Genomic DNA, 115,343 nt, shown 5'->3' with positions numbered 1-115,343 from the left:
ACGCCGTCAATGGCGAGGAGCACGTCCCCGGCCATGGCGGCAGCGCCCGGGCGGGTCAGCGGCGAGGTGGCCAGCGGATCGGATGACTCGCCGGCGAGGATGCGGGTGATCTCCCAGCCGGCGGGGGTGAAGGCGAGGTCGGCGCCCAGCCGGCCCTGACCGTTACTGCCGTTCTCGGTGACCATCGCCGGCCGGACGTAGGCGTGGGACGTGCCCAGTTCGCCGTGGAGTTCCCACAGCAGGTCCACCAGGTCGTCGTGTGATCCCAGCCGGTCCACCAGGGGCCGGTACCGCTTGTGGATCGATTCCCAGTCCTGGCCGGCCATGTCCTCCGCCCAGAAGAAATCGCGCTGCAGCCGCCAGGCCTCATCAAAGGCTTGGCCCCAGACGCTGACGGGGTCCATCATCACCCGGATCCTGCCGAGGTCAACCTTGACCAGCTGGCCGGACTCCTCGTCCGCTTTTGCGGTGGAAGGAACAACGCTGACCTGTTTGTCGCTGATCAGCACCACCTTCAGGCCGTCGCCGGAGAGCCGGTAGCTGTCCACGGCATCGACCAGGGTGACGGGCTTGCGCCGGGCGAGGTCGAACCGGACCAGGCCGGGGCGGGCGTCCTTGTCTTCCTGGCTGGCCTTGCCATCGCCTGTGACGCCTGCCAGGGCCCAGTCGAGCCAGAGCAGTGCACCCTCGGTGGCTACCAGGGCGGTGTAGTTCCCCTGGGTCACGGGCACGCCGATGACCCGGTGCGCGAGGCCCTCGGGGTCCACGCGCACCTCAGCAGGTGCCGCCTCGTCGGCTTCCGTGTCCGTGCCGGCTGAGGGCGTCAGGTCCACGGACGGGCCGAAGGGCGACGGCGTGGCCGCTGCCAGCGCCACGAGGTAGGGCTTGATGGGGCTGGGGAAGGAAAGATCAAACGAGTGTCCGTCGTAGACCGGGTCAAAACTGCGGTTCGACAGGAACGCCAGGAATTTCCCGTCGGGGGTGAAACTCGGCGAGACATCGCAGAAGCGCCCGTCGGTAACCTCAACGATTTCCTGGTCCGGCTGTTCCACCTTCGCCAGCCGCAACCGGCTCCGGGAGCCGAACGAGGTGACGGGTTCGGACCAGGCGAGCCAGCGTGAGTCCGGGGACCATGCCATTTCACCGATGGTGCCTTCACCGATGCTGGCGACCAGTGACAACTCGCCGGTGGCGGTGTTGGCCACGTACACGTCGCCGAACGAGGTGCCCACGGCCAGCCACTTGCCGTCCGGGCTGGCTTCCAGGGCGCTGGCGCGCGACGGCTTCGGAAAGGCGATGCGGGACGCGCCCGCGGGAGCGGCAGGAGTTTGACGTCCGGCACCTCCGGAGGCGGTCCCGGCGTCGGCGGTCTTCACGTCCGCAGCGGGCGCGGCGCCGGACGCAGCATCATCGGCCACCACGACGTCGGCAGTCACCACGGCGGTGGCGCCGGCCGCGGGAACCGGGCTGGGAAGCTGCAGTGCCGGCTCCTCCTTCGCGGCCCCGTCACCGGCGGCCACCGCGGCAGCGGGAACCGCGCGGGCCTGGTCCGGCGCAGCGACGGCCGCCCGGGGTGCGGCAACGTCGGCAGCGATTTCCTTGATGTAGATGGCCTCCACGCCATCGTGGTCGGCAATGTAGGCGAGCCGGCCGCCGTCGAGCGGTCGGGGCAGCCGGGCACGCACGCCGGGGGTGGCTTCGACCACGCGGGAGGGCCCGTCCTTGTGCCGGAGCCAGTGGATGGTGCCGTGGGCTTCGACGGCGCTGGCCGAACCGCCGGCGTCCGGGACCACCGCGCCCAGGTGCTTGGTGACCTTCAGCAGGGACGGTCGCCGCGACTGCGACGCCGAGCCCAACGTGATGTCCAGCCGCACGGGCTCCGAGGAAAGATCATGGAGGACCCAGAGTTCGCCGGCCGATTCGAAGACCACCCGTTCGCCGTCGGTGGCTGCGTGCCGGACGTAGAAATCTTCGTGGTCCGTGTGACGGCGCAGGTCCCCGCCGCCGGGAAGGACCGAATACAGATTGCCAAACCCTTCGTGGTCGGAGAGGAACGCGATCCTTCCCTTCACCCACAGGGGATCGGTGAGGTTTCCGTCCAGTTCGGGAACCAGCCGTTCGAACTCGCCGTTACCGTCGGCGTCGATCCACAGCTTGCCTGCGGTACCGCCGCGGTACCGCTTCCACCAGGCCGGCTCGCGGGAGAGCACGCTGGCCAGGACCACGGGCCGTTCGTCTCCGACTTCCGGGCCAAAGGCCACGGACTCCACCGGGCCGAAGGGAAGTTCTTCGGCCCAGCCGCCGTCAACCGGCAGGCTGTAGGCGTAGGTGTGCCGGCTCTCGGCCTGGCGGAAGGCGCTGGTGACCACCACGTCACCGGCTGCGGTGAAACCCTTGACCTTGGTGGTTCCGTGGCCGAAATACGTCAGCTGACGGTAGCCACCGCCGTCGACCTCGGCCGAAACCACTTCCGGCGCTGTCCCCTGGATGACGGTCCAGACCAGCCGCTTACCGTCGGGAGTGAAGCGGGGGTTGCGGGCAGGCAGCTGCAGTGACGAAACACGCCACGCCCGGCCGCCGCTAAGCGGCGCAATCCAGACGTCGTCCTCCGCCACAAAGGTGACCAGATCGCCGTGGACGTGCGGAAATCGGAAGTAGCTCGAAGAAGTCATCGTTCGATCATAGTCAACCCGTGCTGACGCCCCCGGGAGGTACACCGGTTCCGTCAAAGGTTGGGGCGTGGTGAGATGGATCATGCGCATCGTCATTAGCGGAGCCTCCGGGCTGATCGGGACACATCTGTCCGCCACCCTTCGTGGTACCGGCCATCAGGTGGTGACCCTGGTCCGCCGCAAGCCTTCCACTCCCACTGAATTTCAATGGGATCCGGCCGCGCACCGCCTGGACCCCTCGGCGCTGGACGGTGCTGACGCTGTGATCAACCTGTCGGGCGCAGGGATCGGCGACAGGCCCTGGACAAAACACCGGATTACCGAACTGTTCACCTCACGCCTGAGTGCCACCCAAACCCTGACGCAGGCGATGGACAAACTGGACGCCCCGCCCCGGACGTTTATCAGCCAGTCAGCTTCCGGGTACTACGGCGACTCCGGGCCGGCCCAGCTTCAGGAAACCGCTTCACCGGGTTCCACCATCCTGGCCCGTCTCTGCCTCGAGTGGGAGGCGGCCGCGCACCAGGCACCACCCGCCGTCCGTGTGGTGACACCGCGGATGGGAATTGTGCTCAACCGGTCCGGCGGCGCACTGGGGCGGCTGCTTCCACTCATCCGCCTCGGCGTCGGCGGCCCGCTGGGCAACGGCAGGCAGTACTGGCCGTGGATCACGCTGCCCGACGTTTCAGCGGCCTTCGTTTTCCTTGCCTCCTCCGCCATCAGGGGCCCGGTTAACGTGTGCGCCCCCGAACAGGCGGACGTGAACACCCTGACCGCCGTCCTGGCCTCGGCCTTTCACAGGCCGGCCATCTTCCGGGTGCCCGCCCCGGCACTGCGCCTGGTCCTGGGCAAGCTCGCCGACGAACTCTTACTGCCCAGCCAGCGCATGGAGCCTGCCGTCCTCGAGGCAGCCGGTTTCCAATGGCAGCACCCGTCGCTTGGCCAGGCCGCTGCCTGGCTCGCCGGGCGCTGATCGTCAGGAGCCGGCGCTGACGCGAAGCTTATGCAGTTGTTGTCATGAACCCGGCAGGACGTCGCTGATCCTCCACTGCCCGTCCAGGGGAACCAGGACGAGCCGAAGAGCCTGTCCTGTCCCGGCGGCGCCGGCGGCCACCACCGTGCCGGTGCTGTCCTGTTCCACATACGATGATGTGGAGGAAGTGACCCCCACGATGGCCTGGCCGGGCGAACCGCCAGGCAGAACGTGGACATCGGAGAGTGTGCTCGTGAAGCCCGCCAGCATGTGGCCGGATCCCTGGAGCGCATCCCTGAGCCGCGCGTCGGTGGCGGCGGCCGCGGAGCCCGGGGCATTAACAAGGTCCAGCAGCTCCAGCCGGCCCGAGTTGAGCGCCAACGAACGGACGGCAGCCAGCCCGTGAACAGCCTCGCCCGGATCCTGTGAGCCCAGCCGCGCCGCGACGGCAGCCGGAATCCCGGTGGTGCCGGTTTCCTTCGGGGACGTGTCCGGATTGGCACCACTCAGCGCTTCCTGGCTGGAGCCGCTCCCCGTGGCCGGCCCTCTGAATCCTTCCATTCCCGTGAACAGCCCGCCGGGCCCGAAGGCGCCGGCCATCCAGATGACGGCCGCAATCATGGCAGCGGTTCCCCCGGCCAGTACCAGGGTCCCGCGTCCGGGCGCCGGCCTGCGACGATTGGCCTCCTGCTGTTCGGCGCGCCTGCCGCGTCGCGTGGACTGCATCTCTCCCGTTGTCACGTTTGCTCCCGCCGTGAGCGCCGCGGCTAAAGGCTGAGCAGGACGCCCAGGCCTTTCCTCCTCCACCGGGAAAGGGAGCACTTGGCGAACCCCCACGAAGCCGGACCAGCGCGACGTCGCGAGTTTTCTGCGCCATGCACCCAGACCGTTCCGGACAGCACCGTCCGGGCGTTCGGGAACACGCCGCCGGGTCAGCAACTGCGGACTGACCGTGGCATGGACGGAGGATGCGAGGTCAATCGGCAAGGGCGGCGCGCTGCGGTAGATCGCCGTCGCCAGTTCAACGGCGGTAGGCCGCAGCCTCCGGTCCTCATTCAGGCCGGCCTCCAGGGCAGCGGCCAGCTCGGCCGGCACGTCCGGGAGCAGGAGGGACAGCGGCGGGCGGTCTGCACTCCGCCGCGGCGGCTCACCCGTCAGGCAATACCATCCCAGGGCTGCCACCGAAAAAACATCCCGCTCCGGCTGCAGCCCTGCCCGCACCGCATCCACCGGTGCCGGGTCCATAAAGCCCGCCGTTCCCTGGTCCGCCACCGCCGACGCATCTCCCACCATGCGGGCGATGCCGAGGTCGGACAGCATCGGTTTGCCGTGCCCGGTGAACAGGACGTTGCCGGGCGAGACGTCACCGTGGGTGAACCCCCTGGCGTGCAGGTATCCAAGCACCTGGGCGATGGGCGTCAGCACGGTGACGGTCTCCCCGATGGGGAGGTTGCGGCGGCTGGCAACAAGTTCTGCCAGGGAACCTCCGGGCGCATAGTCCAGCAGCAGGCCCATCCCGGATCCGGCGGCTCCCTCGGCGGCTCCCGGTCCGGGCTGCCGCGCCAGCCGGAGGACGTCGAGGGCCTTGATGAGATGCTGATGGTCCAGCACCGAGAGGATCCGAATCTCACGGCGGATGCCGTCCTCCCCGGCCGCACCGTCGAGCCCCGCGGCGTCAGGGCCGCCGGCGCCCCCGCAGGCCTCCGGGCCAAGGCATTTCAGCGCGAATTCCCGGCCGGTCCTTTCCTCGGTTACCAGCCACACCGTTGAGCTTCCGCCCCGGCCCAGCATGCGTCCCACCAGGAAACCCGGAACTTCCGGAGCTTTGAAATGATCCATGAGTCATGTCTAGCGGAATCGCGGAATACGCGCAGAAGTTATCCACAGGGAGCAGGTGCCGGCGTAGTGTCCGGGCCGCATGAGAGGTCCGCCACTTATACCGGACCCCCTGGGGACCGGGGTCTAAGCTGGATGGCATGACTCTTGAGTTTTCACAGGTGGGTCTCGCCCCGGACTTGGTCGAATACACCCGGGGCTGGGACCTGCAACGCGACATCCACGCCAAAGTTGTTGCAGCGGAGGCACCCAGCACGGTCCTCATCCTTGAACACGCGGCCGTCTATACCGCGGGCAAACTCACCGAAGAGCACGAGCGTCCGCTGGACGGGACGCCGGTGATTCCTGTGGACCGCGGCGGCAAGCTCACCTGGCACGGCCCGGGCCAGCTGATCGCCTACCCCATCCTCAAACTGAAGAACCGGTCCGGCATCCGCGACTACGTTGAGCGGCTTGAGGCAGTCATGATCGCCGTCATGGCTGACTACGGCATCAACGCAGAGCGGATCAAGGGCCGCGCCGGAGTGTGGATCACCGCGGACGACAAAGGCCCGGACCGGAAAATTGCCGCCATCGGCATCCGCGTTCTGGATGGTGTCACCATGCACGGTGTTGCCATCAACTGCAACAACGATCTGGCGCCCTACGAGCAGATCATTGCCTGTGGCATCACCGATGCCGGTGTCACCACGATGTCCATCGAAGCCGGCCGGACCATCAATCCGAGTGACATAGCGGACCGGTTTATGGCCGAGTTCCGCAAACATGAAGACGCACTCGTCGCAAACCCAGAAGGAGCGCTCCTGTGACATTGGCACCAGAAGGCCGGAAGCTGCTGCGCGTTGAGCAGCGTAACTCCGCTGTACCCGTGGAGCGGAAGCCGGAGTGGATCAAGGCCAAGGTCCAGATGGGTCCGGAGTATGTCCAGCTCAAGAACCTGGTCAAAAAAGAAGGCCTGCACACGGTCTGTGAAGAGGCCGGCTGCCCGAACATTTTCGAGTGCTGGGAAGACAAGGAAGCCACGTTCCTGATCGGCGGCTCCGAATGCACCCGGCGCTGTGATTTCTGCCAGATCGATACCGGCAAGCCGTCCCCGGTGGACATGTTCGAACCCACCAAGGTGGCCCGCTCGGTGCAGGCGATGCAGCTGCGCTACGCCACGGTCACCGGGGTGGCCCGGGATGACCTCGCGGACGAGGGCGTGTGGCTGTACGCCGAGACGGTCCGGAAGATCCATGAGCTGAACCCGGGCACCGGGGTGGAGCTGCTGATCCCGGACTTCTCCGGCAAGCCCGAGCACATCGCGGCGATCTGCGATTCCAAGCCGGAGGTGTTCGCGCACAACGTGGAGACCGTGCCGCGGATTTTCAAGCGGATCCGGCCGGCGTTCCGGTATGAGCGGTCCCTGGATGTCATCAGCCAGGGCCGGGCCCTGGGCATGGTGACCAAGTCCAACCTGATCCTGGGCATGGGCGAGACCCGCGAGGAAATCTCCGAAGCCCTGCGGGACCTGCACGAGGCCGGCTGTGACCTGATCACCATCACCCAGTACCTGCGCCCGTCCGAGCGGCACCTGCCGGTGGACCGCTGGGTCAAGCCGCAGGAGTTCGTGGACCTGCAGGACGAGGCGAACGAGATCGGCTTCCTCGGGGTCATGAGTGGCCCGCTGGTCCGTTCCTCCTACCGTGCCGGCCGGCTCTGGGCCACCGCGATGCGGAAGAAGGGCTGGGAAATCCCGGCCCAGCTCGCCCACATCGAGTCCTCCGGCAGCACCCGCCAGGAAGCCAGCTCACTGCTGGCCGCCCGATCCTGAACAGTAAGTTTGTTGTGCCCTGAGGGCCGGCACCGGACAACTTCCGGCGTCCGGCCCTCAGGCATAAATCACGTAGAATTGAGGCACTATGGCGAAATCCCCTGATTCCAGTAACACTGCCCCGGCGGCCGACGGCGCCCCGAAGCGTGGCCTCTTCTCGCGCAAGCCGAAAGAAGCGAAGGTCAAGAAGCCCAGCCGTCTGAAGCAGATCGGCGAAGTCTTCAACATGACCCGCCGCCACGACCCCATGGTTCCGTGGCTGATGCTGCTGGTGTTCCTCGGTGTGGTGGCCGTTAGCCTTTTGGTGGGCTTTTGGCTGGAGAACTGGATCACGGGCCTGCTGATCGGCATTCCGCTCGGGCTCCTCGGCGCGACCTTGATCCTGTCGCGACGGGCCGAGCGCGCGGCGTTCGCTCAGATCGAGAACCAGCCCGGCGCGTCCGGCGCTGCCCTGGGCACGCTGAAGCGTGGCTGGGTCACCGAAGACCAGCCCGTTGCGGTCAACCCGCGCACCCAGGACGCCGTCTTCCGCGCGATCGGCCGTCCCGGCGTCGTCCTGGTCAGCGAAGGCCCCTCCGTCCGTGTCAAGCCGCTGCTCGACGCGGAACGCAAACGCCTGGCGCGCATCCTCCCGAATGTCACCGTTCACGTGATCGAGAGCGGCCGCGGCGAGGGCCAGGTTCCCATCAGCCAGGTGGCCAGGAAGATGGGCAAGCTGAAGAACGAACTGACAAAGCTTGAGGTGAACGCGGTGTCCAAGCGCATCTCGTCGCTGGGCAACCGTCTGCCCATCCCCAAGGGCATCGACCCGTACAAGGCGCGCCCCAACCGCGGACGCTAAGAACCTAGAACCGCCCCGGTTCCGGCTCAGGCTGGTACCGGGGCGGCATTTTTTTGCGCGCCAACCGTCGCGCCAACACATCCTGAGATCGGAGAACCCATGAAAATCCCGCTGAAGACTGTCGTTATCCGGACCTTCCGGATCCTGGCGGTGGCTGAGGCCTTCAGCTGGGCTGCCCTGCTCATTGGCATGTACTTCAAATGGGTCGCCAAAACCAGCGAACTGGGGGTGGAAATCGCCGGACCGATTCACGGCGCACTGTTCGTGGGCTACGGGGTCGCTGCCCTTACGTTGTGGCGGCTCCAGCGCTGGCCGTTCCCGGTGGCGCTGTTTGCAGGCGTTTCAGCCGTTTTCCCGTTCGCTACCATCGCCTTCGAGCGCTGGGCCGGGAAGCGCGGTCACCTCACGGACAACACGGCACGCACGTCAGCCGTCAAGGAAACCGCCGGGGTGTAGGAACACGCCGGGGCGTGGAACTAGCGCCGCACCAGGACCGTGTTCATGGCTTTGTCATGCAGGCCACGGTGGTCCGGATCAAAGATGACGGCCGGGATGACCAGGCACAGGAGCACCGCCCGGACCAGCGCGGCCAAGGGTCCCGCCGGAGCGCCGCCCAGCCGAAGAACGTGGATGCCAACTATCCGGTGGCCAATGCTGTACCCAAGCGTGCCCACGAGCAGAGTCTGCTCCACGGCAAAGACGAAAAGGGTAGCCCAGGAGTCGCCGGCAAAGGCAAAATTGCTGATCAACAGTGCAACGCCCCAGTCGAGCATGATGGCGACGATGCGGCGTCCCGCGCGGGCGATTGAACCAGGCCCGGACTCGGGTAGCCCCAACCGCTCCCCCGGGTATTTGGAAATGCCCGAAGTGTCCGGTCCGGTCAGCCAGGAGCCAATGTCGTTGCGATCTACCACCGTCCAATCCTACCGGCTCGTCACCGTTCACAGCGTGGAATCCGCTGGACCGCAGTGTGGTCAGTCGATAGCGTTGCCAGGGCAGGGCATTCTGTAACCTGCCCGAAACAATGCGGACACTGTCGGGAAATGACATGTCCATAAGGTTGGTAGCAGTTTCAAGCAATAGCCCGAGCAGGGAAACGCTGTTTCCCTGCCTTTCGGATTGCGCTGGACCAGACGGCTTGCAGCCAGATTTTACATATGCGATAGGAGCATAGATGTTCAAGAATGCGGACGAAGTCCTCAAGTTCATCAAGGACGAGGATGTTAAATTCGTCGATATCCGCTTCACCGACCTCCCCGGCGTCCAGCAGCACTTCAATGTGCCAGCCAAGAGTGTTGACGCTGACTTCTTCGTCAACGGCCAGCTCTTCGATGGTTCCTCCATTCGCGGGTTCCAGGGCATCGCCGAATCCGACATGCAGCTGATCCCGGACGTCACCACCGCATTCCTGGACACCTTCCGCATGGAAAAGACCCTGGCGCTGAACTTCTCCATCGTGAACCCGCGCACCGGTGACCCGTACCACCGCGACCCCCGCGGCGTGGCCGAGAAGGCTGAGGCGTACCTGGCCTCCACCGGCATTGCGGACACCGCGTTCTTCGCTCCCGAAGCCGAATTCTTCGTCTTCGACAACGTTCAGTACCAGTCCTCGCCCGAGGGCAGCTTCTACAAGATCGACTCGGAAGAAGCGCACTGGAACTCCGGCCGCGAAGAAGAAGGCGGCAACCTCGGCTACAAGACTCCCGTCAAGGGCGGCTACTTCCCGGTTTCCCCCACCGACAAGCAGGCCGACCTGCGCGACGCCATGTGCGTTGCCCTGGACGAGGCCGGCCTGGAGGTTGAACGCAGCCACCACGAGGTAGGCTCCGCCGGCCAGGCTGAAATCAACTACAAGTTCACCACCCTGACCCACGCGGCTGATGACCTGCAGAAGTTCAAGTACGTCATCAAGAACACCGCGGACGCCTGGGGCAAGTCCGTGACGTTCATGCCGAAGCCGGTCTTCGGCGACAACGGTTCGGGCATGCACTGCCACCAGTCGCTGTGGACCAACGGCGAACCGCTGTTCTACGACGAAAAGGGCTACGCCGGCCTGTCCGACACTGCCCGCTGGTACATCGGCGGCCTGCTGAAGCACTCCTCGGCAGTGCTGGCGTTCACCAACCCGACGGTCAACTCCTACCGCCGCCTGGTTAAGGGCTTCGAAGCCCCGGTCAACATGGTTTACTCGCAGGGCAACCGTTCCGCCGGCATCCGTATCCCCATCACAGGTTCCAACCCGAAGGCCAAGCGCATCGAGTTCCGCGCTCCGGACCCGTCCTCCAACCCGTACCTGGCTTTCGCTGCCCAGCTGATGGCCGGCATCGACGGCATCCGCAACCGCATCGAACCGCCTGCCCCCATCGACAAGGACCTCTACGAGCTCCCCGCCGAGGAAGCCAAGGACATCCCCAAGGCTCCCGGAACGCTGGAGGAAGCCCTCGAGGCACTGAGCGAGGACAACGAGTTCCTGCAGGCCGGTGGCGTGTTCACCCAGGACCTGATCGACACCTGGATCGAGTACAAGTACGAGTACGAGATCCGCCCGCTGTCCCTGCGCCCGAACCCGTACGAGTTCGAGCTCTACTACGGCGTCTAACACACCGCAGGGCTGACACACTCAGTCCCGATAAGTCCGCCCGGACGGCCAGCAGCCATGCTGAGCCGTCCGGGCGGACTTTTTGCATCTGGCAGAGCCGCGCAAGGTGGAGGCTGGCTCCAGACGTGCTGAGACCAAGAGCCAGCCCCCTGACATGTGCTCCCCCGGACGAAGACTTTTCAAGCCTTCCCCCCAACAAGGACTGAAGAACACCGCCACCCACATGATGGGTCAATGTTCGCCCGGAGGCAATCCTGTGGCTGCGTGTCTGGTCGAATTACCCCGTAAACGCGCGGAACATGATCCGCTGGGGCCCGGAACTTCCGCCGAGATACTGGCCGTGGTCGGTGAATCCGGCCTTGCGGTAGGCGGCCAGACCCGCCGGGTTGGCTTCATTGACCGAAAGAACGACGCCGGTCTCGCCGCCTGCGTGCTTCGCCGTCAGTTTCGCGGCGGCCTCCACCGCCGCGGCAGCCGCGAGTTGTCCCAGTCCCCTCCCCTGCCGGCGCCGGTCGATCGCGAACCCCCTCAACAACCAGGCGGAGTCGCTATCCGGCCAGCCGGCCAGCCGGGCGGCACCGGCCTGCAGCGTCAGGACGCCGACGGCAAGCCCGTTGGAGTCGATCGCGAAAGGATGCCGGCCGGCCTCTGCCAGGCCGGCCAGCGCCATGCGCAGCGGGTCATCCACAAACCGCCGCTGGGAGGCAGTGACGTCCAGTTCGGCTATCTCCCCCAGCTTCACGGCACGAGCGTCGTCGTCGACATCCTTCAGCGGCAACAGCCACACGCTTTCAGGCATCTCCGGATCAAAGCACCTTGGACAGGAAGTCCTGGGTCCGCTGCTGTTGCGGGTTTCCGAACAGCTGCTCCGGCTTTCCCTGCTCGCAGATCACACCGTCCGCCATAAAGAGCACCCGGTCAGCGACCTCGCGGGCGAAACCCATTTCGTGCGTGACCAGGACCATGGTCATGCCTTCGCCGGCCAGGTCTTTGATGACCTGCAGCACCTCGCCCACCATCTCGGGGTCCAGTGCGGAGGTGGCTTCATCGAAAAGCATGATGTCCGGGTTCATGGCCAGGGCCCGGGCAATCGCGACCCGCTGCTTCTGGCCGCCGGACAGCGACGCCGGGCGGGCATCGGCCTTCTCGGCGAGGCCGACGCGTTCCAGCAGCTTCAGAGCGCTGTCCCGGGCCTCGGCCTTGCCCTGCTTCTTCGATTCCACCGGAGCCAGCATGATGTTCTCAATGACCGACATGTGCGGAAACAGGTTGAAGTGCTGGAAGACCATGCCGATGTGCCGCCGGACCTCGTTGATGTCCACTTTGGGATCCGACACGTCGAAGCCATCCACGGTGACGTGGCCGGCTGTGATGTCCTCGAGCTTGTTCAGGCACCGCAGGAAAGTGGACTTGCCGGAGCCGGAAGGACCGATGACACAGACGACTTCGCCCTCCGCCACCTCCGCGTTGATGCCCTTGAGGACCTCATGCGCCCCGAAAGACTTTTTGAGGTCCCTGACCGAGATCTTGCTGCGCTCAGTTACTGCTGTGCTCATTTGTTGAACCTCTTATCTGCAACGTTGGCCAGTTTGGTCAGGAGCATGATCACCACGAAGTACAGGACAGCGACAATCAGCAGTGTCTCGGTGATCCGGAAGTTGCCCGCGTAGATCTGCTGGCCCTGGTAGAGAAGTTCCGCGAAGCCGATGGCGAGCAGCAGGGAGCTGTCCTTGAGCATGATGATCAGCTGGTTGATCAGGGAAGGCGTCATGATCTTGAAAGCCTGCGGAACCACAACTTTCTGCATGGACTTGGCGTAGCCCAGGCCCAGGCTGCGGCTGGCCTCGAGCTGGCCCGGGTCCACCGACTGGATGGATCCCCGGACGATTTCGGTGATGTACGCACCGGAGTTCAGGCTCAGGGTCAACACACCCGCCACCCAGATGTCGATCGGCTGGCCGGTGAGTTGCGGGATGCCAAAGTAGAAGAAGAACGCCCATACCAGCAACGGGGTCCCGCGGAAGACGCTGACGAAGGTCGTCGCAACGCCACGGAGCAGTGTGCTGGTGGAGATCTTCAGGAAGCCCATGAACAGACCGATCAGCATGGCGATGGCGAAGGAAATCGCAGTCACCAGAACCGTATTGCCCAGGCCCTTCATCAGCGCGGGGAAGCTGTTGACCAGCAGGTCCCAGAAGCTGGAGGGAGTGGCCTGGGTGGGATCTTTGAGGTACTTATCCAGGATTTCCTGGTACTTCCCGGTGGACTTCAGATCGCCCAGGCCGGTGTTGAACGCCTGAAGCAGCTCCGGGTTCTGTCCCTTGTTGACGGCGAAGCCGTAGGAGCCGCCCTTTTCCTTCTCTGTCACGGACTTCAGACCGTTGTTCTGACTGATGCCGTACGCCAGGACCGGGTAGTCATCGAAAACAGCCACGGCATTCCCGGACTTGACCAGCTCGTACATGGTGGCGGACTGGTCCAGTGACGTGACCGTGAAGCCGTATTTGTCCGCGATGGACTTGGCGAAGGTTTCGCCCTCGCTTCCCGTCTTGGCCGTGACCGTCTTACCCCGGAGGTCCTCGTAAGCCTTGATGTCCGAGTTGGACTTGGCAACGGCCATCTGAACGCCCGACTCGAAGTAGGGGTCGGAGAAATCGTAAATCTGTTTGCGCGGCTCCGTGATGGACATGCCCGCGATCACGCCGTCCACCTGGTTGGAGGAGAGCGCCTGGAGGGCCGCGTTGAAGCCCAGCGACTTGATCTCGACGGCGAATCCCTGCTTCTTCGCGATCTCACGGATGATGTCCATGTCGATGCCGGTCAGTTCACCTCCCGCATCCCGGAACTCGAACGGGGCAAAGGTGGTGTCCGTGCCGATGACGAAGGTCTTGCCCGCGAGGCTTGACGGTATGGCGGAGGGGGCGGACCCGATGGAGGCCGCGGTTGCGTCTGCCGGCGCGGCTGCGGCGCCGACGGCACCGAAGATCATCGCGGCAAAGGCCAGCAACGCTCCGATGACCGTGGCTCGCCGGTGACGGGTGGCCCCGGTCTGCTGGAGTCTGGACAAGTTCTAACAACCCCTTGGTAAGTGCGGCAGCCGGTTTCTGGACCGGCAAACTAACCTTTAGAGGTTATCCGCATTTGGCGGCAGCCGTCGCCGCCGCGCTTCCTGCCCGCACCCCGGGGACGTGTCCGGTCCCTAATGGCCGTAGAAAACCCGTTCGAAGACGGCACGGGCCCGCCGGCTCAGGCGCAGGTAGTCCTCCTCCAGTGCCGCCGCGTGGCCGGGTTGGTAGCCGCACCAGCGGGCCACCGCTTCAAGGTCCCGGCGTGAGGACGGCAGCAGGTCCGACGCCCGTCCGGTCCAAATCACGTTGGCGGAACGGATCCGGCTGGCCAGCCGCCACGCGTCGGCGAGGAGCTTCGCATCAGCCGCGGAAAGCAGGTCCAGGGACGCGGCCGCGTCCAGCGCCTCCACCGTTGAGGTGGTCCGCAGTTCATCGTGTTTGCCCGCGTGCTGGAGCTGGAGGAGCTGAACCAGCCATTCGACGTCGCTCAGTCCCCCGCGCCCCAGTTTCAGGTGGCGGGCCGGATCCGCCCCGCGCGGCAGCCGCTCGGCTTCGACGCGGGCCTTGACCCGGCGCACTTCACGGACGTCGTGCTCCGAAATATTCTCCGGGTATCTGATCGGGTCGATGAGGGCCACAAAATCGCGGGCCAGATCATCGTCTCCGGCCATGGGCCGTGCCCGCAGCAGCGCCTGTGCCTCCCAGATCAGCGACCACCGTCGGTAGTATTCGGCGAAGGAATCGAGGGAACGCACCATGGCGCCGTTTTTCCCCTCCGGGCGGAGGTCGGCATCCATCTGCAGGACCCGTTCGGCCATGATGGCCGGCTTCAGCGGCTGCGTCAGGAGGCTGGAGACCCTGGAGACGATCCTGGCCGCCTGTTCCTGGGCTTCCTCCTCCGAGTAGCCGGGCAGGGCCCGGTGCGCGTACATCACGTCGGCATCCGAGCCGTAGCCGATCTCGCGTCCGCCCTGCCGGCCCATGGCAACAATCAGCATGGCGGTCTTGAGCGGACCTTTCGCGGAGACAATGCCTTCGGCCACCCGCAACGCACCCAGGACGGCCGCCCGGTCCGTGTCCGCGAGGGCTGAGCCGACCTGATCCTGGTTGAGCAGCCCGGCCGAATCCGCGATCGCGATCCGCAGGATCTCGCGGCGCCGTATCAGCCGGATCAGGCGCATCGCATTTTCGGGGTCGGAGTGCCGCGACATTTTGGCGGTGATCTCCTGCCACTGGGCTTCGAAGCCCAGCGGCGCGAGGTCCTTGTCGTTGCCCAGCCAGGCCACCGATTCCGGCGACACTTCCAGCAGGTCCGCGATCAGGCGTGAGTTGGAAAGGACGTGGCACAGCCGCTCCGCAGCGGCCGTGGAGTCCCGGAGCATCCCGAGATACCAGTGGGTGGTGCCCAGCGCCTCGCTGACCCGCCGGAACGCCAGGAGGCCCGCGTCCGGATCCACGCCCTCGGCGAGCCAGTCCAGCAGGATGGGCAACAACTGGCGCTGGAGGGCGGCACGCCGGCTGACCCCGGCTGTCAGGGCCTCGATGTGCCGCATGGCTCCCTTGGGGTCAAGGTAGCCCAGCGCAGCCAGGCGTCCCTGGGCCGCCTCCGGCGTCAGCCGGGCGTCTTCCGTGCTGAGTTTCGCCGCGGTGTTCAGCAGCGGGCGGTAGAAAATGCGTTCGTGCAGTTCGCGGACGGACCTCTTGGTTTTCTGCCACTGGGCGAGGAGCGCATCAGAATGCGGACGGTCCGTGGAGAACGGCCCCAGCACCGCCTTGGCCAGCGCACGCAGGGCCGTTTCGCTGACCGGCATAAGATGCGTCCGGCGGAGCTGGAACAGTTGGATCCGGTGCTCCAGGAGCCGCAGGTAACGGTAGGCCTGGTCAAAGGCCGCGGCATCGGACCGGCCAATGTAGCCGCCGGCCGAGAGCGCCGCGATGGCCGCGGTGGTGTCCCTGCGGCGGAGCGACTCGTCGGATTTGCCGTGCACCAGTTGGAGCAGCTGAACCGTGAACTCAACGTCACGCAGGCCTCCCCGGCCGAGCTTGATCTGGCGTTGTTCCTCGGCTGCGGGAATGTGCTCGGTCACCCGGCGGCGCATCGCCTGGACCGACTCAACAAATCCTTCCCGCCCGGCGGAATTCCAGATCAGGGGGGCCACCGCGTCCTCGTAGCGTTCACCAAGTTCCCGGTCCCCGGCGATGGTGCGCGCCTTCAGCAGGGCTTGGAACTCCCAGCTTTCGGCCCAGCGGGCGTAGTAGCTCTCGTGGGAAGCGAGGGTCCGCACCAGCGGTCCGGACTTCCCCTCGGGCCGGAGGTTGGCGTCCACCTCCCAGAGGCCCGGCTCCCGCGCCACCGAGGAAATCGCCCTTGAGATTCCGGCCGCCAGTGCCGTGCCAATGGTGATGGCGCGGGCATCTTCCAGGTCCCCGGCGTCAATGACGTAGATGACGTCGACGTCGGAAATGTAGTTCAGTTCGCGGGCTCCGCACTTGCCCATGCCGATCACGGCCAAGCCAACCTCGGCGACCTCAACGGCGCTGAACTTCTCTGTGGCTTCCGCCCGGGAAACTGCCAGCGCGGCTTCGATGGCAGCGCCGGCCAGGTCGGCCAGTTCAGCGCCGACGGCGGGCATAAAGTCCAAGGGATCGGCAGCGCACAGGTCCTTGATGGCAAGATCCACCACGCCGCGGCGGTAGGCCGTCCGGAGGGCGGCATACGCCTCGGCGCCCGTGATCCCGGCAAGCGGCCTGGTCGATCTGGAGTCAGCCCGGACCGAGGCCAGCAGTGCTGCCCGCAGTTGGTCCGGATCCGCCTGCAGCGGTTCCGGACTGGCAGTGACCTCGAAAGCGACCAGGTGTTCCGGATGCCGGATCAGGAATTCGCCCAGCGCCTCCGAGGCACCCAGAACCCGGTAGAGCGGTTCACTGGTCTCCGGGTCGGCCGCGGCGAGATCCCGAAGGCCCGGATGTTTCTCGATCAGGCGGACCAGGGACTGCAGCGCCACATCCGGGTTCGCCGCCATCTGCAGGCCCGCGAAGAGCCGCTCCGGGTCCAGTCCTTCCAGTTCAGGGGCAGCGAGGAACCGCTCCCCCTTCTCCAGGTCACTGAAGCCGGCCGAGATCAGGCGGCGGGCGAGGCTCACCGCGGCCGCCTAAAGGATGCCGAGGTTGCGCTGCAGTTCGTAGGGCGTCACCTGCAGACGGTAGTCCTGCCACTCCGCGCGCTTGTTGCGCAGGAAGTGTTCGAAGACCTGTTCGCCCAGAATCTGCGGCATCAGTTCTGAATCCTCCATGGAGCGGATGGCGTCATGGAGGCTGGCCGGCAGCGGATCGTGTCCCATGGCGCGGCGTTCAGCCGAGCTCAGCGACCAGACGTCGTCCTCCGCGGCGGGCGGGAGTTCGTAGCCCTCCTCAATGCCCTTCAGGCCCGCGCCCAGCAGGACGGCGTAGGCGAGGTAGGGATTGGCAGCGGAATCGATGCCGCGGTATTCGATCCGGGCTGACTGGCCTTTCCCGGGCTTGTACAGCGGTACGCGGACCAGCGCGGACCGGTTGTTGTGACCCCAGCTCAGGTAGCTCGGGGCTTCGCCGCCGCCCCAAAGGCGCTTGTACGAGTTAACGAACTGGTTGGTCACGGCCGTGAACTCCGGGGCGTGCTTCAGGATGCCTGCGATGAACTGGCGCGCCGTCTTGGAGAGCTGGAACTCCGCGCCGGCCTCGTAAAATGCGTTCGCGTCGCCTTCAAACAGCGAGAAGTGGGTGTGCATGCCGGACCCCGGGTGTTCGGTGAAGGGCTTGGGCATGAAGGTGGCATAGGTCCCCTGCTGCAGTGCCACTTCCTTGATGACGGTCCGGAACGTCATGATGTTGTCCGCCGTCTGAAGGGCATCGGCGTAGCGGAGGTCAATCTCGTTCTGGCCGGGCCCGGCTTCGTGGTGGCTGAACTCCACCGAGATGCCCACCGACTCCAGCATGGTCACGGCTGTGCGGCGGAAGTCCTGGGCAACGCCGCCGGGCACGTGGTCGAAGTAGCCGCCTTCATCCACCGGCACCGGCGAGCCGTCAGGGCCGGGCTCCTGCGACTTCAGCAGGTAGAACTCAATCTCAGGGTGTGTGTAGCACGTGAATCCCATGTCCGCGGCCTTCGCCAGGGTCCGCTTCAGGACGTTTCGCGGGTCGGCGGAGGACGGTTCGCCGTCCGGGGTCAGGATGTCGCAGAACATTCGGGAGGTCTGCTCTGTCTCACCGCGCCACGGCAGGATCTGGAAGGTGGAAGGATCCGGCTGTGCCAGCATGTCCGATTCAAAGACCCGGGCCAGGCCCTCGATGGATGAGCCGTCGAAGCCGAGCCCTTCTTCGAAGGCACCCTCAACTTCTGCCGGCGCCAGTGCCACTGACTTAAGCGACCCGACGACGTCGGTGAACCACAGACGTACGAACCGTATGTCGCGCTCCTCGATTGTGCGCAGGACAAACTCTTGCTGGCGGTCCATGGGGGCCTCTTCTCCGGTCATCGTTCATGCCCCGGGTCCGCAAGAGCGGACGCCGGCAGCAGTTCACCATCACTTTACTAAGCAATCCAGCCCGATGCGGGAGCCACCGCTCCCGTAACACAGGGTTAACATCGGAACCGGGGCCGGATCCTGTCAACGGGAGGCAAAATCCACCCACGCGGCAGGGCTGATATGAGGCGTATCACACACTTCCCGGCTGAAGGCAGGTGGCTAGGAGCCTCGGTGCCGCACTACGCTCTTGCCATGGCCACAACCAATAGCTCCGGCTCAAGCGCGTCCGCTGAAGTACCCGCACCCTACGGAAACGGGCCCGCCGCCGCGCAGTCGCCGTCGTCGGGCGATCCCGCGAAGCCGGCGCCGCGGGTCCGCCTCCACCATCTGCAGCAGGCCAAGCGTGACGGCACCAGGTTTGCCATGCTGACCGCCTACGAGCAGTACAGTGCCGAGATTTTCGATCAGGCCGGCATTGAGGTTCTTCTGGTGGGAGACTCCGCCTCCAACAACGTCTTCGGCAACGAAACGAGCCTGCCGGTGACGGTGGATGAACTCCTCCCGCTCTGCCGGGCGGTGGCCCGCTCGGCGAAGCGCGCCCTGGTGGTGGCGGACCTGCCATTCGGCAGCTATGAAGTCTCCCCCCAGCAGGCCGTGGCAACCGGCGTCCGGTTCCTCAAGGAAGGCCTGGCACACGCGGTCAAAATGGAGGGCGGCAAGTACTACGCGGAAACCGTTCAGGCAATGGTGCAGGCGGGAATCCCCGTCATGGCCCACATCGGATTCACCCCGCAAAGTGAGCACGCGCTGGGCGGCTACCGGGTCCAGGGCCGCGGCGAGGACGCCCAGAGGTTGATTGACGACGCCGTCGCGCTGGCTGACGCGGGCGCGTTCAGTGTCCTGATGGAAATGGTGCCCGCGGAGACCGCGGCTGCCGTCGACGCCGCCATCGACGTTCCGACGGTGGGCATCGGAGCCGGCAACGTCACCACCGGCCAGGTGCTGGTGTGGCAGGACATGGCCGGGCTGCGGGGCGGGCGGATGGCGAAGTTCGTGAAGCAGTACGCCGATCTCCGCACCACCCTCGGCGACGCTGCCCGGGCGTACGGCGAGGACGTCCGCTCCGGACAGTTCCCCGGCCCTGAGCACTCGTTCTAGCCGTCCTCCACCTTGATGGCGGACACCTCGAATTCCAGGGTGATTTTGTCCGACACCAGGACCCCGCCGGAGTCCAGCGTGGTGTTCCATTTGAGCCCGAAATCCTGGCGGTTGATGCGGCGGGAGCCTTCAAAGCCGGCACGGAGGTTCCCCATGGGATCGCGCTCGACGCCCATGAAATCGATCGGAATCGAGACCTCGCGGGTAACGCCCCGGATGGTGACGCTGCCGCTGACAATAAAGTGCCCCTCGTCCACCTGATCGACCCGGTCGCTCACAAACGTGATTTCCGGAAAGTTGGGGGCATCGAAGAAGTCGTTGGTCCGCAGGTGCTGGTCGCGGTCCGCATTGCGGGTATCGATGCTCGCGACCTTGATGGTCAGCTGCACGGCCGAGCGTTCGGGGGCATCCGGATCGACGGTGATGGTGCCCTCGAAGTCGTTAAAGGCACCGCGGACTTTAGTGACCATGGCATGGCGGGTGGAAAAACCAATTCGCGTGTGCGCCGGGTCGAATCGCCACTGCCCTGCGTATTCAGGTTTGATATCAGCCATGTCGTGCCTCTCTGCGGTGCCAGCGGATCCGGTCAGTCTTCTTCGCCTTTGTCCCAGGCTTCGTTGCGGGCGCGGACCTTCTCCAAGGCATGTTCCGCCTCTTCGCGTGTCTTGTAGGGGCCAATCAGCTGGCTCCAGTCAGACAGCGCGTCCTCTTCCACCTCGTGGGTGTTCACGTTATACCAGTACTCAGTCATCGATGCTCCTCATTCCGGCTAAAGGATCCCCGCTGTGATCCACGTAACTTAACAACAGATGCGCGAAGGTTGGGGGCTTCCATTACTTGGCGTTCTGCGGTGCCTTATATGATCAATGTATGCCTTCCCTTGCCTCCACTGCACCTACCGGAACCCTGACCAGGGGAACCGTCAGCCCGCAGCTCCCCGTTCCGCCGTCCATCCCGCGGCCGGAGTACGTGGGCAAGCCCGGTCCTGCGAAGTTCACGGGCTCGGAGGTCAAGTCGGCTGAAACTGTCGAAAAAATCCGGATTGCCAGCAAGATCGCCGCCCAGGCCATTGTTGAAGTGGGAAAGCACATCCGGCCGGGAGTCACCACTGACCAGCTGGACAAAGTGGGCCACGAGTTCCTGCTGGACCATAAGGCGTACCCGTCCACCCTGGGCTACCGGGGATTTCCGAAGTCCTTGTGCGCCTCGCTTAATGAGGTCATCTGCCATGGCATCCCCGACAGCACGGTGGTCCGGGACGGCGACATCATCAACATCGACATCACAGCGTTCATCAACGGCGTGCATGGCGATACCAACTACACTTTTTTGGTCGGAGATGTCGACGACGAATCACGGCTGCTGGTGGAGCGCACCCACGAGTCGCTGAACCGCGCCATCAAGGCCGTGGCGCCGGGCCGCGAAATCAACGTGATCGGACGGGCCATCCAGTCCTACGCGAAGCGCTTTGGCTACGGGGTGGTGCGGGACTTCACCGGCCACGGCGTGGGGGAAGCCTTCCACACCGGCCTGATCATTCCGCACTACGATGCCGCCCCCGCGTACAGCACTGTGATCGAGCCCGGAATGGTGTTCACCATCGAACCGATGCTCACCCTCGGCACCGTCGAATGGGACATGTGGGAAGACGACTGGACAGTTGTCACCCGTGACCACAAGCGGACCGCCCAGTTTGAACACACGCTGCTGGTAACGGACTCCGGCGCCGAAATCCTTACGCTCCCCTAATTTTCCCCAGACCCGGTCAGCCGCCCGGCCTGCCCGCCCGCCCTGCCACGAACGGAACAACATTGGCCAAGAAGGACGAGAAGTCGCACAAAAAATCCCCGCTGATCGGCATCGACATCGGCGGGACAGGGATCAAGGGCGGCATCGTCGACTTGAAGAAGGGCAAACTGCTGGGCGAGAGGTTCCGCGTCGCCACTCCGCAGCCCGCCACCCCGGAGGCCGTGGCCGAGGTGGTGGCACAGGTTGTGGCCGAGCTGTCCAGCCGGCCCGAGGCCCCGGACGCCAAATCACCGGTAGGTGTCACGTTCCCGGGCATCATCCAGCACGGTGTGGTGCACTCGGCAGCGAATGTGGATAAGAGCTGGCTCAACACGGACATCGACGCCCTCCTCACGGCCCGCCTCGGCCGTCCGGTTGAGGTCATCAACGACGCCGACGCCGCCGGACTCGCTGAGGCGCGCTACGGCGCCGGTGCCGGGGTTGACGGCACGGTCCTGGTCATCACCCTGGGCACCGGAATCGGATCCGCCTTCATCTTCAACGGCAACCTGGTCCCGAACGCCGAGCTGGGCCACCTGGAAATTGACGGCTTCGACGCCGAGACCAAAGCCTCTGCCGTGGCCCGCGAGCGGGACGGCCTCAGCTGGGAGCAATACAGCGTGCTGCTGCAGCGCTACTTCTCCCATGTCGAGTTCCTTTTCTCGCCGGAGCTGTTCATTGTGGGCGGCGGGATCTCCAAGCGGGCGGACGAGTACTTGCCGAACCTGAAGCTGCGCACCCCCATCGTCCCTGCCGAGCTGAAGAACGAAGCGGGAATTGTGGGTGCCGCGGTCGAAATCGCCGTCAAGCATAAGCTCACCAAGTAGCCCCCTGCTCGGCCGGAAGCGGCACAGCGTCATTGCGCACACCTAGCTACTGTGCGAATATTCGTGTAATCGTCACCAATCGCAGGAGGTGGGACCCCATGAACGCAGTATCAGCAATGGGCACTCCCCTGCCGGCCAGGATTTCACGACTGAGGTAGTCGTCTCAGGGAGCGCCCGCCAGGCAATTCGAGAACGGCGACTCCCATGAACACAACACCTTTTTCCACCCGGCACATCAACCCAACCCCGGCTTCTCCAGGGCCGCAGTGCGGCCAGGATCAGGCGCAGGCCGCGGCCTCCCCGCGGGAAGGGGCCGCGGGTGACCGCGCGCTGGTCCTCGGCGGCGGAGGCTCCACCGGGAACGCCTGGCTGATCGGCGTGATCGCCGGCCTGTTCGAGGCCGGGCTCGATGTGACCCGCGCAGAGCTGACCATCGGGACGTCGGCCGGATCGACAGCCGCGGCCCAGATCGCCGGCGCCGGCCCGGCCGAACTTCTCGCCGCCATCCTGGCCGAGGTTCCCCGGCAAGGGACCCGACCCGCCCCCTCCCCCGACGCCCGCGTCCCCCTCAAGCCGGTCACAGACCACCTGGAGAGAACGAACAGGCTCATCGGCGCAGCACAGGACGCGGCTGACATGCGCCGCAGAATGGGCGCAGCGGCACTCGGGATGGAATCGGCGTCGGACGTCTCCGGGCAAGCGAGGTGGCGCGCCACCGTCGCCGCCCGGCTGCCCGGCCAAAGCTGGCCGGAACAGCGCGTGCTCATCACGGCGGTCGACGCCCATACCGGCGAACCTGTGGTGTTCGACCGCACCAGCGGAGTCAGCCTGGTGGACGCAGTCGCTGCCAGCTGTGCCAGCGGTTTCGCGTACGGCATCGGGGACAACCGGTACATCGACGGCGGCTACCGGCGATCCAGCGAGAACGCCGACCTGGCGGCCGGATGCGGGCGGGTGCTGGTGCTCTCACCCTTCGGCGGGAGGGCGCGGACGCCAAAGGAGTGGGGCCTGCACCTTGCAGCCCAGGTCGGGGAGCTGCGCGCAGGCGGGAGCAAAGTCGAAACGGTCTTCCCTGCCGGCGACGCCGAACACCTGTTTGGCGCCAAGGCGATGGATCCGTCACTGCGTCCGGCCGCCGCCCGCGCCGGGCACAACCAGGGCAGGTTCCTTGCGGACCGGCTCAGCGAATTCTGGGGGTAAAACGGCCATGGTCTTCCTCGGCCACCGGGCAGCGCCTGCGGTGGGCTTCTACGAGGTCCGGGCGGCCTTCGCAGCGGGGCTGACGGTTTCTCCAACCGACTCGTGCCGCAACAGGGCAATGGCCGTCTCGAAGTCCTCCAGGGATTCGAAGGCCTGGTACACGCTGGCGAAACGCAGGTACGCAACCTGGTCAAGCTTCTGCAGCGGACCCAGGATCACAAGGCCCACTTCGTGCGCCTCGATCTCAGCAGCCCCGGAGGCACGGATCTGTTCCTCCACCTCCTGGGCAAGGAGCGCAAGGTCATCCTCACTCACCGGCCGGCCCTGGCACGCTTTACGGACGCCGTTGATGACTTTGCTGCGGCTGAATGGTTCACCCACGCCTGAGCGCTTGATGACCGACAGGCTGGTGGTTTCCACCGTGGTGAACCTGCGACCGCACTCGGGGCACTGCCGGCGCCGCCTGATGGCGGAGCCGTCGTCCGCCATGCGGCTGTCCACAACACGGGAGTCCGGATTACGGCAAAACGGACAATACACGGTGGCGCCTCCCTCAGTGGCAACTTGTCCCTACAAGTGCATCTTACGTCACAATGGGGGAGGTAACCACTATATGTAGTGTTAAGAAGGACTACATGTTGTGCTTCTGAGTCGGGGCAGGGTCCGGAATCAGGCAGTCCCGCCGAAGCGTGCCGTCACTGCCTCACCATGCGCCGGCAGGTCCTCTGCGCCGGACAAACTGAGAATGTGGCTGCTGACTTCCTGCAAGGCGGCCCGGCTGTAATTGACCACCTGAATGGCCCGAAGGAACGTGGTCACATTCAGGCCGGAGGAGAACGCCGCCGTACCGCTGGTGGGCAGGACGTGGTTCGAGCCCGCACAGTAGTCGCCCAGGCTGACGGGACTGTAGTCCCCGACGAAGATGGCGCCTGCATTCCGGATCCTGGCGGCCACCGCGGCGGCGTCGGCGGTCATGATCTCCAGGTGCTCCGCAGCATAGGCATCGCAGGCTGCCACGCCCTGGTCGAGGTCCTCCACCAGCACAACGCCGGACTGAGGCCCGGACAGCGCCTCACATACCCTGGCGGAGTGCTTGGTGCGGGCCGACTGCCGGTCCAGCTCGGTGCGGACCGCCGCGGCAAGGTCCTCGGAATCAGTGATCAGTACCGACGCTGCTTTGGGATCATGCTCGGCCTGGCTGATCAGGTCGGCCGCCACCAGGGCCGGCTGCGCGGAGGAATCGGCCAGGATGGCGATCTCCGTCGTCCCGGCCTCGGAATCGATGCCCACCACGCCCTTGACAAGCCGTTTCGCCGTGGCCACAAAGATGTTTCCAGGACCGGTGACCACGTCCACGGGCTCCAGGGCGGGTCCCGCATCGGAAGCCTCCACGCCGTAGGCGAAGGCCGCGATGGCCTGCGCGCCGCCGATCGCATACACCTCGCTGATGCCCAGCAGGGCCGCCGCGGCAAGAATGGTGGGGTGGGGAAGGCCGCCGAAGTCTTTTTGGGGAGGCGACGCAAGGGCGATGGATTCCACTCCCGCAGCCAGGGCGGGGACCACGTTCATGATGACCGAGGACGGGTAGACCGCCAGGCCTCCCGGGACGTAGAGACCCACGCGCGAAACCGGCACCCACTTCTGGCTCACGAGGGCGCCGTCGCCGAGTTCGACGTCGACGCCGCGGGGCCGCTGCCCGTCCGCGAACTGCCGCGCCCGGCTGATGGATTCTTCCAGGGCACGGCGGACTGCAGGGTCCAGCTCCGCCAGGGCCCGGGCCAGTGCATCGGCCGGGACCCGGGGGTGCACCTGGTCAACTCCGTCGAACTGCCTGGCAAGGTCGCCGAGGGCGGCGAAGCCCCGCTGGCGGACCGCGTCGATGATGTGCAGGACCTTTTCCTCCGCGTCCGCCACGGTGTTCTGCCTGGCGCGGGGCACCGCGGCACGCAGGCCGGCCAAGGTCAGTCCCTTCCCACGCAGGTCGACCGTGCGGAAGTTGACGGTTGCGGTTGGCGGGGTTGCTGGAGATGCAGAAGAAATGGTCACCCGTTCATTTTACGCGCCGGGCACACCGTGTTCGGCCTGGGTGCACCCCGGTGCTACTGATGCATTCCCGTGTCCGGCCCCTTCCTGAGCAGGTTGAGCAGGTTCAGGGCAAACACTGACACTGCCGTTGCAGCCGGCCACAGCAGCAGTACGGACAGGGATCGGAGGGAGAACGCCACACTGGCGTTGATGGCGGCATCCACGGGCGCACCCCACACCCGGCCGGCCAACACACCCGTTTGCCAGGCGATGACCGCGCCCAGGAGACCGCCTGCCAGGCTGAGAAGAAAGGCCTGCCGCTCCGCGCCGCCCCGCTTTTCGGTGAGGAACACGGCCATGAGGCACCCGCCGAAGACCAGGAGGCCGGCGAGGGTCAGGTCCCGCGGCAGCCACACCTCCGGGTTGGTCCCGTTTCCCAAGGCGGGATTGCGGGTGATCAGGTTCAGCCCGCCGGGAGCGAGCAGCCACCACAGCAGTCCGAGCGGAACACCACCGGCCGCGGCTGCACCAAACCATGTCCATGGCAGCCGGGCGGAAGGCGGACTGTTGTGTTTTTCCATGAAACAAACCTTAACAAAGGCAGCTGCGTGTGGCCGCATGACGTGCGTGGTGCGCCGATTCCGCTGTTCAGCGGCGGAGCAATACGCTTAAGGAAGAATTCATGAAGCATGTCTAGGGAGCAACTCAACAATGTCAGATGCAGTGCCGCCAGATGCAGTGCCGTTTGAGGGCACGTTCAAGGAAATGTTCCGGCGCCACGCTGCCGGCGTCGCGATCATCACGGTGAACTACAAGGGCGAGCCGTACGGCTTCACGGCCACGTCCGTGGCATCGCTCTCAGCCCAGCCGCCGCGGTTCACCTTCAACATGGCCCGCAGCTCGCGCTCCTGGCCGGCGGTGGCCAACGCCACCCACCTTGGCGTCCATATGCTGGGTCTGGAGAACCAGGCCCTGGCCGACCGCTTCGCCCGCACCAAGGACCGGTTCGTCGGAGATCACTGGGAAATGGGACCGCACGATGTCCCGGTTCTCAAGGATGTTGCCGGCTGGCTGATCGGCAAGATCCAGATGCGTCTCTCCTTCGAGAACAACGCCGTGGTGGTCGTGGAAGTGGTCGCTGGCGCCGTGGGCGCGGACGGCACGCCGCTCCTGTACCACTCCGGCAGTTATGGCCAGCCCGTCCCGCTGGACTACGAAATCTAGACCGGCTGTTCCTTAGTAGTCCAGGCAGGTCGGCCCGAGCAGGACCTTCAGGTCCCCGAACAGTGACGGGCTTGGGTTGACCCTGAGGTGCACGGGCAGGGCCATGACTTCGGTCCGGGTATCCCCCTGCAGATGCAGCCGGACCTCCGAATTCCCGCGATGGTTCCGCAGGACGTCCCCGAGTTCGGTCACCACGGCCTCGGTGGCCTTATGGGTGGGCATCGATATCTGCAGCGGACCGTTTGTTCCCTCGCTGAGGTCCGGAACGGAGAGTTCCATGCAGTTCAGGGTGACTGCACCGTCGTCGCGCCGTTGCAGGCGCCCCTTGACCACCACAATCAGGTCCTCGGCCAGGACCGAAGCGATGGGCCCGTAGACCTGGCCGAAGAACATGACCTCCATGGAGCCGCCAAGGTCCTCGATTTCGGCGCGTGCGTAGGCGTTCCCGCTCGCCTTGGCGATCCGGCGGCTCAGTGACGTGATCATGCCGGAGATCGTGACAATCGCGCCGTCGTGCGGGCCGTCTTCGGCAATGATCGACGTGATGCTCTGGTCCGCGTGCTGGCTGAGGAGTCCTTCCAGTCCCTGCAGCGGGTGGTCCGAAACGTACAGGCCCAGCATGTCCCGTTCGAAGGACAGCTTGTCCTTCTTCTCCCACTCCGGCAGGTCGGGAATCTCAATGCTCAGGGAGGCCTCCGACTCGGCCTCCTCGAAACCGGCGAACAGGTCGAACTGGCCGATCGCCTCGTTGCGTTTGAGGGTGATGACCGAGTCGATCGCCTCTTCGTGGATCATCGCCAGGGCACGCCGGTGGTGGTTCAGGGAATCGAAGGCCCCGGCCTTGATCAGCGATTCAATGGTGCGTTTGTTGCACACCACGGCCGGAACCTTCACCAGGTAGTCCTTGAAGGACGTGTAGGCGCCTTCCTTTTCGCGCGCAGCCACCATGGCTTCGACGGCGTTGACCCCCACGTTGCGGATGGCTCCCATGCCGAAGCGGATGTCGTTGCCCACCGGGGTGAAGTTCAGGGCGGACTCGTTGACGTCCGGCGGCAGCACGGTGATGCCCATGCGCCGGCACTCATTGAGGTAGATTGCCGATTTGTCCTTGTCGTCACCCACGGAGGTCAGCAGCGCCGCCATGTACTCCGGCGCGTAGTGCGCCTTCAGGTACGCCGTCCAGTAGGAGATCACGCCGTACGCGGCCGAGTGCGCCTTGTTGAAGGCATAGTCGGAGAACGGAAGCAGGATGTCCCACAGTGTCTTGACCGCTTCCATGGAATAGCCGTTGTCCTGCATGCCCTGGGAGAACCCGGCGAACTGCTTATCCAGTTCCGATTTCTTCTTTTTGCCCATCGCGCGCCGGAGGATGTCAGCCTGGCCCAGGGAATAGCCGGCGAGTTTCTGCGCCACCGCCATAACCTGCTCCTGGTACACGATCAGGCCGTACGTTCCGCCCAGGATCTCCGCGAGGGGTTCCTTGAGCTCGGGATGGATGGGAATGACTTCCTGGATCCCGTTCTTGCGGAGGGCATAGTCCGTGTGTGCGTTGGCACCCATGGGGCCGGGACGGTAGAGCGCCAGCACAGCGGAGATGTCTTCGAAGTTGTCAGGCTTCATCAGCTTCAGGAGCGCGCGCATGGGGCCGCCGTCGAGCTGGAAGACGCCCAGGGTGTCGCCGCGGGCCATCAGTTCGTACGAGGCGGTGTCGTCCAGGGCCAGGCTGTCCAGGTCCAGGTCATGGCCGCGGTTGAGCTTGATGTTCTCCAGGGCGTCCGAGATGATCGTCAGGTTTCGCAGACCCAGGAAGTCCATCTTGATCAGCCCCAGGCCTTCGCAGGTGGGGTAATCGAACTGCGTGATCACCTGCCCGTCCTGGATGCGGCGCATGATGGGGATGACGTCGATGATGGGGTCCGAGGACATGATGACACCGGCGGCGTGGACGCCCCACTGCCGCTTCAGCCCCTCGATGCCGAGCGCCGTCTCGAAGACCTTCGCGGCTTCGGGATCGGTGCTGATCAGCTGCCGGAAGTCGCCGGCCTCGCTGTACCGCTTGGAGTCCTTATTTTGGATATCAGCAAGCGGAATGTCTTTGGCCATGACCGCCGGGGGCAGCGCCTTGGTGAGCTGCTCACCCATGCTGAACGGGTAGCCCAGCACGCGGGAGGAGTCCTTGAGTGCCTGTTTGGTTTTGATGGTGCCGTAGGTGACGATCATGGCCACGCGCTCGTCGCCGTACTTGCGGGTGACGTAGTCGATCACCTCGGACCGGCGCCGATCATCGAAGTCGACGTCGAAGTCGGGCATGGAAACGCGGTCCGGGTTCAGGAAGCGCTCGAAGATCAGGCCGTGGTGCAGCGGATCGAGGTCGGTGATCCGCATGGCGTAGGCAACCATGGAACCGGCGCCCGAGCCACGGCCCGGGCCCACGCGGATGCCGTTGTTCTTCGCCCAGTTGATGAAGTCGGCCACCACTAGGAAGTAGCCGGGGAACCCCATGGAGGTGATGACTTCGAGCTCGTAGTCGGCCTGCGTGCGGACCTTGTCCGGCACGCCTCCTGGGTAACGGAATTCCAGGCCGGTGGCCACCTCCTTGACCAACCACGAGGTTTCGTCCTCGCCCGGGGGGCAGGGGAAGCGGGGCATGTAGTTGGCGCCGGTGTTGAACGAGACCTCGCACCGCTCCGCGATCAGCAGGGTGTTGTCGCACGCGTCCGGGTGGTCCCGGAACAGCTCCCGCATCTCCTGCGGGGATTTGAGGTAGTAGCCGCTGCCGGAGAACGCAAAGCGGGAACCGCCGTTGTCGTACGTGGGTTCGAGCAGCGTTGAACCGGACTGGATGGCAAGCAGCGCCTCATGGGCCTTGGCGTCGTGCTCGTGGGTGTAATGAAGGTCGTTGGTGGCCACCAGCGGCAGGTTCAGGTCCTTGGCCAGCCGGAGCAGGTCGCCGGTGACCCGGCGTTCGATATCCAGCCCGTGGTCCATCAGTTCGCAGAAGTAGTTCTCGGCGCCGAAAATGTCACGGAACTCCGCGGCGGCCTCTACGGCCTCCCGGTACTGGCCCAGGCGAAGCCGGGTCTGGACCTCACCCGACGGGCAGCCGGTGGTGGCGATCAGGCCTTCGGAGTAGGTGTTGAGGAGTTCGCGGTCCAGCCGCGGCCACTTGCCGAAGACAGCGTCCAGCGAGGCGATGGAGGACGCGCGGAAGAGGTTCCGCATCCCGGCGTTGTTGTAACTCAGCAGCGTCATGTGGGTATATGAACCACCGCCGGAAATGTCGTCTTTCCGCTGGTGTTCCTCACCCCAGCGCACACGGCTTTTGTCCGTGCGCGCGGTCCCGGGGGTCACATACGCTTCGACGCCGATGATCGGCTTAATGCCCTGGTCCGTGGCACGCTTCCAGAAATCGAACGCGCCGAACAGGTAGCCGTGGTCGGTAGTGGCGAGGGCCGGCATGCCGAGGCGTTCGGTTTCATCGAAGAGCTCCCCCAGACGGGCGGCGCCGTCCAGCATGGAATATTCGGTGTGGTTGTGGAGATGGACGAACGAGGCATTGCTGGAAGTCACCGGACCATTCTAAGCGCTGCGGGTGAGCCGGCTGCCCAGCGACGCAGTGACCCTGAACGCAACGGCCCGGCGTCGCTCGCCTCTCGGGGCCGCGTGGCTAGGCCTGGCCCGACTCCAGGATTTCCAAGGCGTAGGCGAGGTCCTGCGGATATTCGCTGGTGACGGTCACGCGCTCACCGGTCACCGGGTGGTCAAAACCGAGTTGGCGCGCATGCAGCCACTGCCGTGTCAGGCCCAGGGTCGCGGCCAGCCGCGGATCGGCGCCGTACGTCAGATCGCCGGCACAAGGGTGGCGCAGGGCGGAGAAGTGCACCCGGATCTGGTGTGTGCGCCCCGTTTCCAGATGCACTTCAACCAGGGTCGCCTTGCCGAACGCTTCAAGGACCTCATAGTGCGTCACGGACGGACGCCCGTCCTCGATCACGGCAAAGCGCCAGTCATGCCCGGGATGGCGCCCGATCGGGGCGTCAATGGTGCCTTCCAGCGGATCCGGGAGCCCCTGGACCACGGCATGGTAGACCTTGTCCACGGTGCGCTCCTTGAACGCGCGTTTGAGGGCGGTGTAGGCGCGCTCGGTTTTGGCCACCACCATCACGCCGGACGTGCCGACGTCGAGCCTGTGCACGATCCCCACCCGCTCCGGCGCGCCTGAGGTGGAAATGCGGTAACCGGCCCCGGCGAGCCCGCCCACCACGGTGGGTCCCACCCAGCCGGGCGACGGATGCGCGGCTACCCCGACCGGCTTGTCCACAACAACAAAATCGTCGTCGTCGAGCAGGATTTTCAGGCCTTCCACAACTTCCTCCACCACTTCGAGCGGGTCCCGTCGTTCAGGCACCGTCACTTCCAGGACATCCCCCGCCACCAGGCGTGCCGACTTGCCAAGTTTTTTGCCGCGGCACAGCACGTTTCCTTCGGCAATCAGGGTCGCCGCCAGCGAGCGTGAGATCCCCATCAGCCCGGCGAGCCCGGCGTCTGCACGGGTTCCGTTGAATTCATCGGCCACCACCACCTGCTCAGGCATCGTCGGCCTTCTCCTTGGACGCAGCAACGTGCCGCGAGCCGTCCAGCGAGATCCCCCGCAGCGTCAGGATGCAGATAATGGACACCGCGGAGACCACCGCGGAGTCGGCGATGTTGAATATCGCAAAGTTGGGCAGCTGGATGAAGTCCACCACGTGCCCCATGGCGAATGAAGGCTCCCGGAACAAGCGGTCCGTCAGGTTGCCCAGCGCACCGCCGAGGAGTAGGCCTAGTGCCAGGGCCCACCAGGCCGAGCCGAGCTTGCGGACCTGGAACAGGATCGCAATCGAAACGCCTGCCATGATGATGGAGAACACCCACGTCACGTTCTCGCCGATGGAAAAGGCGGCGCCGGAGTTCCGGATGAAGTACCAGTGCAGCAGCGGCGGCAGCACGGGGATGCGCTCCCCCTCCACCATGGTGGAGGTCACCCATATTTTGGTCAGCTGGTCAAAGGCGTAGGCAAACGCTGCGAAGCCCGCAAAAAGCAGGAGCAGGAGCCTTTTCCGGGGCCGGGGTGATGATGGCGCGGGATGTGCTGCGTCAGCGGCGAGGTCGTCAGTCATGGTGCTTTCATTTGTAAAACCGATGTTAATCACAAAAGCCGGCGGCCGAGGAATCCTCAGCCACCGGCTTTCAGAATACGTGCTTGACGGACTAGTTGTTCGCCTCGACCTCAGGCGCTGCAACGGAGCCGCGGGCGTCAAGGTCGCGCAGCTGGCCTTCAATGTAGGCCTTCAGGCGTGAACGGTAATCGCGCTCGAATCCGCGGAGCTGCTCAACCTTGCGCTCCAGGACGGAGCGCTGCTGCTCCAGGGCACCAAGGATCTTGCGGGACTTCTCCTGGGCATCGTTTACCAGGCTGCTGGCTTCGATCTGGGCCTCGGCGATGATCTTGTCCTTCTGGGACTGGCCATCCGCCACGTGACGGTCGTGCATCTGCTGCGCCATGGCAAGCAGGCCTGCGGCAGACTCGGCGGAAACGCTGTTCCCCGCGGCGGGTGCAGGAGCGGCAGCCGGAACGGCCGCAACAGCGGCGACGGGCTCGGCTTCCTTCTTCTTCGGAGCCTCGGCAACCTTGGTCTCGGCTTCGGCCTTGGCCGGAGCTTCGGCCTTGTCGGCCTTGACGGGCGCAGGGACCTTCTCAACCACGGGGGCGGCGGCAGCGGAGCTGGCCGGCACAGCAGAACCGGACTCGGCAAGCTTCTTGCGGAGTTCGTCGTTCTCCTGGTTCAGGCGCCTGAGTTCCACGACGATCTCGTCCAGGAAGTCGTCAACTTCGTCCTGGTCATAGCCTTCGCGGAACTTGGTCGGCTGAAAGCGCTTGTTGACAACGTCTTCTGGCGTCAAAGCCATCTGGTCACCTCATTGGTCTAGTTAGTCAGGAGGCCTTCCGGCCGTCCAAAACTACGGTACCTAAAATTTGTCTGGTTCCTCTAATTCAACACTGGGTGTCAAACCGGAGATTTCTTTCGCTTCACAGGGTTGGGATCCGTTCCAGCAACCGCCCCTGAACTGCTAGGTCTTGTCGAAGATTACGCGAATCCCCTGGTCACCGCCATTGCGATGCTCACGGCGATGAAGAGAACCAGGAATCCGAGGTCCAGGGTCACGCCGCCGAGCCTCAGCGGGGGGATGACCCGCCGCAGCCCCTTAAGTGGCGGATCAGTCACGGAGTACACCGTGTGGGCGGCCACTAGGGCCGCACCACGGGGCCGCCACTCCCGGGCAAACATCTGCACCCAGTCAAAGACCAGGCGGACGATGAGGGCAACGAAGAACAGCAGCAGGGCAATATAGAGCAGTCCGAAAACAATTCCCATGACTTAACTCATATCTCCATGTCCATTCCGGATACCGCAGTGCCCTGCCAACATTACTTGTCTATTTCAGCACAGATGCCAGACAGGTGTCCCTGCCTGGCATCAGCACTCAGCCCGGGGCTAGCTTTGGTTGAAAAAGCTTGCCTGGGTCTCACTGATTTTCTTGTCGTCGCCGATGACCTCGATGTAGGACGGCGACAGCAGGAAGACTTTGTTCGTGACGCGCTCGATGCTGCCGCGGAGCCCAAAAACGAGGCCGGCCGAGAAGTCAACCAGCCTCTTCGCGTCCGCCTCGCCCATGTCAGTGACGTTCATGATCACGGGAATGCCGTCGCGGAAACTCTCCCCGATGAGCTTGGCGTCGTTGTAGGACCGCGGGTGGATCGTGGTGATCTGCCGGAGTCCGGACGTTTCTTCGCGGCTCGAGGCCGCACGCTTGATGGGGGTCACGGGTGCGCGGTATTCCTCTTCGGGGACGTGGACTGATTCACGGCTGACTTCGCGGACCGGTGCAGGGGCCCGGCGTTCCTCGCGGTCAGCTTCCATGGTTTCGTCCTCGTCCTTACGTGTTGTGGTGTGCTCGGACTCGTAGTGTTCATCGCCGTCGGCGAGCCCAAGATAGATCATTGTCTTGCGCAGAGCGCCGGCCATGGTCGACTCCTAATCGTGTCCGTAGGCGGGCCGCCCAATAACTTGACAGCACTGGAATCCCCCGCCACTCACTTCCTATGTGCTCGACGCTACCCCACAGCGGGACGTGATCCGAGAATATCGGAACCGATCCGCAGGTGTGTCGCCCCGAATCTGATGGCCGCCTCCAGGTCCTGGCTCATGCCGGCAGAAATGGCTGAGGCAGTGGGATGAACCGCCACCAGCGAAGCGGAAACGGCTGCCAGTTTTTCGAAAGCGGCCTCCGGGCTGGCCCCGACCGGTGCGACGGCCATGACGCCTGCCAGCTCCAGCCCGCCGGCCGCGGCGAGCCGGTCAGCCAGGAGCGGCACCTCAGCCGGCGCAGCCCCGCCGCGGTGCGCGCCGGCGTCGTCATCGAGACTGACCTGGATGAAACACTGCAGGGCGCCGCGGCCAGTGCGATCCTGCTCCGCGGCGATGGCACGCTCCAGGCCATCCACCAGTGCGGGGCGGTCGATGGAGTGGACTGCATGGGCGTATCTGGCCACGGACTTGGCTTTTTTGCTCTGCAACTGCCCCACGAAATGCCAGTGAAGTCCAAGGTCAGCCAGTTCCGCCGCCTTGGTTGAGGCTTCCTGGTCACGGTTTTCGCCCAAATCGCGCACCCCCAGCGCGGCGAGGCGCCTGATGTCCGCGGCCGGATGGAATTTGGTGACGACGATCAGCGTGGGCAGGTCGTTGCCGCGGCCTGCCTCGGCGGCCGCTGATTCGATCCGCCGCCGGACCGCGGCCAGCCGTTCCGCCAGCTCAGCCATCCGTGCGGTGTCTTCAGTCATGGGACCACACGATTCCGGCAAAGCGTCCGGTCGTGGATGAACGGCGGTAGGAGAACACCTGCTCGCTTTCGAGCGTGCACTGCCCGGCGTATTCGACGACCACCCCGGCGGCCTCCAGCTGACTGCGGGCTCCGGCCGGCAGGTCCAGCGCGGGGGTCCCCCAGGACGTTTCGGCCCGCGTTGCCGGTACCTGCGCGGCCACCTGGTCACGCAGGTCGGCGGGGACCTCGTAACACTTGCCACAGATTGAAGGACCGAGCCAGGCCCGGATCCCGGTTGCGCCCGCTGCCCGCATCCGTTCCACTGCTGCGGGCAGGATGCCGTTGGCTATTCCCGGCCGCCCTGCATGGACAGCGGCCAGGACCGGCGTGCCGTCCGCGTCCTGAGCCACCAGTACCGCAGGGATGCAGTCGGCCACCATGACCGCGAGGGGAAGGCCCCGGGACACCATGGCGTCTGCCGTGGGCGCGGGGGTGCCGGGCTCCATCATCTCAACCGTGGAACCGTGGACCTGATCCATGAACCGCAGGGATCCCGGTGTCAGCCCGGCGGCCCCCTCCAGCTCACCGCGGCGCCGTCGCACTTGCGCTGCATCGTCACCGACGTGGAGGGCAAGATTGCCGGCGTGAATGTCCGTGAATGCGACACTGACGCCGGGAGAGACTTCAGCCCGCCAAAGGAACAAGCCGTGCCCTACTTCAGGAAGTCGGGGACATCCAGATCGTCCGAGCGGTTCCCCGAGAGATCCGGCTCCACCACTGAGGGGAGGTCGACGTCGAAACCTGAGTCCGCCGGAACGGCGGAGGGGCGCTGCTGGCCCCAGTTGCTCAGTCCGGACGCACCCATGCCGGCGTGGACGGGCTGCGCGTTGAGCTGGTGGCTGCCGCCGCCGGAGGTGGGGGCCTGGGCCGGTGCGGGAGCCGCGGCGGGACGCTGGGGCGCCACCTGGGGCTGGGACTGGTCCATGGAGGGCGAGGTGGCCTTCACGTCGTCGAACCCGGCGGCGATGACCGTCACGCGGGCTTCGTCCCCAAGGGCGTCGTCAATCACGGCACCGAAGATGATGTTGGCCTCCGGGTGGGCCACTTCCTGGACGAGTCGGGCTGCTTCGTTGATTTCGAACAGGCCGAGGTCAGAGCCGCCCTGGATGGAGAGCAGGACACCATGGGCGCCGTCGATGGAGGCTTCCAGGAGCGGGGACGCGATGGCAAGTTCAGCTGCCTTCACTGCACGGTCCTCGCCGCGTGCGGAGCCGATGCCCATCAGGGCCGAGCCTGCGCCCTGCATGACGGACTTGACGTCGGCGAAGTCCAGGTTGATCAGCCCGGGCGTGGTGATCAGGTCCGTGATGCCCTGGACACCGGACAGCAGGACCTGGTCAGCGGAGCGGAAAGCGTCCAGGACGGAGACGTTGCGGTCGCTGATGGAAAGGAGGCGATCGTTGGGGATCACGATCAGGGTGTCAACTTCGTCGCGGAGGGCGTCGATGCCGGCCTCGGCGGAGCCGGCACGGCGGCGGCCCTCGAAGGTGAACGGGCGGGTGACCACACCGATGGTCAGTGCACCGAGCGAGCGGGCAATTCGTGCCACGACGGGCGCGCCGCCGGTTCCGGTACCGCCGCCTTCGCCTGCAGTCACGAACACCATGTCGGCGCCGCGGATGACCTCTTCGATCTCGTCAGCGTGGTCCTCGGCAGCCTGCTTGCCCACCTCAGGGTTGGCGCCTGCACCGAGACCGCGAGTCAGCTCGCGTCCGACGTCGAGCTTGACGTCGGCGTCACTCATCAGCAGTGCCTGAGCATCTGTGTTGATGGCGATGAACTCGACACCCCGGAGGCCTACCTCGATCATGCGGTTGACTGCGTTCACGCCACCGCCGCCGATGCCGACGACCTTGATGACGGCCAAGTAATTCTGCGGAGCTGCCACGTTACGTGTCCCTTGTTCGTGTCCTATTGCGAAAACTGTGGAGTCGGGCTTGAAGCCTGCAACCTTAACCTTCGAGTTGAAGGTTATAGTTATGTCAAGTAACTCATGTTGGAACGCTATTTCCTATGGTTCTGACATTCAATAACCGGAGCCGCGTGTCGCGCGAATACCGGGAAAGTTTGCAGTTGCCGGAGGAAAGGTTCAACGCGTCACCGGATGCCGGGGCGCGCTCACATCGTACACGCGCACGGGGTTCTTTGGATCGGCCGGAACCTTCAGGAGGGCTGCAAGCACCTTGGCCTTGAGTTCCTTCTCCCCGGCGTTGCCCCAGATGATGGTCTGGCCGTCCACCAGCTTCAGTTCCACGGCATCCACCGATTGGGCGGAGGCGTTGGAAAGCTTCGAGAGTACGTCCGGGGGGAGCGCCCCCAGCACCTCGGCGGTGGCCTGGAAAAGGTCCTTGCCGATGGTTCCGGCGCCGCCGTCGATCACGGGAAGGGACACCGAGGCCGGGTCCGTCGTCGCAGCCAGCACCACGCCGTCCACGTCCACCAGCTGGTACTGCTCCCCCTGTTTGACCAGCGCCACCGGAGTGCGTTCGAGCACGTGCACCACGAGTTCTGATGGCGGCCGTGCCTGCGAAGAGACGGATTTGATCTGCACCAGGGACTTCAGCATGCTGCTGACCTCGTCGTCGCTGATCTGCGGCAGCGGTTTGCCCTTCAGCGGCTCCAGCGCCGCCTGCACCTGGTCGGATGTGACCAGTTTGGTCCCTGTTACGGAAATGGTGCCCACGGCCAGCATCGGCGAAAAGATGGCTGCGGCAAGGAGGGCCGCAACCAGCCCCAGCACAGTTCCCGCGGCAACGAGCAAATGCCGCCTCCGGCGCTTGGCCGGCGGCTCAGGAAAAACCAGCACGTTGTCGGGGCCGGCCGGTTTCTTCTCCCGGGACGGCACGGATCCCGGGGCCTTTCCCTTCTTGCGGGCCGGCACGGTGGCCGGATCCGGAACGGGGACACTCTTGGAAGCGGAGATGGTCTCAGGTTCAGCCGACGCCGCCCCGGCATCGGCTGGCCGGCGTCCCGGTGACGCGTAGGTGGGGCGGCGCGGGCTACCCATCGAGGGCCTGCACAATCTGCGGGCCGAAGGCGGTCACGTCGCCCGCGCCGACGGTCAGGACGATGTCACCGGGCCGGGCGGCCCGGGCCAGGGCGGACACAGCTTCCGCCGGTTCCACGAGCCGGCCGCCGGGCCCCAGGTGATCGGCGATCAGCTGGCTGGTCACGCCCGGGATGGGATCTTCACGGGCAGGGTAGATGTCCAGGACCAGGGCCGTGTCTGCCAGGTTCAGGGCGTCGGCGAACTCTTTGGCGAACTCCCTGGTGCGGGAGAACAGATGGGGCTGGAAGAGCACGTGGACATGGTGCCCGCCTGCCACGGACCGGGCCGCGGTCAGGGCTGCCCGGACCTCGGTGGGGTGGTGGGCGTAGTCGTCAAAAACGCGTACTCCGCCGGCCTCCCCCTTGAGTTCGAAACGGCGCGACGCTCCGGAGAACTGGGACAGGGCCCGCGCGGCGGCGCCGGCCTCGACGCCCAGCTCCAGGGCGACGGCGACCGCGGCCGCGGCATTGAGCGCGTTGTGCCGGCCGGGGACCTGCAGATCCAGGGCATACCGGCCGGCAGGTGCGGACACGTCCACCTTTCCGGGGCCGTCGTCCTGCAAAACCAGGTCGGAGCCGTCCGACGTTCCGTACAGGACCACCCGCGTGTTCCCGCGGGCCCGCGTGCGCTCGGCGAGGGCGCGGGCGCCGGCGTCATCCGCGCAGGCTATCAGGACGCCGTCGGCCGGAAGCAGTTCGGTGAAGCGGTCAAAGGATTCGTAAACGGCCTCCGCGGTGCCGTAGTGGTCCAGGTGATCCGGTTCCACGTTGGTGACCACGGCTATCTGCGGCCGGTAGTTCAGGAAGGAGCCGTCGGATTCATCCGCTTCGGCCACAAAGATGCCGGAGCTGCCGTGGGCTGCATTCACGCCCAGGGCAGGCACGTTGGCCCCGATGGCAAACGAAGGGTCCAGCCCGGCTCCCCGGAGCAGCACCGTAATCATGGAGGTGGTGGTGGACTTGCCGTGCGTTCCGGCGATGGTCACCACAGTGTCGTCGCCCATGGTTGATGCCAGCGCCTCGGACCGGTGCAGGACGGGCAGTCCGGCTTCACGGGCGGCCACCAGTTCCGGGTTGTCCGCGCGGATGGCCGAACCCGCCACCACGGTCTGGGCATCGCCCAGGTTGGATGCGGCATACCCCACGGCGATGCGGGCTCCGGCGGTCGCCAGGTCCGCCATGACCGGCAGGTCCTTGGCATCTGAACCGCTGACAGTGACACCCCGTGCCGCCATGATCCGGGCCACGGCGGACATGCCGACACCGCCGATGCCGATGAAGTGGACGCGGCCCAGGGACTTCTGGCTGCGGATGCTTGCGGGGGTCATGCGGATACCGCTTCCAGGACAAGACCAGCCATGCGCTGATCGGCGTTTCGGATGCCAAGCCGGCGGGAGCTGGCGGCCATGCCGGCCAGCCGCTGCGAGTCGGTGATCAACGGGATGATGTGGCCCGTTATCCACTGCGCGGTGAAGTCCTTATCCGGGACGATGAGCGCGCCCCCGCTTTCCACCAGCCCGGCGGCGTTCAGTGCCTGCTCACCGTTGCCGATGGGCAGCGGTACAAAAACGGCGGGAACTCCCACTGCTGCCACCTCACAGACGGTGGCGGCACCGGACCGCGCCAGCAGGAGGTCGGCGGCGGCGTACACCAGTTCCATCCCGTCCACGTACTCAACCTGCCGGTAGCCGTCAGCGGTGAGCGGGCCGCCGTCGGGCGCCACCACTGTCTTGCCGCGGCCGGTGATGTGGAGCGTCTGGATCCCGGCCGCGCCCAGGTCCCGGGCCGCTTCAGCCATGGCGCGGTTGATGCTCCGGGCACCGGACGAGCCGCCGGTCACGATCAGGGTGGGCTTGTGTTCATCAAGACCCAGGGCCTTGCGCGCCGCACCGCGGGCCGATTCCCGGTCCAGGCCCGAGATTTCGGTCCGCATCGGCATCCCGACGTGGCGGGCGTGCCGCAGCCGGGTGGTCTCGAAGGCGGTGGCAACATGCCGGGTCAGTAACGATCCCACGCGGTTGGCCAGGCCCGGCCTGGTGTTGGCTTCATGGATCACAATGGGGATCCCGCGTCGGCGGGCAGCGAGGTACAACGGAGTGCAGACGTAACCGCCCACGCCAACCAGGACGTCGGCAGAGGCCTCGTCCAGGATCCGGCCGGACTGGCGCACTGCACCGGCCAGCCGGGCGGGCAGCTTCAGCAGGTCCAGGGACGGTTTCCGCGGAAACGGTACCCTGTCGATGGTGGCGAGCTCCACGCCGGCCGCCGGGACCAGGCGCGTTTCCATGCCCGACGGCGTGCCCACGGCAAGCAGCCGGGACTGCGGCGCGGCGGTCCGCAGGGCAGCCGCGATCGCCAGGAGCGGGCTGATGTGGCCGGCGGTGCCGCCGCCCGCCAGGACAATGGACAGGTTCTGGGAAGTCATCGGGTGCTAGGTGCGCTTTCTTGCCGTTTTGGTGGGCCGGGCGGATTTCCCGGCCTTCCTGGTGCCGAACTTGAGCATTCTCTTGGGGCGAAGGGCCGGAGCCATCTGTTCCCGGGCCAGGGACAGGACCACGCCCACGGCACAGAGGGACATAAGCAGGGCCGAACCGCCGTACGAAATAAAGGGCAGCGGCACGCCGATGACGGGCATCAGGCCGGTCACAACCGCCATGTTGACGGTTGCCTGGCCCAGGAGCCACACCATGATGGTGCCGGCCAGGACGCGGTGGAACATGTCCTCCTGCGCCACCACCACGCGGTAGATGGCGGCGCCGAGGATGGCAAAAAGGACAAGCACGACGACGGTGCCCACCAGGCCCAGTTCCTCGCCGATGATGGCGAAGATGAAGTCGTTGTGGGCTTCGGGAATCCAGCTGTACTTCTGCCGGCTCTGGCCCAGGCCCACGCCAAACCAGCCGCCGGAGGCCAGCCCGTAGAGACCGTTGGTGGCCTGGTAGTTGGCATCGATGCCGTCCGCACAGGACTGGCCGGTCCACCAGGAGGTGATCCGGCACATGCGGTTGGAACTGGTGATGGCCATAACGGCGGTCCCGGCAGCGGCGGCCACGGCTGCAAAGCCAAAGAGGTAGAGCGGCACGCCGGCAAAAAACAAGGCCGCGGCCGTGATCATCATGATGATCATGGCGGTGCCGAGGTCATTGCCCAGCAGGACCAGGCCGATGACGGCACCCGCAAGCGGCACGGCCGGGACGAGCACATGCTGCCATAGCCGCAGCAGTTTGCCTTTCCTGGCCAGGACGGTGGCCATCCAAAGAGCCAGCGCCAGTTTGGAGGCCTCGGAGGGCTGGAACGTGATGCCGCCCAGGTCTATCCAGTTTTTGTTGCCGTTGACCTCGTCGCCCACCACCTGGACCAGGACCAGGAGCATCAGGGCGACGCCCACCGCAGGCCATGCCAGCCGCTTGAGCCACACCACGTTGATCCTGGAGAGGACGAACATCACGAAAATGCCGATCGCGGCGAACATGCCCTGCTTGAGGGCATCTCCGTACGGTGACTTGCCGGCCGCGATCGATTCGACGCTGGATGCCGAGAGCACCATCATGATGCCGATGGCCGTGAGCGCCAGCGTGGAGCCCAGGATGAGGTAGTAGGTGGAGCCGTTCCGGGATGTCCCGTTCCCTTCGAGGGCGGACCAGAAGCCCCGGTACCAGCCCTTGATCCGGGCAGGGAGGGTGGGCCTGGACACCGTGGACCCGGGTGCCGGACGCGGCGCGGGTTTCCCGGTGCGCGGCTTTGCCGCGTTCGGCCGGGTGGGCGTGCTGACCATTCTTACTCCTCGCCGGTCTGGGCCTGCCCTTCCACCAGCTCGCGGACAGCTTCGATAAAGGCGTTACCGCGGTGAGCATAGGAAGAGAACTGATCCATGGAAGCAGCCGCCGGTGCCATCAGCACGGTGTCGCCCGATACGGCCAGCTGCGCTGCTGACGCAACGGCCCGGGACATCACGTGCTCCCCCGGAACCGGAGAGTCGCCCGCGTTGGCTCCGCCCGTTACGGCAGTCTGCATATTTTCAGTGTCGCCCGCCGAAGCGATGATCACCGGGACATCGGGCGCGTGTCGCTGCAGGGCATCGGCAAGGGGGGCGGTGTCGACGCCGATGAGCACCACCGCTTTGAGCCTGCCCGCCTGATCGCGGACCAGGTCGTCGTAGCTGACTCCCTTGGAGAGTCCTCCCGCGATCCAGATGACCTTCTCGAATGCCGTCAGTGATGCGGCCGCTGCGTGGGGGTTGGTGGCCTTGGAATCATTGACCCAAAGAACACCGTTCACCCGGGCAACGGGCTGGATGCGGTGGTTGCCCGGCACGTAGTCCTGGATGCCTTGGCGGACCGCCTCCGTGTCCACCCCGTAGGCGCGCACCAGTGCGGCAGCTGCCAGGGCGTTGGCCACCATGTGGCGGGGGGCGAACTGCCCCAGGTCCGTCATCGACGCGAGCTCGGCGGCACTGTCCTTGCGCTGCTCGATGAAGGCCCGGTCCACGAGGAGTCCGTCCACCACGCCCAGCATGCTGATGGCCGGGGTGAGCGTGGTGAAGCCGACGGCCCGGCAGCCTTCAACCACGTCGGCGTCCTCCACCATGCGTTCGGTTTCGATCTGCTCGGCGTTGTAGATGCAGGCCTTCTGCGTGCGGGCATAGACCTTTGCTTTGTCGGCCAGGTAGGAGTTGTAGGAACCGTGCCAGTCAACGTGGTCTTCTGCCACGTTCAGGCACACGCTGGCGACGGGCGAGAGGGATTCCGCCCAGTGCAGCTGGAAGCTGGAGAGTTCAACGGCGAACACGTCATACTCCACCGGGTCGCGGAGGGCATCCAGGATGGGTGTGCCCACGTTGCCGACGGCAATCGCCTTCAGTCCTGCGGCCTGCAGCATTGAGGCCGTCAGTCCGACCGTGGTGGTCTTGCCGTTTGTGCCGGTGATCGTCAGCCAGTCGGGGGTCTTGTGTCCTTCACGCACCCGCAGCCGCCAGGCGAGTTCGACGTCGCCCCAGACCGGGATGTGCGCGCGTGCGGCGGCGGCGAGGAGCGCCTGGTCGGGACGCCAGCCCGGCGAGGTGACGATGAGGTCGGGGAAGCTTCCTTCAATCTTGGGAACCCTGCTGACGGCCTCCTCGCCAAGGAGCACGTCCACGGCGCCGACAATCTTCAGGGTGTCCGCGTGGGCCTTCGCGGTGTCGGTGGTGGCGGCGTCGACCACCACCACGCGGGCCCCGAGTTCAATGAGGGTGTCCGCTGCGGCGAAGCCCGACACACCGATTCCGGTGACAACAACGCGCAGGCCGGCCCAGTCCGAGTCCCAGCTGACCAGGTTCTGCAGGCGCGGGGAAACAGTCACAGGAGCACAACCCATTCTGCGTAGAAGACACCCAGGCCGACGGCGACGAAGAGGCCGCCCAGGATCCAGAAGCGGACAACCACGGTCACCTCAGCCCAGCCCTTGAGTTCGAAGTGGTGCTGCAGCGGTGCCATCTTGAAGACACGTTTGCCGCCGGATAATTTGAAGTAGCCCACCTGGATGATCACCGAGAGGGTGATCAGCACGAACAGGCCGCCGACGATGCCCAGGAGCAGTTCGGTGCGGGAGAGGATGGCGAAGCCGGCAATGGCGCCGCCGATGGCGAGGGAGCCGGTGTCGCCCATGAAGATTTTGGCCGGCGAAGTGTTCCACCAGAGGAAGCCCACCAGGGCGGCGCTGAGGATTGCCGCCAGGAGTGCCAGGTCCAGGGGATCGCGGACGGTGTAGCAGCCGCTTCCGGTTTCGCGCGGCGATCCGCAGGCCTGGTTGTTCTGCCAGATTCCCATCAGGGTGTAGGCGCCGAACACCATCACAGCGGCGCCGGCGGCCAGCCCGTCCAGCCCGTCCGTGAGGTTCACGCCGTTGGTAGCTGCCGTCACGATCAGGTTGGACCAGAGGACGAACAGGATGGCGCCGATGACCGTGCCGCCGAAGGCCAGGTCCAGCCAGGGGATGTCGCGGACCAGGGAAATTTTTGTCGACGCCGGGGTCAGGCCCTGGGGATCGGGGAAGTTCAGGGCGAGGATGGCGAAGGCGATGCCCACCGCCGCCTGAAGGATGAGTTTGGCTTTCGCGTCCAGGCCAAGGCTGCGTTGGCGCGAGATCTTGATGAAGTCATCGAGGAAGCCGACCAGCCCCATGCCGACCATGAGGAACAGGAGGATCAGGGCCGACGCCGACGGTCCGGCGGACGCCGGGTTCATCAGCCACATGATCAGGTGGGTCAGGCCGTAGCTGAGGAGCACTGCTCCCACCACCACGGTTCCGCCCATGGTGGGCGTGCCGCGTTTGGTGTGATGGGATGTGGGTCCGTCATCGCGGATGAACTGCCCGTAGCTTTTGCGGACAAGGAGGCGGATAAACAGGGGGGTTCCCACCAGGGCGAACAGCAGGGCAAGTCCCGCGCCGATCAAAAGTGCAATCACAGCAGCTCGCTCCTTTCTTCGGCAGGTTCCGTGGATTGTGGGGGTAATGCTATCCGATCACCCAAATGCCGAAGCCCGACGCTGTTGGAGGACTTGAAGAGCACCAGGTCACCGGGTTCCAGCTCGGCATCAAGGAGCGAGTAGGCTTCCTCGACGTTTTCGGCGAACACACATTCGTCGCCCCAGGAGCCTTCCTGGACTGCGGAAACATAGAGGGCGCGTGCCTCGCGGCCAACCACCACCAGCCGCGAAATGTTGAGCCGGACCACTTGGGTTCCTACGGCTGTGTGCTCACGGATGGAATCCGGCCCCAGCTCCAGCATGGCTCCCAGCACGGCCCAGGTGCGGCGTCCGCGCCCCAGGTCTGCCAGGGTGCGCAGGGCGGCGCGCATGGACTCGGGGTTGGCGTTGTAGGCGTCGTTGATGACGGTAACCCCGTCCGGGCGTTCCGTGCGTTCCATCCGCCAGCGGCTGGCTGCTGACTGGCCGGCCAGGGACGCTGCGATGTCCGTGCCCGGCACACCGGCTGCGTGCGCTGCTGCGGCTGCCGCCAGGAGATTGCCGGTGTGGTGGGCACCGATCAGTCCGCTGCTCACGTGGAGGCCGGCATCGCTGCCGGGAAGGACGAGGTCGAATTCCGGGTTTCCGGCACTGTTGGTGTCCGGGTTGACTGCCCGCACTGCCGCGTCGGGACGGTCCTCCGCGGAGAAACCCAGCACCGCTGCGACGGTGCGCGGACGCATGCCTGCCACCCGGTCGTCGTCGAGGTTCAGCACGGCTGTGCCGGTGGGCGCGAGTGCCTCCACCAGTTCGCCCTTGGCGAGCACGATATTTTCGACGCCGCCGAACTCCCCTGCGTGGGCGGTGCCAACGCCCAGGACCACTCCGATGTCCGGCTTGACCATGTCAGCCAGGTAGCGGATGTGGCCGATGCCGGTGGCACCCATTTCGATGACCAGGAAGCGGGTCCCGGCGTCCGCCCGGAAGACCGTGAGCGGCACGCCGACCTCGCCGTTGTAGGAGCCCTGAGGGGCCACGGTGTTGCCTTGGGTTGAGAGGATCCCGGCGAGCAGGTCCTTCGTTGTGGTCTTTCCGGCCGAGCCGGTGATGCCGATGACTGTCAGGGATTCGCCGGCCGACGCCCGGACCGCGCGGATGCGGCGGACGGCTTCGGCGGCCAGGGCACCCATGGCGAGGACCGCGTCCTGGACCAGTACTGTCGGATAGTTCGTTCCGTTGGGCCCGGGAACAGGTCGCTCCGCGAGGGCCAGCACGGCACCTTGGCTGAAAGCGGCCGCCACGAAGTCGTGCCCGTCCGCGTGTTCACCGGGTTTCGCGACGTAAAGCGCCCCGGGCACGGCGTCGCGCGAATCGGTGACCACCGATTGCGGGGTGATCCCCGGATCGGCGTCCAGGCGGCCGTTTGTGATTTCGGCGATTTCCGCCGCAGTAAATGCAATCATCTCGGTCTAGGACTCTATCCGCTCGTCTTGGAGAACCGTGAATCCCCTGGCTGTCAAGGCGTTCCGGAGTTCCACCCGGTCGTCGAGGGGGAGGTTGACGCCCTTGACCTCTTGCCAGACCTCGTGGCCGCGGCCGGCAACGAGGATGGTGTCCTGCCGCCGGGCCAGCTCGGCGGCACGGTTGATGGCCGCCGCCCGGGGGTGGATTTCCTCGATGACGCACGTGAGGGCGCCCTGTTCCTGCGCGGCCCTGGCACCCGCCAGCACGTCAGCGCGGATGGCCTGTGCGTCCTCGTCATGGGGATCGTCATCCGTGACGATCACAACGTCGGCGAGCTGTGCTGCGATGGCTCCCATGGCAGGGCGCTTGCCTTGGTCCCGCTGCCCGGTGGCACCGAAAACAACGATCACCCGGGAGCCGGGAAGAGGTGACCGGACAGCCTCGAGCGCGCGGGCCAGCGCGTCGGTGTTGTGCGCGAAATCGACGACGGCGGCGGGCTCCTCGGCGACGAGCTGCATACGGCCGGGCACCGCAACGGTGAAGGGATCATGGCTGTCCAGGGCGGTCTGCAGAGCGGCGGTTTCCACTCCGCTGGCCAGGACCATCACGCTGGCCAGTGCCGCGTTGGCGACGTTGAAGGCGCCGGGCAACGCGGTGTGGATCTTCAGCCGGGCCTCGTCCGGACCGCTGAGGGTGAATTCGGTGCCCAGCCCGCGGGGCGCCGTCGAGGTGACTGTCCAGTCGGCGGGACCGTTGCCGGGGGCAGACGCGACGGTCGTGACCGGAATCCCGGCCGCGGCGGCAAGCCTGCGGCCCCATTCGTCGTCGACCATCACCACGGCGGCGCGGGCACGGCGGGACGTGAAGAGTTCGGCCTTGGTGGCGAAGTAGTCGTCCATGGTGCCGTGCAGGTCCAGGTGGTCCTGGGTCAGGTTGGTGAACCCGGCGACGTCGAAGACCACCCCGTCGACGCGCTGGAAGGAGATGGCGTGGGAGGACACTTCCATGGAGGCCGCATCCAGGCCGCGCTCCCGCATGAGCGCCAGGAGGCCGTGCACGTCCGTTGACTCGGGCGTCGTGAGGAGGCTGGGGATGGGCTCCCCGCCGGCGAGTATTTCGATGGTTCCGATCAGGCCGGCCCGTTGTCCCAGCGCGCGAAGGAGGGAGTTGAGGAAATACGTGGTGGTGGTCTTGCCGTTTGTGCCCGTGACCCCGAACAGGCGGGGCGGGTGTCCGGCGGGAGGCTGGCTCCGGTAGATCATGGCGGACAAAGGACCCACTACGTTGCGGGGACTGTCCACCACAAGCACGGGGACCGCGGTGTCGGCGGAAAGTGCCAGCAGCCGGGCGCCGGCGTCGTCGGTCAGGACGGCCACGGCGCCCCGCTCCACGGCCTGGCCGGCGAAGTCCGCTCCGTGGCGGGAACCACCCGGCAGGGCGACGTAGAGGTCGCCACGTTCCACCGTGCGTGAATTGAGCGAGATTCCCGTGACGCTTACGGCAGCCGATGCACCCGGCACCTGCACGCCGATGGCCTCCCCGATGCCGGCCAGTCGGACTGCAGCCACCGCCGATGGCCTGAACCGGGAGGCGGCGGACTCCCCCGCCGGCCCGGTATGACTGCCTGGTGCGTTCTGCTCTGACAAGGGAATCTCCGATGGTGCTAGTGGATCGTGCCCGCGCGAAAAAGCCTCGCTGCGGGCGGTAAAAGTATTGCTGGCCTGGTGTTACTTAGCGAACTGCGGCAGCCTGGCCGGTTCGCCGGTGGACGGCTGGACGTTGAAGGTGCGCAGCGTCTGGCTCATGACCGACCGGAAGACCGGACCGTTGGTGATGCCGTAGATGCTGCCCTTGGGACGCTGCAGGACCACCTCAACAATAAACCGCGGATCGTCCATCGGCGCCATCCCCACCATGGAGGCCGTGTAGCCGCAGAACCCGGATTTGCCGTCGTCGCACGGGGACTCGGACGTGCCGGTCTTGGCTCCCACGCGGTAGCCGTCAATGGCGGCGTCCTTGATCTGGCCTTCGGTCACGGCGCTTTCCAGGATGTCCCGGACCTGCCGGGCCGTGTTGTCCGACACCACCTGCCGCGAAGGCTGCGGAGCCACTTTTTCTTCGGTGCCGTCCGCGGAAACGTAGGAGTCGATCAGGCGCGGCTGAAGCATCACGCCATTATTGGCGATGGTCTGGAAGGCGCGGACGGTCTGCAGGGTGGATTGTGAGACGCCCTGTCCGAAGAGCACGGTGTACTGCTGGCGGCTGTCCCACTGGTCCGCGGGCGCAAGGATGCCGGACCCGGTGGCAGGGAGTCCGATGTCCGGTGCCTCGCCAATGCCGAATTTCCGCAGCCAGTCGTAGCGTTGCTCCTTGCTCAGCCGGGAGCCGGCCGCCACGGTGCCCGTGTTCATGGAGTACCCCAGGATGCCGGCGAGCGTGCGTTCCTCGGTCCCGTGGGTGAAGGCGTCCGTGAACGTCTGGCCGTCGATTGTGTAGGAGGGCGGGAGCGTGAAGGTGTCCAGCGGGCTGGACTTTCCTTCCTCGATGAGCGCCGAGGCGGTGATCATCTTTTGCACGGAGCCCGGTTCGTAGGCAGCCGTCACCGTGCGGACTCCGCGGTCCTTGGCGGCCACCCTGCCGGGGTCGTTAGGGTCGGGGGCGTTGGTGTCGGCCATGGCCACGATGTTGCCCGTCTTGACATCCATCACCAGGATGCTGCCCCATTCGGCACCGAGCTTGTCGCTTTGGCTTTGGATGGCCTGCTGGGCGAAGTACTGGAGATCCGAGTTCAGGGTGAGCTTGACGTCCTTGCCGTCCTTCGGCGGTGTCAGTTCGTCCACACCCACAGGGATCCTGAGGCCGTCGGCACCGATTTCGAAGAGCCGTTTGCCGTCCTCGCCGCGCAGCAGCGCGTCCTGGGTCTGCTCAATGCCGGCCTGGCCGGTGCCGCCGTCCTGCAGGAAGCCGATGATTCCGCCGGCGATCGATCCGTTCGGATAAACGCGCTTGCTGACGCCCTCGGTGACGATGCCGGGGATTTGCAGGTTGGAGACCCTGTCCTCGAGATCCGGTTTCAGGTCCTTGGCCACGATGTAGTAGCGCTGTTGGCCCGTGACCGCGTTCCGGACGGCGTCCAGGTCCATGCCCAGGACGGAGGCCAGTTCGTTGAGCCCCTGCTCCCGCGACACGTCGACCAGTTTGTCCTTGCCGTCTACCTTGGCGAGCCTTTTGAACGTCTCCGTCTTGGTGTTGACCGTCTGGTCCACCACAACGTTGTAGCGGATCACGCTGTTGGCAAGGACTGTGCCGTTGGCGTCCAGGATGCTGCCGCGCTCGGCAGGCAGTGATGTTTGCCGCATGCGATAGTCGAGGGCGGCTGCCGCCATCCCGCCAATATCGAGGCCCTGGACCATAAAGAGTTTGCCGCCCACCACCAGCAGCAGGGTCAGCATGATTCCCAGGCCGAGGCGCAATCGCTTGGTGGCGTTCGGCGCCTTGACAGCCTTTGCCTTACGGGTTGTCTGCGCCACCGTGATTCCTTGCTACTCGCCTTGTTGCCTGCTCTGGTGCCCGGCTGGGCACCCGGCCTTTCGCTGACCGGCTGCTTTTCAGCGGCCGCCCCGCTACCGCCCTGCTACTGCCCCGGTACCTTCTGCTCCGGGGCGGGAACAGAGCCGCCGTGCAGCTCCACCGCAGGTGCCGGCGCTGCCGGTACCGCAGCCGGCGGGGCAACCGCTGCCGGCGGCGCCGCTGCCGCCGTCGGCTCCTGGCCGGCGGGTTTGCGGCTCGCGGAGGGTTCGGGCGCCGTCACCGGCGGAACCACTGTCAGCACCCCGGGAACTGCCGGTGCCGGGATAACGGCTCCGGCAGCGCCACCTTTCACGGCCGGTGTTGCCTTGCCTGTGACCGTGAGGGTGGAAAGGTCAATCTGTCCTTTGACCGTGGAAGCTACCATTCCCAAGTCTGCAGCCTTGGCGGCCAGGTTCTGGGGAGCCTCGAAGTTCTGGAGTTGCTGTGTCAGATCCTGGTTCTGCTTGGTGAGTGTGCTCTGCTTGCCCCTCAGCTCCACGAGCTGGTACTGGGAGGTGGACACCGAAATGTTGAGCACAAGCACCGCAACGAGCGCCACGGCGAGCAGGGCGAAGCACATCACCACAAAGGGGGCCCGCCTCTTCTTGGGCGCAGAGCGCACCACGGACAGCGGGGTGCGCTCCTTGCGGCCCGGACCTGCCGGCTGGGTCCTGATAGCAGGCGCGCTGCTGCCGGAGATGACCGGGAAGTTCTTGACAGCGGCGGTGCTCATGCTTCTCTCCTGGCTCTGATGCGTTCCACGGCGCGCAGCCTGGCGGAAGCAGCGCGGGGGTTTTCGGCGATTTCGACGGCGGTGGGTACCTCAGTGCCCTTGGTCAGGGTCTTGAGGGTTGCCTTGTGTTCTTCCAGCTCCACGGGGAAGCCCAGCGGCGCCGACGATTTGGAGCCGGCCTGGAAGAAGGACTTAACGATCTTGTCCTCAAGGGAGTGGTAGGACATCACCACGATGCGTCCGCCGAGGGCCAACGCATCCACGGCGGCAGGAATGGCGCGTTCCAGCACGTCGAGTTCCTCATTGACTTCGATCCGGAGAGCCTGGAAAGTCCGTTTCGCCGGATGGCCGCCGGATTTGGCGGCTGCGGCCGGAACCACGGAACGGATCTGTTCCACCAGTTCACCGGTGGTGGTGAACGGTGTGACTGCCCGTGCTGCCACGATCCTGTTGGCGATCCGGCCGGCGAATTTCTCCTCGCCCCATTTCCGGATGATGCGGACCAGATCCTCTTCGCTGTAGTTATTGACCACGTCCGCGGCGGTCTGGCCGCGGCTGGTGTCCATCCGCATGTCCAGCGGAGCGTCGAACGAATAGGCGAAACCGCGTTCACGCTCGTCCAGCTGAAGTGACGAGACGCCCAGGTCCATCAGGATGCCGTGGACTTCCCTGACCCCGAGGTCCTCGAGGACGTCGGCAATTTCGTCGTACACGGCATGCACCAGGTCAGTGCGGTCGGCGAAGCGGGCCAGCCGCTCCCCCGCCAGCGCCAGCGCCTCTTCATCGCGGTCGATGCCGATCAGGTGCAGGTCCGGGAAGCGCTCCAGCATCGCCTCGGAGTGACCCCCCATGCCGAGGGTCGCGTCAATGGCGATGGGCGTTTCGCCCCGGCGCCGTGCCGCTTCGAACCCTGGCGCCAACAAATTGATGCACCGGTCCTTGAGGACCGGCACATGGCGTTCGGACGTCGGCTTCGGGTGATCATTCATGCCTTCGTCCTTTCAGTCGGCGGGTATCCTGGGTGCTTCTTAAGCCAGATCCCCATCCGCGCCTATCGTCCCGCCGCCTGGCTCCGGGGAAGTGAGCCAGGTGGACTGTGCGATGGGCGGCTGGAGATCTCGTTCAAGAAGCGGTCTTCAGTGCCGTTCAGGTGATTAGAGAATCCCCGGAATGGCGTCGTCGGTTTCCGAGAAGGCGGTTTCCTTCTCAGCCAGGTACTCGTTCCAGGCCTGGGCGTCCCAGATCTCGGCCCGGGTGCCTGCGCCAATGACGGCCAGTTCCCTGCCGAGGCCTGCGTACTCCCGGAGCGCCGCCGGAATGGTCACGCGCCCCTGCTTGTCAGGTACCTCGTCCGAGGCTCCAGAGAGAAAGACGCGAATGTAGTCCCGGGCCTGCTTGGAGGAGATTGGCGCCTCCCGCATTTGCTCGTGCACCCTCGCAAATTCCTGCTCACTGAAGACGTAGATACAACGCTCCTGGCCCCTCGTGAGAACCAGCCCGGCGGCAAGTTCCTCGCGGAACTTTGCGGGGAGGATAATCCGGCCCTTTTCGTCCAGACGTGGTGAATGCGTGCCAAGAAACACTGGCCCACCGCCCGTCTGCCGTCAGGAACTGCACATCCCCTAATGTTGCAACTACCCTCTTATGTCCTCCACATTACTCCACTTTCCCCCACAGTCAATGCAAAATAGGCCCGCGGCGCCCCCTTTTGAGGATCTCCGGCGCCACAGGGCGCGCAATGGCGCGGTGGAGGGGTGTGGAGGGAACGGGGAGCGGCGCGGGCGCGCCGGAAGCCCGCGGGCCGGCGGCGGCTCGATCCGCCGTCGCGCCCTCCCCCAGGAGGTGCCCGCACCCTGCACAGGAGGTGCCCGCACCCTGCACAGGAGGTGCCGGCACAGGAGATGCCTACCGGAGCTGCCCGCAGAAGTTGCCGGCCGCCGTCGTGCTGCTCCCTGATGGAGCGGGCTGGCCGTTAAATGCCGAAGACCCGCCGGGGCGGGTCTTCGGTAGCGGCCCCCGTCAGGAGCAAGCGCCCGGCGGGGAGAAAAGTGGAGGGGCTGGAAGTGGAGGAAAAAGGACAGACCCCAGCGGAGTGGGCTCAGCCGGCCCGGGAGGTCCGGAGGAGAGCGAGTTCCCTAGGAGTCGTCGCGGCGGCGTTCGTCCCAACGTTCTTCCAAGCTGGACATAAACGAACTCCGCGGCTTTCCGGCTTTCCCGGCGGGAGCGGAGCCGGCCCTGGTGCCGGGCCCCTTCCGCATGGTGGCGAAATAGACGCCGCCGCCCATGACCACAAAGCCGAGGACACCAACGATGATGATCTGCGTGGTGACACCGACCAGGAGCAACGCGATGCCCGCCAAGGCGCAGAGGACACCGATGACGAGGTGCCGGGTGGACCAGGTACGTCCAGGATCCGAGCCCATGCTGTTTGCGAACTTCGGATCGTCCTCGTGCAGCTGCTTCTCCAGCTGCTCAAGCAGCTTCTGTTCGTGCTCCGAGAGCGGCATCACGACCTCCTTAAGTAGGCCAACGTCCGGGCTGGTCCCATCCCGTACTCCTGCTCCAATAACGACCCACATGCCCGGGAGGTTCCCAACCGCCAACGGTGGCGGATTGCGAACACCGGCATGAGGGTGACTGGAACGGCAGCGCGTCCAAGAAGTCCGGCAGTAACTGAAAACTATGTACATATAAGGATAGTTTGTCGGGGCCTGTTCTGAAAGACGGCCGCTACCCTCCTGAGCGGTCGTGAACCCGCACCGCAGCGCCTGTTATCTCGGTCCGCCCGGGTCCAGGAGGCTGGCCGGCAGGACCGACTTGTTTCCGAACTTCCGGCTGACCTGGTCCAGCGCGTGTTCAGCAGCACGCCAGTTGTCATCCCTGCGGTCAAAGCTCAATTGGAGGGAGGTCTGTGCGGCCTCTTCCAGCTGCTCCGCCCGGATGCCCACCAGCCGGACGGTCATGGGCCGCGGCCCCAGGGCTTCCAGCAGCTGGAGCGCCACCCCATGGATCAGCTGCGCGCTGTCCACCGGTGTATGCACGGTACGGCTCCGGGTAATCGAGGAGAAATCCGCGTACCGGAGCTTCAACGCCACGGTCCGCGCCACGGATCCTGAACTCCGCAACCGGCCGGCGGTGCGGTGGGCCAACCGCAGCAGCTCGCGGCTGATCACGGCATCATCCCCGGTGTCCACAGCGAACGTCTCTTCCGCGCCGATGCTCTTTTCCAGCCGCACTGGAGTCACCGGACGGGCATCGATCCCCCACGACAGCCGGTAGACGTGCTCACCGGTGGCTCCGAGCACCTTCTTCAAGGACGTCACCGGCGTGGCGGCCACATCCGCGACCGTCCGGATGCCCATCCGGGCCAGCACGTCAGCGGTCTTGGCCCCGATGCCCCAGAGTGCGCCTACAGGGAGGCTGTGGAGGTAGGGCACGGTCTCATCCGGGCTAATGAGCAACAGCCCGTCAGGCTTGCAGCGGGTGGACGCGATCTTGGCCACGAACTTGCTCGCTGCGATCCCAACGGACGCCGTAATGCCCAGCTCGGCGGAAACCCGGCGGCGGATCAGCTCGCCGATTTCGCGCGGCGGGCCCAACCGCCGGATTGCCCCTCCCACGTCGAGGAAGGCTTCATCAACGCTCAACGGCTCGACGAGGTCCGTGATGGAGTGGAATATTTCCATCAGCTGTGCGGACACTTCGTAGTACAGCTTGTGGCGCGGCTCGATGATGACGGCCTGAGGGCACATCCTGACCGCGACTGCCATGGGCATGGCTGATTTCACGCCGAAGGCCCGCGCCTCGTAGGAGGCTGACAGGACCACGGAGCGGTCCGCGGGGAATCCCACAATCACCGGCTTTCCGATGAGCTCGGGACGCGTGCGCAGCTCCACTGAGACGAAAAACGCGTCCATGTCCACGTGCATGATGCAGTTGCGTCGGAGCTCGCGAAGACCCGCTTCGGTGTACTGGTTGTTCTGCTCTGGCCCCACAGCGGCAATTCTAGCTGTTGGTACTGACTAAACTGGAGGCTGAGCCCGGCATCAACCCCAGGAGGAAAGTCCCTGTGACGGTCACGAAAAATCTCAAGCCAACAGGATTGGCGGCCCTCGCCGCCGGTGCAATGCTGGCCCTTGCCGCTTGCAGTCCCGCGGCGCCCGACGCCACGTCATCGTCAGCAGCTACTTCCTCACCCGCCTCCACCACCTCCACCGTTACGGCCTCGGCGAGCCCGACGGCGTCACCGGGCACCTCTGCCACGGTGGGCAAACTCGTGGAAGGGTTTCCCGAGGCACTGATACCGGTCATGCCCGGTGCCACGGTGATCTCCAGCAGCCTGGACAAGGCCAAGCAGCCCGCCACCGCGGCGCTGGTTGCCAGCATCACCGCCCCTACGGCCGCCGTCGTGGACTTCTACACCAAGCACCTCGAAGGCCAGGGATTCAAGGCAGTGCCCGGCGATGCCGTCGGAGCGGTGGCGTCCAAGGACTTCGTCCGCAACGACAACGAGACGGTGAACGTTGCGGTGGTTGAAGCGGCCGGTGTTTCCACCTTCACCATCGGGGCCAACGCGGCAGTCGAGCCAGCCAAGTGACTGTCTCGGAGCAGCTGAGGCATGAACAGGCCGCATTTGTGGCCGCTGTAGCCGGCGAGCTGACGGAATTCCTCACCACGCGCCAGGCCCTGGTGGCAGGGATTTCCCCCGACATCGAGCCCCTCATGGGATCAATCTCCAACCTGGTGACCGGAGGCAAGCGGCTCCGTGCCCTCATGTGTTACTGGGGTTGGCGGGGGGCCGGCGGTGAGCCGGGGTCCGGGCAGATCGTGACGGCCGGATCCGCCCTGGAACTGTTCCAGGCTGCGGCGCTCATCCACGACGACATCATTGACCGCTCGGACACCCGAAGGGGCGGCCCGAGCGTGCACCGCCGGTTCAGCCAGCTGCATGACGCCCAGGGCTGGGCGCTGGACAGTGAACGGTTTGGACACGCGGCGGCCATCCTCACCGGGGACCTGTGCCTGTCCTTCAGCGAGGAGGCCTTCACCGACATTGGCGGCCAGGCGGCCTCGGGAAGCAGGGCGAGGCTGATCTTCAACCTCATGAGAACTGAGGTGATGGCGGGCCAGTACCTGGACATCCTCGAAGAAGTCGCCGGGCCCGTCCGGGACCGCGCAGGCGCTGTGACCCGGGCCCAGTCGATCATCAGGTTCAAGTCGGCGAAGTATTCCACCGAACATCCGCTCGCGCTCGGGGGTGCCCTGGCGGGGGCGTCGGATGCCCTGCTCCGCGGCTATTCGGCATTTGCCCTGCCACTGGGTGAGGCTTTCCAGCTGCGTGACGACGTCCTGGGCGTGTTCGGTGACCCCGTAACCACCGGCAAGCCGGCCGGGGACGATCTGCGCGAAGGCAAAAGGACGGTCTTGATCGCACTGGCGCTCGAGCACGCCTCGGCGCAGGAGTCAGCGTTTATTGATGCCAAGCTCGGAAGCCCTGACCTGGGCGACGCGGACGTGGCCGAGATCCGAAGGATCATTGAGGAATCCGGGGCGCTGCAGGCCACCGAACTGCTCATCAACGAGTTCGGCACCGCCGCCTATGAGGCCCTGGAACTGCTGCCGCTCGATGAATTGCCGAAGACGGCGCTGCGGCGGCTGGCCGAAGCCACCGTCAGCCGCGCCGCCTGATTCCCGGAATAGCACCCGCCAGCAACCCGCGGCGCCTGGAGCGGGAGCTACCAGGCCCGCCGGTACGGGAGTCCGCGTTACCAGGCCAGAGTCTGTGCCCTGCGCCGGATCTCGGTTTTCCGGCCTTCGCGCAGCGCATCAATGGGGCGGCCGCGCAGGGAATCGTCGTGGGTGAAGAGCCAGACGATGAGGTCCTCATCCGAATAGCCGGCATCCGCCAGAACCACAATGGTTCCCCGCAGGCTGTCCACCACCTGGCCATCCTGGATAAACGCGGCCGGAACTGAGCGGATCCGCCGCTCCCCGACGCGCAGGGCAGCCAGCGCACGTTCATCAATAAGGCTATGGACTTTCGTAATCGAAACATCCAGCAATTTGGCGACATCAGGCAGGGGCAGCCACTCGCCCACAAGGCTTTCTACGTTACTCACGGATCAAGGTTGCCACGGCCGGAGCCCTGCCGCCTAGTCAGCTTTGCCCTGCAAGTGGATGAACGGACCGACACTCCACAAAACCGGAGATACCCGTTGGGCTCAACTTATTGTGCTAGCGGCAAATTCATGAGAGATTCACAGAGATCACATTTGTAACAAGAACAACTTAAGTAACACTAGTATCAATAGTCACACGCATCACCCGTCCCCCCGGCAGTTAAAGAAGAGGATTCCTTTCATGACGACGTCCCGCTCGCCAAAGCAGGCAACCCGGCCGAGTCTGCCCATGATTGCGGCCACCACGGCCGCACTTCCTGCGGTGGTCCTGTCGTCCCTGGCCCTCGCACAGCCAGCGCCTGCAGAGGCGCCGGCACGCGCCATCCCCGCAACGCTCGCGGCCGCCATGAAAGCACAGGCAGCTGAGGCTAAAGCCGCAATGATCCCGGCAGCCTCCGTATCATCCAGCATTCCCACGGCCTTCAGGCCCGCCCAGCCCGCAGCCCCCGCCGACTACACCATCGCCCGCGGCGACACCATCAGCGCCATCGCGGGGAAGTTCGGCCTCAATACCGGCGAGGTACTGGCTCTGAACAACCTGCAGCCGAACACCATCATTTACCCCGGCCAGAAAATCCGGCTTTCCGGGTCTGCCGCGTCGCCCGCCCCGGCACCGGCACCGGCCGCCGCCCCGGCTGCCCTGGCCAACTCCGGCGGAAGCTACACCGTGAAGGCCGGTGACACGCTCAGCGCCATCGCTGCCCGGCACAACGTCGGCCTGTCCGAGGTCTTCAGCTGGAACAACCTGAACATGAACTCCATCATCTATCCCGGCCAGAAGGTCAGGGTGGGCTCCGGCGAAACAGCACCGGCAGCCGCCCCCGCCGCGCCGCAGCCGGCCGCCGCGCCGGCCGCCCCGGCTGCCCCTGCGCCGGCCGCCCCCGCTCCGGGTGGCTCCTACACCATCAAGGCAGGGGACACCTTGTCCGCGATCGCCTCAAAGCACGGCGTGAAGCTCTCGGACGTCCTCTCAGCCAACCAGCTGAGCATGACCACCGTGATCTACCCGGGCAACAAACTGGTCATCCCCGGCGCCTCCATCCAGCCGGCGTCGTCTACACCTGCAGCGACGGTGACGCCCCTGGTGCCCAGCACGTTCCTCGGCTTCTCGTACCCTGAAGCCGTGGTCAGCTCCGCGAACGAGAACAAAGCATTGCTCAACGCCGCGCCGGTGCCGTCCCGGGATGAGATGCGTTCCATCGTGACTGACAGGGCCCGCGCGATGGGGGTTGAGCCGTCCCTTGCCCTCGCCTTTGCATACCAGGAGTCCGGCTTCAACCAGCGGGCCGTCTCGCCCGCGAACGCCATCGGCACCATGCAGGTCATCCCCACCTCCGGCGAATGGGCCTCAGACCTCGTAGGCCGGAAACTGAACCTCCTGGATCCGTACGACAACGCAACGGCCGGTGTTGCCATCATCAAGCGGCTCCTTGCCACCAGCAAGGACACGGACACGGCAATCGCCGGGTACTACCAGGGCCAGTATTCAGTCAGCAAGTACGGCATGTACGACGACACCAAGGCGTACGTGGCCGCGATCAAGGCGCACCAGAGGAACTTCGGCTAACCGTCAGCTTCGCAACGCACGCCGGGCCGCCTCAACGGGCAACCCGGATAACGATAAGGGTCCGGACCGCAGGTCGGTTCGGACCCTTTTTCGCTGCGGGATTAGGATCGTAAGGTGCAGGAAAAAGTCTCTGACCGTCTCGTTGGAACGCTGGTGGACAACCGCTACGCCGTCCGTTCCAAACTCGCGCGTGGGGGCATGTCCACGGTCTATCTGGCCACGGACCTCCGGCTGGAACGCGATGTTGCCCTCAAAGTCCTCCATCCGCACCTCGCCACGGATGAGACGTTCCTGGACCGGCTCGGCCGGGAGGCGAAAGCGGCCGCGAAGCTTTCCCATCCTCACGTTGTGGGAGTGCTGGATCAGGGCAACGACGGTGTCACGGCATACCTGGTGATGGAGTACATCAAGGGCCACACCCTGCGCGATGTCATCAGGTCCAAGGGTGCGCTGCCGCCGCGGTTGGCCCTGGCCCTCATCGATCCCGTAGTGGAAGGCCTGGGTGAGGCCCATGCCGCCGGCCTGATCCATCGCGACGTCAAACCGGAGAACGTCCTCATCGCCGACGACGGCCGCATCAAGATCGGCGACTTCGGTCTGGCCAGGGCCGTGACGACCTCCACCAGCACGGGCGCCCTGATCGGCACGGTCGGCTACCTCTCCCCCGAACTGGTGCTGGGGAAGACTGCCGACGCCCGCAGCGATATCTATTCGGTGGGCATCATGCTGTACGAGATGCTTACGGGCAAACAGCCGTACGACGGCGAGGTCCCTATCCAGGTGGCCTACCAGCACGTTCATAAAACGGTTGGACCGCCGTCGGACCTGGTGCCCGGGCTAGCCGCCGAAATGGACGAACTCGTCCAGTGGTGCACCGCGAACGATCCCGAGAACCGGCCGGTGGACGGCCACGCGCTCCTCCAGGAGCTGCGGCACATCCGGACGAACCTCACCAATTCCGAACTGGATCTGCGTCCTCCGGCTGCCCTGCCGGCGGGGCAGCCCAACGCCACTGAGATCATCGCGCGGACCAACAATCCCACCGCCGTCCTGTCCTCCTCACTCGGCCGGCCGCGGCCGCAGCAGCCGTCGCGGCCGCCCCATGCCCCGCCGCCGCATCACGCCCTGTACCCGCCGGACGAGCCATACCCTTCAGGCCCGCAGCAGATTCAGTACGAACAGGATTTCGCGGACCAGCCGGAGGCCGCGGAACCCCTCCCGCTCAGCAAGCGTGCACAACGGAAGCTTGACCGCGAGGATGAGAAGGCAAGGTCGCGGGCGGCCGCCACGCCGGTCCGGAACCTGCGCGAGGGAAACCCGCGCCGCCGCGGCATCCTCTGGATAGTGGCCCTGATCATCATCGCCCTGCTGGCCACCGGAGCCGGCTGGTTCTTCGGTACGGGGCCGGGCGCATCGGCGACGATTCCAACGGTCGCCAACAAGACGGTGGCCCAGGCCCAGCAGCTGTTGAGCCAGGCCGGTTTTCAGTCCCGGACCAACGATGTCTTCGACGACGACGTTTCCCCGGGGCTGGTGGTGGGCTCCGAACCTGCTGCCGGCACCGAGGTCAGGAAGTTCCAGCCTGTGGCGTTGTTCGTCTCCAAGGGCCCGCAACTGTACGAACTGCCAACGCTGACGGGCGGCACCCTGGACCAGGCAAAAGTCGCCCTGAACCAGGCCAGGATGGCCCTGGGCAATGTCACCGAACGGTTCGACGAGGCCGTGGCCGCCGGGGTGGTGCTCACCCAGGACCCAACCGCCGGCACGCCGGCGCGGCACGGCACCCCGGTGAACCTGGTGGTGTCCAAAGGCCCCCAGCCGATCCCCGTTCCCTCAGTGGTGGGTTTGGACGAGAACGAGGCCGTCGACGCCATCGAGGCGGCGGGCCTCACGGCCAAGGTGGCGAAGGACCAGGTCTTCGACCGCAAGATCCCCGAAGGCTCCGTGGTCAGCCAGGCTCCGGCCAACGGCACGCTGACCAAGGGCGGAACCGTGACGCTGACCATCTCCAAGGGCCCCAAAATGGTGCCGGTGCCCAACTTTGTGGGCAAGCAGGCGGCCGATGCCGAGCGTGAGCTGCGGAAGCTCGGCTTTGACGTGAAGATCAACAACTTCCTGGGCGGGTTCTTTGGCACAGTGCGGACCCAGGATCCCGTGGACACAGAGGTCCCGGAAGGTTCCGTCATCACCCTTACCGTGGTGTAAGCGCAGCGCCCGGCGTCACACGGGGCATGGATTCAGCCGTGCGCCGCGACGCCGGCCCCTGAAATCCGCAGGCACGCCGCCCCCGGGAACCCAAAAGGGTGCCTCCCGTGACAAAAGTCCGGGAGGCACCCTCAGCTGGGGGCACCCTTGTTGCGGTCAGTGCTTGGCCAGTGCCCCCGCCACAAGGAAGGCCATCTCAAGGGACTGCATGTGGTTCAGGCGGGGGTCGCAGACAGACTCGTACTTGTCCAGGAACGACTCCTGGTCCACCGGATCGGCGCCGCCGAGGCACTCGGCAACATCGTCACCGGTCATCTCCACGTGCAGGCCACCGGGAACGGTGCCCAGGGCGTGGTGCACTTCGAAGAACCCGCGCACTTCGTCAATGACGTCGTCGAAATTCCGCGTCTTGTAGCCGTTGGGTGAGGTGACGGTGTTGCCGTGCATCGGGTCCGTGACCCACAGGACCTGGGCGCCGGAGGCAGTGACCTTTTCGACGACGGCGGGAAGCTTCTCGCGGATGTTTCCCGCGCCCATGCGCGTGATGAAGGTCAGGCGGCCGGGTTCGCGTTCCGGGTCCAGTTTGTCGATGAGGCGCAGGGCGTCGTCCCCGGTGGTGGAGGGGCCCAGCTTCACACCGATCGGGTTGCGGACGCGGGAGAGGAAGTCGACGTGGGCGTCCTCGAGTCCGCGGGTCCGCTCCCCGATCCACAGGAAGTGGGCGGAGGTGTCGTAGGGGAAGCCGGTGCGGGAATCGATGCGGGTCAGTGCCCGCTCGTAGTCCAGCAGCAGGGCTTCATGGCTTGCGAAAAACTCCACGCGCTTGAGGGCTTCGAAGTCCGCACCGCAGGAGGCCATGAACTTAATGGCGCGGTCAATGTCCCGGGCCAGGGATTCGTAACGGGCATGCGCCGGGTTTTCGGTGAAACCCTTGTTCCACTGGTGAACCGAGCGCAGGTCCGCGAAGCCGCCCTGGGTGAAGGCCCTGATCAGGTTCAGCGTGGAAGCGGAGGTGTGGTAGGCCCGGAGCATCCGGGAGGCGTCATGGCCGCGGGACTCGGGAGTGAACTCATAGCCGTTCACAATGTCCCCGCGGTACGCCGGCAGGGTCACCCCGTTGCGGGTCTCGTCATTGGATGAGCGCGGCTTGGCGAACTGGCCGGCCATCCGGCCCATCTTGATGACGGGCATTGCTGCACCGTAGGTAAGCACCACGGCCATCTGGAGGATGGTCTTGACGCGGGCAGAGATCTTGTCCGCGGTGGCGGCCTCAAACGTTTCGGCACAGTCGCCGCCCTGGAGCAGGAAGGCCTTGCCTTGTGCCGCGGCGGCCAGACGCTCGCGGAGGACGTCCACTTCGCCGGCGAACACCAGCGGCGGAAGCACGGAGAGTTCGCGGACCGAGGCGTCAAAGACGTCCTTGTCCTGCCAGCTTGGCTGCTGGGAGACGGGAAGATCCCGCCAGTCATCAAGGCCAGGATAATCGGCGGCTCCGCTCTGGGCGGTGCTGGACAGCGAAAAGGCAGGTTTTGCAGATAGCTCAGTCACTATCTAAGACTAATGCGCTCCGGACTCTTCGGAACACCGGGCCGTCACGCGGTCCGGGGGCAGCGTCACAGTCAGCCCGCGGCGGCGTCGTTGCCGTCCGTACCGGCGTCTTCTCCCTCGGTATCTGTGGCATCGGCAACGCCGGCATCTGTCCCCGTGGCCTGGCTGCCGCCGGCACCTTTGAGGTCCGCGCCGGTGGTCTCGGCCCCGGCCAGCCGGAGTTTGACCACGGCTGCGTACTCGTCCACGTATTCCTGGCCGGAGAGCCGCATCAGCTCGAACATGATCTGGTCCGTGACCTTGCGCTGGACCAGCCTGTCATCGGCCTGGCCGGCGTACTGGCTGAAATCCAGGGGCGCCCCGAAAATCATGCCGATCCGCCGGATGTTGGGCATCCGCTTGCCGATGGGCTGGACCTTGTCCGTCCCGATCATTGCCACCGGAATGACGGGCACACCGGCCTGCAGGGCAAGCCTCGCCACGCCCACCTTGCCGCGGTAGAGGCGCGCATCGGGGCTGCGGGTCCCCTCGGGATAGATGCCCAGCAGGCCGCCGCTGGTGAGGACATCCATGCCGGCGTTCAGCGACACCGCGGATGCCGCCCCGCCGGAGCGGTCCATGGGCAGTTGATTGGTGAGCCTGAAGAACATTGCCGTCAGCCGGCCTTTGACGCCGGTGCCCGTGAAGTACTCGGATTTTGCAAGGAAAACGACCGGCCTCGGCACCATCAGCGGCATAAAGATGGAGTCGGAAAAAGACAGGTGGTTCGAGGCGATAATGGCCGCCCCCTCCGCCGGGACGTTGTCCAGTCCCTTGACCCAGGGGCGGAAGAGAAGCCGCAGTACCGGCCCCAGGAAGATCCTTTTCATGACCCAATAAAACACGTGTCGAACCTCTCCGGATGCCTGCCCGCCGGCCCCTCCATTGGGTCAGGCCAGCAATTCAATGCAACCCTACTCTAGTGAGATTTATGGCGAACAGTGACACGATGGACTCATGACAGAAAGCAGCACACCGCCCCGGCCTGCCGCTTTCAGCTACCCCGGCCACGGCCCAAACGCCAGGACCGGGATCGCGATCTGTCACGGCTTTACCGGCAGCCCGCTGAGCGTCATGCCGTGGGCTGAGGAACTTGCCGCCCAGGGATTTTCCGTTTCTGTCCCCCTCCTCCCGGGCCACGGGACTGACTGGAGGCAGCTGGCACGCTGCAACTGGCGGGAGTGGTATGACTGTTTCGAAGCCGCCTATCAGGAGCTGAACGCGCGTACCGATCATTGTTTTGTGGCCGGTTTGTCCATGGGAGGTGCCATCGCACTGCTGACCGCCGCGCGGCATCCCGTGGCAGGGGTTTCGGTGGTCAACCCGGGGCTCAGCTTCTACGACCGCCGCGTGCGCGTCATCGGAGTACTCAAGTATTTCCAGCGGACCACATCACCCATTCAGGAAGAACAGCCGACGGCGGCAGTAACGGACGACGGCGACTACTCGCGTACGCCGTTGGCGGCCGTGCACGAACTCAAGAAGCTCTTTGGCGCTGCCGCCCGCGGGCTGCACCGCATCAACGCCCCGGTCCAGGTGTTCAAATCCAGGACCGACGCCGTGGTGCCGCCCACCTCGCTCGCGACGCTGCGGCGCCGGCTGGGCCCGCGGCTGGTGGAGGTGGTTGACCTCCACAGCAGCGGCCATGTGGCTACGCTCGATGTTGACGCCCCGGAGATCTTCGGCCGTTCCATCCGGTTCTTCCTCGAACATTCCCGGTCTGCACACACCGCCCAACCCACCTCGGAGACTTCATGACCAGCCTTCCGGACCACAGCCCCTTCAGCAGCCCCGCCGCCGGTGAGGGAGCCCGGGTTGGTGTGGTCCTCTCGCATGGGTTCACGGGCAGCCCGCACGGGCTCCGCACCTGGGCCCACGCACTTGCCGACGCAGGCTACGCCGTTCGCATGCCTTTGCTCCCCGGCCACGGCACCAGCTGGCAGGAGCTGGCCAGGACCCGGTGGACGCAGTGGCATTCGGCGCTTGACGACGCCTACCTTGAGCTCGATGCCCAGTGCGACCATGTTTTTGCCGCCGGCCTGAGCATGGGCGGTGCCCTGGCACTGAGGATCGCCGCCACCAGGCCTGTCACCGGCGTCATCCTGGTCAACCCCGGCCTGGTCATCGATGACCCCCGCGCCCCGCTGGCCGGCCTCCTGAAGCTGGTACTCAAGAGCACTCCGGCGATCGCCAACGACATCCTCAAGCCCGGCGTGGACGAGGGTGCCTATCCCCGGACGCCGGTGGCTGCGGCCCATGAACTGAACAAAATGTTCAAGGACACCATCCGGCTGCTCCCCCGCGTGACCGCGCCAGTGCGGGTGTTCCGTTCAACCGTGGACCATGTGGTGTCGGATTCGAGCATCGTGGCCCTGCGCCGCGGTTTGGTCAATGCTCCCCTGACATTGACCGCCCTGGAGAACAGCTACCACGTGGCAACACTGGATAACGACGCCGAGGAAATCTTTCAGGGGTCCGTGGACTTCATCCGGGCCGTACTGGCCGAGACTGCAGCAACCGGGGTCACGGAGGGTGCTGCCCGTGACTAGGCCCGACTCCGGCTCTCCGGACCAGAGCGCCAACCAGGACGACGCCGTGTGGCTCGATCTTGTTGCCCGGCTGGAGGGCACCGACTCTGGGGGCAGCAGCGCAGGGGAAGCCAACATTGAAGCCAACATTGAGGAAGGCAACACCGGGACCGACGGCACCTCGGAAGCCGCCGGAGGGCAGGACAGCCCGGTGCCGGACGCCCCAGGCCGGCCGGCGACGTTCCGCGATTTTGATCCCCTCGGCCTCGCCGGCCGGGCACCCACCGAGTTGTCCGCGGCAGAACGGTCGGCCGCGGCCCCAACCGGCGGTGGTGGTCAGTCAGGCGGTGGTGGTCAGTCAGGCGGTGGCGGCCAGTCAGGCTCCGGGCCGGATGGTCCTACCACCGCGGACGGCCCCCGGGACTATGCGGTGGAGGACGACGACGGCGAATTCGTGCCCGAGGATCCGCCCAGCCTCGCCGGGACTGACCCGCTGACCATGCTCGCCTGGCTTGGCGCGGTGGGCGGTCCGATCGCCCTGCTCCTGTCAGCCATGTTCTGGCGGTCGGCGCCGTTGCTGGCAATGGTGGGCATAGTGGTGGCGTTTATCCTGGCCGTGGTCTTCCTGATCATGAAGCTGCCGCAGGAAAAAGACGACAACGACGACGGCGCCCGCGTCTGAGCGGTTCGGCACGGCGGCGGCGCGCCTCAGCTCCGCAGGCGGGTGCTCACACGAGAGAGGTCCGCTGCCCCGATGAGGCCTGCATTGGGTCCCAGGGCTGCCAGTTCGATGCCGGCAGCGGGACGGAAGCCGCGGCCCGTCAGGTTCCTGGCGAACGCTTTGCGGGCCGGTTCCACCAGCAGATCCCCGGCGGAGCAGAGCCCGCCGCCGATCACGAAGAGTCCGGGGTCCAGCGCGGCGGCGAGATTGGCCAATCCCAGGCCCAGCCACTCCCCCACTTCGTCCAGGAGCTCACGGCAGGCGGCATCGCCTGCAAGGGCAAGTTCGGTAACGATCGCACCGGTGATCCGCTCTGGTTTCCCTCCCACGGCAGCCAGGAGTTCCTGGGCTACCGGAGAATTGGCGGCAGCCAGGATCCTTGCTTCGCGCCCCAGCGCATTGCCGGAGGCATATTGTTCCCAGCAGCCGCGGTTGCCGCACTCACAGCGGTGGCCGCCCGGCATGATGATTTGATGGCCAAATTCCCCGGCGACCCCGAACCGGCCCCGTTCCAGCCGCCCGTCCATCACCATGGCTCCGCCGATGCCGGTGCCGAGGGTAATGCACACCATCCTGCTCTCACCCTGCCCCGCACCAAAGCGCCATTCCGCCCAGGCTGCGGCGTCGGCGTCGTTCGTCAGCAGGACGGGCCTGCGCAACAGGCGCTGCAGGTTGGCGCGCAAAGGCTCGTTGCGCCACGCAAGATGCGGGCTGAACAGTACTGTTCCGCCGTCCAGATCCATCCATCCGGCCGCGCCGATACCCACTGACCGGATCCGGCGGCCGGCACCCAGCTCGTCCACGAGCTCGACGATGACCTGTTCCACGGCCCGAGGATCGCTGCCTGGCGTGGACCGCCGTGCCTCACACAGGATCCGGCCTTCGCTGTCCACCACTCCGGCCGCCACTTTGGTGCCGCCGATGTCAATGCCGATGGCCAGCCCCTTGCGCCCGGGCCGCACGCCCGCGCGCAACTGCCCGCCTCGCCAGGTCGTTCTGCGGCCAGGCCAGGGCCCCCGCCGCCAGGGCAACGGCCGGCTGGTCGGACTGGCCTGCTCATGGAGGGAAGCTGCGTACATAGTGACTCATTCTAGGCGCGCCCGGTGCCGGTTCCGGCAGCCCGGCCCCGAACCTTCCCGTACCCTTTGACTCGGATGTTACTGGCCAGTAGGTTTGTGACTGCACGACCACGTTGCGGGCGTACTAGTCTTTAGGGACACCCTGCGCGGGTCCACGGATATCAAAGGAGCTATAGTGCGAGAATTCAGCGTTCCGCCAATGGTTGTTGTCCCCCCGGAAACCAACACCACCGATCTGGTGCTGCGGCAGGCAGCCAAGCCCAGCAACCCGGCACTGTTCTCGCGGCTCAATTCCGCAGGCGCCTGGCAGGACATCTCCGCAAAGGAGTTCCTCGCAGACGTCTCCGCGCTGGCCAAGGGTCTGATCGCAAGTGGCGTGGGTCCCGGAGACCGGGTGGGCATCATGTCCCGCACACGCTACGAATGGGCACTCGTTGACTTCGCCATCTGGTTTGCCGGGGCCGTGTCCGTGCCGATCTACGAAACGTCGTCGCCGTCACAGGTTGCCTGGAACCTCGGGGACTCGGGTGCCGTTGCAGCCTTCGGCGAGTCGGCCCACCACGAGGACATCATCCGCCAGGCCGCCAATTCTGAGGGCCTCACTGCGCTGCAGCACGTCTGGCAGCTCGAAGGCGCCGGACTGGACGCGGTTCGCGAAGCGGGCCGGGATGTCAGCGACGCCGACCTCGAGGAGCGCCGGACGTCCGCCAAACTTAGCGACGTAGCCACCATCATCTACACCTCCGGCACCACCGGGCGGCCCAAGGGCTGCGAGCTCACCCACGGAAACTTCGTGGAGCTCTCCGACAACACGCTGGCGATCCTCGGCGACGTCGTCAACGAGCAGGCCAAGACCATCATGTTCCTGCCGCTGGCACACGTGTTCGCGCGGTTCATCTCGGTCCTCGCGGTGGCGGCCGGAGCCACCGTGGCCCACACGCCGGACATCAAGAACCTTCTCGCTGACCTGCAGAGCTATCAGCCCACGTTCATCCTGGCGGTGCCCCGGGTGTTCGAGAAGGTCTACAACTCGGCCCTGACCAAGGCGGAGGACGGCGGCAAGGGCGCCATCTTCCACAAGGCCAGCGAGACCGCTATCGCGTTCTCCAAGGCACGCCAGGCAGGACACGTGGGCTTGGGTCTCAAGCTCAGGCACGCCCTGTTCGACAAACTCGTTTACGGGAAGCTGCGTGCCGCCATGGGCGGGAATGTGGCCCATGCGGTATCCGGCGGCGGACCGCTGGGGGAACGGCTTGGCCACTTCTTCCAGGGTATCGGCCTGCAGATCCTGGAGGGCTACGGCCTCACGGAGACCACGGCCCCCATCACCGTGAACACCCCCGCCCTTATCAAAATCGGGTCGGTGGGCAAGCCCCTGCCGGGCAACGCGGTCAAAATTGCCGACGACGGCGAAATCCTCGCCAAGGGCGTCTGCGTTATGCGCGGCTACTACCGGCGCGAGGACCTGATGGCCGAAACCTTCAGCGACGGCTGGTTCCGCACCGGCGATATCGGAAAGCTGGATGAGAACGGCTTCCTGTGGATCACGGGCCGGAAGAAGGAAATCATCGTCACGGCCGGCGGCAAGAACGTCATTCCGGCCCTCCTGGAGGATCAGATCCGCGCGGATGCCCTGGTCTCGCAGGTCCTGGTTGTCGGCGACAACAGGCCCTTCATCGGCGCCCTGGTGACCCTCGACCAGGAAGCTCTTCCCGGCTGGCTGCAGCGCCATGGGCTGCCTGAGTCCACCAGCCTTGAGGAGGCAGCCGGGAACCCTGTGGTGAAGGCCGCCGTGCAGGACCTTATTACGCAGGCCAACAACTCGGTGTCCCAGGCGGAAGCCATCAAGTCCTTCCGCATTGTCGCGGCCGACTTTACGGAGGCGTCCGGTCACCTGACCCCTTCCATGAAGGTGAAGCGTGCCCAGGTCATGAAGGACTTCGAGACAGTCATTGAGGAAATGTACGGCGCACCGCGGGACTGAGCGGCAAACCTGATACAACCAGCGCGGGGTCACTTCCCGCCCGATAAACCGAGTTTATTGGGCGGGAAGTGACCCCGCGTTGGTTTAGGTGGTGTTACTCGACGACCAGGAGGAGGTCTCCGCCCTGGACCTGCTCCACCGCGGAAATGGCGAGGCGCGAGACCTTGCCGCCCACCGGCGTCGTGATGGATGCCTCCATCTTCATCGCTTCGATCGTGGCCACGGTGTCCCCGGCCTTGACCGCGTCCCCGGCCTTGACGGTTACCGTGACAGCACCGGCGAACGGCGCCGCAACGTGGCCCGGTTGCGCCGGATCGGCCTTCTCGGCGGCCTTGACGTTGCTGACCACCGAGCGGTCGCGGACAACGACGGGGCGTGACTGCCCGTTGAGCGTACACATCACGGTCCGCATGCCCTTTTCGTCGGGCTCCGAAACGGCTTCCAGCGAGGCAATCAGCCGGACGCCCTTTTCCAGCTGGATCTCGTGCTCCGCGCCCCGTTGCAGGCCGTACAGGTAATCGCGCGTGTCCAGTACCGAGATGTTGCCGTAGGTCTCCACGCTCTTGAGGTAGTCCTTGGTGGGGCCGTCGAAGAGCAGCCGGTTCAGGGTGACCTGCCGTGTCTTGGAGTCTCCCTTGAGCGCGGCGCTGTCCTCAGGGCTGAGTTCCGCGTCGCGGACCTTGATGCTGCGGCCCTGCAGCGCCTTGGTACGGAACGGTTCGGGCCAGCCTCCGGGCGGGTCACCGAGTTCGCCGGACAGGAACCCGATCACGGAGTCCGGGATGTCATAGTTTTGCGGGTTCTCGTTGAAGTCCGCCGGATCCGCGTTGAGTCCCACCAGGTGCAGGGCAAGATCGCCCACCACCTTCGACGACGGCGTGACCTTGACCAGGCGGCCGAGGATACGGTCCGCGGCGGTGTACATGTCCTCGATCGCTTCGAAGCGCTCCCCCAGTCCCAGCGCCATTGCCTGCTGCCGCAGGTTGGACAGCTGGCCGCCCGGGATCTCATGCTTGTAGACCCGGCCAGTGGGTCCCGGCAGGCCTGATTCGAACGGCGCGTAGACGCGGCGCACGGCCTCCCAGTACGGTTCCAGGGAGCTGACCGCATCCAGGTCCAGGCCGGTGTCCCGCGGGGTGTGGGCCAGCGCCGCGACCAGTGCGGAGGCCGATACCTGGCTGGTGGTGCCGGCCAGCGAAGCGGATGCAACATCCACGGCGTCCACGCCGGCGTCAACTGCCGCCAGCAGGGTGGCAAGCTGGCCGCCCGCCGTGTCGTGGGTGTGGAGGTGGACCGGAAGGTCGAACCGCTCGCGCAGGGCGGCCACCAGCTTGGCTGCCGCGGCCGGCCTGAGCAGGCCGGCCATATCCTTGATGGCCAGGATGTGGGCGCCGGCGTCGACAATCCGCTGCGCGAGCTCCAGGTAGTAGTCCAGGGTGTAGAGCTTCTCGTCCGGGTTCAGCAGGTCGCCGGTGTAGCACAGGGCTACCTCCGCCACTGCCGTTCCGGTGGCCCGGACTGCACGGATGGCAGGCGCCATCTGGTTCACGTCGTTGAGCGCGTCAAAGATGCGGAAGATGTCGATGCCGGTGGCCGCTGCTTCGTTGACGAAGGCCTCGGTCACTTCCTCCGGGTACGGCGTGTAGCCGACCGTGTTCCGGCCGCGCAGCAGCATCTGCAGGCAGACGTTGGGCAACGCCTTCCGGAGGGCCGCCAGCCGGTCCCAGGGATCCTCGCCCAGGAAGCGCAGTGCTACATCGTAGGTGGCGCCGCCCCAGGCTTCAACGGACAGGAGTTCGGGCAGCAGCGCGGTCACTGCCGGGCCTGCTGCCACGAGGTCGCGGGTCCGTACGCGGGTAGCAAGGAGCGACTGGTGGGCGTCGCGGAAGGTGGTGTCGGTGACCGCAACGGCCGTCTGCTCCCGCAGTGCCTTGGCGAAACCTTCCGGGCCGAGCTCCTGCAGCCGCTGGCGGGAGCCCGGGGCGGGCTGCAGGTCAGTCACGGCTGGCAGCTTGGCGGCCGGATCCGAATGCACGGTGAGTTCGCCGTTGGGCTTGTTCACAGTCACTTCGGCCAGCCAGGTCAGCAGCTTGGTACCGCGGTCAGCGGAGACCCTGGCCTTCAGGAGCTGCGGACGCTCGTCAATGAAGTTGGTGGCCACATTCCCGGCAATGAAGTCGGGATCGTCCAACACGGCCTGCAGGAACGAGATGTTGGTGGACACGCCGCGGATGCGGAATTCGGCGAGTGCACGGCGGGCACGGGCCACGGCCGCCGGGTAGTCGCGGCCACGGCAGCTCAGTTTCACCAGCATGGAGTCGAAGTGCGGGCTGATCTCGGCACCCGAGTAGACGGTGCCGCCGTCGAGCCGTACCCCCGCGCCGCCGGCGGAGCGGTAACCGGTGATCTTCCCGACGTCGGGCCGGAAACCGTTGGCGGGGTCCTCGGTGGTGATGCGGCACTGCAGCGCGGCGCCCCGGAGCTTGACCGTCTCCTGGGACAGGCCGAGGTCCGCAAGGGTTTCGCCGGATGCGATCCGCAGCTGTGCCTGCACCAGGTCGACGTCGGTCACTTCCTCGGTGACGGTGTGCTCCACCTGGATGCGGGGGTTCATTTCAATGAAGACGTGCTGCCCGGCGCGTTCGCCCACGGTGTCGACGAGGAATTCGACGGTCCCCGCATTGACGTAGTTAAGGGCCTTGGCGAATTTCACGGCGTCGCGGTAGAGCGCCTGGCGGATCCCCTCGTCGAGGTTGGGCGCGGGCGCGATCTCGATGACCTTCTGGTGGCGGCGCTGGATGGAGCAGTCACGCTCGAACAGGTGCATGACGTTCCCCTCGGCGTCGGCCAGGATCTGCACCTCAATGTGCCGGGGCCGGAGTACTGCCTGCTCCAGGAACATCGTGGGATCGCCGAATGCCGCATCGGCTTCGCGCATCGCCGCCTGAAGCGCCTCCGGCAGGGCCTCGCGCGTGTCCACCCGGCGCATGCCGCGGCCGCCGCCGCCGGCAACGGCCTTGGCGAAGATTGGGAAGCCGATCTCGTCAGCGGCCGCGATCAGTTCATCAACGTCCTTGGACGGTTCGCTCGACTTTAGGACCGGAACGCCGGCATCGCGCGCGGCCTTCAGGGCTGCCACCTTGTTGCCGGCCAGCTCCAGCACCTCCGCCGGCGGACCGACGAAGGTGATGCCTGCGTCCTTGGCGGCGCGGGCCAGGTCGGGGTTTTCCGAGAGGAATCCGTACCCGGGGTAGATGGCGTCGGCGCCCGATTCCTTGGCTACCCGCACTACCTCGGCGACATCCAGGTAGGCCCGGACGGGGTGCCCCTCTTCGCCGATCAGGTACGCCTCGTCGGCTTTCTGGCGGTGGATCGAGTTGCGGTCCTCGTTGGGAAAGACAGCAACGGTCTTGGCGCCCAGCTCGTAGCCGGCGCGGAAGGCCCTGATCGCGATTTCGCCGCGGTTGGCCACCAGAATCTTGGAAAACATACTTCTCCTGCATCATCGCGGGTGTATCGGTAGGTTGTGACAGTGTCTAAGACCTGTGCCGGGAAACACAAATCATTGTGGTCACTGTCACAGAAACTTCCGTCATGTCCCGTACGAATCGACGGATGCTCCCGGATACGGTCCGCGTGGCGGACCATATAGCCGTGCCGGTTTCGCATAAGGCGGAATTCACCGGCCTGGCCACATATGATGATTACGGCGGCAGGGGCCGCCCGGCTTCGGCACTGCCGGAGCAAACATTACCCCCAACACGGCATCCGGCGTTAGGTTTTGGTCTCACAAGTGCAAGTAGTCAGCATCAGCAGCCTCAAGGGCGGAGTCGGCAAGACTTCCGTCACCACAGGATTGGCGTCTGCGGCGCTTGCCGCAGGCATTCCCACACTGGTGGTGGATCTGGATCCCCACGCAGATGCGACCACTGCCCTCGGCGTCCAGCCCGGTGAGCAGCTGGATATCGGCAGAATGCTCAAGAGCCCCCGCCGGGCCAAACTGGCTGAGAACGTGGCGGGCAGTTCCTGGACCGCGCGGGCCCAATCAAACGGGTCCGGGCCAGCCATCCTGGACGTCGCCGTGGGCTCCGCCTATACGGGTATCTACGATCGCCCGGACCTGGGCCGCCGCGATCTCCGCCGGCTGTCCTCAGTCCTTGCCGGCGCCGACCGTTATGACCTGGTCCTGATTGACTGCCCGCCCTCCCTGAACGGACTGACCCGAATGGCATGGTCCGCGAGTGACAAGGTGGCGCTCGTGGCCGAGCCCGGGCTGTTTTCCGTGGCCGGCACGGAGCGGACCATGCGCGCCATCCAGCTCTTTAAGCAGGAATTCGCGCCCAACCTCTCACCTGCGGGCATTGTCGCCAACCGGGTGCGCACCGGTTCGTCCGAACACACCTACCGGCTTGCCGAGATGGAGTCGATGTTCGGGGACTTGCTGCTGAGCCCCCGAATTCCCGAGCAGGCAAACTGGCAGCAGATCCAGGGGGCCGCCCACCCCGTGCACCACTGGCCGGGAGAGTCAGCCAAAACGTCGGCGGCCCTTTTTGATGCCCTGCTGGCCAACCTCCTCGCGGCCGGCAGCGGGTTGCGCAACCGGACGCAGCGCTGAGCCTGCCGGAGGCTATCCCCGACACAGAAAAGGCAACCCCCGCCTGAGCATTTCAGGCCGGGGTTGCCTTTTCCGTGTGTCTGAGGTCAGCTGATTTTGCGCGCCGCGCGCCGTTTGCTCAGCTCGTCGTCGGGAAAGGACTGCACGGCCGCGTGCTCGCTTGGCAGCGACGCCAGGCTCCCCTCGACTTCGCGCCACACGCGTCCCACGGCGATGCCGAAGACACCCTGGCCGCCCTGGACAAGGTCAATGACTTCATCGGCGGAGGTGCACTCGTAGACGCTCGCGCCGTCGCTCATGAGCGTGATTTGCGCCAGGTCCTCCACCCCGCGTTCGCGCAGGTGTTCCACGGCCGAGCGGATCTGCTGAAGGGAGACGCCGGTATCCAGCAGTCGCTTGACCACCTTGAGTACCAGGATGTCCCGGAAACCATAAAGTCGCTGCGAGCCGGAGCCGGCGGCCCCGCGGACGGCAGGTTCAACCAGCCCCGTCCTGGCCCAGTAGTCCAACTGACGGTACGTGATGCCCGCGGCTTTGCAGGCCGTAGGGCCGCGGTAGCCTGCGTCTTCGTCAAGGACAGGGAGGTCTTCGGTAAACAGGAGGCCCTGGGCACCGCTCGCGGGCACAGCAACACCAGCCGTTGTGGGCTGCTTCAGTCCGCCCGCTTCGCCTTTGGGACTCACCTGGATCCTCCTTCGTATAAGCTCCCGGGGACCACTGCATCAGCCAGTGCACGTATGAAGTCCATACGTGCAATTCGCGGGGGTCGTACTTTTACAGTGTGACTTGCGCGGCTGCTGTAAGCAATGGGAGCTTGATACCTTCGACGTTAGGCCCGCGCGGGCCGCAGGTCAAAGACCTAGGACCGATCGCGAAAGCGTGTCGGAAGTTTCAGCCTCAACTTTAACCTTAATGACGCCTCAGCCGTCAAAATCCTCGGGTTCCACGTCGTCCAGGAACTCCCGGAAGCGCCGCAGTTCCCGCTCTTCATCCACGGTGGGGCCGGGCTCGGTGTCCTCACCCTCGTCGTGTTCCGTGATGCGCACTCCGGCTTCATCCATGACCGAGTCAGCACACCAGATCCGGCACTTGGCCCGCAGCGCGATGGCCAACGCATCCGAGGCCCGGGAACTGACGGTGGTGCCGTTCTCGAACTGGAGCTGGCCATAGAAGATGTTGTCCTCCACAGCCACGATGTTCACGCTGACAACTGAATGCCCCAGGGACTCCACGACGTCCACGAGGAGGTCGTGGGTCATGGGCCGCGGCGGGACGACCCCTTGCTGGGCCAGGGCAATGGCACTGGCTTCCGGCGTCCCGATCCAAATGGGCACGTGGCGTTCACCGTGAATCTCGCGCAGGAGGACCAGCGGCTGGTTGGAGGGCAGTTCGATGCGAACGCCTACGATCTCGACTTCGATCATCAGATGTCCATCCGCGAGATGCGGTCCTGCACCAGGGCCCGGTGCAGGATCAGGCAAAGGTCGGAAATTTCGCGGGCTGCTTCTGCCGCCCGCGCCTGTGAAGCGGAATCGCGACGGGACGCCAAGGGGGCAACCGCCCGCTCCACGAGCCCGAATTCGCGTTCCGCGGCGGCCTGGAACGGGCGCAGGTGGCGCGGCTCGAGGCCGTGGCCCTCCAACTGCACGCATGCCCTGGCTACCTGGAGCGCATGCTCATCAAACTTGCCGTGGCTGTGGCTGATGAGCCCGAAGCTGAGCAGCGACTGGAGGAGCGGGACGCTCGCTCCGGACTCTGCCCGCAGCTGTTCCTCGCTAAATTTACGCCCCCGGTTTTGGAGCTCCGCTGCAAGTTCGTCGGAGACGATCCTGGGCGAAACCACGACGCCGGGAGGCAGGTTTTCGGGGCGCTCTCCCCTGTCAATGGCGTCAAGGTAGTCCTTGATGACTTTGAGGGGAAGGTACTGGTCACGTTGCAGGGCCAGCACAAAGCGCAGGCGCTCAACATCGCTCTCAGCGTATTGCCGGTAGCCCGCAGGGGTCCGGCGCGGATTGATGAGTCCCTTTTCCTCCAGGAACCTGATTTTCGACGCGCTCATCCCGGGAAAGTCGGCGCTGAGTTGTGCGAGGACTTCCCCAATGTTCAGGACGTGGGGTCCCCGGCGTTCCGGTTGGGCCATGGCCACAGGCAAGTGTTCCTGAATCAGGCGCGGCCTGCTGCGCGGGCAGGGCTCAGGTAGAAGGTGAGGCGGAACTTGCCGATCTGAACTTCGTTCCCGGACTTCAGCTCCACACTGTCAACCCGGTCATGATTGACATACGTCCCGTTGAGGCTGCCCGTGTCCACAACTTCGAAGCTGCGGGGCGTGCGGCGGAATTCCACGTGCCGGCGGGAAACGGTGACATCGTCGAGGAAGATGTCCGCATCCGGGTGCCGGCCAGCGGTGGTGACGTCGGAATCCAGCAGGAAGCGGGCGCCTGCATTCGGTCCGCTGTGGGCAACCAGCAGAGCGGATCCGGCAGGCAGGGCCTCGACCGACAGCCGCTCCTCGGTGGAGAGCCTGGGGGCAATGATGGGCTCATCGGTGACGGGGGTGAGATGGATCGAGGTGGTCTCCGAAGCCCTGGCCGCACCTGTGCCGTAATCGCCTTCGGCATGGTCCTTCTTGTGGCCAACCATGGCTTCCTCCTCTTTCGCTGCAGCTCACACGACTGCACTCAACATTTCCCGCGGGATACCCGCGGTTTCGACGCGGGTCCCATCCGGCCATTGACGTGCGAAGACGCCTGCTGGCCGGACCGGATTAACCCGTTAGGTTCAGCCTACCTGCTGTTCGTACTCCGATGCACTGAGCAAGGAGTCCACGGCGTCCGCTTCGGCGAGCTTGATCTCGATCAGCCAGCCGTCACCGTACGGATCCGTGTTGATCAGGGCCGAGTCGGTGTCGAGGGATTCGTTGCGGGCGACCACTTCCCCGCTCACCGGGGCATAGATGTCGCTGACGCTCTTGGTGGATTCGACTTCGCCCACAACCTCATTGGCGGTGACCTTGCTGCCGGCTTCGGGCATCTGCGCGTAGACAACGTCACCGAGTGCGTCCTGGGCGAAGTCGGTAATGCCCACCCGGACCACGCCGTCGGCGTTCGGTGCGGTGACCCACTCATGTTCGGCGGTGTAGGACAGGTCTTCGGGAATGTTGCTCATCAGGGGCCTTTCATCGGGTCAATCACCAATGTCAACGGGGCCTGGGAAACAAGCCGCCGCTGAAAGTATAGGCACAAGTCCTCGGGCGTTCGAGGGTGATTCTGACATGATGGGACGCATGGGATCACAGGCACGGGCAACACCCGGGAAAAAGCGATATGGGGCTCCGCGGATCATCTTTGGCGGTGGCGCCCTGCTGAGCCTGAGGGCGGAGGCCGGTTGGTTCCCCCTGTGCGCCCTCCCCCATCTGCCGGCTGCCGGCCTGTAGTCCCATGCCCGAACTGCCCGAGGTTGCCGGCCTGGCCGGATTCCTGGAGGAACATCTGCGCGGATCGAGGGTGCAGAAGGTCCAGATCGTGTCGTTCGCCGTTCTGAAGACCGCCGATCCGCCATACACGGCGCTGGAGGGAAGCACTGTTGCCGGCGTGCGGCGGTTCGGAAAGTTCATCTGTATTGACACCGACGGACCGTCCCTCGTTTTCCATCTTGCGCGGGCCGGCTGGGTCCGTTTCACTGATTCCCCCACCGACACGCAGTTGCGGCTTGGCAAAAGCCACATCGCCGCGAGGATCACTTTCGACGGCCCCCACGGCCGTCACGGCATCGACCTCACCGAGGCCGGGACGAAGAAAAGCCTTGCCGTTTATGTGGTGCGCGATCCGCAGGACGTTCCGGGAATCGCCGCCCTGGGCCCGGACCCCTTCAGTGCGGCTTTCGACGCCGACGCGCTGGCTGAACTACTCGGATCCAGTTCCCAGCAGATCAAAGGCCTTCTCAGGAGCCAAAGCGTCATCGCCGGGATAGGCAATGCCTACAGTGACGAGATACTGCACGCAGCCAGGATTTCGCCTTTTGCGATCGCCAAGTCGTTGGACCGCGGTACCGTGCAGGTTCTGTACGACGCCATCCATTCCATTCTCGGCACGGCTTTGGCCGAGGCCGCGGGGAAGCCTCCCAGCGAACTCAAGGACGTCAAGCGCAGCCATATGCGGGTCCATGCCCGGACCGGGGAGGCATGCCCGGTCTGCGGGGATACCGTCCGGGAAGTGTCGTTCGCTGACACGGCCCTGCAGTACTGCCCCACGTGCCAGACGCACGGCAAGATCCTGGCGGACCGCAGGACCTCCAAGTTCCTGAAGTAGCAGAGGCGGCGTGCAGAAGATTGCCGCCCTGCAGGATTGTTCACTTAACAAAACGCGGAGTCTTCCCACCTTGGAACCAGCTGAGTAAGCTGATTCTCACGTCCCCCCAAAATGATCACGGGCTGGACGAAAACTGGAGTATTGAAGGTCCTGAGAACGGCATTCATGCTCAGTTCAGCGCCTATTCAGGCCAACTGTGTATTCACATCACCCACAGCGCCCCGTCGATTCCGAACCCGGGGGTAAACAGGGTTCCGTTGGCGCGGGCGTTGGCACCCTCAAGCAGCATTGGGCAGCGTTAGGCGGAAGGGCAGCGCCGATGCACCCAAGGCCTTGGGAGACAACCGTAGACAGGCGAGTCAACAAGGGCGTGGACCGCGCCGACGACGGCCAGTGCCTGCATCCCTGACACCTGTTCTGCGGGCATCTGTCAACTGATTATGTTGGGAAAATCCAATGAACAAAGTAACCCGCTTATTCGGCTCCACCCTCGTTGCTGCCGGCCTGGCTTTCAGCGGTGCAGCCCTGACTGCCACCGCTGCCTCTGCCAGCGACCGGTCAGGAGATACCTACCGTGGTTCGTCCTATCACAACGATCACAAGGATCACGGCTATGACCACAATGGCCACGGCCGCTATGACAAGGACGGCTACGACGAAGACGGCTACGACTGCTGGGGAAATGACCGTCACGGCCACCACCGTAATTGGGACTCCCGGTACTGGGACGGCCAAGGCCACGTCCACTACACCGTCTACGTGAGGTAAGGACCGCCGGATCAACGCAAAAGGGCCGCTTTCCGGTTGTTACCGGAAAACGGCCCTTCATGGTCGGGCTGACAGGATTTGAACCTGCGACCCCTTGACCCCCAGTCAAGTGCGCTACCAAGCTGCGCTACAGCCCGTTAGTTCCGCCGTTCTCCGCTGCGTTTACTCCCCGGTGTTACCCGGGATTTCAACTCAGCAGTCCGGCCGAACCACCTTGAAAAGCTTACACGATCCCGGAGGGTGTCGGTGACACTTTGCCACCCACACGTCTCCGGTGTGTCGTAATTAACGCTGCTTACCGCGCTTTTCGCGCACGCGCATGTTGACCTCGATGGGTGTGCCTTCGAAACCGAAGGTCTCACGCAGCCTGCGGGTGATGAAGCGGCGGTAGCCGGGGTCCAGGAATCCGGTGGTGAACAGCACGAACTTGGGCGGCCGGCTTGATGCCTGCGTGCCGAAGAGGATGCGCGGCTGCTTACCGCCGCGGACCGGGTGGGGGTGGGCTGCCACGAGTTCGCCGAGGAAGGCGTTGAGCCGGCCGGTGGGAATTCGCTTGTCCCAGCTCTCCAGGGCCAGGTCAAGGGCGGGAACCAGACGGTCCTTGTGCCAGCCGGTCAGGGCCGAAATGTTCACCCGCGGAGCCCAGGCAACGTGGGCCAGGTCCTGTTCGATTTCGCGTTCCAGGTAGGTGCGGCGTTCGTCGTCGAGCAGGTCCCACTTGTTGAAGGCCAGCACCAGCGCGCGGCCGGACTCGATGGCCAGCTGCAGGATGCGGACATCCTGCTCACTGAGCACCTCGTCAACGGCCAGGAGAACGACGGCGACTTCCGCCTTCTCGAGCGCAGCCTGCGTCCGGAGGGAGGCGTAGTAATCCGCACCCTGTGCCATGTGCTGCCGACGCCGGATGCCGGCGGTATCCACAAACCGCCAGGTGCGGTCGCCCAGTTCAATGAACTCATCCACGGGGTCCCTGGTGGTTCCCGCAGTGTTGTCCACCACCACGCGCTCCGAACCGGCGAGTTTGTTCAGCAGTGAGGACTTACCCACGTTGGGCCGGCCGATCAGTGCGATTCGGCGGGGGCCGCCGGAGCGTTCCAGGCCCTCAATGGTGGAGAACTCCGGCAGGGTGTCCATGACGTGGTCCAGGAGGTCCGCCACGCCGCGGCCGTGCAGGGCCGAGACAGGGTACGGCTCGCCGAAGCCAAGGCCCCACAGGGCGGCGGAATCCGCCTCCTGGGCGAAGTCGTCCACCTTGTTGGCCACCATGATGACCGGCTTCTTGCTGCGGCGCAGCATCTTCATGACGCCCTCGTCGGTGGCTGTGGCGCCCACCGCCGAATCGACGACAAAAAGGACGGCATCCGCGAGTTCCACTGCCATTTCGGCCTGTTCGGCCACGCGGGCGTGGATGCCGCGGGCATCGTGCTCCCACCCGCCGGTGTCCACGAGGGTGAAGTTGCGCCCGTTCCAGTGCGCCGAGTACATCACGCGGTCGCGGGTGACACCGGGGGTGTCCTCGACCACGGCTTCGCGGCGGCCCAGGATGCGGTTCACCAGTGTGGACTTGCCCACGTTCGGCCGTCCGATGATGGCCAGGACCGGGTCGAGCTTGACCGGACCGTCGAAGTCCTCGTCGTCGTAGTCGCCGCTCAGCAGGGCGGCATCGTCCTCATCGAGGTCGTAGTCGGCCAGCCCGGCCCGGAGCGAGGCGGCACGGAGCTCCGCCTCATCGTCACCGATGGCTGCCAGCCGCTCGGCCACATGGTCCGTGCCGGAGGGCGTGTATTCATCTTCGCCGGCGCCGGAGGGGCCGGAGGTTTGAGTCGTATCGCTCATTGCACTTTCCTTAAGTGGTCATCTGCCGGCGTCCCGGCTACTGCTGTGAAGTTCGTGCGGGAATCCGCGTGGGGCAGGGGCTGCCCACTGTGTTTGATGGTGTCCTGGACGTGCCCCGCCAGCGCAGCGCGGATTTCCAATCCCGCCCTGTCCATTGAAGCACGGCCCGTTTCGCCGGGGTTGCGGCTCAGGGTCAGCGCATTGCCGAAGCTGACGTGGAAACGCCGCCCGGGCCTGGGTACGGTGTCGAGGTGTTCGCTGCCGGTCCTGGTGCCCAAAATCGCCACCGGGACCACGGGCGCTCCCGAGTTCAGTGCCAGCCAGGCGACCCCGTTGTTGATGTCCAACGCCTGACCGCTCCCCCTGGTACCTTCCGGCAGAATCCCGATGCAGCGGCCGGCCTTGAGCACATCCTTGCCCAGCAGCAGGGCTGCCCGGTCCCCGGAACGGTCCACCGGGAGCTGGCCGGAAGCGCGCAGCACCCGGCCCAGGAAGCCTTTGAACATCTCCTTCTTGACGAGGATGTGCATGGCGCGCGGAGACGCACCGAACATCACCGGCCCGTCCAGGAAGCTGATGTGGTTGCCGGCAAAAATAACCGGTCCGCCCGTGGGCACGTTGTGCTTGCCGGTGACAGAGGTCCGGTAAACCACGTGATCCAGGAGCCAGCCGACGGGCCGGCTCCAGGCCATGGTCAGGCCGGACGGAACCTTGGTGCGCTCAGTCACGGTTGAGGACCTTTGTCACGATCACCAGGGCGGCGTCAACGGTTTCCGTGAAATCAAGATCTGATGAATCGAGTGTGACCACACCGTCGGCGGCCTGCGTGAAGTTCACCACCGTGGAGTCCCTCGCATCGCGCTGCGTGACTTGGGCGGCGAGTTGCTCCGCGTTCTGGGTGCCGCCCAGTTGGATACCGCGGCGGCGGAGCCGTGCTTCCTCGCTGGCGGTCAGCAGCATGCGGACCTCGGCGCCGGGCGCGACGACGGTGGTGATGTCGCGTCCTTCCACCACCATGCGGCGGTGGTGCTTTTCGATGAGCTCACGCTGCCTGCGGATCAGTTCGGTCCGTGCGCCCAGTGTGGTGGCCACCGCGCTGACCGCCGACGAAATGGCGGGCTCGCGAATGGCGTCGGTAACGTCGGTCCCGTCCACGCGAACGTATTCCGCCTGGGGTGTGGTGCTCAGGTCCAGGACGAGGTCCCGGGCCGCCTGCTCCACGGCTGCGGCGTCCGTGAGGTCGATGCCGCCGGAGACGCAGAACCAGGTGAGGGCACGGTACATGGCGCCCGTGTCCAGGTAGGCGAGGTGCAGCCTGCGGGCCACTTCCCTGCTGACACTGGATTTTCCCGAGCCGGAGGGCCCGTCAATGGCCACCACCAGTGGCCTGCCGACGCGCAAGGCCGGCACGGTGTCAAGAAGTTCCTGTGTCATTACTGCAGTACCCGCCATCCGCGGTCGTTGAGTGCTTCGATCAGGTGGTCGTGCTTGTTCGGCAGTACGGAGAGTTCCACCATTCCCACGTTCTGCCCGGACGAATGGTCCAGCCTCAGGTCTTCCACGTTGACGCCGACCTCACCGATTTCGGTAAGGAGCCTGGCGATCTGGCCAGGCCTGTCGTCAACGAGGACCGTCAGCCAGGTGTACGCCTGCGGCGGTCCGCCGTGCTTGCCCGGGATGCGGGCCTGCCCGGCGTTGCCTTCGCTGATGAGTTGGGCCAGATCCAGTCTGGCACCCGGCGCCAAGGGTTGCTCCAAGGTGCCGATCAGCCGGTTCAGGTCCTCCCGGACACCGTAGAGGATCTCCACCACTTTCGCGGCGTTGCCGCCGAGGATCTGGACCCACAGCGTGGGGTCGCTGGCGGCGATGCGCGTAACGTCCCGCAGCCCGTTGCCGGCGAGGGACAGCGCGTGCAGCGGTGTCCCCTGGAGTTGGCTGGCCAGCAACGAAGACATGATCTGGGGCAGGTGCGAGACGAGGGCCACGGCCTGATCGTGCTCGTCAGCCGTGAATTCCGAAACTACCGCGCCGAGATCGGTTGCCAGCGAACGCGCCGTCTGCACGGCGTCTGCCGATGAATCGGGGCCCGGACAAACCACCCACGGCATGGAGGTGAACAGCTCGCCGCGGGCCGCCACGGGACCGGACTTTTCGCGGCCCGCCATTGGATGCGTACCTACGTAGCGGGACATGTCCGCCCCGCTCGCCTGCAGCTCCGTTAGGATGGCGGCTTTGACGCTGGCGATGTCCACTACCACGGAATCCGGGTAGTCAGTCAGCGCCTGCGCCACCACGGAAGCCGTTACGTCCGGCGGCGCGGCCACCACCACAAGCTCCGGTGTCCCGCCGTCAAGCATGCCCAACGGCTGGCCCGCACCGATGTCCACCGCAACAGCCTGGTTGGTGGGCGAGGGATCCGAGAGGAATACCGGCACCCCCCGGCCCCGCAGTCCCAGTCCGATGCTGGTGCCAAGCAGGCCGGTGCCAATCACCACGACGGGACCGTTGAGGTGTCCGCGCCCGTGTGAGCGAAATGCGGACATGCGTCAGAGCCCTACGGATGCCAGCAGGTGGCCGACTTCCTGCTTGCCAAGGTTGCGGATGCTGCCCTGGCGCTGGTCACCCAGGCCAATGGGGCCCACCTTGACGCGCACCAGGCGCAGGACCGGGAAGCCCACAGCGTCAAACAAACGCCGGACAATGCGGTTCTTGCCGGAGTGCAGCACAACTTCGATCAGCACGTGGCCCGGAGTGGAATCCACCAGCCTGAAGGAGTCCACGGAAGCGAAGCCGTCCTCAAGCTCCACGCCTTCCTTCAGCTGGGCGCCAATTCCCTGCGGGAACGGTCCGCGGACCTGCACCAGGTAGGTCTTGGGCACCTCATAGGAGGGGTGGGTCAGGCGGTTGGCCAGCTCGCCGTCGTTCGTGAGCAGCAGCAGGCCTTCCGTGGCAACGTCCAGCCGGCCCACATGGAACAGGCGTTCGCCCTGGTGGGTCTTCCGCACAAAATCGCTGATGCACGGCCGCCCGTCCGGGTCCTCCATGGTGGAGACGACGCCCTTGGGCTTGTTGAACACCATGTAAACAAGGTTCTCGTCCAGCTGGATCCGCAGTCCGTCCACGTGGATGACAGCCGTTTTGGGGTCCACCCGGACACCCAGCTCGGTGACGACCTGGCCATCCACTTCAACGCGGCCCTCGGCGATCATTTCCTCACAGACGCGGCGCGACGCCACACCCGCCTGGGCCATGACCTTCTGCAGGCGGATCCCGTCGGCGTCGTGCATTTCAGACTGCGGAACCGGTCCACGGGGTCCGCGCTTGCGGGAGGGCTTGCGCACGGGGCCAAGGTTCTGGCCGAACCGTTCGCTGCCGAATGCGCGCGAAGCAGCTGCCCCGGGCTTGCCGGCACGTGGCTTGGGCTTGAGGGCCCCGGGCGTGCCCGGCGCTTTTTTGGCTCCCGGTTTCCGGGCAGCAGGCTTCCGGGCCGGGGCTGCGGCGGGCTTCCAGTCGGAGTCCCCGCGCCCTGCCGGAGAAGCCGGGGCATCTCCGGGATCAACAAAAGGCTCCTCGCGCGGCTTCGGCGCCTTGTAGGGCCGGTCGCCGCCGCCGAAGCCGGCAGTGCGCTTGCCGGCACCTGCGCGGAAGCCCCCACCCGCCGCGGCGGGGCGGCCGCTGCCGCCCTGAGCAGGATTGCGGCCTGCGGCAGGGTTGCGGCCCGTGCCGCCCTGCGCCGGATTGCGCGGCGTACTGCGGCTGGCCGGCGTACTGCGGCTAGCCGGCGTACTGCGGCTGGCGCCGCCTTGTCCGGCATTGCGTTCTGAACTGTTCCGTCCAGAACCGTTACGTGGTGAACCCTGGCGTCCCGCCTGTGTCATGACCCGTCCTTCGATATGTTGACCGGCAAGTTGTCCAAGAACAACCCTAGCCAGCCATGCAGAATTTATCTGCCCTTATGAATACTCTTGTGTGCAGGCGGGATACCCCGCCTACATTCTGTCGGCGTCGTAGAAATCCGCGATCCCCTCGAGCCCCGGAAGATGGGGTGAGAGTTGCGGCAGTTCCGCCACGGAGCCGATGCCCATCCGTTCCAGGAAATACGATGTAGTCCGGTAGAGGATGGCTCCCGATTCAGGATCGTTTCCTGCATCTTCGATCAGCCCGCGCTGGGTCAATGTCCGTACGACAGAATCGACATTGACTCCCCGAATTGCGGATACCCTGGCTCTGGAGACAGGCTGGCGATACGCGATGACGGCAAGGGTTTCCAGTGCCGCCTGCGTCAGCCTGGCCGTCTGACCCTCCAGCACAAAACGGCCCACAATGTCGGCAAAGTCTGCGCGGGAGTAGATCCGCCAGCCACCGGCGATGCTCCGCAATTCAAAACCCCGGGGGCTGGCGCTGAAGCCAGCAACGCTGGCGTCATCCATGTCCGGGGCTTTAACAGTATAGCCGCTATACTCGCGCTGCAGTTCCACGAGCAACTGCTCAACGGAAGCCACCGTCAAGTTAAGGCCTGCTGCGAGGTCGGTGGAGGTGGCGGGCTGATCCAGGACCATGAGCACTGCTTCAAGTGCAGCCTTGGGACCGCCCGGAAGTGAGTGGACGTCCGGAACTGCGTGCCCGTCGTCGTCCGCGGCAGGCGCCGCCCCGGCAGCCGAAAACTCCGCAGTCACAATTGCTCCTCAAATTCTTCGCTCAGGTTTTCGGTTGACCAGTCCGTGCCGGCCGCTGTCCAGTGCACCGTGAGGTCACCCAGCGGAGAGAGCTGGTCAAAGGAGACCGCCCTGTCCCGGAACATTTCCAGCAATGCCAGGAAACGGGCCACCACCACCAGGGTGGATTCGGCGTCGGCAATCAGCGCCCGGAAGGAAAGGGGCTTTCCCGGCTGAAGCCGCAGGCCCAGGATCTCCGCCTGCTCCTTGACACTGACGGCGCTGCCGTGAAGGTGGGCCAGGCCCACCTCAGTGGGCTTGGGCGCCTTCGGCTGCAGGGCCACTTCAGCCAGCCGCGCGAACTGCTGCGGCGTGTGTTTCCACACCAGCTCCGGGAGCATCGCGGCGAAGTGCTCTTCCAGGGCAACTTGCCGCGGGAACCGCTGGGCCTCCTGTTCCAGGCTGTCCGCCATCAGCGCGGCCACCTGCTTGAACGCCTTGTACTGCAGGAGACGGGCGAACAGGAGGTCACGGGCTTCCAGCCTGGCGATGTCCTCGTCGTCCTCCACTTCACCGGCCGGCAGCAGCCGCGCCGCCTTGAGGTCCAGGAGCGTGGCTGCGATGACAAGGAACTCGCTGGCTTCGTCCAGCGCCCATTCCTCACCGAGTTTCTGGAGCTTCCTGATGTACTTAATGAACTCGTCAGTGACGGTGGCGATGGCCACCTCGGTAATGTCCAGCTGATGCTTGGCAATGAGGCCCAACAGAAGGTCGAATGGACCGGTGAAATTCGCCAGCCGTACCTCAAAGCCGGGCTTGGACTCCGCCACGGTCTGGCTAGGGTGCGCCGCCGCGGGAAATCAGTTCCTTGGCCAGCCGGCGGTAGGCGTCCGCCCCGATGTGGTTCCCCGCGTAGGTGGTGATCGGTTCAGCCGCGACCGTGGCGTCGGCAAACTTAATGGAACGCTTGATGACGGTCTCGAAGACCTTGTCACCGAAAGCTTCCACCAGGCGGCTGATGACTTCTCGGCTGTGCAGGGTGCGGGCGTCGTACATAGTGGCGAGGACGCCATCCACCTGCAGCCGGGGGTTGAGCCGGTCCTGGACTTTGTCGATGGTTTCCACGAGCAGGGCAACGGCGCGGAGGGCGAAGAATTCGCAGATCAGCGGGATGATGACGCCGTGCGCAGCAGTGAGCGCGTTAACGGTCAGCAATCCGAGGGACGGCTGGCAGTCAATCAGCACGACGTCGTAGTCGTCTTCCACCTTCTTCAGGGCCCGGTCCAGGACCTGCTCACGGGCCACCTCGTTGACTAGCTGCACTTCGGCGGCGGACAGATCGATGTTGGCCGGCAGCAGATCGACGTTTTCAACGCCGGTCTGATGAATGGCGTCGCGGATGTCCACTTTGCGGTCCATCAGGACGTTGTAGACGGTCAGGTCCAGTTCATGCGGGTTGATGCCCAGGCCGGCGGACAACGCGCCCTGGGGGTCAAAGTCCACCAGCAGAACCCTGCGGCCGTACTCGGCGAGGGCCGCAGCCAAATTGATGGTGGACGTGGTTTTGCCCACCCCGCCCTTTTGGTTGACCATGGCGATCACGCGCGCGGGACCGTGGGAGGACAGCGGTGCGGGTTCCGGGAATTCGCGGTGGGGCCGCCCGGTGGGACCCATCACGGCGTCTTCCAGATCGAGTTCCGTGCCTTCCAGAGTTGCCGAACCCTGTTCGCTGCTCACGTATCTATCCACACTTTCGATGACGGTGATTTTCCTGCCGCTGGTGACCCAGCGCCGATCCTGCTTTTCACCTAGGCTACAGGTCCCGACACGGTATTCGAGGGAACTTGACTTTGTGTGGATTCTGAGCCTTGACCCTCTACTAGAGGTCGAAGGTTAAGGTCCGGGACGCACAAACCGCCCCGGCAGCAAGGCTGCAGGGGCGGTCGGTGTTTGGAAGCGGAAGAGCCGGCTCTTAGGCGTGCGCCGCTACCTCGGGGGTGACGGAAGACGAGCCCATCCGGTCGCCGTGACCCGCCATCATGGTCTGTTCGTCGAAGGGAAGTTCGCCGGAGAGCACCTTGGTGACCTGCTCGCCGTCGATCTCCTTGACCCACGTGCCGATCAGGACGGTGGCCACCGCGTTGCCGGTGAAGTTGGTCAGGGCGCGGGCCTCGGACATGAACCGGTCGATGCCGACGATCATGCCGACGCCGCCGAGCAGCTGGGGTGCGTGCGCCTGGAGGCCGGCCGCCAGGGTGGCCAGGCCGGCACCGGTCACGCCTGCGGCGCCCTTGGAGGCAATGATCATGAAGACCAGCAGGGAAACCTGCGCTCCGAGGTCCATTGGCATGCCCATGGCGTTGGCCACGAACAGCGACGCCATGGTCAGGTAGATGGCGGTGCCGTCCAGGTTGAAGGAGTAGCCCGTGGGGACGGTGACACCGACAACCGGCTTGGAAACGCCCAGGTGTTCCATCTTGGCGATGAGGCGCGGCAGGGCAGCCTCGGAGGAAGACGTGGAGAAGATCAGCAGGTACTCGCGGGCCAGGTACTTCATCAGCTTGAAGATGTTGACACCTGCAACAACCTGCAGGATTCCGCCGAGGATGACCACGATGAAGAGCGCGCAGGTGATGTAGAACGCCACCATCAGCGTGAACATGCTGATGATTGCCTGGAAGCCCGTGGCCCCGACGACGGCGGCGATGGCGCCGAAGGCACCCACCGGGGCGAGCCACATGATCATGATCAGGATGCGGAAGACAAGAGCCTGTCCGTGCCCGATGGCCTTCAGGATGGGGGCACCCTGCGGGCCCATCTTCTGGAGGGCAAAGCCGACCAGGATTGCCGCGAGGAGGGTGGGGAGGACCGGAATGTCCCCGGGGATGATACCCAGCAGGAAGTCCACGGTACTGTCCGTGGCGGCCTTCTTATTGGGGTCGTAAGGGGTCAGGTTGAGTCCCTCACCCGGGTGGATGAGGTTGCCGACAACCAGGCCAATGGCGAGCGCAAACGTGGACATGAGCAGGAAGTACCCCAGCGCCAGGCCTCCGACTTTGCCTACCGTGGCTGCCTTGGCGATGGAACCGATGCCCAGGACGATGGTGCAGAAGATGATGGGCGCAATCATCATCTTGATGAGCTTGATGAAGCCGTCGCCCAGCGGCTTCAGCGATTTGCCGACCTCAGGGAAGATCAGGCCGACGAGTGCGCCCAGGATGACGGCTGCGATGACGGCCATGTAAAGGTAGTGGGATTTGTCGAGGCCCTTGCGGGCGGCCTTCGCAGGCGCCGCTGACTCTCCTCGTTGAGAAGCCATGATGTGTCTCCTTGCATGGATATTCTGGTAGACGCTGCGGCGCATTCTCTGGGCACATCGCGTCAGTCTGGTGTGATATCCATCATTGGGCACGCCGTGACTTAGCTCACCGTTGCGTTCATATTGGTCATGGGAGGTGCTTGATGATCCACCGCTGGAGTATCGCCCGCAGGCTGTTTGTTGCCAACCTGCTCATCGTGCTTGCCTTCATCGCGATCGTCGGTACTGCCACTTACGTTGATGCCCGGGACCGCAGCTATGAGGAAGCCGGCCGGCGGATGACGGGGGTGGCCGCCGCTGTTGCCGCCAATCCCCTGGTCCTGCAGGCGGCCGACACACCGGATCCGTCCGCGCTGCTGCAGCCGTACGCGCTGGACGTCATGGCTGGTTCCGGAACGGATTTCGTCACCATCATGGCCCCCGACAGGACACGCTGGACCCATCCCCGGAACGAGGAACTCGGCAGGCCCTACATCGGCTCGATCGACGCTCCGCTCCGCGGTGAAGTCTTTACCGAAGTCACCGCCGGAACCCTCGGGCCGTCAGTGCGGACGGTGGTCCCGGTCAAGGACGCGGCCGGGAAGGTCAGGGCCCTGGTGGCCGCCGGCGTCACGGTCCGGACAGTCGATGTTGCCTTGTCCGGCCGGTTGCCGGCGTTGCTGGCCCTCGGCGCCGCACTGCTGATAGGCGGGTCACTGGCGTCCTGGCTGCTGGGCCGGTACCTGCGCCGTGTCACCCGAGGCTGGGGCCCCGAGCAGTTGGCGCAGCTGTTTGCCTATTACGAATCGGTGCTTCATTCCGTCCGCGAAGGACTCATACTCATCGACACCAAAGGCAGGGTGGTGATGTACAACGACCAGGCAGCGGACCTGCTGGGCCTGGAGCCCTGCGGCTCGGACGAGGACCCTTCGCGGCCGCCGCTGCTGGCGGACCTCCCGCTGGCACCGAGCCTGAAGGCCCTCTTCGAATCGGGCCGCCCCGCCCACGATGAGATCCACCTGACGGGTCCGCGGATTGTGGTGGTGAACCAGGGCCCTGCCGTGGAGCCCGTCTCCCCCGGTATCCGCCGCCCGGCCGTCTTCGGGACCGTTGCCACCATCCGCGACCGGACGGAGATCGAATCCCTGGGCAGTGAACTCGAGACCATGCGCACTCTCTCCGATGCCCTGCGCGCCCAGACCCACGAGCACGCCAACCGGCTGCACACCATGGTGTCCCTGCTGGAACTGGGCCGTACCCGGGAGGCCCTCGAGTTCGCCACGAAGGACCTTGAACTGAGCCAGCAGCTCACGGACGAGATGGTGAACTCCGTGGACGAACCCGTCCTCAGCGCCCTGATCATGGGCAAGGCTGCCGAAGCGAACGAGCGCGGCGTCAAGCTGACGCTCGCGGCCGAAGGCTCTGCATCCGTCACCGGCCTTGCGGTCCAGGACCTGGTCACCATCCTGGGGAATCTCCTGGACAACGCCATCGACGCCGCGGCCGATGGCGAGGCACCGAAGTGGGTGCAGCTGACGGTTGAGTCGGACGCCGAGGGACTGGACATCATGGTCGAGGATTCGGGCCCCGGCGTGGACCCGGCCGCTGTGGAGGACATCTTCCGGCAGGGCTTCAGTACCAAGGCGGCGGGTCCCTTTGGACGAGGCATCGGCCTGGCCCTGGTCCGGCAGGCCGTCCAGCGTCTGGACGGTAGCATGACCATCACAGGCACACACGGCGCGCGCTTCCATGTGTTCCTGCCGGCCCTGGCCGCCGGAACCGATAAAAAGGAGCAGGTCCTGTGAGTGATATCCGCGTCCTCGTGGTTGAGGACGAACCGGTGGCGTCTGCCGCCCATGCGGCCTATGTGGGCCGGATCCCGGGTTTCTCGCTGGCCGGCACCGCACCGGACGGACAGTCCGCGCTCCGGCTCCTCACGGAACTCGCGGCCGCAGGCCAACCCGTGGAACTCGTCCTCCTGGACATGAACCTCCCGGACCTGCACGGCCTGGACATTGCGCGGCGAATGCGGGCCGCCGGCATCCTGGCGGACATTATTGCGATTACGGCGGTGCGCGAGGTGGCGATTGTCCGGAGCGCGGTTGCCATCGGGGTGGTCCAGTACCTGATCAAGCCCTTCACCTACGCCACGTTTGCGGACAAGCTGGGCAGCTACCGGCTCTTCCGGCAGCAACTGGCTTCGCCGGCGGCAGGGGCGGGCAGGGCGGGGGCGTCCCAAAGCGATGTGGATCAGGCGTTCGCAAGCCTCCGGGCGCCGTCGGAACTGCCGTTGCCGAAAGGCCTCTCCGGCTCCACCCTCGACTCCGTTAAGGAGTACCTGAAGCAGCAGCCGAGCGCTGTTTCGGCCACGGAGGTGATGGCGGCGCTAGGGATGTCGCGGGTGACCGCCCGCCGCTACCTCGAATACCTTGCCGACGCCGGCGCGGCCACCCGGGCCCCCCGCTACGGCACCCCGGGGCGCCCGGAGAACGAATACGGCTGGAACCGGTCCTAGGCTGCCCCGTCCGGCCGCAGCACCCCCACCAGCTGTCCGATGACTTCCGGGTCCTCAATCGTGGAGGGCACAACGTACGGGTCGCCGTCGGCAATTTGCCGCATGGTCTTGCGGAGGATCTTGCCCGACCGGGTCTTGGGCAGGGCATGAACCACGGTGGCGTGCTTAAAATCGGCCACAGGCCCTATGTTCTTCCGCACCAGGGCAACCAGCTCGCGGGCCAGTTCGGCTTCGTCGGTTTCCGCCCCGGCTTTGAGGACCACATACGCGGAGGCGCGCTGCCCCTTGAGTGGATCCGCCACCCCGATCACGGCACACTCCGCCACCGCCGGGTGGCTGGAAATGACCTGCTCAATGGCGCCGGTGGACAGCCGGTGACCGGCCACGTTGATGATGTCATCGGTGCGGCCCATCACAAAGACATAGCCGTCGGCGTCCCGGTATCCGCTGTCGCCCGTCACGTAGGTGCCCTCGAAGGCCGCAAGATAGGAGGACACGTAGCGGTCATCGTTTTGCCAGAGTGTGGTCAGGGTGCCGGGGGGCAGCGGCAGACCCAGGACAATATTCCCCTCCTCCCCCGGCTCCACGGGCTCGCCGGAGCTGTCCACGATGCTGAGGGCATAGCCGGGCATGGGGACGGTGGGTGAGCCGGGTTTGAAGGGAAGGTCCTCCAGGCCGCGCGGATTGGCGCAAATGGCCCAGCCGGTTTCGGTCTGCCACCAGTGGTCCACCACGGGGACGCCCAGGACCTCGCCGGCCCAGCGGTAGGTTTCGGTATCGAGACGTTCTCCGGCTGCAAACAGCGTGCGGAGGCTGGAGATGTCGTAACGGGCCAGCTCCGCGGCGTGGGGATCGGCCTTGCGGATCGCCCGGAGGGCGGTCGGCGCCGTGAACAGTACATTGACCTTGTGGTCCTCGATGACGCGCCAGAACGCCCCGGCGTCGGGGGTGCCCACCGGCTTGCCCTCGTACAGGACCGTGGTGGCACCTGCCAGGAGCGGTCCGTAGACGATGTAGGAGTGGCCCACCACCCAGCCGGCATCCGACGCCGTCCACATCACCTCGCCGGGCCCGATGTCGTAGATGTTGGCCATGGTCCAGGAAAGGGCGACGGCGTGGCCGCCGTTGTCCCGCACGACGCCCTTGGGTGCGCCCGTGGTGCCGGAGGTGTACAGAATGTAGAGCGGATCCGTGGCGGCCACGTCCACGGGCGCCGCCGGAACGGCATCTTCCATGGCCTGGTCCCAGTCCAGCCACCCCGGGAAGTCTGAGAGCGCGGCTGCGAATCCTTCCCGGCCCTTGACGATGACCGGCAGCGGGCCGGCGGTGCTCAGGGCGAGGGCTTCGGCGACGGCAGGCAGATACTCCACCCGCCGGCTGGGCTCCATGCCGCCCGTGGCGGTGACGATGACAGAGGGCTTGGCGTCATCGATCCGCGCCGCCAGCTCTTTGGGCGCGAAACCGCCGAACACCACAGAATGCACCGCCCCCAGCCGGGCGGTCGCCAGCATGGCAATGGCCGCTTCCGGGATCATGGGCATGTAGATGACCACCCGGTCTCCCTTGCCCACGCCCTGCGAGCGCAACACCCCGGCAAACCGTGCCACCAGTGCAGTCAGTTCGGCGTAGGTGAAGCTGCGTTTGATTCCCAGCATCGCCGAGTCATAGATGAGGGCGTCCTGGTCTCCGCGGCCTGCCTCGACATGCCGGTCCAGGGCGTTGTAGGAGGTGTTAAGCACGCCGTCGGGAAACCAGCGGTACAGGGGCGCCGCCGAGTCATCCAACGCCACAGCGGGTTCCTTGGTCCACGACACCGCCCGGGAAGCCTCAAGCCAGAAGTCGTCGCGCTTTTCCAGGCTCCGCGAATACGTTTCCTGATAATTCCTACCGGCCATGATGAGCTCCCGTCCACGCTGACATTTGCCCTTCATGCTATGCGCAGACTCGAGGCAACACAAGGGTTCTGTATACATTGATGCCTCATTCACCCGGCAGATAAGCGAAAGCTAGGCGCCGAACGGATTTCGTGTATACACTGGAGGACATCCACGACATGACGGGAGGAACGTTGCGAGCCAGCGACAAAGCCTATGCGGCACTGCGCGAGGACATTATCGAGTGGCGCCTCGCGCCGGGCACCGTCCTCGCCGAAGTGGAACAGTCCGAACGCCTCGGCGTGTCCCGCACCCCCGTCCGGGAGGCGCTCAGCAGGCTCAACGCGGAGGGGCTCACGACGGCGGCAGGCGGCCGCGGCGTCGTCGTCACCGATATCTCCCTGGAGGACATCGATGAGATGTTCGAGCTCCGCGCGACCCTCGAGGGCAAGGCCGCCGCACTGGCCGCCGAACGCGGCGAGCGAGCCGTGTTCGCACAGCTTCACGCCGATCTTCTGCGCGCCCCCGAACTCATCAGCCAGGATGATCCCGCCCGGCACGAATATTACGCCCTGGTGGGGCGCCTCGATGAGGCAATCGATGCCGCGATCTCCAATTCCTATCTCGCCCAGGCGATGCGCAGTCTTCGGGTCCACCTGGTCCGGGTCCGCCGGCTGGCAGCCGACGACGCCGCGCGCCTGAACGCAGCAGCGGCCGAACACGCCGCAATTGCCGAGGCCATCGCCGCCGGCAACGCCAAACTCGCCGAAGCCGCCACCACCGTGCATCTGCACCGCAGCCTTTCCCACGTTAAAGCAACCCACTCACCGAATGAGGAGCATCATGGTTAAGCTCAACCACGTCCGGGTCTACAAGAGCGAAGAGAACCTCGCCCGAAAAGACCAGCTGGCGCACAAGATCGCTGAGGTCGCCGCCGACCCCGTCGAGGTCACCCCCGAGGTCACCGAGATGGTCATCAACCGGGTCATCGACAACGCGTCCGTCGCCATCGCTTCCCTGAACCGCGGGCCCATCGTCGCCGCCCGTGCCCAGGCGCTGACCCACGCACCCACCACCAACGGCAAGGGGTCGGGTGTCTTCGGCATCACCGACAGGGTCTCCACCGAATGGGCGGCCTGGGCCAACGGCGTGGCCGTACGTGAGCTCGACTACCACGACACCTTCCTGGCGGCCGAATACTCGCACCCCGGCGACAATATCCCGCCGATCCTCGCCGTGGCGCAGCACGTGGGGGCCAGCGGCAAGGACCTGATCCGCGGCATCACCACCGGCTACGAAATCCAGGTCAACCTGGTCAAGGCCATCTGCCTGCACAAGCACAAGATCGACCATGTGGCCCACCTCGGTCCCTCCGCAGCTGCCGGCATCGGCACCCTCCTGGACCTTGATGTTGAAACCATCTTCCAGTCGGTCGGCCAGGCCCTCCACACCACCACTGCCACCCGCCAGTCGCGGAAGGGCGAAATTTCCACCTGGAAGGCGCACGCTCCCGCGTTCGCCGGCAAGATGGCCGTTGAAGCCGTGGACCGTGCCATGCGCGGCCAGACGTCCCCCGTCCCGATCTACGAAGGCGAAGACGGTGTCATTGCCTGGATGCTGGACGGCCCGGACGCCTCCTACGAGGTCCCGCTGCCCGAGGCCGGCGAGGCAAAACGGGCCATCATGGACACGTACACCAAGGAACACTCCGCCGAGTACCAGGCCCAGGCCTGGATCGACCTGGCCCGCAAACTGCACAAGGAGCACCCGGAGGCCACGGACCCCGCCAACGTGAAGTCGGTCCTCATCAAGACCAGCCACCATACGCACTACGTGATCGGTTCCGGCGCCAACGACCCCCAGAAGTACAGCCCCACGGCCAGCCGCGAAACCCTGGACCATTCCATCCCGTACATCTTCACGGTCGCCCTGCAGGACGGCGCGTGGCACCACGTTGACTCCTACGCCCCGGAACGTGCCGGCCGGCCGGACACCGTGGAGCTGTGGCACAAGGTCACCACCGAGGAAGACCCGGAATGGACCCGCCGCTACCACTCGCTGGACATCGCGGAGAAGGCCTTCGGCGGATCAGTGGAAATCACCCTCAACAACGGCACTGTCATCACTGATGAGATCGCCGTGGCCGACGCCCACCCGCTCGGCGCCAGGCCGTTCGCCCGCCAGCAGTACATCAACAAGTTCCGCACCCTGGCTGCCGGCCTCGTGACCGAGGAGGAAATCGAACGTTTCCTCGCCGCCGCCGAGAACCTGCCGAACCTGGGCGCCGGCGAACTGGACCAGTTGAACATCACTGCCGCCCCCGGCGTGATCAACCTCAGCGACGCCCCCGCCGGCCTCTTCTAGGCAACCCCTTCCAACCTCTGACAGGGAGAACCCATGCTGTACTCCAAAACAACACCGGAGCAGAAGCGCGTCGCACTGCGCGAGATGCTCGCCTCCGGCACCATCGTGCAGTTCCCCGGCGCATTCAGTCCCCTCTCGGCACGGCTGATCGAGGAAAAGGGCTTCGCCGGCGTCTACATCTCCGGTGCAGTGCTGGCCAACGACCTTGGCCTGCCGGACATCGGCCTGACCACCCTGACGGAGGTTGCCACCCGGGCAGGGCAGATCGCCCGCATGACTGATCTGCCCTGCCTGGTGGACGCGGACACCGGGTTCGGCGAGCCCATGAACGTGGCCCGCAGCATCCAGGAACTCGAAAACGCCGGCCTGGCCGGCTGCCACATCGAGGACCAGTTCAACCCGAAGCGTTGCGGCCACCTGGACGGCAAGAACGTGGTGGACCTGGACACGGCCACCAAGCGGATCCGGGCGGCGGCGGACGCGCGCCGGGACCCGAATTTCCTCATTATGGCCCGGACCGACATCCGGGCGGTCGAAGGGATCGAAGCCGCCCAGGAGCGGGCCCGCGCCCTGGTGGACGCCGGCGCCGACGCCATATTCCCGGAGGCCATGAAGGACCTGTCCGAGTTCCAGGCCATCCGTGATGCCGTGGACGTACCCGTCCTGGCCAACATGACCGAGTTCGGCAAGAGCGATCTGTTCACTGTGGACCAGCTGCAGTCGGTGGGCGTGAACATGGTGATCTACCCGGTCACGCTCCTGCGCATTGCCATGGGCGCTGCAGAGCGTACGCTGGAATCGATTAAGGCAACAGGATCCCAGGAAGCACAGGTGGAGAACATGCTCACCCGTGCGCGTCTCTATGACCTCGTTGACTACGAGGCCTACAACCGATTCGATACCGGCGTTTTCAACTTCCAGATTCCCGGCGTCCGCTAGGGCCCGGGAAACCCGAAAGAACGAAGGAGTTCAACATGGCTGCTGAAGATATTAAGAAGGGCCTGGCCGGCGTCGTGGTGGACTACACCGCGGTCTCCAAGGTCAACCCCGATACCAACTCGCTGTTGTACCGCGGCTACCCCGTCCAGGAGCTGGCCGCAAAGTGCAGTTTCGAGGAGGTGGCCTACCTGCTCTGGAACGGCGAGCTGCCCACCCCCGAGGAACTGTCCGCCTTCTCCGCCCGCGAGCGCGCCGGCCGCGCCCTGGATCCGGTGCTGAAGCAGGTTATTGATGCCCTGCCCACCACCGCGCACCCCATGGATGTGTGCCGGACGGCGGCCTCCGTCCTGGGCGCCAGGCATGAGCTCGCCGAGGATTCCTCGCCCGAGGCCAACATGGCCAAGGCCGTGGACCTGTTCGCCGCCATGCCCGCGGTGGTCGCTTACGATCAACGCCGCCGGCGCGGCCAGGACGTGGTGGAACCGCGGGAGGAGCTGGGCTACTCAGCGAACTTCCTGTGGATGGCCTTCGGCGAAGACCCCGTGGACGAGGTCATTGAGGCCTTCAACGTCTCGATGATCCTGTACGCCGAGCACTCGTTCAACGCTTCCACCTTCACCGCTCGGGTGGTCACCTCAACCCTTGCTGACCTTCATTCTGCGGTCACGGCTGCCATCGGCGCCCTCAAGGGGCCCTTGCACGGCGGCGCCAATGAAGCCGTGATGCACACCTTCGATGAGATCGGCATCCGGCCCGAGGAATCACTGGAGGACGCTGCCGCCCGGGCGAAGGCCTGGATGGAGGACGCACTGGCGAAGAAGAAGAAGGTCATGGGCTTCGGCCACCGCGTCTACAAGCATGGCGATTCCCGCGTTCCCACCATGAAGGCCGCACTGGACAAGATGATCGCCCACTACGGCCGGCCGGAGCTGCTGGGACTGTACAACGGGCTTGAGCAGGCCATGGACGAGGCCAAGGCCATCAAGCCGAACCTCGACTACCCGGCAGGTCCCACCTATCACCTGATGGGCTTCGACACCCCGACGTTCACCCCGCTGTTCGTGGCCAGCCGGATCACCGGCTGGACCGCGCACATCATGGAACAGGCTGCCTCAAACTCACTGATCCGGCCGCTGAGCGAATACAACGGGCCGGAAGAACGGCACGTACCGTAGGACATTCAGGAATGGACGACGGCGGGCCGGTCACCTCAGGAAGGTGGCCGGCCCGCCGTCGTATGTCCTGGCGTCAGCGGGTGGAGTAGTCCAGCACTTCGCGGACGGTCTCATTGTCATCGTTCAGGACCACCGTCAGGCGCAGCAGGAACCCGTCCAGCGCCATGGGTAGCCAGTGGGCCGCGTCCTGCCACATCCGTTCAACCGGCAAGGACCCGACGTCGAACCACTCCGGCGCGATCTCGACGCTTTCCGTCGGCTCACCGTCCCAGCGCTCGGCCACGAACAAGCGTGTGCTCATGTTCCACTCCGGCCGGGCCGGGAAATCGAAAACCACCACACCGGCGTCGCGGAGATCCGTCTCCAGGACCACGACGCCGGCTTCCTCCTGCACCTCGCGGCAGGCTGCCTCCTCATCGGTCTCCCCCGGCTCCACGTGGCCGCCCAGCCCAACGATCTTGCCCATGCCAAAGCCGGTCTTCTTGGTCCCCAGCAGGACCTGGGGTGTTCCGGCGACCTCCCGGGTAAGAAAGCACAGCGTGACAGCGGTGTACGTCATCTCAGCCCAGCGCCCTCGGATGGGCGGCGGCATAGATTTCGCGGAGGGTATCCGCAGTCACCAGGGTGTAGACCTGCGTGGTGGTGACGGAGGCGTGGCCCAGCAGTTCCTGCACCACGCGGACATCCGCCCCACCCTCGAGCAGGTGGGTGGCAAAGGAATGCCGCAGCGTGTGCGGCGAAACGTCCTTGGTGATGTTGGCGCGATCCGCGGCCGCCTTCAGGATGGTCCAGGCGCTCTGCCGGCTGAGCCTGCCGCCCCTGGCGTTCAGGAACAGCGCCGGGGTGCCCTTGCCTTTCGCCGCCAGTAGCGGGCGGCCCCGCACCAGGTACGCGGCCACGGCCCGGGCGCCGTAGGAGCCGAGCGGCACCAGCCGTTCCTTGGACCCCTTGCCGAACAGCCGGACCACCGCCGGCCCTTCCTCCGCTTCCTGCAGGGAGATGTCGTCCACGTCCAGGCCCACGGCCTCGCTGATCCTGGCCCCGGTGGAGTAGAGGAACTCCAGCAGGGCGCGGTCACGAAGGCCGGTGGCGGTGTCGGTGCCGGCAGCTTCGAGGATGCGGGTGACTTCGTCCACGCTGATGGCCTTGGGCAGCCTTTTCCCCGGCATGGGCGGGTGCACGTCGCTGGCGGGATCCGTCGTCGTCAGGCCTTCGAGCGCCCAGAACTTGTGCAGGCCGCGGACAGCCACAATCGTGCGGGCTGCGGAGCGGATGCCCAGGGCCGTGCCGCCGTCGGAACCGTCGTTGAGGGCCAGCACGAAACCCGTCACATGGTGGCGCGTGATCTGGTCCGGGGCCAGGCATCCCTGTGCCGCCAGGTATCGGGAGTACCGCGCCAGATCGCGACGGTAGGCGGAGAGCGTGTTCGCTGCCAGGCCCCGTTCGACGCCCATGTGCTGGAGATAGGCCCGCACGGCGCGGTCGATTGGGCTCTGGGGAGGGGCGGCCGGGGCCGCGCTTTCGGGGGCTGCGGCCTCCACTGCTGAAGGGACGGCCGTCATCAGCGCTGGCTTGGGTGCGCCGGCCAGGGCGCGTCCCCGGGACGCAGCCCGGCATAACCGTCGGCGCGCGCCGCGGCCGCGGCGAGGATTCCGACGACGGCGGACGGGTTGTGCAGCCGTCCCGCCAGGACGCCCGCAACGGCGTCGTCCAGGGCGATCCAGTGGTACTCGATTTCGGCTTCCTCATCCGTCCGCTCGTGGCGCTCATGGTGCGGCACGTCGGTAAGATCGCGGGCGAGGTAGATCCTGATGGCCTCGCTGGATGATCCCGGTGAGTTGAAAAAGTCGGCCAGGACATTCCACGTGGCGGCGGCGAGGTCTGCTTCCTCGGCCAGCTCGCGGGCAGCGCCCACCACAAAATCCTCGCCTTCCACGTCCAGGAGTCCGGCCGGGATTTCCCAGAGGTCCATGCCGACGGGGTGGCGGTACTGCCGGATGAGCAGGACCTCACCTGCCTCGTTCATCGGCAGGACCGCCACAGCGCCCGGATGGTCAATGTAGTCACGGGTCAGCGCCTCGCCGGCCTCGCTTAGCTGGAAGCTGTCGCTCACAACGTCCCAGATCCGGCCTTCGTAGACCTTCTCCGTGGACAAAAGACGGCGCGGGCTCGGTGCATCCGAAACCTGCTTTGCAGCCGGGGTCGTCTCAGGTGTACCGGGCATCGCGCCGTCCTTTACTTATTCGGTTCTATTGTGCGGCAACCGTATGTGCCGGCTCGGCTGCCGGTGCCTGCTCAGTGTCCTGGTTCTGCGCGTTCTGGTGGTCCAGCGCGGCTTTGATCAGGCCAATGAAGAGCGGGTGGGGCCTGGTGGGGCGCGAGCTCAGCTCCGGGTGGGCCTGGGTTGCCACGTAGTACGGGTGGACCTCGCGGGGCAGCTCAACATATTCCACGAGCTTGCCGTCCGGTGACGTGCCGGAGAAGACCAGCCCCTCGGCGGCAATTTGCTCGCGGTACTTGTTGTTGACCTCATAGCGGTGCCGGTGGCGTTCGCTGACTGTGGTCTTGCCGTAGGTTTCCGCGATGACGGAGCCTTCATCGAGCTTGGCCTCGTACAGGCCAAGGCGCATGGTGCCGCCAAGATCGCCCTTGCCTTCCACGATGTCCAGCTGTTCTTCCATGGTGGCGATGACGGGGTATTTGGAGTCGGGTTCGAATTCGCTGGAGGATGCGCCCTCAAGGCCCACCACGTTGCGTGCGTATTCGATCACCATGCACTGCAGGCCGAGGCAGAGGCCCAGGACGGGCAGCTTGGATTCGCGGGCGTATTTGAGGGCGCCCAGCTTTCCTTCGAGCCCGCGGATTCCGAAGCCGCCGGGTACGCAGATGGCATCCACGCCGTCGAGGGACGCCACTGCGCCCTCGTGGGTTTCGCATTCGTCCGAGGGCACCCAGCGGATCTTGACCTTGGTGTCATTGGCGAAGCCGCCCGCCCGGAGGGCTTCGGTCACGGACAGGTAGGCGTCCGGGAGGTCGATGTACTTGCCCACCAGGGCGATCTCGACGTGGCGCTTGGGGTTGTGGACGGCTTCGAGCAGCTTGTCCCAGCTGGTCCAGTCAACGTCCTTGAAGGGCAGGTCCAGGGCGCGGACGATGTAGGAGTCCAGGCCCTGGGTGTGCAGGGTCTTGGGGATGTCGTAGATGCTGGGGGCATCGGGGCAGCCGATGACGGCCTCAAGGTCAACATCGCACATGCGGCCGATCTTGGCCCGCATCGCCTCGGGAATCTCGCGGTCCGAACGGATCACGATTGCTTCGGGCTGGATACCGATGGAACGCAGGGCGGCCACGGAGTGCTGAGTGGGCTTGGTCTTCAGTTCCTGCGACGGCCCGATGTAGGGAACCAGGGAGACGTGGACGAAGAAGACATTGCCGCGGCCGACGTCCTGGCGGACCTGGCGGGCGGACTCGAGGAACGGCTGCGACTCGATGTCGCCCACGGTGCCGCCGATTTCGGTGATGATCACGTCCGGCGCGTTCTTGCCCTCTGCAGGCAGGCGCATGCGGCGCTTGATCTCATCGGTAATGTGCGGAATGACCTGGACGGTGTCACCGAGGTACTCGCCGCGGCGTTCCTTGGCGATGACGGTGGAGTACACCTGCCCGGTGGTGACGTTGGCGGACCCTTCCAGGTTTTCGTCCAGGAACCGCTCGTAGTGGCCAATGTCCAGGTCGGTTTCGGCGCCGTCGTCCGTGACGAAGACTTCACCGTGCTGGAAAGGGTTCATCGTGCCCGGATCCACGTTCAGATAGGGATCGAGCTTCTGCATAGTTACAGACAAGCCGCGTGCCCGCAGGAGGTGACCGAGGCTCGAAGCCGTCAGTCCCTTACCGAGCGAGGACGCCACACCACCGGTTACGAAGATGTGTTTGGTCGTCTTGGACGAGCCCGGGAACCGGGAATTTACACGGGAATTTGATCGCTGCACCACGGAATTCGAGCCTATCATCAATTGAGCCTCTCCCGGATCAGGAACTGGTTCCCCAAATGATCCAGTGTGCACGGCCGGACCCCCTCCGATCAAGGGTTGGCCGCGGGTCAGGCCCGCTGCGGCAGTAGTTTTGCGTCGTCCAGGAGCTCCTGGGCGTGTGCCTGCGCCGATTCGGAGTCCTCCTGGCCCGCGAGCATGCGGGCCAGTTCCCTGACCCGTTCAGCGGCGTTGAGGAGTCGCACATCACTGGACGTGAACCCGGTGGCGGTGCCGCCGTCGGCTCCCCTGACCGACGTTTTGGTGACGGTGATGTGCTGGTCGGCGAAGGCCGCCACCTGCGGCAGGTGTGTGACCACCAGCACCTGCACGTGCCGGGCGAGCATGGCCAGCCGGCGTCCGATCTCGACGGCGGCCCGCCCGCCGACGCCGGCGTCCACTTCGTCGAACACAAAGGTGGGGACCGGGTCCACAGCTGCCAGCACCACTTCGATGGCAAGCATCACACGGGACAGCTCACCCCCGGAGGCGCCCTTCCCCAGCGGCCGCGCCGGAGCCCCGGAATGCGGCTGCAGCAGGAACGAGATCTCATCGGCGCCGTGCGGGCTCAGCTGTCCGGCAGGTTCGAGAGTGATCAGCAGGGTGGCGTCCGCCATGGCCAGCGCCTTGAGCTCCGCGCTCACGCGGGCCGAGAGGTCCTTGGCTGCCTTGGCCCGGATCTTGCTGAGCGCGGCGGCCTGCTTCTGCAGCTCAGCCTCCGCCTTGATGACTTCGGCGTCCAGCGCCTCGATCCGGGTGGAATCGTCCTGCAATTCGTCGAAACGGACCCGGGCGTTTTCCGCCCAGACAAGGACTTCGTCGATGCTGGGAGCGTACTTCCGGACCAGTTTGGCCAGTGCTGCCCTGCGGTCCTCGATCTCGGCGAGCCGTTCGGGGCCCTCCGAGTCCAGGCCCGCCTGGTAACTGGCCAGTTCCGTGGCGATGTCGTTGAGCAGGAAACCCACTTCCGCCAGGCGTGCGGCGGCAGCACCGAGCTCCGCGTCGTGTTCAGCTACGTTTTCGAGGGTTCGCTTCGCAGCGTCCACGAGGGTGGTGGCATCGCCCTCGTCACCGTAGTCCTCTGCGATGAGGGCCTGGTGCGCGGTGTTGGCCGCGATCCTGAGCTCCTCCACGTTGGCCAGTTTCACGGCCTCCGCCTTCAGGGATTCGTCCTCCCCCGGCTGCGGGTCCACCTCGTCAATCTCGGCCAGCGCGATCTCCAACGACTCGGCCTCACGGAGCCTGTCACGGGCTGCGTTGCGGAGGGTCTCCAGCTCCGTCTGGCTGGCCTTCCAGTGGCCGTACAGGGACTGGTAGGCGCCCAGCGGACCCGCCAGTGCCTCGCCGGCGAACTTGTCCAAGGCACCGCGCTGGGCCACGGCCCCCTTCAGCCTGATCTGGTCCGACTGGCCGTGCACCACCACGAGTGTCTCGCCGATCTCGGCGAGCACGCCCACCGGCGCGGCGCGGCCGCCCAGGAAGGCACGGCTGCGCCCGTCCGCGCCAAGGCGCCGGGCAAGGATAAGTTCCGCGCCGCCGTCGAACTCTTCGACGTCGGCGCCGGCGTCCACTGCCCGGGCAATCGCCGGGTGCGTGGCGTCGAGCTTCAGCACGGCTTCCGCGGTGGCGCTCTTCGCGCCGCTGCGCACCGCACCGGCGTCGGATCGGGCCCCCAGCAGGAGTCCGACGGCGGTGACCACCATCGTCTTGCCGGCACCGGTTTCGCCGGTGACGACGCTCAGGCCTGGGCCCAGGGGCAGGGTGGCGTCGGTGATGACGCCCAGATCGCGGATTCTCAGTTCTTCAAGCATGGTTCACTTTGCGTTCGCGGGATCGGATTCGTCTTCTGGCTGGTCCTTGGAGCTCACCTGGAGCGGCGGCATCGGAGAGGGGGTCCGCACCACCGGGATGGGGCCGGTGTGAATGGCATCCGACTGGGGAACCGGCCCGCGCCAGCCGTGGATGGGCAACTCGAACTTGCGCACCAGCCGGGCGGAAAACGGCGTCTGGTGTGTCCGGGCGAGACGGACGGGGGTGGGTGACTTCGTCACTTCCACGCGCGCGCCGGGCGGGAGGTCCACCGAACGGCGGCCGTCGCACCAGAGCACGCCCTCGGCGCCGGTGCGGGTGAGCACTTCCACTGCCAGCCGCGACCGCGGTGATACGACCAGCGGCTTGGCGAAGAGAGCGTGGGCGCTGATGGGAACGATCAGCAGGGCCTCCACCTCCGGCCAGACCACGGGGCCGCCGGCTGAAAAGGCGTACGCGGTGGAGCCGGTGGGCGTGGCCAGGACCACGCCGTCGCAGCCAAAGGCTGACAGGGGGCGTTCGTCCACTTCGGTGACCAGCTCCAGCATGCGTTCGCGGTTGCCCTTTTCGATCGCGGCCTCGTTGAGCGCCCACGTGTGCCAGATCTTTTGGCCGCGCACCCAGACCTGCACGTCGATGGTCATGCGCTCTTCCACCGTGTAGTCGCGGCGGGCAATCCATTCCACGGTCTGGGCCAGGTCCGCGCGCTCACTCTCGGCCAGGAACCCTACGTGGCCCAGGTTGACGCCCAGCAGCGGAACATCGACTTCTCGGACCAGTTCCGCGGCGCGCAGTATGGTGCCGTCACCTCCCAGGACCATCACGAGCTCTACGTCGGGCAGCCGCACATGGTCATGAAGGATCTCCACCGGCTGGGTGAGGTGGCCAAAGAACCGTTCCATGTCCGCCAGTTCGGATTCCTGCATGACCGGGGTGATTCCTGAGTCGTGGAGCTGGGCACAGGCTTCCCAGGCAGCCTTCAGGGATTCCTCGCGGCCGGTATGGGCAAGGACAAGTACTCGCCTGGTCATCAGGTTCCGCTTTCTAGTGGTTCGGCCAGATTCGTCCAAGCAGGCCATCAACGGCCGCCTGGCGCTCTTCGATCTTAGGCAGGTCCCGCGCCATCCTCCGCTTTATCCACAGGAAGTATTCGACGTTTCCGTCCTGACCCGGCAAGGGGCTCGCCGCCAGGCCGCACAAGTCCAGTCCGGCGTCGAGCGCTGCATTGGCGACTTTTTCGACCGCCATCCGGCGTTCGCGTTCCGAGGTCACCACCCCGGTGCGGCCCAGCCGGTCCTTGCCGATCTCGAACTGCGGCTTCACCATGAGCACCAGGTCACCGCCGGGCCGTGTGCACACGGCCAGCGGGTGGGTCACCAGGGTCAGCGAGATGAAGGAGAGATCGGCCACGGTAAGTTCGGCCTCGCCGCCGATATCCGCCGGCGTCATGTAGCGCACGTTCATGCCTTCGTGCACGGCGACGCGGGGATCCTCGCGTAGTTGGGGCACCAGCTGGCCATGCCCGACGTCGACCGCCACCACATGCGCCGCACCGCGCCGAAGGAGCACCTCGGTGAAGCCGCCGGTGGATGCGCCGGCGTCCAGGCACCGTTTGCCGTCAACGATGACCTCCGGGAAGGCGTCCAACGCTCCGGCGAGCTTGTGGCCGGCCCGGCTGACATAGTTGTCCTCGTCGGTATGCTCAACGGCCAGGTCCCTGTCCTCAGGGACCTGGAGGGAGGCCTTGGACAGAACCAGCCCGGCGGAGCTCACTTTGCCTTCGGCTATCAGTGCAGCGGCGTGGGTCCGCGACCTCGCCAGGCCGCGGGCCACCAGGGCCTGGTCAAGCCGTGCCATGCTCAGGCCTTTCCTTCGCTGTTGGGAGCGTCGTCGTCGAGGGCCTGCAGCAGGGCGTCGTGCAGTTCTGCATAGACGCCCTCGTGTTCAGCGACCGGCCTGTCCGCCACGCCGTCCAGGGCAGCCACGAGGGACGCAATCCGGGGATCGGTGATGCCCTCCGTGACCGTGGCGGGCCACTGTGGTGTCTGCTGGGCTGTTGCGCCGTTGTGCTCGTCGTTCAGCTCAGTCATTGGACCAGTCTACTGATTTACGCGGTGCGCCATTTGAGTTGGGGTGCCCGGGCTTCGGCGGCCTCCGGCACGGCGGCCCACCAGGCGGCGCAGGCGGCACGCCAGGCGTTCAGGTCGTCCTCATGGCCCAGGATGCTGACGGTGTCGCCATCGGCATGTGCCTGTGCGTCCCCACAGACGTAGGTCCCGTCAGTGGTGGAGACGGCGGGATAGGGGCGGTGCAGGTCGCCGAGTTCGGCAATGATGTAGTCCGGACGCTCGGCAGCGCGGGCGGCGAGGATCGTGTGTTTGGTATCGATGCCGGTCAATACCGCCACCGTGGCAAACCCTGCGTTATTGCCGCCCAGGATGTCAGTGTCCAGCCTGTCCCCCACCACCAGCGGGCGGTCGGCGGCAAGACGCTTGGCGGCTGAGTGGAACAGCGGGGCTTCGGGCTTGCCGGCCACCAGCGGCGTCTGGCCCGTTGCTGCCGCGACGGCTGCCACCAGGGCTCCGTTGCCGGGGGCGATCCCGCGTGATTGCGGGATGGTCATGTCCGTGTTGGTGGCCACCCAGAGGGCGCCGGCCGAGACGACGTAGGAGGCCTCAGCCAGTTCCTTCCAGCCGATCCCCGGGTTGAAGCCCTGGACCACGGCCACAGGGTCTTGGTCCTGGCCGGTAACGGGGGCCAGTCCCACCAACTCGATCTCCTGCGCCAGCGCCGGGCTTCCGGTGATCAACACCCTGGCCCCGGGGGCCAGCATGGAGGCCAGGAGCTCGGCTGCCGCCTGGGAGGAGCTGACAACCTGGCTGTCCTCGGCCGGCGCGCCCAGCTCACGCAGGTGCGCGGCAACCTGCGCGGGCGTTCGGGACGCGTTGTTGGTGACGTAGCCCAAACCGATCCCCAGGCCGGCGAGCAACTGCAAAGACTCCACTGCGCCGGGAATGGCGTGCGGGCCCGCGTACACCACACCGTCAAGGTCTGCCAGGAGCGCGTCGAACAGGGAGATCAGGGGAACTTCAGTCATAGCGGGTTAGCTGTCCTGTCGCTCGGAATGGCCGGTTTCAAGGTCGCCGGCGTCGGCTGCATCGTCGTGGACTGAATCCTCGGGGACGAAGTCGTTCCGGTCCGATGCGGCCGCTTTCTTGGCCTCGGGTTCGGCGCCGTCCGGTTCGAGTTCATCTGATTCGAGTTCATCTGACTCGATGGAGTCCGCGTCGGACTCGGCGTCATCAGACTCGAAATAGTCGGACTCCATGTCATCAACGGAGGCGTCCATACCCGCGGCTTCGGCAGGGGCCTCACCCGCGGTTACGGTCCGTGCTGCAGCAGCAGCCGCGGCACTGGTTTCCGGGACTCCGGCCGCACGTTCCAGCAGACGGCGGCGCTGGGCCTCCTCCCGGGCTTCCTCTTCCTCGTCCCAGCCGAGATCCACGATGTCCGGTTCTTCGTCGACGCTGAGGCCCAGGGCGTTCTCAGCCACGACGGCCTGCTTCTGCCATTTAGCGGCTTCCTCCTGGCGGCCGACGGCGGCCAGGGCGTCAGCGTAGGCGCGGAACAGCCGGGGGCTGTAGGAGAATGCGCGGTTGATGTCCAGCTGGGCGATTTCCAGCTCCGCCACTGCAGCGTCCAGCTGACCCAGATCGGTCCGTGCTCCGGCCGCCACGATGGCCAGTTCGGCCTTGCCCGGAGCGTCCAGGTCATTGGCCTCCTCGGAACGGACAACATCCAAGGCACGGTCCGGACGGCCCAGGCCGCGTTCGCAGTCTGCCATGACAGGCAAGTGAACGTTGGAGCCGCTGATGCGGCGGTAGGTCCGGAACTCGCGCAGCGCCTCGCCGTAGTGTCCTGCCGCGTACGCGGTCAGGCCTACAGCCTCCCTGACGGCTGCCAGCCGGCCACCGCGCCTGCTCGCAGCAAGGGCATGCTGGAAGGCGAGCTCGGGTTCTTCATCAATGAGGCGCCCAGCCATAACGAGATGGCGGGCCACCCATTCCGCGCTCTTGGCTTCCAGCGTCTTGATCTGGTGCTGGGTGGCGCGGTCAAGTTCCTTGCCCGTGACATCTTCATCGATCTCCGGGGACCGTTCGCGGTCGGGCCGGTTGGCGCTGCGAAGATCACGCGCGTTGGGAACCCGGACCGGGCGCTCCTCAGCACGGTCCCGTCCGAAGTGACGGGGACCGGAGTCGCCACGGTCGAAGCTGCGGGGTGCGCGCTCTTGGCGGTCGCCGAACGGCTTACGCTCCCCGCCACCGAAGCTGCGGCGGTCGCCGTCACCCTCACGGCGCGGACGATCGCCGTACGGCTTGTTGTCACGGTCCCCATAGGGCTTCCGCTCACCGCCGCCGCTGAACGGCTTACGCTCCCCGCCACCGAAGCTGCGGCGGTCGCCGTCACCCTCACGGCGCGGACGATCACCATACGGCTTGTTATCACGCTCCCCAAACGGCTTACGCTCGCCGCCACCGAAGCTGCGGCGGTCGCCGTCACCCTCACGGCGCGGACGATCGCCGTACGGCTTGTTGTCACGGTCCCCATAGGGCTTCCGCTCACCGCCGCCGCTGAACGGCTTACGCTCCCCGCCACCGCTGAACGGCTTACGCTCGCCGCCACCGAAGCTGCGGCGGTCGCCGTCGCCCTCACGGCGCGGACGATCACCATACGGCTTGTTGTCACGGTCCCCAAAGGGCTTCCGTTCACCACCGCCGCTGAACGGCTTACGCTCCGCGCCGCCAAAGCTGCGGCGGTCGCCGTCGCCCTCACGGCGCGGACGATCACCATACGGCTTGTTGTCACGGTCCCCAAAAGGCTTCCGTTCACCAAAGGACTTGCGGTCGCCGGACCCGGACGCACGCTTTGGACCCTCCGGGCTCCGGTCATCACGGGAACGGAATCCACGCGGTTCTCCGCCCGAATTGTTTGTCCCGCGGAAAGGGCCGCGGTCGTTGCCGCCGCGATTGCCGCCGTTGTGCTCAGCCATGGGGATTCCTCCTGTTATGAGCCGACCACTGGCGCAATCGCAGCCGCTCGTTCCGTGTTTCGTTCTCCTACGCAACCCGAAATCAAGCGCTTCGAAGTCCGTACATCTCAGTCAATTCTAAGCGAGCCACCACCGGCGCATGACATGGATACGCCCACAGACCCCAGTCGTGGGAATGTTCACACCTGCAGGAGATCGCTCTCTCACTTGATGCGGGTTTTCCGTGGACGCTCTCGCAGTTGATGTGGGTTTTCGGCGGACGCTCTTGCGGTGTGTGGTGTTCGACCTGACTTGGCTCACGGCTCCGTCGTTCCGATAGGCCTATGGCCTTGACCTGCGGTGATGTTTTCTGACTGGCCGCTTTTCACGCACTAATGGTTTGGCCTAGTGTCGCCGGTGTGGTGTTTATTAGGCGGGTGCTGACTGCCTCGGGAGCGACGGCGGTGCAGATCGCGGAGTACGTGCGCGGGAATCAGCGGATCGTGCAGCACGTCGGCTCGGCGCATACCGAGGCCGAGCTCGCGTCCTGCTGCAGCGCGCCCGTGAGCTGCTTGAAGACCCGGCGCAAGGTGTCCTTGACTTGGGTCTGGAGCCAACGCCACAGGTGAAGGGCCTGGTCGAGCCGTCACGCGAGGCTGGCTTGTTTGACGTGGCCGGCCCCAGAGAACCAGCCGGACGTGACAGCCCGGGACGCGTGCTGGGAACTGACTCGCGGGTCTTGTTCCGTGCGTTGGTCGAGGTGTTCACGGCGCTGGGGTTCGATGGCCTCGACGACGAGGTGTTCCGGGACTTGGTGATCGCCAGGGTCGTGGAACCGACCTCACTACTGGATGCCGGCAGGGTGTTGCGGGACCTGGGCCGGGCCCCGGCCAGTTACGCGACGATGAAACGCACCCTCGGCCGAGCCGCTGCGGACAAGTACCGCGACAGGATCGCGACCTGGTGCTTCCAGCACGCCAGCACCGACGGGGACGTCTCCCTGGTCCTTTACGACGTCACCACCTTGTATTTCGAGGCGGAGAAGGAAGACGAACTACGGAAGGTTGGCTACTCCAAGGAACGCCGGGTCGATCCTCAGATCGTCGTTGGCCTGCTCGTGGACCGGGGTGGGTTCCCGCTGGAGATCGGCTGCTTTGAGGGCAACAAGGCCGAACCCGCGACCATCGTCCCGATCATCAAGCAGTTCCAATCCCGCCACGGTTTGACCGACATGGTCGTCGTAGCCGATGCCGGCATGGTTTCCGCGGGCAACCTGCGTGAGCTGGACGAAGCGAACCTGCGGTTCATTGTTGGTTCCCGGATGACGAAGGCCCCGAACGACCTGGCCTCGCATTTCCGCTGGCACGGCGACGCGTTCAGCGACGGGCAGCTGATCGATACGCTCACGCCCAGGACCGGCCACACGAACGAGAACAACCCTGATCTGCGCGCCGAACCCGTCTGGGACCCCACTGAGAACCCCGGCTCATGGCGGGCGGTGTGGGCGTACTCCCGCAAGAGAGCCGTCCACGACAACACAACACTCACAGCCCAGGAGAACCGGGCCCGGGAAGTCATCGAGGGCCAGAAATCGGCCCGGACCCCACGGTTCGTCAAGACCGCCGGAGGAAAACCGAGCCTGGACGAAGCCTCACTGGCACGCGCGCGGCAGCTCGTCGGGCTGAAAGGCTACGTGACGAACATCCCCGCAAACATCATGGCCGCAGGAGAAGTCATCGGCTCCTACCACGACCTGTGGCACGTCGAGCAGTCCTTCCGAATGAGCAAAACAGACCTCAGGGCCAGACCCATGTTCCACCGCACCCGCGACGCGATCGAGGCACACCTGACCATCGTTTTCACCGCGCTGGCCATCTCCAGGACTGTCCAAAACAGGACAGGACTCGCGGTGCGTAACGTCATCAAACAACTCAGGCCCCTGCGCTCAGCCACCATCGCCATCAACGGCACCAACCAGACATTCGCCCCCAACATCGCCGCCGAGCAGCAGGTCATTCTCGACGCCCTCCACAAACCGAAACTCACGCACTAAGCAAATGAGCCAAGTCAGGAGACCCCAGTCGTGGGAATGTTCACACCTGCAGGAGATCGCTCTCTCACTTGATGCGGGTTTTCCGTGGACGCTCTCGCAGTTGATGTGGGTTTTCGGCGGACGGTCTTGCGGTGTGTGGTGTTCGACGGCGGCGCCGGGGGTTGGGTGTCCGGGGGCGGAGGTTCGCGGGGGTGTTTTGCCGTGGCCGGCGGTGCGGGAGGGTTTGGGGATTTCCCGCATTAAGTGAGAGAGCGTTCTGTAGGTGCCCCGGGCGCGGGTGCCGGGCTGCCTGGATGCAAGGGTGGGTGGTTAAATGTGGGAGACCCCCCGACACGTGTGTCGGGGGGTCTCAACCATTTTTAATGGTGTTCCGGCGGTGACCTACTCTCCCACACCCTCCCGGGTGCAGTACCATCGGCGCTGTGGGTCTTAGCTTCCGGGTTCGGAATGGGACCGGGCGTTTCCCCCACGCTATGACCGCCGTAACCTTATGTCCGCACCCTGGACAGTGGTGTCCGGGCGGGAAATCTGTGGTTACAACATTGTGGTGTTGTTTGTATTGTTGTGTTTTTTGTTCCCTGTCGCAACGGGCCCGTGGCGGGTTTGTTGGTTGGGAACCACATAGTGGACGCAAGCAGTCTTGTTTCTTTTTACCAGTGCTTGGTGTGAACGTCTTTTGAATGCCGTTCACGCAGTGGTGTGTGGTGTAAGTTATCGGCCTATTAGTACCGGTCAGCTTCACGAGTCGTTAGTCCTCGCTTCCACATCCGGCCTATCAACCCAGTGGTCTGGCTGGGGGCCTCTCACACACAAGGTGTATGGAAATCTCATCTCGAAGCGAGCTTCCCGCTTAGATGCTTTCAGCGGTTATCCCATCCGAACGTAGCTAATCAGCGGTGCACTTGGCAGTACAACTGACACACCAGAGGTTCGTCCGTCCCGGTCCTCTCGTACTAAGGACAGCCCTTCTCAAATTTCCTGCGCGCGCAGCGGATAGGGACCGAACTGTCTCACGACGTTCTAAACCCAGCTCGCGTACCGCTTTAATGGGCGAACAGCCCAACCCTTGGGACCTACTCCAGCCCCAGGATGCGACGAGCCGACATCGAGGTGCCAAACCATGCCGTCGATATGGACTCTTGGGCAAGATCAGCCTGTTATCCCCGAGGTACCTTTTATCCGTTGAGCGACGGCCATTCCACAATGTACCGCCGGATCACTAGTCCCGACTTTCGTCCCTGCTCGAGATGTCTCTCTCACAGTCAAGCTCCCTTGTGCACTTACACTCGACACCTGATTGCCAACCAGGCTGAGGGAACCTTTGGGCGCCTCCGTTACTTTTTAGGAGGCAACCGCCCCAGTTAAACTACCCATCAGGCACTGTCCCTGACCCGGATTACGGGCCGAAGTTAGATGTCCAAAGTGACCAGAGTGGTATTTCAACGATGACTCCACCCGAACTGGCGTCCGGGCTTCAACGTCTCCCACCTATCCTACACAAGCCACTCCGAACACCAATACCAAACTATAGTAAAGGTCTCGGGGTCTTTCCGTCCTGCTGCGCGTAACGAGCATCTTTACTCGTACTGCAATTTCGCCGAGTTTATGGTTGAGACAGCGGGGAAGTCGTTACTCCATTCGTGCAGGTCGGAACTTACCCGACAAGGAATTTCGCTACCTTAGGATGGTTATAGTTACCACCGCCGTTTACTGGGGCTTAAATTCTCAGCTTCGCCCGTAAGGGCTAACCGGTCCTCTTAACCTTCCAGCACCGGGCAGGAGTCAGTCCGTATACATCGTCTTGCGACTTCGCACGGACCTGTGTTTTTAGTAAACAGTCGCTTCCCCCTGGTCTCTGCGGCCCCGATCCCCTCCCACCAGCAAGTGGTGTTCAAGGTTGGGGCCCCCCTTCTCCCGAAGTTACGGGGGCATTTTGCCGAGTTCCTTAACCATAATTCTCTCGATCGCCTTAGTATTCTCTACCTGATCACCTGTGTCGGTTTGGGGTACGGGCGGCTAAAACCTCGCGTCGATGCTTTTCTCGGCAGCATAGGATCACCAAATCCCCCCACTAAAGGGGGTCCCATCAGATCTCAGGCATCATGAACAGCGGATTTGCCTACCGTTCGCCCTACATCCTTAGACCGGGACAACCATCGCCCGGCTCGGCTACCTTCCTGCGTCACACCTGTTAATACGCTTGCCTCCCAGGATCAGGTCCCGCGCTCCACCAAAACCCGCACACCACAAGGGTGATTGGGCAGGTCTCGGGCGGTTAGTATCCCCTGTTCAACATGGACGGTTTTTCGCCGGTACGGGAATATCAACCCGTTGTCCATCGACTACGCCTGTCGGCCTCGCCTTAGGTCCCGACTTACCCAGGGCAGATTAGCTTGACCCTGGAACCCTTGATCATTCGGCGGACGGGTTTCTCACCCGTCTTTCGCTACTCATGCCTGCATTCTCACTCGTGTAGGCTCCACCGCTGGTTTACACCGCGACTTCACTGCCCACACGACGCTCCCCTACCCATCCAAACGCCTGAACCACAAGGGCTTAGCAATATTTGAATGCCACAACTTCGGCGGTGTACTTGAGCCCCGCTACATTGTCGGCGCGGAATCACTTGACCAGTGAGCTATTACGCACTCTTTTAAGGATGGCTGCTTCTAAGCCAACCTCCTGGTTGTCTTCGCAACTCCACATCCTTTCCCACTTAGCACACGCTTAGGGGCCTTAGTTGGTGGTCTGGGCTGTTTCCCTCTCGACTATGAAGCTTATCCCCCACAGTCTCACTGCTGCGCTCTCACTTACCGGCATTCGGAGTTTGGCTGACGTCAGTAACCTTGTAGGGCCCATTAGCCATCCAGTAGCTCTACCTCCGGTAAGAAACACGCAACGCTGCACCTAAATGCATTTCGGGGAGAACCAGCTATCACGAAGTTTGATTGGCCTTTCACCCCTACCCACAGCTCATCCCCTCCATTTTCAACTGAAGTGGGTTCGGTCCTCCACGACGTCTTACCGTCGCTTCAACCTGGCCATGGGTAGATCACTTCGCTTCGGGTCTAGATCACGCCACTGCAACGCCCTATTCAGACTCGCTTTCGCTACGGCTTCCCCACACGGGTTAACCTCGCGACGTAACACTAACTCGCAGGCTCATTCTTCAAAAGGCACGCCGTCACAGCTACTTGTGATAAATCACGGCTGCTCCGACGGATTGTAAGCACACGGTTTCAGGTACTGTTTCACTCCCCTCCCGGGGTACTTTTCACCTTTCCCTCACGGTACTGGTCCGCTATCGGTCATTAGGGAGTATTTAGGCTTATCAGGTGGTCCTGACAGATTCGCACGGGATTTCTCGGGCCCCGTGCTACTTGGGATACTCTCACAGGCGGCACAAAACATTTCGGTTACGGGGCTCACACCCTCTCTGGCCGGCCTTTCAAGACCGTTCACCTATGCCTGCACATCACACCCCACCAGTCCGGCAGAACTGGTATGGAAAGTCCCACAACCCCGACCATGCAACGCCCGCCGGCTATCACACATGGAACGGTTTAGCCTGATCCGCGTTCGCTCGCCACTACTAACGGAATCACTATTGTTTTCTCTTCCTGCGGGTACTGAGATGTTTCACTTCCCCGCGTTCCCCCCACGCACCCTATGTGTTCAGATGCGGGTCACCAGGCAGATCGCTCCCCTGGCGGGGTTTCCCCATTCGGACACCCTGGGATCACAGTCCGGTTATCGACTCCCCCAGGCTTATCGCAGATTCCTACGTCCTTCTTCGGCTCCTAATGCCAAGGCATCCACCGTGTGCTCTTAAAAACTTGACCACAAAAGATCAATTCAGAAATTTTCGAGAGAACCACGAAAACCAACCACACCCAACAACCACACCCCCCAAAAAAGAGATGCCATCATCACGCGCAGCCAGATCCAGGTTCATATTCTTGGAAATTGCTTCTTATAAAAGATGCTCGCGTCCACTATGTAGTTCTCAAACAACAACCCCAAACCACACACCCCACACACACCCGCCCCCGAAGGAAACAAGCAACCATGTGATCGGTGCAGCCAGGAAACCAGAAACAAACAAACCCCGGAACAAGAACACCACAACCCGTAAGCCGCAACGCATCCCACCCCGGTCCTGTTGCCTCAGGACCCAACAGTGTGCCAAACACTACCCAGCAATACCACCGGCAAACGTTCCAGAACCCCGGACCCCGAAGGACCCACGATTCGTACTAGCCACCGGCAAGCGCCGCCAGGCACCTATTTGTTGATATTCCACCCGTGAGCACCCGCCGCAGAACAAACGTCTGCGCAACGGGCGTACTCCTGACAACACCACCACACAGACATAACGCCTGGCAGGGTTGTTGTAGGTGCTCCTTAGAAAGGAGGTGATCCAGCCGCACCTTCCGGTACGGCTACCTTGTTACGACTTAGTCCCAATCGCCAGTCCCACCTTCGACAGCTCCCTCCCCACAAGGGGGTTAGGCCACCGGCTTCGGGTGTTACCAACTTTCGTGACTTGACGGGCGGTGTGTACAAGGCCCGGGAACGTATTCACCGCAGCGTTGCTGATCTGCGATTACTAGCGACTCCGACTTCATGGGGTCGAGTTGCAGACCCCAATCCGAACTGAGACCGGCTTTTTGGGATTAGCTCCACCTCACAGTATCGCAACCCTTTGTACCGGCCATTGTAGCATGCGTGAAGCCCAAGACATAAGGGGCATGATGATTTGACGTCGTCCCCACCTTCCTCCGAGTTGACCCCGGCAGTCTCCTATGAGTCCCCGCCATCACGCGCTGGCAACATAGAACGAGGGTTGCGCTCGTTGCGGGACTTAACCCAACATCTCACGACACGAGCTGACGACAACCATGCACCACCTGTGAACCGACCGCAAGCGGGGCACCTGTTTCCAGGTATTTCCAGTCCATGTCAAGCCTTGGTAAGGTTCTTCGCGTTGCATCGAATTAATCCGCATGCTCCGCCGCTTGTGCGGGCCCCCGTCAATTCCTTTGAGTTTTAGCCTTGCGGCCGTACTCCCCAGGCGGGGCACTTAATGCGTTAGCTACGGCGCGGAAAACGTGGAATGTCCCCCACACCTAGTGCCCAACGTTTACGGCATGGACTACCAGGGTATCTAATCCTGTTCGCTCCCCATGCTTTCGCTCCTCAGCGTCAGTTAATGCCCAGAGACCTGCCTTCGCCATCGGTGTTCCTCCTGATATCTGCGCATTTCACCGCTACACCAGGAATTCCAGTCTCCCCTACATCACTCTAGTCTGCCCGTACCCACCGCAGATCCGGAGTTGAGCCCCGGACTTTCACGGCAGACGCGACAAACCGCCTACGAGCTCTTTACGCCCAATAATTCCGGATAACGCTTGCGCCCTACGTATTACCGCGGCTGCTGGCACGTAGTTAGCCGGCGCTTCTTCTGCAGGTACCGTCACTTTCGCTTCTTCCCTACTGAAAGAGGTTTACAACCCGAAGGCCGTCATCCCTCACGCGGCGTCGCTGCATCAGGCTTTCGCCCATTGTGCAATATTCCCCACTGCTGCCTCCCGTAGGAGTCTGGGCCGTGTCTCAGTCCCAGTGTGGCCGGTCACCCTCTCAGGCCGGCTACCCGTCGTCGCCTTGGTAAGCCATTACCTCACCAACAAGCTGATAGGCCGCGAGTCCATCCAAAACCACAAAAAAGCTTTCCACCCCCCACCATGCGATGAGGAGTCATATCCGGTATTAGACCCAGTTTCCCAGGCTTATCCCAGAGTCAAGGGCAGGTTACTCACGTGTTACTCACCCGTTCGCCACTAATCCCCCCAGCAAGCTGGGGATCATCGTTCGACTTGCATGTGTTAAGCACGCCGCCAGCGTTCATCCTGAGCCAGGATCAAACTCTCCGTTGAAGTAAAACAAAAACAGAAAACAACCAACACCCCCGGAAATAACGGGAAAAGAAGGCCGCAAAAATTTGAAACCAGCTGTAAAAACCAGACCCCATCCACGGGGTGGACAGGCCTGGCCAATTCAACCAATTCAATACAAAAAATTGGTATCAACAAACTTGGCACACTATTGAGTTCTCAAACAACAGACACACCCGGCACCACCACCAGCACTAAACAGCCGTGGATCGCTCCGGAGCAACTTTTCAAACTTACCCGATCTCAACCCCCGACGCAAATCCAGTTTCCAGGACCCGCACCGGCAGAAAACACCGTCCCCCGCCACAATTCGGCGCTCTAAAGAGCAACCAGAAAATGGTCTTGAAATTTGGGGGTTTGGCCGCCCGCGGTAACCAGCTCTTCGCTGTTCCCCTCGCGGCGACTTAGAAAACAATACACCCAGTGACGCCTTGCCGCAAATCCATCCACCAACAGGCCCAAAACTGGGGAACGCCATCGGATCTGATGCCGGGTGCGGCAACAGTCGAAGCCACGCCGATTGAATGCCGCCTATAGGCTGGACGGGACGCTGGCCCCGCC

94 protein-coding genes, 1 tRNA gene, 3 rRNA genes and 1 pseudogene (1 of these 99 running past the window's edge) are annotated in these 115,343 nt (G+C 65.1%); 29 read left to right on the top strand and 70 right to left on the bottom strand.

Annotated elements, in window-relative coordinates; translation table 11 throughout:
- Window positions 1–2,672: the 5' portion of a S41 family peptidase gene (locus SBP01_RS07800; protein WP_320538022.1), read on the bottom strand. It extends 844 nt beyond the left edge of the window; only the first 2,672 of its 3,516 coding nucleotides appear in the window; its start codon is at window positions 2,670–2,672; its stop codon lies off the left edge, out of view.
- An 82-nt stretch (window positions 2,673–2,754) separates the two neighbouring features.
- Between SBP01_RS07800 and SBP01_RS07795 the strand changes: the two genes are divergently transcribed.
- Entirely contained in the window at window positions 2,755–3,645 is an 891-nt protein-coding gene (locus SBP01_RS07795) for a TIGR01777 family oxidoreductase (protein WP_320538021.1), read from the top strand.
- Between the two features lie 42 nt (window positions 3,646–3,687).
- On the opposite strand, the gene SBP01_RS07790 is transcribed toward SBP01_RS07795, so the two are convergent.
- Window positions 3,688–5,484, bottom strand: a complete 1,797-nt coding sequence (locus SBP01_RS07790; RefSeq protein ID WP_320538020.1) for a serine/threonine-protein kinase — start codon at window positions 5,482–5,484, stop codon at window positions 3,688–3,690.
- Between the two features lie 137 nt (window positions 5,485–5,621).
- Between SBP01_RS07790 and lipB the strand changes: the two genes are divergently transcribed.
- The 4 genes from lipB (at window position 5,622) to SBP01_RS07770 (ending at window position 8,591) form a co-directional block, all read left to right on the top strand.
- Window positions 5,622–6,290, top strand: a complete 669-nt coding sequence (lipB, locus tag SBP01_RS07785) for a lipoyl(octanoyl) transferase LipB (RefSeq protein WP_275213590.1) — start codon at window positions 5,622–5,624, stop codon at window positions 6,288–6,290.
- A complete protein-coding gene (gene lipA, locus SBP01_RS07780) occupies window positions 6,287–7,294 on the top strand; it encodes a lipoyl synthase (protein WP_275213589.1) in 1,008 nt (335 codons plus the stop codon). The genes lipB and lipA overlap by 4 nt, the downstream gene beginning before the upstream one ends.
- An 88-nt stretch (window positions 7,295–7,382) precedes the next feature.
- Window positions 7,383–8,135, top strand: a complete 753-nt coding sequence (locus tag SBP01_RS07775) for a DUF4191 domain-containing protein (protein ID WP_275213588.1) — start codon at window positions 7,383–7,385, stop codon at window positions 8,133–8,135.
- Between the two features lie 99 nt (window positions 8,136–8,234).
- Complete coding sequence (locus tag SBP01_RS07770) at window positions 8,235–8,591, top strand: DUF3817 domain-containing protein (RefSeq protein ID WP_320538019.1); 357 nt, start codon at window positions 8,235–8,237, stop codon at window positions 8,589–8,591.
- A gap of 20 nt (window positions 8,592–8,611) precedes the next feature.
- On the opposite strand, the gene SBP01_RS07765 is transcribed toward SBP01_RS07770, so the two are convergent.
- Window positions 8,612–9,049: an RDD family protein gene (locus tag SBP01_RS07765; protein ID WP_320538018.1), complete on the bottom strand. Its 438-nt coding sequence runs from the start codon at window positions 9,047–9,049 to the stop codon at window positions 8,612–8,614.
- A gap of 260 nt (window positions 9,050–9,309) precedes the next feature.
- Here SBP01_RS07765 and glnA (SBP01_RS07760) point away from each other — a divergent pair, with 260 nt between their 5' ends.
- On the top strand, window positions 9,310–10,734 hold the full coding sequence (gene glnA / locus SBP01_RS07760; RefSeq protein WP_275213585.1) for a type I glutamate--ammonia ligase: 1,425 nt from the start codon (window positions 9,310–9,312) through the stop codon (window positions 10,732–10,734).
- 277 nt (window positions 10,735–11,011) lie between these two features.
- On the opposite strand, the gene SBP01_RS07755 is transcribed toward glnA (SBP01_RS07760), so the two are convergent.
- The 5 genes from SBP01_RS07755 to glnA (SBP01_RS07735) form a co-directional block, all read right to left on the bottom strand.
- Window positions 11,012–11,533 (bottom strand): GNAT family N-acetyltransferase, encoded by a 522-nt coding sequence (locus SBP01_RS07755; RefSeq protein WP_275213584.1) that lies wholly within the window; start codon window positions 11,531–11,533, stop codon window positions 11,012–11,014.
- 7 nt (window positions 11,534–11,540) lie between these two features.
- Window positions 11,541–12,290, bottom strand: coding sequence for an amino acid ABC transporter ATP-binding protein (locus SBP01_RS07750; RefSeq protein WP_275213583.1), 750 nt, complete (start codon window positions 12,288–12,290; stop codon window positions 11,541–11,543).
- Window positions 12,287–13,723, bottom strand: a complete 1,437-nt coding sequence (locus tag SBP01_RS07745) for an amino acid ABC transporter substrate-binding protein/permease (protein WP_320538304.1) — start codon at window positions 13,721–13,723, stop codon at window positions 12,287–12,289. Before SBP01_RS07745 ends, SBP01_RS07750 begins: the two co-directional genes overlap by 4 nt.
- A 210-nt stretch (window positions 13,724–13,933) precedes the next feature.
- On the bottom strand, window positions 13,934–16,945 hold the full coding sequence (locus tag SBP01_RS07740; RefSeq protein ID WP_320538017.1) for a bifunctional [glutamine synthetase] adenylyltransferase/[glutamine synthetase]-adenylyl-L-tyrosine phosphorylase: 3,012 nt from the start codon (window positions 16,943–16,945) through the stop codon (window positions 13,934–13,936).
- Between the two features lie 9 nt (window positions 16,946–16,954).
- Window positions 16,955–18,295 (bottom strand): type I glutamate--ammonia ligase, encoded by a 1,341-nt coding sequence (gene glnA, locus SBP01_RS07735; RefSeq protein ID WP_320538016.1) that lies wholly within the window; start codon window positions 18,293–18,295, stop codon window positions 16,955–16,957.
- A 264-nt stretch (window positions 18,296–18,559) separates the two neighbouring features.
- Here glnA (SBP01_RS07735) and panB point away from each other — a divergent pair, with 264 nt between their 5' ends.
- Window positions 18,560–19,465, top strand: a complete 906-nt coding sequence (panB, locus tag SBP01_RS07730; RefSeq protein WP_275213579.1) for a 3-methyl-2-oxobutanoate hydroxymethyltransferase — start codon at window positions 18,560–18,562, stop codon at window positions 19,463–19,465.
- Here panB and SBP01_RS07725 read toward each other — a convergent pair.
- Window positions 19,462–20,019 carry a YceI family protein gene (locus SBP01_RS07725; RefSeq protein WP_275213578.1) on the bottom strand — a complete coding sequence of 186 codons (558 nt, stop codon included), beginning with the start codon at window positions 20,017–20,019 and terminating at the stop codon, window positions 19,462–19,464. The two genes, panB and SBP01_RS07725, sit on opposite strands and share 4 nt — an antisense overlap.
- A gap of 32 nt (window positions 20,020–20,051) precedes the next feature.
- On the bottom strand, window positions 20,052–20,216 hold the full coding sequence (locus tag SBP01_RS07720) for an SPOR domain-containing protein (protein ID WP_255768462.1): 165 nt from the start codon (window positions 20,214–20,216) through the stop codon (window positions 20,052–20,054).
- A 119-nt stretch (window positions 20,217–20,335) separates the two neighbouring features.
- Between SBP01_RS07720 and map the strand changes: the two genes are divergently transcribed.
- The 3 genes from map to SBP01_RS07705 all read left to right on the top strand — a co-directional run bounded on the left by map (window position 20,336) and on the right by SBP01_RS07705 (window position 23,280).
- Window positions 20,336–21,214, top strand: coding sequence for a type I methionyl aminopeptidase (map, locus tag SBP01_RS07715; protein WP_320538015.1), 879 nt, complete (start codon window positions 20,336–20,338; stop codon window positions 21,212–21,214).
- Between the two features lie 62 nt (window positions 21,215–21,276).
- The gene (gene ppgK / locus SBP01_RS07710) at window positions 21,277–22,080 is read left to right on the top strand and encodes a polyphosphate--glucose phosphotransferase (RefSeq protein WP_275213576.1); all 804 of its coding nucleotides are present in this window, start codon (window positions 21,277–21,279) and stop codon (window positions 22,078–22,080) included.
- A 204-nt stretch (window positions 22,081–22,284) separates the two neighbouring features.
- Window positions 22,285–23,280: a patatin-like phospholipase family protein gene (locus SBP01_RS07705; protein ID WP_275213574.1), complete on the top strand. Its 996-nt coding sequence runs from the start codon at window positions 22,285–22,287 to the stop codon at window positions 23,278–23,280.
- A gap of 48 nt (window positions 23,281–23,328) precedes the next feature.
- Here the strand turns inward: SBP01_RS07705 and nrdR are convergent, their stop codons facing one another.
- The 3 genes from nrdR to SBP01_RS07690 all read right to left on the bottom strand — a co-directional run bounded on the left by nrdR (window position 23,329) and on the right by SBP01_RS07690 (window position 25,886).
- Window positions 23,329–23,820 carry a transcriptional regulator NrdR gene (gene nrdR / locus SBP01_RS07700; protein WP_275213573.1) on the bottom strand — a complete coding sequence of 164 codons (492 nt, stop codon included), beginning with the start codon at window positions 23,818–23,820 and terminating at the stop codon, window positions 23,329–23,331.
- Window positions 23,821–23,949: 129 nt separating this feature from the next.
- Complete coding sequence (gene hisD / locus SBP01_RS07695) at window positions 23,950–25,326, bottom strand: histidinol dehydrogenase (protein WP_320538014.1); 1,377 nt, start codon at window positions 25,324–25,326, stop codon at window positions 23,950–23,952.
- Window positions 25,327–25,379: 53 nt separating this feature from the next.
- Entirely contained in the window at window positions 25,380–25,886 is a 507-nt protein-coding gene (locus tag SBP01_RS07690; protein ID WP_320538013.1) for a hypothetical protein, read from the bottom strand.
- A 130-nt stretch (window positions 25,887–26,016) separates the two neighbouring features.
- Between SBP01_RS07690 and SBP01_RS07685 the strand changes: the two genes are divergently transcribed.
- Complete coding sequence (locus SBP01_RS07685; protein WP_275213569.1) at window positions 26,017–26,529, top strand: flavin reductase family protein; 513 nt, start codon at window positions 26,017–26,019, stop codon at window positions 26,527–26,529.
- 12 nt (window positions 26,530–26,541) lie between these two features.
- Here SBP01_RS07685 and dnaE read toward each other — a convergent pair whose 3' ends face one another.
- The 23 genes from dnaE to dinB all read right to left on the bottom strand — a co-directional run bounded on the left by dnaE (window position 26,542) and on the right by dinB (window position 53,642).
- On the bottom strand, window positions 26,542–30,099 hold the full coding sequence (gene dnaE, locus SBP01_RS07680) for a DNA polymerase III subunit alpha (RefSeq protein WP_320538012.1): 3,558 nt from the start codon (window positions 30,097–30,099) through the stop codon (window positions 26,542–26,544).
- A 97-nt stretch (window positions 30,100–30,196) separates the two neighbouring features.
- Window positions 30,197–31,123, bottom strand: coding sequence for an RluA family pseudouridine synthase (locus tag SBP01_RS07675; protein WP_320538011.1), 927 nt, complete (start codon window positions 31,121–31,123; stop codon window positions 30,197–30,199).
- Window positions 31,116–31,688, bottom strand: a complete 573-nt coding sequence (gene lspA, locus SBP01_RS07670; RefSeq protein ID WP_275213565.1) for a signal peptidase II — start codon at window positions 31,686–31,688, stop codon at window positions 31,116–31,118. Before lspA ends, SBP01_RS07675 begins: the two co-directional genes overlap by 8 nt.
- 91 nt (window positions 31,689–31,779) lie before the next feature.
- Window positions 31,780–32,478 carry a DivIVA domain-containing protein gene (locus SBP01_RS07665; RefSeq protein WP_275213564.1) on the bottom strand — a complete coding sequence of 233 codons (699 nt, stop codon included), beginning with the start codon at window positions 32,476–32,478 and terminating at the stop codon, window positions 31,780–31,782.
- 179 nt (window positions 32,479–32,657) lie between these two features.
- Window positions 32,658–32,945 carry a YggT family protein gene (locus tag SBP01_RS07660; protein WP_275213563.1) on the bottom strand — a complete coding sequence of 96 codons (288 nt, stop codon included), beginning with the start codon at window positions 32,943–32,945 and terminating at the stop codon, window positions 32,658–32,660.
- Between the two features lie 120 nt (window positions 32,946–33,065).
- Window positions 33,066–33,596: a cell division protein SepF gene (locus tag SBP01_RS07655; protein WP_275213562.1), complete on the bottom strand. Its 531-nt coding sequence runs from the start codon at window positions 33,594–33,596 to the stop codon at window positions 33,066–33,068.
- An 89-nt stretch (window positions 33,597–33,685) separates the two neighbouring features.
- A complete protein-coding gene (locus SBP01_RS07650; protein WP_320538010.1) occupies window positions 33,686–34,411 on the bottom strand; it encodes a YggS family pyridoxal phosphate-dependent enzyme in 726 nt (241 codons plus the stop codon).
- Window positions 34,404–35,096: a polyphenol oxidase family protein gene (locus tag SBP01_RS07645; RefSeq protein ID WP_320538009.1), complete on the bottom strand. Its 693-nt coding sequence runs from the start codon at window positions 35,094–35,096 to the stop codon at window positions 34,404–34,406. Before SBP01_RS07645 ends, SBP01_RS07650 begins: the two co-directional genes overlap by 8 nt.
- 8 nt (window positions 35,097–35,104) lie before the next feature.
- Window positions 35,105–36,340 carry a cell division protein FtsZ gene (ftsZ, locus tag SBP01_RS07640; protein ID WP_320538008.1) on the bottom strand — a complete coding sequence of 412 codons (1,236 nt, stop codon included), beginning with the start codon at window positions 36,338–36,340 and terminating at the stop codon, window positions 35,105–35,107.
- 201 nt (window positions 36,341–36,541) lie between these two features.
- Window positions 36,542–37,459, bottom strand: a complete 918-nt coding sequence (locus SBP01_RS07635; RefSeq protein WP_320538007.1) for a cell division protein FtsQ/DivIB — start codon at window positions 37,457–37,459, stop codon at window positions 36,542–36,544.
- A complete protein-coding gene (gene murC / locus SBP01_RS07630; protein WP_320538006.1) occupies window positions 37,452–38,828 on the bottom strand; it encodes a UDP-N-acetylmuramate--L-alanine ligase in 1,377 nt (458 codons plus the stop codon). The genes SBP01_RS07635 and murC overlap by 8 nt, the downstream gene beginning before the upstream one ends.
- Window positions 38,825–39,925, bottom strand: a complete 1,101-nt coding sequence (murG, locus tag SBP01_RS07625) for an undecaprenyldiphospho-muramoylpentapeptide beta-N-acetylglucosaminyltransferase (RefSeq protein ID WP_275213550.1) — start codon at window positions 39,923–39,925, stop codon at window positions 38,825–38,827. The genes murC and murG overlap by 4 nt, the downstream gene beginning before the upstream one ends.
- Window positions 39,926–39,931: 6 nt before the next feature.
- On the bottom strand, window positions 39,932–41,275 hold the full coding sequence (gene ftsW, locus SBP01_RS07620) for a putative lipid II flippase FtsW (protein WP_275213549.1): 1,344 nt from the start codon (window positions 41,273–41,275) through the stop codon (window positions 39,932–39,934).
- A 2-nt stretch (window positions 41,276–41,277) separates the two neighbouring features.
- Window positions 41,278–42,855 (bottom strand): UDP-N-acetylmuramoyl-L-alanine--D-glutamate ligase, encoded by a 1,578-nt coding sequence (murD, locus tag SBP01_RS07615; protein ID WP_275213548.1) that lies wholly within the window; start codon window positions 42,853–42,855, stop codon window positions 41,278–41,280.
- On the bottom strand, window positions 42,837–43,946 hold the full coding sequence (gene mraY / locus SBP01_RS07610) for a phospho-N-acetylmuramoyl-pentapeptide-transferase (protein WP_275213547.1): 1,110 nt from the start codon (window positions 43,944–43,946) through the stop codon (window positions 42,837–42,839). The genes murD and mraY overlap by 19 nt, the downstream gene beginning before the upstream one ends.
- Window positions 43,943–45,409 (bottom strand): UDP-N-acetylmuramoyl-tripeptide--D-alanyl-D-alanine ligase, encoded by a 1,467-nt coding sequence (locus SBP01_RS07605; RefSeq protein ID WP_320538005.1) that lies wholly within the window; start codon window positions 45,407–45,409, stop codon window positions 43,943–43,945. Before SBP01_RS07605 ends, mraY begins: the two co-directional genes overlap by 4 nt.
- Window positions 45,410–45,415: 6 nt before the next feature.
- A complete protein-coding gene (locus SBP01_RS07600) occupies window positions 45,416–47,056 on the bottom strand; it encodes a UDP-N-acetylmuramoyl-L-alanyl-D-glutamate--2,6-diaminopimelate ligase (RefSeq protein WP_320538004.1) in 1,641 nt (546 codons plus the stop codon).
- Window positions 47,057–47,137: 81 nt separating this feature from the next.
- The gene (locus SBP01_RS07595; RefSeq protein ID WP_320538003.1) at window positions 47,138–48,940 is read right to left on the bottom strand and encodes a penicillin-binding protein 2; all 1,803 of its coding nucleotides are present in this window, start codon (window positions 48,938–48,940) and stop codon (window positions 47,138–47,140) included.
- 104 nt (window positions 48,941–49,044) lie between these two features.
- Window positions 49,045–49,713: a hypothetical protein gene (locus tag SBP01_RS07590; protein ID WP_275213543.1), complete on the bottom strand. Its 669-nt coding sequence runs from the start codon at window positions 49,711–49,713 to the stop codon at window positions 49,045–49,047.
- Window positions 49,710–50,702 (bottom strand): 16S rRNA (cytosine(1402)-N(4))-methyltransferase RsmH, encoded by a 993-nt coding sequence (gene rsmH, locus SBP01_RS07585; RefSeq protein WP_320538002.1) that lies wholly within the window; start codon window positions 50,700–50,702, stop codon window positions 49,710–49,712. The genes SBP01_RS07590 and rsmH overlap by 4 nt, the downstream gene beginning before the upstream one ends.
- 165 nt (window positions 50,703–50,867) lie before the next feature.
- The gene (mraZ, locus tag SBP01_RS07580) at window positions 50,868–51,296 is read right to left on the bottom strand and encodes a division/cell wall cluster transcriptional repressor MraZ (RefSeq protein WP_190988940.1); all 429 of its coding nucleotides are present in this window, start codon (window positions 51,294–51,296) and stop codon (window positions 50,868–50,870) included.
- Window positions 51,297–51,848: 552 nt separating this feature from the next.
- Window positions 51,849–52,220, bottom strand: a complete 372-nt coding sequence (locus SBP01_RS07575) for a DUF3040 domain-containing protein (protein ID WP_320538001.1) — start codon at window positions 52,218–52,220, stop codon at window positions 51,849–51,851.
- Window positions 52,221–52,484: 264 nt separating this feature from the next.
- Window positions 52,485–53,642 carry a DNA polymerase IV gene (dinB, locus tag SBP01_RS07570; RefSeq protein ID WP_414004290.1) on the bottom strand — a complete coding sequence of 386 codons (1,158 nt, stop codon included), beginning with the start codon at window positions 53,640–53,642 and terminating at the stop codon, window positions 52,485–52,487.
- Between the two features lie 140 nt (window positions 53,643–53,782).
- On the opposite strand from dinB, the gene SBP01_RS07565 reads away from it, so the two are divergent.
- The gene (locus tag SBP01_RS07565; protein ID WP_275213539.1) at window positions 53,783–54,310 is read left to right on the top strand and encodes a hypothetical protein; all 528 of its coding nucleotides are present in this window, start codon (window positions 53,783–53,785) and stop codon (window positions 54,308–54,310) included.
- Entirely contained in the window at window positions 54,307–55,401 is a 1,095-nt protein-coding gene (locus tag SBP01_RS07560) for a polyprenyl synthetase family protein (protein ID WP_275213538.1), read from the top strand. Before SBP01_RS07565 ends, SBP01_RS07560 begins: the two co-directional genes overlap by 4 nt.
- A 77-nt stretch (window positions 55,402–55,478) precedes the next feature.
- Here SBP01_RS07560 and SBP01_RS07555 read toward each other — a convergent pair whose 3' ends face one another.
- A complete protein-coding gene (locus SBP01_RS07555) occupies window positions 55,479–55,832 on the bottom strand; it encodes an Rv2175c family DNA-binding protein (RefSeq protein ID WP_275213537.1) in 354 nt (117 codons plus the stop codon).
- A 241-nt stretch (window positions 55,833–56,073) separates the two neighbouring features.
- On the opposite strand from SBP01_RS07555, the gene SBP01_RS07550 reads away from it, so the two are divergent.
- Both SBP01_RS07550 and pknB read left to right on the top strand, forming a co-directional pair.
- Window positions 56,074–57,459: a LysM peptidoglycan-binding domain-containing protein gene (locus SBP01_RS07550; RefSeq protein ID WP_320537999.1), complete on the top strand. Its 1,386-nt coding sequence runs from the start codon at window positions 56,074–56,076 to the stop codon at window positions 57,457–57,459.
- A gap of 114 nt (window positions 57,460–57,573) precedes the next feature.
- The gene (gene pknB, locus SBP01_RS07545) at window positions 57,574–59,664 is read left to right on the top strand and encodes a Stk1 family PASTA domain-containing Ser/Thr kinase (RefSeq protein WP_320537998.1); all 2,091 of its coding nucleotides are present in this window, start codon (window positions 57,574–57,576) and stop codon (window positions 59,662–59,664) included.
- A 156-nt stretch (window positions 59,665–59,820) separates the two neighbouring features.
- Here the strand turns inward: pknB and SBP01_RS07540 are convergent, their stop codons facing one another.
- Both SBP01_RS07540 and SBP01_RS07535 read right to left on the bottom strand, forming a co-directional pair.
- Complete coding sequence (locus SBP01_RS07540) at window positions 59,821–61,212, bottom strand: class II 3-deoxy-7-phosphoheptulonate synthase (RefSeq protein ID WP_275213533.1); 1,392 nt, start codon at window positions 61,210–61,212, stop codon at window positions 59,821–59,823.
- Between the two features lie 71 nt (window positions 61,213–61,283).
- The gene (locus SBP01_RS07535; protein ID WP_320537997.1) at window positions 61,284–62,096 is read right to left on the bottom strand and encodes a lysophospholipid acyltransferase family protein; all 813 of its coding nucleotides are present in this window, start codon (window positions 62,094–62,096) and stop codon (window positions 61,284–61,286) included.
- 112 nt (window positions 62,097–62,208) lie between these two features.
- Between SBP01_RS07535 and SBP01_RS07530 the strand changes: the two genes are divergently transcribed.
- Genes SBP01_RS07530 through SBP01_RS07520 form a run of 3 tightly spaced genes read left to right on the top strand, consistent with a single transcriptional unit; the run spans window position 62,209 to window position 64,461 of the window.
- On the top strand, window positions 62,209–63,009 hold the full coding sequence (locus SBP01_RS07530; protein ID WP_320537996.1) for an alpha/beta hydrolase: 801 nt from the start codon (window positions 62,209–62,211) through the stop codon (window positions 63,007–63,009).
- Complete coding sequence (locus SBP01_RS07525; RefSeq protein ID WP_320537995.1) at window positions 63,006–63,800, top strand: alpha/beta hydrolase; 795 nt, start codon at window positions 63,006–63,008, stop codon at window positions 63,798–63,800. The genes SBP01_RS07530 and SBP01_RS07525 overlap by 4 nt, the downstream gene beginning before the upstream one ends.
- Window positions 63,793–64,461: a hypothetical protein gene (locus SBP01_RS07520; RefSeq protein WP_320537994.1), complete on the top strand. Its 669-nt coding sequence runs from the start codon at window positions 63,793–63,795 to the stop codon at window positions 64,459–64,461. Before SBP01_RS07525 ends, SBP01_RS07520 begins: the two co-directional genes overlap by 8 nt.
- A 26-nt stretch (window positions 64,462–64,487) precedes the next feature.
- Here SBP01_RS07520 and SBP01_RS07515 read toward each other — a convergent pair whose 3' ends face one another.
- Window positions 64,488–65,579 carry an ROK family glucokinase gene (locus SBP01_RS07515; protein ID WP_414004277.1) on the bottom strand — a complete coding sequence of 364 codons (1,092 nt, stop codon included), beginning with the start codon at window positions 65,577–65,579 and terminating at the stop codon, window positions 64,488–64,490.
- A 175-nt stretch (window positions 65,580–65,754) separates the two neighbouring features.
- On the opposite strand from SBP01_RS07515, the gene SBP01_RS07510 reads away from it, so the two are divergent.
- Complete coding sequence (locus SBP01_RS07510) at window positions 65,755–67,563, top strand: AMP-dependent synthetase/ligase (RefSeq protein ID WP_275213526.1); 1,809 nt, start codon at window positions 65,755–65,757, stop codon at window positions 67,561–67,563.
- Window positions 67,564–67,657: 94 nt separating this feature from the next.
- On the opposite strand, the gene SBP01_RS07505 is transcribed toward SBP01_RS07510, so the two are convergent.
- Complete coding sequence (locus SBP01_RS07505; protein WP_320537992.1) at window positions 67,658–71,053, bottom strand: pyruvate carboxylase; 3,396 nt, start codon at window positions 71,051–71,053, stop codon at window positions 67,658–67,660.
- A 303-nt stretch (window positions 71,054–71,356) separates the two neighbouring features.
- Between SBP01_RS07505 and SBP01_RS07500 the strand changes: the two genes are divergently transcribed.
- The gene (locus SBP01_RS07500) at window positions 71,357–72,178 is read left to right on the top strand and encodes a ParA family protein (protein ID WP_275213524.1); all 822 of its coding nucleotides are present in this window, start codon (window positions 71,357–71,359) and stop codon (window positions 72,176–72,178) included.
- Window positions 72,179–72,264: 86 nt separating this feature from the next.
- Here SBP01_RS07500 and SBP01_RS07495 read toward each other — a convergent pair whose 3' ends face one another.
- From SBP01_RS07495 to gcvH, 5 genes are all read right to left on the bottom strand, one after another.
- Window positions 72,265–72,861, bottom strand: a complete 597-nt coding sequence (locus SBP01_RS07495; protein WP_275213523.1) for a MerR family transcriptional regulator — start codon at window positions 72,859–72,861, stop codon at window positions 72,265–72,267.
- Window positions 72,862–73,098: 237 nt separating this feature from the next.
- Entirely contained in the window at window positions 73,099–73,602 is a 504-nt protein-coding gene (locus SBP01_RS07490) for a bifunctional nuclease family protein (protein WP_066285823.1), read from the bottom strand.
- Window positions 73,602–74,318, bottom strand: coding sequence for a MerR family transcriptional regulator (locus SBP01_RS07485; protein ID WP_275213521.1), 717 nt, complete (start codon window positions 74,316–74,318; stop codon window positions 73,602–73,604). The genes SBP01_RS07490 and SBP01_RS07485 overlap by 1 nt, the downstream gene beginning before the upstream one ends.
- Window positions 74,319–74,341: 23 nt before the next feature.
- Window positions 74,342–74,818 carry an FHA domain-containing protein gene (locus SBP01_RS07480; RefSeq protein ID WP_275213520.1) on the bottom strand — a complete coding sequence of 159 codons (477 nt, stop codon included), beginning with the start codon at window positions 74,816–74,818 and terminating at the stop codon, window positions 74,342–74,344.
- Between the two features lie 138 nt (window positions 74,819–74,956).
- Complete coding sequence (gene gcvH / locus SBP01_RS07475) at window positions 74,957–75,343, bottom strand: glycine cleavage system protein GcvH (protein WP_190988958.1); 387 nt, start codon at window positions 75,341–75,343, stop codon at window positions 74,957–74,959.
- A gap of 272 nt (window positions 75,344–75,615) precedes the next feature.
- Here gcvH and SBP01_RS07470 point away from each other — a divergent pair, with 272 nt between their 5' ends.
- Together SBP01_RS07470 and SBP01_RS07465 are read left to right on the top strand one after the other, a co-directional pair.
- The gene (locus tag SBP01_RS07470; protein WP_320537991.1) at window positions 75,616–76,485 is read left to right on the top strand and encodes an Fpg/Nei family DNA glycosylase; all 870 of its coding nucleotides are present in this window, start codon (window positions 75,616–75,618) and stop codon (window positions 76,483–76,485) included.
- Between the two features lie 456 nt (window positions 76,486–76,941).
- Complete coding sequence (locus tag SBP01_RS07465) at window positions 76,942–77,253, top strand: hypothetical protein (RefSeq protein ID WP_275213517.1); 312 nt, start codon at window positions 76,942–76,944, stop codon at window positions 77,251–77,253.
- Window positions 77,254–77,313: 60 nt separating this feature from the next.
- On the opposite strand, the gene SBP01_RS07460 is transcribed toward SBP01_RS07465, so the two are convergent.
- The 10 genes from SBP01_RS07460 to SBP01_RS07415 form a co-directional block, all read right to left on the bottom strand.
- Window positions 77,314–77,390, bottom strand: a tRNA-Pro gene (locus SBP01_RS07460).
- Window positions 77,391–77,538: 148 nt separating this feature from the next.
- Window positions 77,539–79,089: a ribosome biogenesis GTPase Der gene (gene der / locus SBP01_RS07455; RefSeq protein ID WP_275213516.1), complete on the bottom strand. Its 1,551-nt coding sequence runs from the start codon at window positions 79,087–79,089 to the stop codon at window positions 77,539–77,541.
- A complete protein-coding gene (locus tag SBP01_RS07450; protein ID WP_320538303.1) occupies window positions 79,086–79,781 on the bottom strand; it encodes a lysophospholipid acyltransferase family protein in 696 nt (231 codons plus the stop codon). The genes der and SBP01_RS07450 overlap by 4 nt, the downstream gene beginning before the upstream one ends.
- Before the next feature lie 28 nt (window positions 79,782–79,809).
- The gene (gene cmk, locus SBP01_RS07445; RefSeq protein WP_275213514.1) at window positions 79,810–80,523 is read right to left on the bottom strand and encodes a (d)CMP kinase; all 714 of its coding nucleotides are present in this window, start codon (window positions 80,521–80,523) and stop codon (window positions 79,810–79,812) included.
- Window positions 80,523–81,632, bottom strand: coding sequence for a prephenate dehydrogenase (locus SBP01_RS07440; RefSeq protein ID WP_320537990.1), 1,110 nt, complete (start codon window positions 81,630–81,632; stop codon window positions 80,523–80,525). Before SBP01_RS07440 ends, cmk begins: the two co-directional genes overlap by 1 nt.
- 3 nt (window positions 81,633–81,635) lie before the next feature.
- Window positions 81,636–82,967, bottom strand: a complete 1,332-nt coding sequence (locus SBP01_RS07435; RefSeq protein WP_320537989.1) for a pseudouridine synthase — start codon at window positions 82,965–82,967, stop codon at window positions 81,636–81,638.
- A gap of 111 nt (window positions 82,968–83,078) precedes the next feature.
- Entirely contained in the window at window positions 83,079–83,648 is a 570-nt protein-coding gene (scpB, locus tag SBP01_RS07430) for an SMC-Scp complex subunit ScpB (protein WP_320538302.1), read from the bottom strand.
- A 113-nt stretch (window positions 83,649–83,761) separates the two neighbouring features.
- Window positions 83,762–84,574 carry a ScpA family protein gene (locus SBP01_RS07425; protein ID WP_320537988.1) on the bottom strand — a complete coding sequence of 271 codons (813 nt, stop codon included), beginning with the start codon at window positions 84,572–84,574 and terminating at the stop codon, window positions 83,762–83,764.
- Window positions 84,575–84,581: 7 nt separating this feature from the next.
- Window positions 84,582–85,481, bottom strand: a complete 900-nt coding sequence (locus SBP01_RS07420) for a ParA family protein (RefSeq protein WP_275213508.1) — start codon at window positions 85,479–85,481, stop codon at window positions 84,582–84,584.
- A gap of 235 nt (window positions 85,482–85,716) precedes the next feature.
- Complete coding sequence (locus SBP01_RS07415) at window positions 85,717–87,063, bottom strand: cation:dicarboxylate symporter family transporter (RefSeq protein WP_275213506.1); 1,347 nt, start codon at window positions 87,061–87,063, stop codon at window positions 85,717–85,719.
- A gap of 143 nt (window positions 87,064–87,206) precedes the next feature.
- Between SBP01_RS07415 and SBP01_RS07410 the strand changes: the two genes are divergently transcribed.
- Window positions 87,207–88,847 carry a sensor histidine kinase gene (locus SBP01_RS07410; protein ID WP_320537987.1) on the top strand — a complete coding sequence of 547 codons (1,641 nt, stop codon included), beginning with the start codon at window positions 87,207–87,209 and terminating at the stop codon, window positions 88,845–88,847.
- Complete coding sequence (locus SBP01_RS07405; RefSeq protein WP_275213503.1) at window positions 88,844–89,557, top strand: response regulator; 714 nt, start codon at window positions 88,844–88,846, stop codon at window positions 89,555–89,557. Before SBP01_RS07410 ends, SBP01_RS07405 begins: the two co-directional genes overlap by 4 nt.
- Here the strand turns inward: SBP01_RS07405 and SBP01_RS07400 are convergent.
- Window positions 89,554–91,452 carry a propionyl-CoA synthetase gene (locus SBP01_RS07400; protein WP_320537986.1) on the bottom strand — a complete coding sequence of 633 codons (1,899 nt, stop codon included), beginning with the start codon at window positions 91,450–91,452 and terminating at the stop codon, window positions 89,554–89,556. The genes SBP01_RS07405 and SBP01_RS07400 overlap by 4 nt on opposite strands.
- A gap of 173 nt (window positions 91,453–91,625) precedes the next feature.
- Between SBP01_RS07400 and SBP01_RS07395 the strand changes: the two genes are divergently transcribed.
- Genes SBP01_RS07395 through SBP01_RS07380 form a run of 4 tightly spaced genes read left to right on the top strand, consistent with a single transcriptional unit; the run spans window position 91,626 to window position 95,909 of the window.
- Window positions 91,626–92,282 (top strand): GntR family transcriptional regulator, encoded by a 657-nt coding sequence (locus tag SBP01_RS07395; RefSeq protein ID WP_275213724.1) that lies wholly within the window; start codon window positions 91,626–91,628, stop codon window positions 92,280–92,282.
- Window positions 92,275–93,795, top strand: a complete 1,521-nt coding sequence (locus tag SBP01_RS07390) for an MmgE/PrpD family protein (protein ID WP_320537985.1) — start codon at window positions 92,275–92,277, stop codon at window positions 93,793–93,795. Before SBP01_RS07395 ends, SBP01_RS07390 begins: the two co-directional genes overlap by 8 nt.
- Before the next feature lie 33 nt (window positions 93,796–93,828).
- Entirely contained in the window at window positions 93,829–94,734 is a 906-nt protein-coding gene (prpB, locus tag SBP01_RS07385; protein ID WP_320537984.1) for a methylisocitrate lyase, read from the top strand.
- 35 nt (window positions 94,735–94,769) lie between these two features.
- Entirely contained in the window at window positions 94,770–95,909 is a 1,140-nt protein-coding gene (locus tag SBP01_RS07380; protein WP_320537983.1) for a bifunctional 2-methylcitrate synthase/citrate synthase, read from the top strand.
- A 73-nt stretch (window positions 95,910–95,982) separates the two neighbouring features.
- On the opposite strand, the gene SBP01_RS07375 is transcribed toward SBP01_RS07380, so the two are convergent.
- The 10 genes from SBP01_RS07375 to SBP01_RS07330 form a co-directional block, all read right to left on the bottom strand.
- Window positions 95,983–96,468: an 8-oxo-dGTP diphosphatase gene (locus tag SBP01_RS07375; protein WP_320537982.1), complete on the bottom strand. Its 486-nt coding sequence runs from the start codon at window positions 96,466–96,468 to the stop codon at window positions 95,983–95,985.
- Window position 96,469: 1 nt separating this feature from the next.
- Entirely contained in the window at window positions 96,470–97,471 is a 1,002-nt protein-coding gene (gene xerD / locus SBP01_RS07370) for a site-specific tyrosine recombinase XerD (protein ID WP_320537981.1), read from the bottom strand.
- Window positions 97,471–98,133, bottom strand: coding sequence for an NUDIX hydrolase (locus SBP01_RS07365; protein ID WP_320537980.1), 663 nt, complete (start codon window positions 98,131–98,133; stop codon window positions 97,471–97,473). Before SBP01_RS07365 ends, xerD begins: the two co-directional genes overlap by 1 nt.
- Before the next feature lie 25 nt (window positions 98,134–98,158).
- Window positions 98,159–99,919, bottom strand: coding sequence for a CTP synthase (locus SBP01_RS07360; RefSeq protein WP_320537979.1), 1,761 nt, complete (start codon window positions 99,917–99,919; stop codon window positions 98,159–98,161).
- 89 nt (window positions 99,920–100,008) lie between these two features.
- On the bottom strand, window positions 100,009–101,748 hold the full coding sequence (gene recN, locus SBP01_RS07355) for a DNA repair protein RecN (RefSeq protein ID WP_320537978.1): 1,740 nt from the start codon (window positions 101,746–101,748) through the stop codon (window positions 100,009–100,011).
- A 3-nt stretch (window positions 101,749–101,751) separates the two neighbouring features.
- On the bottom strand, window positions 101,752–102,777 hold the full coding sequence (locus tag SBP01_RS07350; protein WP_275213485.1) for an NAD kinase: 1,026 nt from the start codon (window positions 102,775–102,777) through the stop codon (window positions 101,752–101,754).
- A gap of 13 nt (window positions 102,778–102,790) precedes the next feature.
- Window positions 102,791–103,603 (bottom strand): TlyA family RNA methyltransferase, encoded by an 813-nt coding sequence (locus SBP01_RS07345; protein ID WP_320537977.1) that lies wholly within the window; start codon window positions 103,601–103,603, stop codon window positions 102,791–102,793.
- Between the two features lie 2 nt (window positions 103,604–103,605).
- The gene (locus SBP01_RS07340; RefSeq protein WP_275213482.1) at window positions 103,606–103,836 is read right to left on the bottom strand and encodes a hypothetical protein; all 231 of its coding nucleotides are present in this window, start codon (window positions 103,834–103,836) and stop codon (window positions 103,606–103,608) included.
- Between the two features lie 17 nt (window positions 103,837–103,853).
- Window positions 103,854–104,843 carry an HAD-IIA family hydrolase gene (locus SBP01_RS07335; RefSeq protein WP_320537976.1) on the bottom strand — a complete coding sequence of 330 codons (990 nt, stop codon included), beginning with the start codon at window positions 104,841–104,843 and terminating at the stop codon, window positions 103,854–103,856.
- Between the two features lie 6 nt (window positions 104,844–104,849).
- Complete coding sequence (locus SBP01_RS07330; protein ID WP_320537975.1) at window positions 104,850–106,796, bottom strand: hypothetical protein; 1,947 nt, start codon at window positions 106,794–106,796, stop codon at window positions 104,850–104,852.
- A gap of 398 nt (window positions 106,797–107,194) precedes the next feature.
- Here SBP01_RS07330 and SBP01_RS07325 point away from each other — a divergent pair.
- Window positions 107,195–108,828: pseudogene (locus SBP01_RS07325) on the top strand (IS1634 family transposase).
- A gap of 368 nt (window positions 108,829–109,196) precedes the next feature.
- On the opposite strand, the gene rrf reads toward SBP01_RS07325, so the two are convergent.
- The 3 genes from rrf to SBP01_RS07310 all read right to left on the bottom strand — a co-directional run bounded on the left by rrf (window position 109,197) and on the right by SBP01_RS07310 (window position 114,764).
- A 5S ribosomal RNA gene (rrf, locus tag SBP01_RS07320) occupies window positions 109,197–109,313 on the bottom strand.
- A 216-nt stretch (window positions 109,314–109,529) separates the two neighbouring features.
- Window positions 109,530–112,670, bottom strand: a 23S ribosomal RNA gene (locus tag SBP01_RS07315).
- A 566-nt stretch (window positions 112,671–113,236) separates the two neighbouring features.
- Window positions 113,237–114,764, bottom strand: a 16S ribosomal RNA gene (locus SBP01_RS07310).
- The 16S, 23S and 5S rRNA genes sit together here, the layout of an rRNA operon.
- Window positions 114,765–115,343 lie beyond the last annotated feature (579 nt).

Origin of the sequence: Pseudarthrobacter sp. IC2-21, from assembly GCF_034048115.1 — a bacterium.
GTDB lineage: Bacteria > Actinomycetota > Actinomycetes > Actinomycetales > Micrococcaceae > Arthrobacter > Arthrobacter naphthalenicus.
The sequence above is the reverse complement of the archived record's forward strand: the minus strand, read 5'-3'. Positions and strand labels throughout refer to the sequence as shown.

Bases quoted from the DNA above. Each gene is read 5' to 3' on its own strand.
- SBP01_RS07795 (WP_320538021.1), top strand. From the start codon at position 2,755: ATGCGCATCGTCATTAGCGGAGCCTCCGGGCTGATCGGGACACATCTG.
- SBP01_RS07790 (WP_320538020.1), bottom strand. From the start codon at position 5,484: ATGGATCATTTCAAAGCTCCGGAAGTTCCGGGTTTCCTGGTGGGACGC.
- lipB (WP_275213590.1), top strand. From the start codon at position 5,622: ATGACTCTTGAGTTTTCACAGGTGGGTCTCGCCCCGGACTTGGTCGAA.
- SBP01_RS07775 (WP_275213588.1), top strand. From the start codon at position 7,383: ATGGCGAAATCCCCTGATTCCAGTAACACTGCCCCGGCGGCCGACGGC.
- SBP01_RS07770 (WP_320538019.1), top strand. From the start codon at position 8,235: ATGAAAATCCCGCTGAAGACTGTCGTTATCCGGACCTTCCGGATCCTG.
- glnA (WP_275213585.1), top strand. From the start codon at position 9,310: ATGTTCAAGAATGCGGACGAAGTCCTCAAGTTCATCAAGGACGAGGAT.
- SBP01_RS07755 (WP_275213584.1), bottom strand. From the start codon at position 11,533: ATGCCTGAAAGCGTGTGGCTGTTGCCGCTGAAGGATGTCGACGACGAC.
- SBP01_RS07750 (WP_275213583.1), bottom strand. From the start codon at position 12,290: ATGAGCACAGCAGTAACTGAGCGCAGCAAGATCTCGGTCAGGGACCTC.
- SBP01_RS07745 (WP_320538304.1), bottom strand. From the start codon at position 13,723: ATGATCTTCGGTGCCGTCGGCGCCGCAGCCGCGCCGGCAGACGCAACC.
- glnA (WP_320538016.1), bottom strand. From the start codon at position 18,295: ATGGACCGCCAGCAAGAGTTTGTCCTGCGCACAATCGAGGAGCGCGAC.
- panB (WP_275213579.1), top strand. From the start codon at position 18,560: ATGGCCACAACCAATAGCTCCGGCTCAAGCGCGTCCGCTGAAGTACCC.
- SBP01_RS07725 (WP_275213578.1), bottom strand. From the start codon at position 20,019: ATGGCTGATATCAAACCTGAATACGCAGGGCAGTGGCGATTCGACCCG.
- SBP01_RS07720 (WP_255768462.1), bottom strand. From the start codon at position 20,216: ATGACTGAGTACTGGTATAACGTGAACACCCACGAGGTGGAAGAGGAC.
- map (WP_320538015.1), top strand. From the start codon at position 20,336: ATGCCTTCCCTTGCCTCCACTGCACCTACCGGAACCCTGACCAGGGGA.
- SBP01_RS07705 (WP_275213574.1), top strand. From the start codon at position 22,285: ATGAACACAACACCTTTTTCCACCCGGCACATCAACCCAACCCCGGCT.
- SBP01_RS07690 (WP_320538013.1), bottom strand. From the start codon at position 25,886: ATGGAAAAACACAACAGTCCGCCTTCCGCCCGGCTGCCATGGACATGG.
- SBP01_RS07685 (WP_275213569.1), top strand. From the start codon at position 26,017: ATGTCAGATGCAGTGCCGCCAGATGCAGTGCCGTTTGAGGGCACGTTC.
- SBP01_RS07675 (WP_320538011.1), bottom strand. From the start codon at position 31,123: ATGCCTGAGCAGGTGGTGGTGGCCGATGAATTCAACGGAACCCGTGCA.
- lspA (WP_275213565.1), bottom strand. From the start codon at position 31,688: ATGACTGACGACCTCGCCGCTGACGCAGCACATCCCGCGCCATCATCA.
- SBP01_RS07665 (WP_275213564.1), bottom strand. From the start codon at position 32,478: ATGGCTTTGACGCCAGAAGACGTTGTCAACAAGCGCTTTCAGCCGACC.
- SBP01_RS07660 (WP_275213563.1), bottom strand. From the start codon at position 32,945: ATGGGAATTGTTTTCGGACTGCTCTATATTGCCCTGCTGCTGTTCTTC.
- SBP01_RS07655 (WP_275213562.1), bottom strand. From the start codon at position 33,596: ATGGCCGGCGCTCTGCGCAAGACAATGATCTATCTTGGGCTCGCCGAC.
- SBP01_RS07650 (WP_320538010.1), bottom strand. From the start codon at position 34,411: ATGACTGAAGACACCGCACGGATGGCTGAGCTGGCGGAACGGCTGGCC.
- SBP01_RS07635 (WP_320538007.1), bottom strand. From the start codon at position 37,459: ATGGGTAGCCCGCGCCGCCCCACCTACGCGTCACCGGGACGCCGGCCA.
- murC (WP_320538006.1), bottom strand. From the start codon at position 38,828: ATGACCCCCGCAAGCATCCGCAGCCAGAAGTCCCTGGGCCGCGTCCAC.
- murG (WP_275213550.1), bottom strand. From the start codon at position 39,925: ATGACTTCCCAGAACCTGTCCATTGTCCTGGCGGGCGGCGGCACCGCC.
- ftsW (WP_275213549.1), bottom strand. From the start codon at position 41,275: ATGGTCAGCACGCCCACCCGGCCGAACGCGGCAAAGCCGCGCACCGGG.
- murD (WP_275213548.1), bottom strand. From the start codon at position 42,855: ATGGGTTGTGCTCCTGTGACTGTTTCCCCGCGCCTGCAGAACCTGGTC.
- SBP01_RS07605 (WP_320538005.1), bottom strand. From the start codon at position 45,409: ATGATTGCATTTACTGCGGCGGAAATCGCCGAAATCACAAACGGCCGC.
- SBP01_RS07590 (WP_275213543.1), bottom strand. From the start codon at position 49,713: ATGAGCACCGCCGCTGTCAAGAACTTCCCGGTCATCTCCGGCAGCAGC.
- rsmH (WP_320538002.1), bottom strand. From the start codon at position 50,702: ATGAATGATCACCCGAAGCCGACGTCCGAACGCCATGTGCCGGTCCTC.
- SBP01_RS07575 (WP_320538001.1), bottom strand. From the start codon at position 52,220: ATGCCGCTCTCGGAGCACGAACAGAAGCTGCTTGAGCAGCTGGAGAAG.
- dinB (WP_414004290.1), bottom strand. From the start codon at position 53,642: ATGCACGTGGACATGGACGCGTTTTTCGTCTCAGTGGAGCTGCGCACG.
- SBP01_RS07550 (WP_320537999.1), top strand. From the start codon at position 56,074: ATGACGACGTCCCGCTCGCCAAAGCAGGCAACCCGGCCGAGTCTGCCC.
- SBP01_RS07530 (WP_320537996.1), top strand. From the start codon at position 62,209: ATGACAGAAAGCAGCACACCGCCCCGGCCTGCCGCTTTCAGCTACCCC.
- SBP01_RS07525 (WP_320537995.1), top strand. From the start codon at position 63,006: ATGACCAGCCTTCCGGACCACAGCCCCTTCAGCAGCCCCGCCGCCGGT.
- SBP01_RS07515 (WP_414004277.1), bottom strand. From the start codon at position 65,579: ATGTACGCAGCTTCCCTCCATGAGCAGGCCAGTCCGACCAGCCGGCCG.
- SBP01_RS07505 (WP_320537992.1), bottom strand. From the start codon at position 71,053: ATGTTTTCCAAGATTCTGGTGGCCAACCGCGGCGAAATCGCGATCAGG.
- SBP01_RS07490 (WP_066285823.1), bottom strand. From the start codon at position 73,602: ATGATCGAAGTCGAGATCGTAGGCGTTCGCATCGAACTGCCCTCCAAC.
- SBP01_RS07485 (WP_275213521.1), bottom strand. From the start codon at position 74,318: ATGGCCCAACCGGAACGCCGGGGACCCCACGTCCTGAACATTGGGGAA.
- SBP01_RS07480 (WP_275213520.1), bottom strand. From the start codon at position 74,818: ATGGTTGGCCACAAGAAGGACCATGCCGAAGGCGATTACGGCACAGGT.
- gcvH (WP_190988958.1), bottom strand. From the start codon at position 75,343: ATGAGCAACATTCCCGAAGACCTGTCCTACACCGCCGAACATGAGTGG.
- SBP01_RS07470 (WP_320537991.1), top strand. From the start codon at position 75,616: ATGCCCGAACTGCCCGAGGTTGCCGGCCTGGCCGGATTCCTGGAGGAA.
- SBP01_RS07465 (WP_275213517.1), top strand. From the start codon at position 76,942: ATGAACAAAGTAACCCGCTTATTCGGCTCCACCCTCGTTGCTGCCGGC.
- der (WP_275213516.1), bottom strand. From the start codon at position 79,089: ATGAGCGATACGACTCAAACCTCCGGCCCCTCCGGCGCCGGCGAAGAT.
- SBP01_RS07450 (WP_320538303.1), bottom strand. From the start codon at position 79,781: ATGGCCTGGAGCCGGCCCGTCGGCTGGCTCCTGGATCACGTGGTTTAC.
- cmk (WP_275213514.1), bottom strand. From the start codon at position 80,523: ATGACACAGGAACTTCTTGACACCGTGCCGGCCTTGCGCGTCGGCAGG.
- SBP01_RS07440 (WP_320537990.1), bottom strand. From the start codon at position 81,632: ATGTCCGCATTTCGCTCACACGGGCGCGGACACCTCAACGGTCCCGTC.
- SBP01_RS07435 (WP_320537989.1), bottom strand. From the start codon at position 82,967: ATGACACAGGCGGGACGCCAGGGTTCACCACGTAACGGTTCTGGACGG.
- scpB (WP_320538302.1), bottom strand. From the start codon at position 83,648: ATGGTCCTGGATCAGCCCGCCACCTCCACCGACCTCGCAGCAGGCCTT.
- SBP01_RS07415 (WP_275213506.1), bottom strand. From the start codon at position 87,063: ATGGCTTCTCAACGAGGAGAGTCAGCGGCGCCTGCGAAGGCCGCCCGC.
- SBP01_RS07410 (WP_320537987.1), top strand. From the start codon at position 87,207: ATGATCCACCGCTGGAGTATCGCCCGCAGGCTGTTTGTTGCCAACCTG.
- SBP01_RS07400 (WP_320537986.1), bottom strand. From the start codon at position 91,452: ATGGCCGGTAGGAATTATCAGGAAACGTATTCGCGGAGCCTGGAAAAG.
- SBP01_RS07390 (WP_320537985.1), top strand. From the start codon at position 92,275: ATGGTTAAGCTCAACCACGTCCGGGTCTACAAGAGCGAAGAGAACCTC.
- prpB (WP_320537984.1), top strand. From the start codon at position 93,829: ATGCTGTACTCCAAAACAACACCGGAGCAGAAGCGCGTCGCACTGCGC.
- SBP01_RS07380 (WP_320537983.1), top strand. From the start codon at position 94,770: ATGGCTGCTGAAGATATTAAGAAGGGCCTGGCCGGCGTCGTGGTGGAC.
- SBP01_RS07375 (WP_320537982.1), bottom strand. From the start codon at position 96,468: ATGACGTACACCGCTGTCACGCTGTGCTTTCTTACCCGGGAGGTCGCC.
- xerD (WP_320537981.1), bottom strand. From the start codon at position 97,471: ATGACGGCCGTCCCTTCAGCAGTGGAGGCCGCAGCCCCCGAAAGCGCG.
- SBP01_RS07365 (WP_320537980.1), bottom strand. From the start codon at position 98,133: ATGCCCGGTACACCTGAGACGACCCCGGCTGCAAAGCAGGTTTCGGAT.
- SBP01_RS07360 (WP_320537979.1), bottom strand. From the start codon at position 99,919: ATGATAGGCTCGAATTCCGTGGTGCAGCGATCAAATTCCCGTGTAAAT.
- recN (WP_320537978.1), bottom strand. From the start codon at position 101,748: ATGCTTGAAGAACTGAGAATCCGCGATCTGGGCGTCATCACCGACGCC.
- SBP01_RS07350 (WP_275213485.1), bottom strand. From the start codon at position 102,777: ATGACCAGGCGAGTACTTGTCCTTGCCCATACCGGCCGCGAGGAATCC.
- SBP01_RS07345 (WP_320537977.1), bottom strand. From the start codon at position 103,603: ATGGCACGGCTTGACCAGGCCCTGGTGGCCCGCGGCCTGGCGAGGTCG.
- SBP01_RS07340 (WP_275213482.1), bottom strand. From the start codon at position 103,836: ATGACTGAGCTGAACGACGAGCACAACGGCGCAACAGCCCAGCAGACA.
- SBP01_RS07335 (WP_320537976.1), bottom strand. From the start codon at position 104,843: ATGACTGAAGTTCCCCTGATCTCCCTGTTCGACGCGCTCCTGGCAGAC.
- SBP01_RS07330 (WP_320537975.1), bottom strand. From the start codon at position 106,796: ATGGCTGAGCACAACGGCGGCAATCGCGGCGGCAACGACCGCGGCCCT.